General features: G+C 71.1%; 109 protein-coding genes and 1 tRNA gene (2 of these 110 running past the window's edge). 46 read left to right on the forward strand and 64 right to left on the reverse strand.

The features are described from left to right. Positions 1–700 carry the 3' portion of a hypothetical protein gene (locus tag B0I28_RS17030; protein WP_106365028.1) on the forward strand. Its footprint begins 866 nt before the window's first position, so the window shows 700 of its 1,566 coding nt (coding positions 867–1,566); its start codon lies beyond the left edge, outside the window; its stop codon occupies positions 698–700. A 152-nt stretch (positions 701–852) separates the two neighbouring features. Here the strand turns inward: B0I28_RS17030 and thpD are convergent, their stop codons facing one another. The 6 genes from thpD to B0I28_RS17060 form a co-directional block, all read right to left on the reverse strand. Then, a complete protein-coding gene (gene thpD, locus B0I28_RS17035; RefSeq protein ID WP_106365029.1) occupies positions 853–1,740 on the reverse strand; it encodes an ectoine hydroxylase in 888 nt (295 codons plus the stop codon). A gap of 45 nt (positions 1,741–1,785) precedes the next feature. After that, complete coding sequence (locus B0I28_RS17040; RefSeq protein ID WP_106365030.1) at positions 1,786–2,199, reverse strand: ectoine synthase; 414 nt, start codon at positions 2,197–2,199, stop codon at positions 1,786–1,788. Then, the gene (gene ectB, locus B0I28_RS17045; RefSeq protein ID WP_106365031.1) at positions 2,196–3,470 is read right to left on the reverse strand and encodes a diaminobutyrate--2-oxoglutarate transaminase; all 1,275 of its coding nucleotides are present in this window, start codon (positions 3,468–3,470) and stop codon (positions 2,196–2,198) included. Before ectB ends, B0I28_RS17040 begins: the two co-directional genes overlap by 4 nt. Before the next feature lie 109 nt (positions 3,471–3,579). Beyond that, positions 3,580–4,257: a diaminobutyrate acetyltransferase gene (gene ectA, locus B0I28_RS17050; RefSeq protein ID WP_106365032.1), complete on the reverse strand. Its 678-nt coding sequence runs from the start codon at positions 4,255–4,257 to the stop codon at positions 3,580–3,582. 86 nt (positions 4,258–4,343) lie between these two features. Further along, positions 4,344–5,360 carry a nucleoside triphosphate pyrophosphohydrolase gene (locus tag B0I28_RS17055; protein WP_106365033.1) on the reverse strand — a complete coding sequence of 339 codons (1,017 nt, stop codon included), beginning with the start codon at positions 5,358–5,360 and terminating at the stop codon, positions 4,344–4,346. Further along, positions 5,357–5,926 carry a hypothetical protein gene (locus B0I28_RS17060; RefSeq protein WP_106365034.1) on the reverse strand — a complete coding sequence of 190 codons (570 nt, stop codon included), beginning with the start codon at positions 5,924–5,926 and terminating at the stop codon, positions 5,357–5,359. Before B0I28_RS17060 ends, B0I28_RS17055 begins: the two co-directional genes overlap by 4 nt. A 264-nt stretch (positions 5,927–6,190) precedes the next feature. Between B0I28_RS17060 and B0I28_RS17065 the strand changes: the two genes are divergently transcribed. The 4 genes from B0I28_RS17065 to B0I28_RS17080 all read left to right on the forward strand — a co-directional run bounded on the left by B0I28_RS17065 (position 6,191) and on the right by B0I28_RS17080 (position 10,757). Then, positions 6,191–6,793, forward strand: a complete 603-nt coding sequence (locus B0I28_RS17065) for a Crp/Fnr family transcriptional regulator (RefSeq protein WP_106365035.1) — start codon at positions 6,191–6,193, stop codon at positions 6,791–6,793. 108 nt (positions 6,794–6,901) lie between these two features. Next, positions 6,902–7,906, forward strand: a complete 1,005-nt coding sequence (locus B0I28_RS17070) for a nucleotidyl cyclase domain-containing protein (RefSeq protein WP_106365036.1) — start codon at positions 6,902–6,904, stop codon at positions 7,904–7,906. Further along, positions 7,903–9,930: an ATP-binding protein gene (locus B0I28_RS17075; protein ID WP_146148138.1), complete on the forward strand. Its 2,028-nt coding sequence runs from the start codon at positions 7,903–7,905 to the stop codon at positions 9,928–9,930. Before B0I28_RS17070 ends, B0I28_RS17075 begins: the two co-directional genes overlap by 4 nt. Beyond that, on the forward strand, positions 9,927–10,757 hold the full coding sequence (locus tag B0I28_RS17080) for a hypothetical protein (protein ID WP_106365038.1): 831 nt from the start codon (positions 9,927–9,929) through the stop codon (positions 10,755–10,757). The genes B0I28_RS17075 and B0I28_RS17080 overlap by 4 nt, the downstream gene beginning before the upstream one ends. A gap of 369 nt (positions 10,758–11,126) precedes the next feature. Here the strand turns inward: B0I28_RS17080 and B0I28_RS17085 are convergent, their stop codons facing one another. The 4 genes from B0I28_RS17085 to B0I28_RS17100 all read right to left on the reverse strand — a co-directional run bounded on the left by B0I28_RS17085 (position 11,127) and on the right by B0I28_RS17100 (position 14,417). After that, a complete protein-coding gene (locus B0I28_RS17085; protein WP_106365039.1) occupies positions 11,127–12,062 on the reverse strand; it encodes a sigma-70 family RNA polymerase sigma factor in 936 nt (311 codons plus the stop codon). Between the two features lie 9 nt (positions 12,063–12,071). Beyond that, complete coding sequence (locus B0I28_RS17090) at positions 12,072–13,262, reverse strand: NAD(P)/FAD-dependent oxidoreductase (RefSeq protein ID WP_106365040.1); 1,191 nt, start codon at positions 13,260–13,262, stop codon at positions 12,072–12,074. 82 nt (positions 13,263–13,344) lie between these two features. Beyond that, positions 13,345–13,923, reverse strand: coding sequence for a hypothetical protein (locus tag B0I28_RS17095; RefSeq protein WP_106365041.1), 579 nt, complete (start codon positions 13,921–13,923; stop codon positions 13,345–13,347). Positions 13,924–13,988: 65 nt separating this feature from the next. Continuing rightward, positions 13,989–14,417 (reverse strand): hypothetical protein, encoded by a 429-nt coding sequence (locus tag B0I28_RS17100; RefSeq protein ID WP_106365042.1) that lies wholly within the window; start codon positions 14,415–14,417, stop codon positions 13,989–13,991. 117 nt (positions 14,418–14,534) lie between these two features. Here B0I28_RS17100 and B0I28_RS17105 point away from each other — a divergent pair, with 117 nt between their 5' ends. Further along, positions 14,535–15,257, forward strand: a complete 723-nt coding sequence (locus B0I28_RS17105; RefSeq protein ID WP_106365160.1) for an SDR family oxidoreductase — start codon at positions 14,535–14,537, stop codon at positions 15,255–15,257. Between the two features lie 11 nt (positions 15,258–15,268). Here B0I28_RS17105 and mfd read toward each other — a convergent pair whose 3' ends face one another. Both mfd and B0I28_RS17115 read right to left on the reverse strand, forming a co-directional pair. Continuing rightward, positions 15,269–18,889 (reverse strand): transcription-repair coupling factor, encoded by a 3,621-nt coding sequence (gene mfd / locus B0I28_RS17110; RefSeq protein ID WP_106365043.1) that lies wholly within the window; start codon positions 18,887–18,889, stop codon positions 15,269–15,271. A 146-nt stretch (positions 18,890–19,035) separates the two neighbouring features. Beyond that, positions 19,036–19,863, reverse strand: coding sequence for a metal-dependent hydrolase (locus tag B0I28_RS17115; RefSeq protein WP_219926817.1), 828 nt, complete (start codon positions 19,861–19,863; stop codon positions 19,036–19,038). Between the two features lie 201 nt (positions 19,864–20,064). Between B0I28_RS17115 and B0I28_RS17120 the strand changes: the two genes are divergently transcribed. Next, positions 20,065–20,943: an arylamine N-acetyltransferase family protein gene (locus B0I28_RS17120; protein WP_245889015.1), complete on the forward strand. Its 879-nt coding sequence runs from the start codon at positions 20,065–20,067 to the stop codon at positions 20,941–20,943. Here B0I28_RS17120 and B0I28_RS17125 read toward each other — a convergent pair. Then, positions 20,940–21,770, reverse strand: a complete 831-nt coding sequence (locus B0I28_RS17125) for a TrmH family RNA methyltransferase (RefSeq protein WP_106365045.1) — start codon at positions 21,768–21,770, stop codon at positions 20,940–20,942. The two genes, B0I28_RS17120 and B0I28_RS17125, sit on opposite strands and share 4 nt — an antisense overlap. 94 nt (positions 21,771–21,864) lie before the next feature. Further along, positions 21,865–24,624, reverse strand: coding sequence for a phosphoenolpyruvate carboxylase (ppc, locus tag B0I28_RS17130; RefSeq protein WP_106365046.1), 2,760 nt, complete (start codon positions 24,622–24,624; stop codon positions 21,865–21,867). Positions 24,625–24,891: 267 nt separating this feature from the next. Between ppc and cysC the strand changes: the two genes are divergently transcribed. Further along, on the forward strand, positions 24,892–26,436 hold the full coding sequence (gene cysC / locus B0I28_RS17135) for an adenylyl-sulfate kinase (protein ID WP_106365047.1): 1,545 nt from the start codon (positions 24,892–24,894) through the stop codon (positions 26,434–26,436). Between the two features lie 46 nt (positions 26,437–26,482). Here cysC and B0I28_RS17140 read toward each other — a convergent pair whose 3' ends face one another. Then, a complete protein-coding gene (locus B0I28_RS17140) occupies positions 26,483–27,148 on the reverse strand; it encodes a vitamin K epoxide reductase family protein (RefSeq protein WP_245889016.1) in 666 nt (221 codons plus the stop codon). A gap of 115 nt (positions 27,149–27,263) precedes the next feature. Then, a complete protein-coding gene (locus tag B0I28_RS17145; protein ID WP_106365049.1) occupies positions 27,264–28,121 on the reverse strand; it encodes an SDR family NAD(P)-dependent oxidoreductase in 858 nt (285 codons plus the stop codon). Positions 28,122–28,249: 128 nt separating this feature from the next. Here B0I28_RS17145 and amrA point away from each other — a divergent pair, with 128 nt between their 5' ends. After that, complete coding sequence (gene amrA, locus B0I28_RS17150; protein ID WP_106365050.1) at positions 28,250–28,840, forward strand: AmmeMemoRadiSam system protein A; 591 nt, start codon at positions 28,250–28,252, stop codon at positions 28,838–28,840. Positions 28,841–28,853: 13 nt separating this feature from the next. Here the strand turns inward: amrA and B0I28_RS17155 are convergent, their stop codons facing one another. Then, positions 28,854–29,693 carry a PhzF family phenazine biosynthesis protein gene (locus B0I28_RS17155; protein ID WP_106365051.1) on the reverse strand — a complete coding sequence of 280 codons (840 nt, stop codon included), beginning with the start codon at positions 29,691–29,693 and terminating at the stop codon, positions 28,854–28,856. Positions 29,694–29,781: 88 nt separating this feature from the next. Here B0I28_RS17155 and B0I28_RS17160 point away from each other — a divergent pair, with 88 nt between their 5' ends. Continuing rightward, positions 29,782–30,915 (forward strand): Mrp/NBP35 family ATP-binding protein, encoded by a 1,134-nt coding sequence (locus B0I28_RS17160; RefSeq protein WP_106365052.1) that lies wholly within the window; start codon positions 29,782–29,784, stop codon positions 30,913–30,915. 83 nt (positions 30,916–30,998) lie between these two features. Here B0I28_RS17160 and B0I28_RS17165 read toward each other — a convergent pair whose 3' ends face one another. After that, the gene (locus B0I28_RS17165; protein ID WP_106365053.1) at positions 30,999–31,376 is read right to left on the reverse strand and encodes a YbjQ family protein; all 378 of its coding nucleotides are present in this window, start codon (positions 31,374–31,376) and stop codon (positions 30,999–31,001) included. 114 nt (positions 31,377–31,490) lie between these two features. Next, on the reverse strand, positions 31,491–32,420 hold the full coding sequence (locus B0I28_RS17170; RefSeq protein WP_106365054.1) for a DapH/DapD/GlmU-related protein: 930 nt from the start codon (positions 32,418–32,420) through the stop codon (positions 31,491–31,493). A 39-nt stretch (positions 32,421–32,459) separates the two neighbouring features. Here B0I28_RS17170 and dapE point away from each other — a divergent pair, with 39 nt between their 5' ends. Together dapE and B0I28_RS17180 are read left to right on the forward strand one after the other, a co-directional pair. Next, positions 32,460–33,530 carry a succinyl-diaminopimelate desuccinylase gene (gene dapE / locus B0I28_RS17175; protein WP_106365055.1) on the forward strand — a complete coding sequence of 357 codons (1,071 nt, stop codon included), beginning with the start codon at positions 32,460–32,462 and terminating at the stop codon, positions 33,528–33,530. Further along, entirely contained in the window at positions 33,527–34,237 is a 711-nt protein-coding gene (locus B0I28_RS17180; RefSeq protein ID WP_106365056.1) for an LOG family protein, read from the forward strand. The genes dapE and B0I28_RS17180 overlap by 4 nt, the downstream gene beginning before the upstream one ends. Here B0I28_RS17180 and B0I28_RS27315 read toward each other — a convergent pair. Next, a complete protein-coding gene (locus B0I28_RS27315; RefSeq protein ID WP_181245825.1) occupies positions 34,216–34,968 on the reverse strand; it encodes a class I SAM-dependent methyltransferase in 753 nt (250 codons plus the stop codon). The two genes, B0I28_RS17180 and B0I28_RS27315, sit on opposite strands and share 22 nt — an antisense overlap. A 141-nt stretch (positions 34,969–35,109) precedes the next feature. Further along, positions 35,110–35,976: a dihydropteroate synthase gene (gene folP / locus B0I28_RS17190; protein WP_106365057.1), complete on the reverse strand. Its 867-nt coding sequence runs from the start codon at positions 35,974–35,976 to the stop codon at positions 35,110–35,112. Between the two features lie 81 nt (positions 35,977–36,057). Between folP and B0I28_RS17195 the strand changes: the two genes are divergently transcribed. The 9 genes from B0I28_RS17195 to B0I28_RS17235 all read left to right on the forward strand — a co-directional run bounded on the left by B0I28_RS17195 (position 36,058) and on the right by B0I28_RS17235 (position 44,640). Then, positions 36,058–37,320, forward strand: coding sequence for a M18 family aminopeptidase (locus B0I28_RS17195; RefSeq protein WP_106365058.1), 1,263 nt, complete (start codon positions 36,058–36,060; stop codon positions 37,318–37,320). An 82-nt stretch (positions 37,321–37,402) separates the two neighbouring features. Next, on the forward strand, positions 37,403–39,925 hold the full coding sequence (locus B0I28_RS17200) for an FtsK/SpoIIIE domain-containing protein (RefSeq protein WP_106365059.1): 2,523 nt from the start codon (positions 37,403–37,405) through the stop codon (positions 39,923–39,925). Beyond that, on the forward strand, positions 39,922–40,575 hold the full coding sequence (locus tag B0I28_RS17205; RefSeq protein WP_106365060.1) for a hypothetical protein: 654 nt from the start codon (positions 39,922–39,924) through the stop codon (positions 40,573–40,575). The genes B0I28_RS17200 and B0I28_RS17205 overlap by 4 nt, the downstream gene beginning before the upstream one ends. A gap of 18 nt (positions 40,576–40,593) precedes the next feature. Then, positions 40,594–41,118, forward strand: coding sequence for a DivIVA domain-containing protein (locus B0I28_RS17210; RefSeq protein WP_181245826.1), 525 nt, complete (start codon positions 40,594–40,596; stop codon positions 41,116–41,118). 12 nt (positions 41,119–41,130) lie between these two features. Further along, positions 41,131–41,628 carry a hypothetical protein gene (locus tag B0I28_RS27950; protein ID WP_146148139.1) on the forward strand — a complete coding sequence of 166 codons (498 nt, stop codon included), beginning with the start codon at positions 41,131–41,133 and terminating at the stop codon, positions 41,626–41,628. A gap of 226 nt (positions 41,629–41,854) precedes the next feature. Continuing rightward, positions 41,855–42,022, forward strand: coding sequence for a DUF3117 domain-containing protein (locus B0I28_RS17220; RefSeq protein ID WP_081913440.1), 168 nt, complete (start codon positions 41,855–41,857; stop codon positions 42,020–42,022). A gap of 240 nt (positions 42,023–42,262) precedes the next feature. Then, positions 42,263–43,684: a S1C family serine protease gene (locus tag B0I28_RS17225; RefSeq protein WP_106365063.1), complete on the forward strand. Its 1,422-nt coding sequence runs from the start codon at positions 42,263–42,265 to the stop codon at positions 43,682–43,684. A 79-nt stretch (positions 43,685–43,763) separates the two neighbouring features. After that, entirely contained in the window at positions 43,764–44,243 is a 480-nt protein-coding gene (locus B0I28_RS17230) for a twin-arginine translocase TatA/TatE family subunit (protein ID WP_106365064.1), read from the forward strand. Positions 44,244–44,283: 40 nt separating this feature from the next. Then, the gene (locus B0I28_RS17235; RefSeq protein ID WP_106365065.1) at positions 44,284–44,640 is read left to right on the forward strand and encodes a VOC family protein; all 357 of its coding nucleotides are present in this window, start codon (positions 44,284–44,286) and stop codon (positions 44,638–44,640) included. 70 nt (positions 44,641–44,710) lie between these two features. Here the strand turns inward: B0I28_RS17235 and B0I28_RS17240 are convergent, their stop codons facing one another. The 4 genes from B0I28_RS17240 to B0I28_RS17255 all read right to left on the reverse strand — a co-directional run bounded on the left by B0I28_RS17240 (position 44,711) and on the right by B0I28_RS17255 (position 49,473). Continuing rightward, positions 44,711–45,211, reverse strand: coding sequence for a DUF4190 domain-containing protein (locus tag B0I28_RS17240; protein ID WP_106365066.1), 501 nt, complete (start codon positions 45,209–45,211; stop codon positions 44,711–44,713). Positions 45,212–45,353: 142 nt separating this feature from the next. Continuing rightward, complete coding sequence (locus B0I28_RS17245) at positions 45,354–46,445, reverse strand: amidohydrolase family protein (protein WP_106365067.1); 1,092 nt, start codon at positions 46,443–46,445, stop codon at positions 45,354–45,356. A gap of 72 nt (positions 46,446–46,517) precedes the next feature. Next, positions 46,518–48,044 (reverse strand): signal recognition particle protein, encoded by a 1,527-nt coding sequence (gene ffh / locus B0I28_RS17250; protein WP_106365068.1) that lies wholly within the window; start codon positions 48,042–48,044, stop codon positions 46,518–46,520. Between the two features lie 124 nt (positions 48,045–48,168). Beyond that, positions 48,169–49,473 (reverse strand): ammonium transporter, encoded by a 1,305-nt coding sequence (locus tag B0I28_RS17255; RefSeq protein WP_106365069.1) that lies wholly within the window; start codon positions 49,471–49,473, stop codon positions 48,169–48,171. Between the two features lie 522 nt (positions 49,474–49,995). On the opposite strand from B0I28_RS17255, the gene B0I28_RS17260 reads away from it, so the two are divergent. From B0I28_RS17260 to B0I28_RS17295, 7 genes are all read left to right on the forward strand, one after another. Further along, positions 49,996–51,000: a LacI family DNA-binding transcriptional regulator gene (locus B0I28_RS17260; protein ID WP_219926819.1), complete on the forward strand. Its 1,005-nt coding sequence runs from the start codon at positions 49,996–49,998 to the stop codon at positions 50,998–51,000. A 43-nt stretch (positions 51,001–51,043) separates the two neighbouring features. Further along, positions 51,044–53,443 (forward strand): carbohydrate-binding protein, encoded by a 2,400-nt coding sequence (locus tag B0I28_RS17265; RefSeq protein WP_146148141.1) that lies wholly within the window; start codon positions 51,044–51,046, stop codon positions 53,441–53,443. Between the two features lie 185 nt (positions 53,444–53,628). Beyond that, positions 53,629–54,237: a Uma2 family endonuclease gene (locus B0I28_RS17270; RefSeq protein WP_181245827.1), complete on the forward strand. Its 609-nt coding sequence runs from the start codon at positions 53,629–53,631 to the stop codon at positions 54,235–54,237. Between the two features lie 312 nt (positions 54,238–54,549). Next, positions 54,550–54,936 (forward strand): large conductance mechanosensitive channel protein MscL, encoded by a 387-nt coding sequence (gene mscL / locus B0I28_RS17280; protein WP_106365073.1) that lies wholly within the window; start codon positions 54,550–54,552, stop codon positions 54,934–54,936. Positions 54,937–55,058: 122 nt separating this feature from the next. After that, positions 55,059–55,871 carry a VOC family protein gene (locus tag B0I28_RS17285; RefSeq protein ID WP_106365074.1) on the forward strand — a complete coding sequence of 271 codons (813 nt, stop codon included), beginning with the start codon at positions 55,059–55,061 and terminating at the stop codon, positions 55,869–55,871. A gap of 76 nt (positions 55,872–55,947) precedes the next feature. Continuing rightward, on the forward strand, positions 55,948–56,745 hold the full coding sequence (locus B0I28_RS17290; protein WP_106365075.1) for a VOC family protein: 798 nt from the start codon (positions 55,948–55,950) through the stop codon (positions 56,743–56,745). Positions 56,746–56,783: 38 nt separating this feature from the next. Continuing rightward, the gene (locus tag B0I28_RS17295; protein WP_106365076.1) at positions 56,784–57,167 is read left to right on the forward strand and encodes a hypothetical protein; all 384 of its coding nucleotides are present in this window, start codon (positions 56,784–56,786) and stop codon (positions 57,165–57,167) included. 91 nt (positions 57,168–57,258) lie between these two features. On the opposite strand, the gene B0I28_RS17300 is transcribed toward B0I28_RS17295, so the two are convergent. Further along, the gene (locus tag B0I28_RS17300) at positions 57,259–58,971 is read right to left on the reverse strand and encodes an ABC transporter permease subunit (RefSeq protein WP_106365077.1); all 1,713 of its coding nucleotides are present in this window, start codon (positions 58,969–58,971) and stop codon (positions 57,259–57,261) included. A gap of 2 nt (positions 58,972–58,973) precedes the next feature. Further along, positions 58,974–60,476, reverse strand: a complete 1,503-nt coding sequence (locus B0I28_RS17305; RefSeq protein ID WP_106365078.1) for an ABC transporter substrate-binding protein — start codon at positions 60,474–60,476, stop codon at positions 58,974–58,976. A gap of 161 nt (positions 60,477–60,637) precedes the next feature. Between B0I28_RS17305 and B0I28_RS17310 the strand changes: the two genes are divergently transcribed. Beyond that, on the forward strand, positions 60,638–61,126 hold the full coding sequence (locus tag B0I28_RS17310; protein WP_245889022.1) for a GNAT family N-acetyltransferase: 489 nt from the start codon (positions 60,638–60,640) through the stop codon (positions 61,124–61,126). On the opposite strand, the gene B0I28_RS17315 is transcribed toward B0I28_RS17310, so the two are convergent. The 15 genes from B0I28_RS17315 to B0I28_RS27320 form a co-directional block, all read right to left on the reverse strand. Further along, entirely contained in the window at positions 61,123–62,280 is a 1,158-nt protein-coding gene (locus B0I28_RS17315; RefSeq protein ID WP_106365080.1) for a 4-hydroxybenzoate 3-monooxygenase, read from the reverse strand. The two genes, B0I28_RS17310 and B0I28_RS17315, sit on opposite strands and share 4 nt — an antisense overlap. Next, complete coding sequence (locus B0I28_RS17320; RefSeq protein WP_106365081.1) at positions 62,277–63,050, reverse strand: ABC transporter ATP-binding protein; 774 nt, start codon at positions 63,048–63,050, stop codon at positions 62,277–62,279. The genes B0I28_RS17315 and B0I28_RS17320 overlap by 4 nt, the downstream gene beginning before the upstream one ends. Beyond that, complete coding sequence (locus B0I28_RS17325) at positions 63,051–63,821, reverse strand: ABC transporter permease (protein ID WP_219926821.1); 771 nt, start codon at positions 63,819–63,821, stop codon at positions 63,051–63,053. Then, positions 63,818–64,642 carry an ABC transporter permease gene (locus B0I28_RS17330; RefSeq protein ID WP_106365082.1) on the reverse strand — a complete coding sequence of 275 codons (825 nt, stop codon included), beginning with the start codon at positions 64,640–64,642 and terminating at the stop codon, positions 63,818–63,820. Before B0I28_RS17330 ends, B0I28_RS17325 begins: the two co-directional genes overlap by 4 nt. 29 nt (positions 64,643–64,671) lie before the next feature. After that, positions 64,672–65,631, reverse strand: coding sequence for an ABC transporter substrate-binding protein (locus tag B0I28_RS17335; protein ID WP_106365083.1), 960 nt, complete (start codon positions 65,629–65,631; stop codon positions 64,672–64,674). A 378-nt stretch (positions 65,632–66,009) separates the two neighbouring features. Further along, positions 66,010–67,065, reverse strand: a complete 1,056-nt coding sequence (locus B0I28_RS17340) for a glycerophosphodiester phosphodiesterase family protein (protein WP_106365084.1) — start codon at positions 67,063–67,065, stop codon at positions 66,010–66,012. Between the two features lie 663 nt (positions 67,066–67,728). Continuing rightward, positions 67,729–69,510: an ABC transporter ATP-binding protein gene (locus tag B0I28_RS17345; protein WP_106365085.1), complete on the reverse strand. Its 1,782-nt coding sequence runs from the start codon at positions 69,508–69,510 to the stop codon at positions 67,729–67,731. Between the two features lie 138 nt (positions 69,511–69,648). Then, complete coding sequence (locus B0I28_RS17350) at positions 69,649–71,523, reverse strand: CASTOR/POLLUX-related putative ion channel (RefSeq protein ID WP_106365086.1); 1,875 nt, start codon at positions 71,521–71,523, stop codon at positions 69,649–69,651. A 247-nt stretch (positions 71,524–71,770) separates the two neighbouring features. Continuing rightward, positions 71,771–73,000 carry a methyltransferase, FxLD system gene (gene fxlM / locus B0I28_RS17355; protein ID WP_181245828.1) on the reverse strand — a complete coding sequence of 410 codons (1,230 nt, stop codon included), beginning with the start codon at positions 72,998–73,000 and terminating at the stop codon, positions 71,771–71,773. Between the two features lie 86 nt (positions 73,001–73,086). Then, a complete protein-coding gene (locus tag B0I28_RS17360) occupies positions 73,087–74,028 on the reverse strand; it encodes a hypothetical protein (protein WP_106365088.1) in 942 nt (313 codons plus the stop codon). A 110-nt stretch (positions 74,029–74,138) separates the two neighbouring features. Further along, positions 74,139–74,948, reverse strand: coding sequence for a class I SAM-dependent methyltransferase (locus B0I28_RS17365; protein WP_106365089.1), 810 nt, complete (start codon positions 74,946–74,948; stop codon positions 74,139–74,141). A 207-nt stretch (positions 74,949–75,155) separates the two neighbouring features. Further along, entirely contained in the window at positions 75,156–75,773 is a 618-nt protein-coding gene (locus B0I28_RS17370; RefSeq protein WP_106365090.1) for a LysE family translocator, read from the reverse strand. 106 nt (positions 75,774–75,879) lie between these two features. Beyond that, positions 75,880–76,590, reverse strand: a complete 711-nt coding sequence (locus B0I28_RS17375; protein ID WP_106365091.1) for a YqeB family protein — start codon at positions 76,588–76,590, stop codon at positions 75,880–75,882. Positions 76,591–76,711: 121 nt separating this feature from the next. Continuing rightward, positions 76,712–77,851, reverse strand: a complete 1,140-nt coding sequence (locus B0I28_RS17380) for a PrsW family intramembrane metalloprotease (protein ID WP_181245829.1) — start codon at positions 77,849–77,851, stop codon at positions 76,712–76,714. Next, positions 77,848–78,459 carry a hypothetical protein gene (locus B0I28_RS27320; RefSeq protein WP_181245830.1) on the reverse strand — a complete coding sequence of 204 codons (612 nt, stop codon included), beginning with the start codon at positions 78,457–78,459 and terminating at the stop codon, positions 77,848–77,850. Before B0I28_RS27320 ends, B0I28_RS17380 begins: the two co-directional genes overlap by 4 nt. Positions 78,460–78,570: 111 nt before the next feature. Between B0I28_RS27320 and B0I28_RS17385 the strand changes: the two genes are divergently transcribed. The 3 genes from B0I28_RS17385 (at position 78,571) to B0I28_RS27955 (ending at position 81,100) form a co-directional block, all read left to right on the forward strand. Then, positions 78,571–79,326, forward strand: coding sequence for a VOC family protein (locus tag B0I28_RS17385; protein WP_106365163.1), 756 nt, complete (start codon positions 78,571–78,573; stop codon positions 79,324–79,326). A gap of 61 nt (positions 79,327–79,387) precedes the next feature. After that, a complete protein-coding gene (locus tag B0I28_RS17390; RefSeq protein WP_106365164.1) occupies positions 79,388–80,068 on the forward strand; it encodes a DUF2071 domain-containing protein in 681 nt (226 codons plus the stop codon). A gap of 114 nt (positions 80,069–80,182) precedes the next feature. Continuing rightward, complete coding sequence (locus B0I28_RS27955) at positions 80,183–81,100, forward strand: glycoside hydrolase family 19 protein (protein WP_106365093.1); 918 nt, start codon at positions 80,183–80,185, stop codon at positions 81,098–81,100. Between the two features lie 57 nt (positions 81,101–81,157). On the opposite strand, the gene B0I28_RS17400 is transcribed toward B0I28_RS27955, so the two are convergent. The 3 genes from B0I28_RS17400 to B0I28_RS17410 all read right to left on the reverse strand — a co-directional run bounded on the left by B0I28_RS17400 (position 81,158) and on the right by B0I28_RS17410 (position 82,538). Continuing rightward, complete coding sequence (locus B0I28_RS17400) at positions 81,158–81,694, reverse strand: hypothetical protein (protein ID WP_146148142.1); 537 nt, start codon at positions 81,692–81,694, stop codon at positions 81,158–81,160. Positions 81,695–81,928: 234 nt separating this feature from the next. Next, entirely contained in the window at positions 81,929–82,255 is a 327-nt protein-coding gene (locus B0I28_RS17405; protein ID WP_106365095.1) for a hypothetical protein, read from the reverse strand. After that, the gene (locus tag B0I28_RS17410; RefSeq protein ID WP_106365096.1) at positions 82,248–82,538 is read right to left on the reverse strand and encodes a hypothetical protein; all 291 of its coding nucleotides are present in this window, start codon (positions 82,536–82,538) and stop codon (positions 82,248–82,250) included. Before B0I28_RS17410 ends, B0I28_RS17405 begins: the two co-directional genes overlap by 8 nt. A gap of 269 nt (positions 82,539–82,807) precedes the next feature. On the opposite strand from B0I28_RS17410, the gene B0I28_RS17415 reads away from it, so the two are divergent. Together B0I28_RS17415 and B0I28_RS17420 are read left to right on the forward strand one after the other, a co-directional pair. After that, on the forward strand, positions 82,808–83,611 hold the full coding sequence (locus tag B0I28_RS17415) for a helix-turn-helix domain-containing protein (protein ID WP_106365097.1): 804 nt from the start codon (positions 82,808–82,810) through the stop codon (positions 83,609–83,611). Continuing rightward, positions 83,595–83,840, forward strand: a complete 246-nt coding sequence (locus tag B0I28_RS17420; protein ID WP_106365098.1) for a DUF397 domain-containing protein — start codon at positions 83,595–83,597, stop codon at positions 83,838–83,840. Before B0I28_RS17415 ends, B0I28_RS17420 begins: the two co-directional genes overlap by 17 nt. 63 nt (positions 83,841–83,903) lie before the next feature. Here the strand turns inward: B0I28_RS17420 and B0I28_RS17425 are convergent, their stop codons facing one another. Beyond that, positions 83,904–84,305, reverse strand: a complete 402-nt coding sequence (locus B0I28_RS17425; protein ID WP_106365099.1) for a DUF6069 family protein — start codon at positions 84,303–84,305, stop codon at positions 83,904–83,906. A gap of 153 nt (positions 84,306–84,458) precedes the next feature. On the opposite strand from B0I28_RS17425, the gene B0I28_RS17430 reads away from it, so the two are divergent. Beyond that, positions 84,459–85,424, forward strand: coding sequence for an AraC family transcriptional regulator (locus B0I28_RS17430; RefSeq protein ID WP_106365100.1), 966 nt, complete (start codon positions 84,459–84,461; stop codon positions 85,422–85,424). Positions 85,425–85,464: 40 nt separating this feature from the next. Beyond that, entirely contained in the window at positions 85,465–86,148 is a 684-nt protein-coding gene (locus tag B0I28_RS17435) for a Pr6Pr family membrane protein (protein ID WP_146148143.1), read from the forward strand. Here the strand turns inward: B0I28_RS17435 and B0I28_RS17440 are convergent. Next, positions 86,117–87,328 carry an MFS transporter gene (locus B0I28_RS17440; RefSeq protein ID WP_219926822.1) on the reverse strand — a complete coding sequence of 404 codons (1,212 nt, stop codon included), beginning with the start codon at positions 87,326–87,328 and terminating at the stop codon, positions 86,117–86,119. The genes B0I28_RS17435 and B0I28_RS17440 overlap by 32 nt on opposite strands. A gap of 385 nt (positions 87,329–87,713) precedes the next feature. Between B0I28_RS17440 and B0I28_RS17445 the strand changes: the two genes are divergently transcribed. Beyond that, positions 87,714–88,631 (forward strand): cation diffusion facilitator family transporter, encoded by a 918-nt coding sequence (locus B0I28_RS17445; protein WP_106365102.1) that lies wholly within the window; start codon positions 87,714–87,716, stop codon positions 88,629–88,631. A 9-nt stretch (positions 88,632–88,640) separates the two neighbouring features. Beyond that, positions 88,641–88,916: a Smr/MutS family protein gene (locus B0I28_RS17450; protein WP_106365103.1), complete on the forward strand. Its 276-nt coding sequence runs from the start codon at positions 88,641–88,643 to the stop codon at positions 88,914–88,916. A 99-nt stretch (positions 88,917–89,015) separates the two neighbouring features. On the opposite strand, the gene B0I28_RS17455 is transcribed toward B0I28_RS17450, so the two are convergent. Next, positions 89,016–89,234, reverse strand: a complete 219-nt coding sequence (locus tag B0I28_RS17455) for a helix-turn-helix domain-containing protein (RefSeq protein WP_106365104.1) — start codon at positions 89,232–89,234, stop codon at positions 89,016–89,018. Between the two features lie 315 nt (positions 89,235–89,549). Here B0I28_RS17455 and B0I28_RS17460 point away from each other — a divergent pair, with 315 nt between their 5' ends. From B0I28_RS17460 to B0I28_RS17475, 4 genes are all read left to right on the forward strand, one after another. Further along, entirely contained in the window at positions 89,550–90,377 is an 828-nt protein-coding gene (locus B0I28_RS17460) for an ABC transporter ATP-binding protein (RefSeq protein WP_106365105.1), read from the forward strand. 11 nt (positions 90,378–90,388) lie between these two features. Continuing rightward, on the forward strand, positions 90,389–91,372 hold the full coding sequence (locus B0I28_RS17465; RefSeq protein WP_106365106.1) for an ABC transporter substrate-binding protein: 984 nt from the start codon (positions 90,389–90,391) through the stop codon (positions 91,370–91,372). 5 nt (positions 91,373–91,377) lie between these two features. Further along, on the forward strand, positions 91,378–93,465 hold the full coding sequence (locus B0I28_RS17470) for an iron ABC transporter permease (RefSeq protein ID WP_425433447.1): 2,088 nt from the start codon (positions 91,378–91,380) through the stop codon (positions 93,463–93,465). Between the two features lie 81 nt (positions 93,466–93,546). After that, positions 93,547–94,794 (forward strand): phytase, encoded by a 1,248-nt coding sequence (locus B0I28_RS17475; protein WP_106365108.1) that lies wholly within the window; start codon positions 93,547–93,549, stop codon positions 94,792–94,794. Positions 94,795–94,847: 53 nt separating this feature from the next. On the opposite strand, the gene B0I28_RS17480 is transcribed toward B0I28_RS17475, so the two are convergent. The 16 genes from B0I28_RS17480 to hemW form a co-directional block, all read right to left on the reverse strand. Next, a complete protein-coding gene (locus B0I28_RS17480; protein WP_106365109.1) occupies positions 94,848–95,198 on the reverse strand; it encodes an Rv3235 family protein in 351 nt (116 codons plus the stop codon). A 235-nt stretch (positions 95,199–95,433) separates the two neighbouring features. Next, a complete protein-coding gene (locus B0I28_RS17485; RefSeq protein ID WP_219926823.1) occupies positions 95,434–96,456 on the reverse strand; it encodes a TRM11 family SAM-dependent methyltransferase in 1,023 nt (340 codons plus the stop codon). A 125-nt stretch (positions 96,457–96,581) separates the two neighbouring features. After that, positions 96,582–96,658 (reverse strand) — tRNA-Met (locus B0I28_RS17490). A gap of 121 nt (positions 96,659–96,779) precedes the next feature. Next, a complete protein-coding gene (era, locus tag B0I28_RS17495) occupies positions 96,780–97,679 on the reverse strand; it encodes a GTPase Era (protein ID WP_106365111.1) in 900 nt (299 codons plus the stop codon). Beyond that, a complete protein-coding gene (locus tag B0I28_RS17500; RefSeq protein ID WP_106365112.1) occupies positions 97,672–98,010 on the reverse strand; it encodes a cytidine deaminase in 339 nt (112 codons plus the stop codon). Before B0I28_RS17500 ends, era begins: the two co-directional genes overlap by 8 nt. After that, positions 98,003–99,304 (reverse strand): hemolysin family protein, encoded by a 1,302-nt coding sequence (locus B0I28_RS17505; RefSeq protein WP_106365113.1) that lies wholly within the window; start codon positions 99,302–99,304, stop codon positions 98,003–98,005. The genes B0I28_RS17500 and B0I28_RS17505 overlap by 8 nt, the downstream gene beginning before the upstream one ends. A gap of 6 nt (positions 99,305–99,310) precedes the next feature. Continuing rightward, the gene (ybeY, locus tag B0I28_RS17510; RefSeq protein ID WP_106365114.1) at positions 99,311–99,784 is read right to left on the reverse strand and encodes an rRNA maturation RNase YbeY; all 474 of its coding nucleotides are present in this window, start codon (positions 99,782–99,784) and stop codon (positions 99,311–99,313) included. Continuing rightward, positions 99,762–101,894 carry a PhoH family protein gene (locus B0I28_RS17515; protein WP_106365115.1) on the reverse strand — a complete coding sequence of 711 codons (2,133 nt, stop codon included), beginning with the start codon at positions 101,892–101,894 and terminating at the stop codon, positions 99,762–99,764. Before B0I28_RS17515 ends, ybeY begins: the two co-directional genes overlap by 23 nt. A 142-nt stretch (positions 101,895–102,036) precedes the next feature. Further along, positions 102,037–102,390 (reverse strand): histidine triad nucleotide-binding protein, encoded by a 354-nt coding sequence (locus B0I28_RS17520; RefSeq protein ID WP_106365116.1) that lies wholly within the window; start codon positions 102,388–102,390, stop codon positions 102,037–102,039. Positions 102,391–102,409: 19 nt separating this feature from the next. Continuing rightward, a complete protein-coding gene (locus B0I28_RS17525; RefSeq protein WP_106365117.1) occupies positions 102,410–103,204 on the reverse strand; it encodes a hypothetical protein in 795 nt (264 codons plus the stop codon). 68 nt (positions 103,205–103,272) lie between these two features. Continuing rightward, complete coding sequence (locus tag B0I28_RS17530) at positions 103,273–103,998, reverse strand: 16S rRNA (uracil(1498)-N(3))-methyltransferase (protein ID WP_106365118.1); 726 nt, start codon at positions 103,996–103,998, stop codon at positions 103,273–103,275. 20 nt (positions 103,999–104,018) lie between these two features. Next, complete coding sequence (locus tag B0I28_RS17535; protein ID WP_106365119.1) at positions 104,019–104,495, reverse strand: hypothetical protein; 477 nt, start codon at positions 104,493–104,495, stop codon at positions 104,019–104,021. 71 nt (positions 104,496–104,566) lie between these two features. After that, positions 104,567–105,703 (reverse strand): molecular chaperone DnaJ, encoded by a 1,137-nt coding sequence (gene dnaJ, locus B0I28_RS17540; protein ID WP_106365166.1) that lies wholly within the window; start codon positions 105,701–105,703, stop codon positions 104,567–104,569. Between the two features lie 19 nt (positions 105,704–105,722). Beyond that, positions 105,723–106,739 (reverse strand): heat-inducible transcriptional repressor HrcA, encoded by a 1,017-nt coding sequence (hrcA, locus tag B0I28_RS17545; protein WP_106365167.1) that lies wholly within the window; start codon positions 106,737–106,739, stop codon positions 105,723–105,725. A 118-nt stretch (positions 106,740–106,857) separates the two neighbouring features. Next, the gene (locus tag B0I28_RS17550) at positions 106,858–107,979 is read right to left on the reverse strand and encodes a CapA family protein (RefSeq protein WP_106365120.1); all 1,122 of its coding nucleotides are present in this window, start codon (positions 107,977–107,979) and stop codon (positions 106,858–106,860) included. Positions 107,980–108,182: 203 nt separating this feature from the next. Further along, a complete protein-coding gene (gene hemW, locus B0I28_RS17555; RefSeq protein ID WP_106365121.1) occupies positions 108,183–109,367 on the reverse strand; it encodes a radical SAM family heme chaperone HemW in 1,185 nt (394 codons plus the stop codon). A gap of 18 nt (positions 109,368–109,385) precedes the next feature. Between hemW and B0I28_RS17560 the strand changes: the two genes are divergently transcribed. The 4 genes from B0I28_RS17560 to B0I28_RS27325 form a co-directional block, all read left to right on the forward strand. Further along, a complete protein-coding gene (locus tag B0I28_RS17560; protein WP_219926825.1) occupies positions 109,386–110,207 on the forward strand; it encodes an enoyl-CoA hydratase-related protein in 822 nt (273 codons plus the stop codon). Beyond that, entirely contained in the window at positions 110,186–111,040 is an 855-nt protein-coding gene (locus B0I28_RS17565; protein WP_106365122.1) for a hypothetical protein, read from the forward strand. Before B0I28_RS17560 ends, B0I28_RS17565 begins: the two co-directional genes overlap by 22 nt. 129 nt (positions 111,041–111,169) lie before the next feature. Next, positions 111,170–112,831, forward strand: coding sequence for an alkaline phosphatase D family protein (locus B0I28_RS17570; protein ID WP_106365123.1), 1,662 nt, complete (start codon positions 111,170–111,172; stop codon positions 112,829–112,831). Positions 112,832–113,008: 177 nt separating this feature from the next. Then, positions 113,009–113,650, forward strand: partial view of a hypothetical protein gene (locus tag B0I28_RS27325; protein WP_181245831.1) — the 5' portion only. Its footprint extends 72 nt past the window's final position; only the first 642 of its 714 coding nucleotides appear in the window; the start codon lies at positions 113,009–113,011; its stop codon lies beyond the right edge, outside the window.

Raw genomic sequence — 113,650 nt, forward strand, 5'->3', positions numbered from 1 at the left:
TGCGGGCCGGTTCGCCGACGCGGTCCTCGCCATGCCGGAGACGGACTTCGACACGGCGGACCTGCACGGCGTCGGGGAGGTCGTGGACGTGCCTCCGGGATGGCTCGCGTCGGACGACTCGTGGCGGCCGTGGGCCGAGGACGGCGCGCTGGCGACCGCCGTGGACGCCGGGACGGTGCTCGCCGACCGAGTGCCGGGGGCGGTGGTGTTCGAGCCGTGGGTGATGCCCGAGCTCGACCCGGCCGACCCCGTGCGCGACGGCGAGGTGGCGCTGCGCGAGTACGTGATGAACGGCGAGATGCCGGTCGAGGGCGAGTCCTCGCCCGTGCCGTTCGACCTGGTGTACACGCTGCCCGGCGGCTGGGTGGCCGGTTTCGGCGACGCCGACGCCGACGGGCCGTACCTCTCCGACTGCCGCCGGGGCGACTGCACCGAGGCCGGGGTCGGGGGCGGCGGCACCGCGTACGTCGCTGAGACGCGCGTCGAGCACGACGCGGATCCCGAGATGGGGATCGACGAGCCGTGGTTCGAGGGCGAGTACGAGGTCACGGTGGTCGACCCGGACGGCTGGGCGGTCATGATGCGGATCTCGTTCCAGGACCCGGACTTCGGGCTCACCGCGGAGGAGCTGACGGCGATCGTCGCGGCGCTCCCGGCGCCGGTGTACGACGCGGACGCGGAGCCGGTCCTCGCGGAGTGAGGCGCCGAGCGCGGGCGTGAGGCCGCACCTCGGCGAGCGGGGCGGCCGTCGCGGACGCGATGCGGCCCCGGCTCCACCGGAGCCGAGGCCGCGCCACGCCCTGCCAGGGGACGCGGGGTCCCCCGGTCCTCACCGAGGCGTCCAGGGGACGGCTAGTTGAGGACCTGCCAGTCGCGCGAGCCGAGGTACTCGGGGCGCGGCCGGTCGGCCGCGAACGGCTCGACCAGCGAGTTGTCGACGGCGTTGAACACGATGAACAGGTTCGAGCGCGGGAACGGCGTGATGTTCCCGTTCGAGCCGTGCATGCAGTTCGAGTCGAACCAGACCGCCGACCCGGCGGGGCCGGTGAACTGGTGGATGCCGTACTTGTCGGCGAGGAGCCGCAGCGACGCCTGGTCGGGCGTGCCGATCTCCTGCTTCACCAGCGAGGCCTTGTGGTTGTCGGCGGGCGTCTCGCCGATGCACGACACGAACGTCTGGTGCGAGCCCGGCATGATCATCAGCGAGCCGTTGAAGTGGTAGTTCTCGGTCATCGCGAGCGACAGGCTCACCGCGCGCATGCGCGGCATGCCGTCCTCGGCGTGCCAGGTCTCGAAGTCCGAGTGCCACTCGAAGGGCGCGCCGCCGAAGCCGGGCTTGTAGTTGATCCGGCTCTGGTGGACGTACACGTCGGAGCCGAGGATCTGGCGCGCGACCCCGGCGATCCGCTCGTCGCGGATGAGCGCGGCGAAGAACGGCGAGATCTTGTGGACGTCGAAGACCGAGCGCACCTCGTCGGTGGTCCGCTCCCGCACGACCCGCTCGTCCCCTGCCAGGGACGGGTCGTGGAGGAGCTGCTCGATCTCGTTCTGCGCCGCGGCGAGCTCGGACGGGGTGAGCAGCTGCTCCACGGGCGTGAAGCCGTGCTGCGTGTGCCCGTCGAGGTGCCGCTGCGTGAGCGGCCCGTCGGCGGCCCCGCCCCAGACGGCGGGGTCCTCGGTGCGGTAGATCAGGCGCGGTTCGTCGAACCGGCGCGTCGGATAGAGGTCGGTGGGCGACATGGTCGTTCGTTCCTCTCTGCGCCGCAGCGGATGCGGCGCGTTCCGTCAGGGTTCTTCGGTGATGAGGGGGTACACGCCGTCGGCGTCGTGGACCTCCCGGCCGGTGACCGGCGGGTTGAACACGCACACGCAGCGCAGGTCCTCTTCGACGTCGAGGGTGTGCCGCTCGTGTCCGTTGAGGACGTACATCGTCCCCGGCGCGAGCGCGTGGACCTCGCCGCTCTCCAGGTCGCGGAGCTTCGCGGACCCTTCGATGACGTAGACGGCCTCGACGTGGTTGGCGTAGTGCATGGTCGTGGAGGTCCCCGCGTAGAGGACGGTGTCGTGCAGGGAGAACCCGGTCCCGTCCCCGGCGAGCAGCAGGCGGCGCGAGCGCCACGTCCCGGCGGCCCGGTCGCGGTCGCCGCCTTCGACGTCCGCTTCGGTGCCGATGAGGTCCTGGAGCCTTCTGACGATCATGCGGCGTTCCTCGCTTCGTGTTCCTTCGCAACGGTCGCGACGGCTTCGCGGGCGATGCCGATGCCCTCCTCGAAGTCGTCCCTGGTGGTCGTGAGCGGCGGGAGGAGCTTGACGACCTCGTCCTCGGCGCCGGAGGTCTCCATGAGCAGGCCGTTCGCGAACGCCTCCTGGCAGACCTGCCCGGCGTGCGCGGGCTCGGTGAAGACCAGGCCGCGGGCGAGGCCCCGGCCGCGCGTGGTGATGCCGAGCTCGGGATGGGACTCGGCGATGCCGTTCAGCTCGCCGTCGAGCCACGCGGCGCGGTCGTCGACCGCGGCGGTGAGGTCGTCGTCGCGCCAGAACGTCTCCAGCGCGGCCTGGGCCGTGACGAACGCGGGCGCGAACCCGCGGAACGTGCCGTTGTGCTCGCCGGGCTCCCACACGTCCAGGTGCGGCTTCATGAGCGTGAGCGCGAACGGCAGTCCCATGCCGGACAAGGACTTCGAGAGCGTGACGATGTCGGGCCTGATCCCGGCGCGCTCGAAGGAGAAGAACGGCCCGGTGCGCCCGCAGCCCATCTGGATGTCGTCGACGATGAACAGCAGCTCGTGCTCGCGGCACACCGCTTCGAGGCCGCGCAGCCACGCGTCGGAGGCGACGTTGACGCCGCCTTCGCCCTGGACGGTCTCCACGATGACCGCGGCGGGCCGGTCGAGCCCCGAGCCCGGGTCCTCCAGGAGGCTTCGCAGCCAGAGGAAGTCGGGCGTGCGGCCGTCCATGTAGTTGTCGTACGGCATGGTCGCGGCGTTGTTGAGCGGCACGCCCGCGCCGCCGCGCTTCATGGAGTTCCCGGTGACCGCGAGGGCCCCGAGGGTCATCCCGTGGAAGCCGTTCGTGAACGACACGACCGTTTCGCGGCCGGTGTACTTGCGGGCCAGCTTGAGCGCGGCCTCGACGGCGTTGTTGCCCGCGGGGCCGGGGAACTGGACCTTGTAGTCGAGGCCCCGCGGCGCGAGCACGAGGTCGCGGAACGATTCGAGGAACCGGCGCTTGGCGGTCGAGTACGTGTCGAGCGTGTGCACGACGTTGTCCTCGGTCAGGTAGGCGAGGAGCGCCTCCTTGAGCGCCGGGTGGTTGTGGCCGTAGTTGAGGGTGCCCGCACCGGCGAAGAAGTCCACATAGGATCTTCCCTGCTCGTCGGTGATGCGGCTGCCCCTCGCGGTGGAGAACACCGTGGGCCAGTTGCGGCAGTAGGAGCGGACTTCTGATTCGACCTGTTCGAAAACCTGCATGAGTCTCTCTGGGTCGGCCTGTTCAGCGGTCCTCCGCTCCCCGTCCGCAGGTGCGGACGGGCGCTTACCCGGGCCGGCGCTTGTCGGTGCCCGGGTAGGGCGGGCGAACTCAGTCCCGGGCGCGGCCCGTCGTGCCGCCCGGGGGCGTCAGCGGCCCACCGAGCGCTCGGTCCGGGCGCAGCGGCCCACCGATCACTCCGATCGGGCGCGCAAGCGGCCCGATGCGGTGCAGCACTTCGGGTTCGTGTCCGGAGCCGAGCTCGTGCTCGGAGAACAGCACGTCGCGCGTCAAGTCCGCGTCGTTCGCCTGCGCGAACGACTCGAACAAGTGCATCGACGCTTTGTTGTCGGGGGTCACGGTCGCCTCGACGAAGCGGACCCCGGTTTGGGCGCGCACGGTCTCGGCCAGGTGGCCGAGCATGCGCGATGCCAGTCCGCGCCTGCGGAAGTCCGGGCCCACGGCCACCTGCCACACGAAGAGCGTGTCGGGCGCGGCCGGGCGCCGGTATCCGGTGATGAAGCCCGCCAGGCGGTCTCCCGCGCGAGCGACGACGCTGGTGTCCGCGAAGTCGCGGCACCACAGCAGGTAGGCGTACCTGCTGTTCACGTCGAGGCCCCCCGATTCACGGGCGAGCCGTTCCATCGGGCCCCCGTCCGCCGGGCTCGGCGAGCCCAGGTGAAAACGGGTCGGGGAGCCCGGATCGGGCGGCCCCGCGGGGCCGCCCGGTTCTTTGACCTGGGTGTCGGCCCCTGCCGGGCTCGGAACACTTGCGTCACCGGATGGCATGGGGACGACCGTAACAAAGATCGGACTGATTGTTAAGCCCAACAGAACGATATTGTGAAGTTTTCCGCACAGAATCGCGGTTGCGTCTATACTCGGCGCCCGCCTTCGGAGGTCTCGGCCTCGTCATCGTATTCGTCGTCCTCGTACTCGGTCTCGTACTCGGCCTCGTCGTCGGCGCCGTGCCCTTGCGGGTCAAGGCGTTCGAGCCCGGCGCGCTCGGTGATCGCATGGCGCAGTGCGAGTTCGGGATCGACTCCGGCCTGGCGTGCGGCGCTGACGGCGGCGAGCAGGAAGTCCCCGACGTCCTCCGGCGCGAGCTTCATCCCGTCGGGCAGCTCCGGCAGCTCCAGCGGCTCGCCCTGGTCGCTGAAGCGCTCGATGACCTTGGCGGCCAGGGCGAGCGAGGGCAGCTGGCGGGAGACGCCGTCGGCCGGGTGGTCCCGGTGCGGCTTCTCGGCGGCCTTGGCCTCGTTCCAGTGCTCGTACAGGTCGTCGGGGTCGGCGTCGCCCCACACGTGCGGGTGGCGGCGGATGATCTTCTCCACCAGGTCCCCCGCGACGTCGTCGATGTCGAAGTCCTCCGCGAGCGACGCGTGCAGGAGCGGCTGGAACAGCAGGTCGCCGAGCTCCTCGCGCAGTTCGTCGGGGTCGCCCCCGGCGATCGCGTCGAGGACCTCGTAAGACTCCTCCAGCAGGTACGGGCCCAGGCTCCGGTGGGTCTGGGCCCGGTGCCACGGGCAGCCGTCCTCGGCGTGGAGGCGCGCGACGGCCTCGACGAGGTCGAGCAGGCGCGCGCCGGGCGGATCCCAAGAGCCGTAGACGACTTCGAGCTCGACCTCGCCGCCCGCGACGTACTCCGCGAGCGCTTCGCGCAGCTCCTCGTCGCCGTCCTCGCCGACGATCCAGACGCCGCCCTCCTCAAGGAACTCGGCGGCGTCCTCGACGATGTCGACGTCGATCCCGGCGTCGCGGATCGCCGCCACGGCGGGCGTCTCGTCGAACGCGGCCACCGCCTCGGCCTCTTGCAGGGCGTCCCACGCCTCGACGGTGAGGAGTCCGGCGGGGATGCGAGGGGAGGTCAGGAGCCAGGTGACGGTGCTCAACGCTGCGGGACCTCGACGGGGAACACCGAGGGGAGCGGGCTGAGGTCGAAGTCGCCGTAGCGGGGGTTCACGGAGATGTCGTACTCCTCGACGTACGCGGCGAGGTCGTCGGTGAACCCGGCGAGGAGCTCCAGGTCCTCCTGGCTGTACCCGGCGACGTTCGCATCGGTCTGCGCGGCCTCGGCGATGCGCGCGACCTCGTCTTCGGTGAGCGGCCGCGGCTCGGACTCGGCCACGAGCGCCTGGAAGTACTGCTCCGCTTCGAGCGCGATGGTCTCCAGCTCGTCGGCGCCCGCGCCGTCCACCGGGTCGAGCCCGATGGCGTGGCCCAGTTCGGAGTACAGCACGTACACGACGACCTGCTCCCGGTCGCCCGAGTAGTCGAAGACGCTCAGGTCCTCGCCCTGCTCCTCGCGGAAGTCCGCGATCGTCGTCACGTAACCGTCGATCGTGGACTCGGGCACCCGCTCGTCCCCGACGAACAGCGCCGCCCCCTGCTGACTCCCGCAGGCCCCCAGCACGAGCAGCCCGACCGCGGCGACACCCGCCAGTCTCAGTGTGCGCACAGCACTCCCCTTCATTGCCAAGGCCGCCCGATCGACAGCCCCTGTGACCTTAACCTCACAAGCAAACGCTCCACAATCCGCCCACCCGAGGCCGGCACACCGCGTACCGGCACAACGACATATCTTCGCTTTCACATGAGAGGTGTCAGGTTTCCGACAGCAAGTTGGATTGCCGACGGATAGGAACGTTGAGTGACAACACCTTCACAAGCTCTCCATAACCGCGGTTTCCTGGCCCTCACCGGCGTCCAATCCTGGAACGCGATGCTCACGAACGGCAGCCGAAGCTCATGTAAGGCCGGAAGTCGACTTCTTGACCAGGGCGCAATCAGCGAACGCGTCTACGCCCTTGTAAACGGCAGAGTGCGGATCTCGTACACCGAACCCGGCGGACACGAAGTCCTTATGGCGATCCGCGGGCCCGGAGACCTTCTCGGGGAGTATGCACAGCAGGACCATGGTGCACATATGGCGACGGTGTGGACGCTCGAACATTGCGAAACCGTGGTCTTCACACCCGGCTCCTTCGATGCCGCGATTCGTCGCCTCGGCCTTGAGGAAGCCTTGCAGCAGTACATCCTCCACAAGTACAGGCAGATTCCCAAGCGGCTTTGGCAGGCGAGCAACCTCCAGACCGAACAGCGGATGGCGCTGCTCCTGATGGAGATCCTCAACGCCGATCCGGTTCGCAATGATGCAGCGGTTCCCATGACACAGCAGCAAATATCGGATGCACTCGGCGTGGCCCGGAGTTCGGTCACCCGGCTGCTCGCGAACTGGCGGGACGCCGGCTTCATCCGCATCGGTCGAGGACTGCTCGAAGTGCTCGACCGAGCCGCGCTCGCGCGCCGCGCCAGCCGAACCTAACTGTGATACTTGACACTCTCTCATGTGTCCAACGTTGGACATTCGCCATCGGCGATCTGACTCAGTATCAAAGCTGTCCACTCACAGGCAGAAGAAGAGGTCAATCGCATGCCCTCCACCCCGTATCCGGCTGCGCAGGAGTTCCTGACCGTCGTCGCCCTCGATATCGAGGGCTTTAGCCGATTCACCGACGCTGAAGGCACGAGAATCGCAACGCATTTCCGCGATGCAGTGCACCGTGCCTTCGATCGGGCCGACCTGTCGCAGCTCTATGAGAACCCTCGTTTCATGCAAAACGGCGGAGACGGGCTCGTTCTCGGCTTCCCTCAGCCGGATCTCGGGAAAATCACGGACCGCGTGCCGTCGGCGCTCCAAGGCGAGTTGCGCGAGCTGCACCGAAGTGAGGGCTTCTGCATTCGGATGCGTATGGGCGTCTCGGTCGGACCGGTCGAAAAGACCGACGATCCCCGCATTGACGTCGCACCGGGTCGGACCATCATCGACGCCTGCCGTATCGCCGATGCCGCACCGACGAGGAGGCTGCTCAAGCAGTCGGACCCCCACGCCACCTACCTGGTCGTAGCGGTGACGCAGACCGTTATGGACTCCACTGTCGATCGCAATCCGCTGTGGCTCAGAGCGAGTGAATTCGTGAAGATGGAAATCGACATCAAGGAGAAGCACTATCACGCCACCGCGTTCATGCATGTCCCGTCACCGTCAGGAAAACTGCTTTCAGCGGGTCTCCTTAATCTCGATGATACGGACTCCATCGAGGCCGAGATGCGCAACCAACCTCCGCTGGAGGAGCGGTACCGCGCTCGGCACCGGGCCGACAAGCCGTCCGACGGGCCCCGATACGAGGCCGACCGCCCTTCAGCCCCGCTCAGCACAGGTGACGTCTCGGGCAAGGGCGCGTTCGGCGTGGTCTCTGGGGGTCGCGTCCAGGTCGACAACTCCGAGGACCACCGCGGGCAGGACCGATCGCACACCACGAACTACATCAATGGAGACAACTTCACCGCCGAGCGAGACGCGTACATCGACAAGTCGACGCGTTCGGACGACGAGGAGCGCCACCGGCCGTTCTGGGAGCGGGACGACCGTCCGTGAACGACGCCAAGGGACGACCGCCGGAGTTCTATCGACTCCCCTCCGCATGGCCGAAGCCGAGGACACGGAGCTCACAACCCGGCTCGGCCGGTGGCGAGTGGATCGGCGCCAACATCCAAGGCGACTATCTGCACGCAAACCGCGACATGCACGTCCGCATCGACGCTGTCTTGGCCGAAGACGCCCTCAAATCCAGTATCGAAGAGGACGCCGGTAGCGGGTTCTCAGAAGAGGATCTGAACGACGTCTTGTCGCCTCCCGACCGCGACCTGCATTTGCAGGCACTCACTGACACGCGGCTTCTGGTGCTGTCGGGCGCCCGCCGTACAGGTCTGACGACTGCAGTGTGGCTTCGGGCCCGAGTGCTCGCTCAGCGGTTGAACGTCAGAGTTCAGGCCCTCACCTCGACGAATAGTGAAGAACTCCACCGAGACATGGACCGCAAGGGCGGACCAGTGGTCTTCGTCCTGGACATGTCACGGAATACGGAGTTTGAGACCGAGGTCTCGAAGCTCGTCCCGCGAATCAAGCAGCTTCTCGATCGACATGAGCGCTACCTCGTGATCGCCGTCGAGGAGCGCTTCGGCGTTGAGCTGGAGGGGGATTGTGAGGGGTCGATCTTCACGCTTAGATGTCTGACGCCCGACCGAGTGTTCGAGCACTATTACAAGGCCGGCGAAGCGGCGTTCGTCGCGGTTCGGGCTTCAGAGGAGTACTTCCGCAAACCGCTCCGGACAGCTTGGCCTCCTCGGGCCCGTCAGATCGCAGAGATCCTCAACGAAGCGCAGCGCGACCTGACGCCGGAACAGTTCGGTGAACTGATCGACCACGCGCTCGGAAAACGGCCCCGGATCCTCCAGGAGATGACGGGCAATCGCCTCGACGCCGACGGCCGCGCAATACTGGTTGCGGCCGCAGCCCTGGAGACCTCGCCCGCGGAGACTCTGATCGGTGCGGCGGACGGTCTTGCAGCAGAGGTCCGCGGCACCGGTTGGGCTATCGATCCGATGGACGACCAGGGGCTCACGCAGCGGATCAGGGCCATCGGCGAGGTGTTCCGGCTGACTGACTCGCGCTTCATCGACGTGCACTTGGGAGATTCGGTGCTTCCGTACGTCTGGGAGGAGTATCCGCAGTGGCGTGGTCCTCTGGCGTCCTGGCTCGACCGTCTCCTGGCAAGACCGGGCGAATGGCGGGCTGCGAGGTTCGGAATGCTGCCCAACCGGGTTTATCAACTCGCCAAGAATGACCGGAATCCGGCGTTCCTGCTGGACCGGGCCCATGCGATGGCGGAGAGTATCATGTCCGAGATCCGGGGGCTCGCCGTCGAACTCCTCGTCGCAGGTGTCCTCAATTCAGACATCGGGCCGGGCGTTAAGCGGAGGCTCTACATCTGGAGCCGAAGCGCTTCCGCACCTGTGCAACTGGCCGTCGTAGCCGCGTGCGGAGATGAGCGATATCTGGCGTCGGACACCGACTCGGCGTTGACGCGGATACGGCACCTGGCCGATTCTCCTCACAGCGAAGTTCGCATGGCCGCGCGGAAGGTGATCGTCCAGCAGGCTCCAAACCACTTGTCTCCCGTCGACTTCCTCGGGTATCTCGCAATCTGCATGCAGCCCTCTAGTTTCCTCTGCGAAGCAGTCCCGGGCATTTTCTACGAGGCGTTCGCGGACCACGACATGCTGCGGCGCTTGCAAAGCGGACCTGAAGAACTTGTTGGGGACCGGTCCGGCCATATCGCTGCGTTCTGGGCTCAGATCTTGGATCAGGACTCCCCTCCGCTCATCGCCCGGGTCCTGAAGACGTGGCTCGCGGCCGCCGCCAGGATCGGGCCGTTCAACGGCGAGGCGATGGCGCTGATGCCTGCGAACGCGGTACCGGGGCAGTACCGGCGTCTCGGAAGGCTCTCCCGAGCGGCGTCCCTGCTCTCCGCCCCCGCCATCGGTGCCCTCCCCCTCGAATCGCGGTTGTCCGCGCTGCTCATGAAACGACTCTTTGAAATCGAGGTGCACCTTCGATGACCTTTTCAGGTTTCCTGCTGATCCTGCTCCTACTGGCCGGTGCCGCGGCGTTCGGCGGATGGCAGCTCCTCCGTCGGCGCGGCGGACCTGTCGAGATCGAGGATCCCGGCCAGCAGGTCCAATCCCAAGCACCGATGACGCAGATTGCGACGTTGCATCTTCCCAGTTCTCATCTACATTTTCAGTTCTCCTGCGATATCGAGTACCGATATGCCGAGACCTCGCGGACTCCGAGAGGGGTCAGGCCCCGTCCTGGAAGTGTCGAGGCTGCCCTCTATGAGACGCTGAAGGAGCTTTCCTCACAGTTCCCGCTGACCCGCAAGGACCAGCTCAAGTACGAGCTGACCCGAGCGCTTCGCTCTCCCCTGAACGTCAACGGCCGGTTCGCCGTCTGGGGCGAGTGCCTCGGAGTCCAGGTCGACGAGGCCGAGATGGACATCATCCATGAGGGCTACCGCGAAGAGCTTGAGAATGAGCGGTTGCGCCGACGGATCGAGTTCCTCGGCAAGGTGTTCGAGGATCACCGTGGAGCAACGATGTGGTGGCTCGCTCGCCATCAGGATGAGATAGAGCAGCTTCCGGAGAAAGCCGATCTCATTTACAGGGTGGAACGACAGCTCAACCCCGAGCACGATCCCGAAAATCTCAAAATCGGCCAAGACCTCGTATGGTTCCTTGCTTCGTCGGCAGAGGATGCTCGATCCACTGTGGGCACAATGCTCTCAGGGATCTATGCGGAGTACGGCCAGGCCGAGCTCGCCAGGAAAGCGGCAGATCTCATTCCATATCGGGAGCAGCCGACGTCGGCGGCCGATGCCAACTGGTGACGGCTCACCGAATGGATGGTTCCAGACCGCCGCTTCGACCTCGCGGCGGAGGATGCTGCGCAGGGGCGACCGTGGGGCGAGGTCAGAGTGACGGGCTGACCGTCGATAGCGAGGACGAAGCCACCAGCTAACCGGGCCCTCGATCGCTGCTAGGAACAGCAGCAGCGTCGCGCAGCGGGCAGCCTCGTTGGTCTGGATCGCATGGTCCAGGATCACCGTCCGAACACGGTCCCATTCGTCGATCATCAAGCCGGTCGGTAGGAGCGGTCCTGTTCTCATGGAACAACGCGTCATCGTATGCAGCACGGCATGCGACGGCCGATCGCTTTGGCCTGATTGGCCGGCCCACGGAGCTGTTCGGGTTCGGCGTTACCACTTCGCGATGAGCGGGGGTGCTTCTTGCGGGGTGGTCCGCCAGGTTCTGGTGAGGCGGTGGAGGCGGGTGGGGGCGGCTATTGAGGTGGCTGTGGTGATGAGGCCGTGGGTGGTGGTGAGGATGACGGCGCCGATGACGCGGTCGTCGACGGTGGCGATGACGGCGGGGTTGGTGTTGACGATGGCGGCATGGAAGGCGGGGGCGCCTCCGGCGAGGCGGCGTTTGGCGGGGGTGGGTTTGAAGCCGCCGCGGATGACGCGGGCGAGGTTCTCGGCGCCGGTGAGGGACATGAGGGTCGCGGAGAGGCCGGCGCCGTCGGAGAGGCCGGTGGCGTCGGCGGTGAGGAGGGCGACGAGGCGGTCGGTGCGGCCGGAGGCCGCGGCGGAGACGAAGGCCTCGACGATCTCGCGGGCGGCGGCGCGGTCGACTTCGGCGCGGGGTGCGGCGCGCACACGGCGGCGGGCGCGCAGGGCGTGCTGCTGGCTCGCGGACTCGGTGATGTCGAGGATCTGCGCTATCTCCTTGTGGGAGTGGGAGAAGGCTTCCCGCAGGACGTAGACGGCCCGTTCGACCGGTGGGACCCTCTCCAGCAGGAGGAGGACCGCGATGGTCACTGATTCTCGTTGCTCCACTGTGTCCAGTGGCCCTAGCATCGGATCGCCTTCCAGGAGGGGTTCGGGCAGCCAGGAGCCGACGGTGCGTTCGCGGCGGGCGTAGGCGGAGCGGAGCCGGTCGAGCGCGAGGTTGGCGACGACCTTGGTCAGCCACGCCTCCGGGACCTCGACGTAGTCGCGGTCGGCGGCCTGCCAGCGCAGGAACGCGTCCTGGACGACGTCCTCGGCGTCGGCGGCCGAGCCGAGCAGGCGGTACGCCAACGAGGCCATCCTGGAGCGGAGGGCCTCGAAGCGCGCCGTGGCGGCGGAGTCCATCGGACGACCCTATGCGGGGACCGACGGGGCGGTCCGCGCGGCCGCGGCGGCGGTCCGGTGCCTGCGGACCGGCAGGGTGAAGGTCGGGTGCAGGGTTCCCCACATACTGCCTTTGACGACGAATTTCTTGTACGCGTTCGCGGGGCCGCGGGTCAGCGCCCAGGTGGTGCGGGCGCCGTTGACGATCTGGAGGATCGCGTCGTTGCGGCCGAGGCTGATGTGGTTGCCGTAGTAGGCGAGCGAGGTCTGGCTGATCTCGGTGCCGGTGAGGTCGCCGATGATCGCCTGGAGGGCCTGCTTTCCGGTGAATCCGGCGGAGGCGCAGGACATCTGGAGCGGGAGGCCGTTGTCGCCGATGGTGAAGACGGCGTCGCCGACGGCGTAGACGTCGGGGTGGGAGACCGAGCGCATCTGGCGGTCCACGGTGATCCGGCCGTCCGGCCGCACCGCCAGGCCGCTGGCGGCGGCGATGGGGTGGACCGCGAACCCGGCGGCCCAGACGGTGGCGTCGGCGGCGAGGAGGCGGCCGTGGCCGGTGAGGGCGCCCGCGGCGGTGACCTCGGCGATGCGGGTGTGCTCGTGGATCTCGATGCCGAAGCGGTCGAAGGCCTTCAGCAGGTGGCGGCGGGCCTTGGGGCCGAGCCAGCCGCCGAGTTCGCCCCTGGTCGCCACGGCGACGCGGAGGCCGGGCCGGGCCTCGGCGATCTCGGTGGCGGCCTCGATCGCGGTGAGGTTGCCGCCGACGACGAGGACGCGGCCCTCGCCGTCGAGTTCGTCGAGGCGGGCCCTGAGTTTCAGCGCGGCGGGCCGGGAGGCGACGTGGTGGCCGTGCTCCTCGGCGCCGGGCGTGCCGTCGACGGCGGCGGTGCTGCCGAGGGCGTAGACGAGCGTGTCGTATTCGAGCCGCTCGGTGCCGCGCTCGTCTTCGAGGGTGACCGTCCGGGCGTCGGCGTCGACGGCGGTGACGCGGGCGATCCGCAGCCGGATGCCGGTGCCCGCGAAGACCTCGGCGAGTTCGTGCTCGGGCATCGGGTGCCCGGCGGCGAGTTCGTGGAGGCGCAGGCGCTCGACGAAGAGGGTCGCGGCGTTGACGACGGTGATCTCGACGTCGTCGTGGTGCAGGCGGCGGGCGAGGTTGCCCGCGGTCCACGCTCCGGCGTATCCGGCGCCGAGGACGGTGATGCGGTGCTTCGGGTTCATGGTCTCACTCCTGTCTGGCTGGCTCGGACTCTGAACGGGGCGGCGCCGGAATCCATGACAGGAAGTAGTTGTGCGATGCGTCTCAGTCGGCGCTGTCCTCGTCGCCCGCGGGCACGCTGCGGCGCCCCGAGCGGCGGTGTTCGAGCTGGTCCATCTCGTACCGGGCGTACCAGGGCGCCCAGCCGTCCTGGCGGAACCACTGGCGGCCGGTGCGGGAGGCGAGGCCGCCGAGGATGCTCAGCCCCATGGCGATCCAGATCGGGGCGATGACGAGCGCGGTGATGTCGCCGTAGGTCCGCGAGACCCCGATGATGCCGATCGCGGTGTTCGTGATTGCGAAGACGACCGCGAACGTGCGGGCCCAGCGGCGGCCGCGGCCGAGCTGGAACACGATGGCCGCGTAAGGGATCGTCAGGAGCGCGATGAGCGGCAGGACGATCGCGATGGGGAAGGACGTGCCGACGGGCAGGGCCTGTTCGAGTTCGGAGACGCCGGGGACGTCGGCGGTGCGGGACTCGACCCAGCGCAGCAGGCGCGGCCCGAGCCCGAGGCTGACGCTGACCAGCATGAAGTACTGGAACACCATCATGACCTGGGCGAGGTCGACCGAATGCGGCTTGTCGTACAGCGGTGCGGGGCCGGAAGCGACGGGGCTGTTCACGGGAGCTCCAAACACTGGGCTGACTCCAGGGTACGTCCGCGGAGCCGCTGGTGGGGAACCGGTTTTCAGTCGCCGCGGGCCCGCGGCCCGGCCCAGCGCCACACGGGGGGCGAGACGAGCGCACCGAGGCAGGCGAGGTCGAGGACGCCCGCGAGCTTTTCGAGCGGCGGGGCCGCGAGCCACGAGTCGGGGTCGGCGAGGAGGACCATCGCGGGCACTCCGGTGGTGACGACCGCGAGGAACCAGGCCCAGGCGCGGCGGTGCCAGATCCCGAAGGCGTACACCAGGAGTCCCGAGGCGGCGACGACGGCCGCCGTGAGGAACGCCGGGCTCGTGTACCCCATGCGCCCGCACTGCGCGTCGTGCGGGCCGCACGCGAAGTACTCGGGGACGAGCACGGCCATGAAGTCGATCCAGCCGAGCACGAGCAGGCCCATGAGCAGCCGCACCGTGAGCGGCCTCGCGGCCGGCGTGCTCGTGGAGTCCGCGCCCATGGGCTCATTGTGCGGCACGGGGCGCGGGCGCGTACAGGGGTCCCGGGACCGGGTCCGAGGACTTGACGCGTCCGCGGGGGTGAGGACACTGAGGTGGAGACGGATGCGGAGGTCGCGATGGGGTTCTCAGGGCTGCGGGTGGTCGTCACCGGCGGCGGGCGCGGGTTCGGGCGGGCGCTGGCGGTGTCGCTGGGGCGCGAGGGTGCGGAGGTGTTCGTGTCGGCGCGGCGGTTCGACGCGGCCGAGGAGACGGCGCAGCAGGTGCGGCACGTCGGCGGGCGGGCGCATGCGTTCGAATGCGACCTCGCGGACTCGGTGTCGGTGCGGGAGTTCGCCGAAGCGCTCGCAGAGACGAGCGACGCGGTGGACGTGCTCGTGAACAACGGTGCGCCGTACCTGGACGCGGGCGGGTTCACCGAGGCGACGGACGAGCAGGTCGCGGAGGTGATCGCCGCGGGGGCGGCCGGGACGGTGCTGGTGACGAAGGCGGTGCTGCCGCTGCTGCTGCGCAGTCCGCGGCCCGACATCGTGACGATGGTGTCGGGGTGCGGCGAGTACGGGAACCACCGGTCGGCCGCGCACGAGGCGTTCTACGCGGCGAAGGCCGCGCAGGCCGGGTTCACGGAGGTGCTGTCGAAGCGCCTGCGGCCCAGCGGGGTCCGCGTGATCTCGCTGTACCCGCCGGACTTCGACGACGCCGACCCGCTCGGCCCGGCGTGGGACGAGGAGCGCGGGACGGGCGACGCGCTGGGCGCCCGGTCGCTCGTGGACTGCGTCCGGTTCGCGATCGGGCAGCCCCGCGACTGCTTCATCAAGAGCTTCTACTTCGAGCAGGCCTAGCCCGCAAGGGGTCAGGCCGGGACGGGTGCGTCCTCCGGGACGATGTCGGTGATGAGGTCGGCGCACCACTGGAGGAGCGCGAGGCCCTCCAGGGGCTTGCCGCCGACGCGGGAGGTCGTGGGCCGCGGGACGCTGATGAGGCCCGCGGGGGCCTTGTAGTGCGCGTCCGGGTAGTGGCGGCCCAGGCGCAGCTGCTTCGAATCCGGAAGATCCACTGTGGAGAACCGGAGGTTCTTGCCCTGCAAGGCGATGTCGGTGAGCCCGTGGCGGCGGGCGAGGAGCCGGAAGCGCGCCAGGTGGAACAGGGTGAGCACCTGCTCGGGGGAGGGCCCGTACCGGTCCTCCATCTCCTCGCGCACCTCGTCGAGCTCGGCCTCGTCGCGGACCTCGGAGACCTTGCGGTACATCTCCAGGCGCAGCCGCTCCACTTCGATGTAGTCGAACGGGATGTTCGCGTCCAGCGGCAGCTCGACCTTGACGGGCGGCGGGGGCTCTTCGGCGCCGCCCTTGAAGGAGGTCACCGCCTCGCCGACCATCCGCAGGTACAGGTCGAAGCCGACGTCGGCGATGTGCCCGGACTGCTCGGCCCCCAGCAGGTTCCCGGCGCCGCGGATCTCCAGGTCCTTCATGGCGACGTACATGCCCGCTCCGAGTTCGGAGTGCTGCGCGATCGTGGCGAGCCGCTCGTGCGCGGTCTCCGACAGCGGCTGCTCCGGCGGGTACAGGAAGTACGCGTACGCGCGCTCGCGGCTTCTCCCGACGCGGCCGCGGATCTGGTGCAGCTGCGAGAGGCCGAGGAGGTCGGCGCGCTCGACGATGAGGGTGTTCGCGTTCGGGATGTCGATGCCCGACTCGATGATCGTGGTCGAGACGAGCACGTCGTACTCGCCCTCCCAGAAGCCCTGCATGATCTGCTCCAGCTGCGTCTCGCTCATCTTCCCGTGGGCGACCGCGATGCGGGCCTCGGGGATGAGCTCGCGCAACCGCGTCGCGGCCCGGTCGATCGACTCGACCCGGTTGTGCAGGTAGAACGCCTGCCCGTCGCGCAGCAGCTCGCGGCGGATCGCGGCGGCGACCTGCCGGCCCTCCCACGCGCCCACATACGTGAGCACCGGGTGGCGTTCCTCCGGGGGCGTGGAGATCTGCGACATCTCGCGGATGCCGGTGACGGCCATCTCCAGGGTCCGGGGGATCGGCGTCGCCGACATGGTGAGCACGTCGACGGCGGTGCGCAGGGCCTTGAGCTTCTCCTTGTGCTCCACGCCGAACCGCTGCTCCTCGTCGACGATGATGAGCCCGAGGTCCTTGAAGCGGGTCTCGGCCTGGAGGAGCCGGTGCGTGCCCACGAGGATGTCGATCTCCCCCGCGGCGATGCCCCGCTGGATCTCGGCGGCTTCGCGCGCGGACTGGAACCGCGACAGCTGCTTGATCTTCACCGGGAACTGGCCCATGCGCTCCACGAACGTGCCGTAGTGCTGCGAGGCGAGGAGTGTGGTCGGGACGAGGACCGCGACCTGCTTGCCGTCCTGCACGGCCTTGAACGCCGCGCGCACTGCGACCTCGGTCTTGCCGTAGCCGACATCGCCCATGACGAGCCGGTCCATGGGGACGCGGGCCTCCATGTCGGCCTTCGTGTCGATGATCGCCGAGAGCTGGTCGGGGGTCTCGATGTACGGGAACGCGTCTTCGAGCTCGCGCTGCCACGGCGTGTCCGGGCTGAACGCGTGCCCTTCGGCCGCTTGGCGGGCCGCGTAGAGCTGGATCAGCTCGGCCGCGATCTCGCGCACGGCCTTGCGGGCGCGGCGCTTCGTCTTCTGCCAGTCGGCGCCGCCGAGCTTGTGGACGGTGGGCTGCTCGCCACCGACGTACCGGGTGAGCTGGTCGAGCGAGTCGGTCGGCACGAACAGGCGGTCGCCGGGCTGGCCGCGCTTGGACGCGGCGTACTCGATGACGAGGTACTCGCGCTCGGCGCCGCCGATCGCGCGGCGCACCATCTCCACGTACTTGCCGACGCCGTGCGCGTCGTGGACCACGAAGTCGCCGGGCGAGAGTTCGAGCGGGTTGACCGCGCCCCTGCGCTTGGCGGCCTTGCCTTTGCGGGGCCGCTGCGCCGCGAGGGCCTTGCCGCCCGCGATGTCCGCGGCCGTGACGGCGACGAGCCGGTCGCTGATGAAGCCGAGCGCGAGCGTGCCGACGCACGCGACGACCTCGCCGCGCGCGAAGTCCGCGGGCGCGGACTCCAGGTGCGCGCCGATGCCTTCGCCGCGCAGCTGCTCGGCGGCGCGCTCGGCGCCGCCGAGGGCCGGGTAGACGACCGCGACGGCGCGGCCCTCGCGGGTCCAGGCGCGCAGATCCTCCACGAGCTGGGCCGTGTTCCCGTGGTAGCGCGGGGATTCGGCGAAGCCGAGGTCGACGGTGACGCCGTCGTCCTCGACGCCGGTGCCGTAGGAGAGCGGCTCGCCGGTGATCGCGGCGAGCTCCGCGGCCGAGGCGTCGTCGATCGCGTCCTCGGGGGCGACGGCGAACGGCGAGATCGTCCACCAGCGCTGGCCCTTCGCGAGCGCGGCCGTGCGGGCCTCGGCGAGGTCGTGGAACGTGCCCGCCCCGAGATCCACGGGCGCTTCGGCGCCGGCCGCGGCGGCGGCCCAGGACGCTTCGAGGAACTCGTTCGAGGTGGCGACGAGGTCGAGCGCGCGGGTGCGGATGCGCTCGGGCTCGATGGCGACGACGAGCGCGTCCCGCGGCAGGACCTCTTGGAACAGCTCCAGGTTCCCGGTCCCGGCGAGCGCGGGCAGGAGCGACTCCATGCCTTCGACGGGGATGCCCTGGGCGAGCTTCGCGCACATCTCGGCGAGCCCGGGGTAGGTCTCGCCGAGCGCGGCGGCCTTCTCGCGGACCTCGTCGGTGAGGAGCAGTTCGCGGCAGGCGACGGCGCGCAGCTCGGCGGGCTCGTCCCCGGCGGCGGCGTCGAGGGAGCGCTGGTCGGCGACGGAGAACTCGCGGATGGTGTCGACCTCGTCGCCGAAGAACTCCAGGCGCAGCGGGTGCTGGGCGGTCGGCGGGAACACGTCGAGGATGCCGCCGCGGACGGCGAACTCGCCCCTCTTCTCAACGAGGTCGACGCGCTCGTACGCGAGGTCGACCAGGTGCGCGGCGAGGTCGGTGAGGTCGGTCTCGTCGCCGCGGCGCAGGTGCACCGGCTCGCGCGAGCCGAGGCCCTTGAGCTGGGGCTGGAGGGCGCCGCGGACGGGCGTGACGATGACGCGCGGGACGTCCCCGGCGTGGATGCGGTGCAGCAGGTCGAGGCGGGCGCCGACGGTGTCGGAGCGCGGGGAGAGCCGCTCGTGCGGGAGGGTCTCCCAGGCCGGGTAGTAGGCGATGTCGTCCTCGGCGAGGTACGACGCGAGGGACTCGGCCAGCTCCTCGGCCTCGCGGGAGGTCGCGGTGATCGCGAGCACCGGCCCGGCGGCGTGCCGCGCGGCCTGGGCGAGGGCCAGGGGCCGCGCGCCGGGGACGGCGACGACGTCGACCGGGCGGTCGGACCCGGAGGCCAGTTCGGCGAGGCGCGCGAGCTTCGGGGCGTGCGCGGCCGCGTCGAGCAGGCTCGCGAGCTTCGGCTGGCCTTCGGACATTCGCGGGCTCCCTGTGCGAGAAGAGTGCCGCCCGGCGGATCGCGGGCACGACGGATGGCCGGAGACAGCCCTGACGGGGGGCTGTTCCGGCGACCGGTCGAGTCTACCTCGCGGCGTCCCGCAGGGCGCCGGTGATTATTCGAGCGCTAGTTGGCGGCGCCGCGGCCGCCCTGGTCGAAGATGAGCGCCTGGATCTCCGGCAGGTTGTAGAGCATGCCGATGACGACGAGGACGGTGAGGATCGGCAGGAGGATGCGGTTCTCCTCCTTGCCGCCCGCGCGCAGCGCGATGGCCTTGGGCAGGCCGACGTCCTTCCAGCGGCGCCCCTGGATGGGGATGGGGAAGAACAGGGGGGAGCCCATCTTGGTGATCATGTCGCCGAGGATGTGGATGAAGCAGCCGATCCCCATGGCGAGGCCGAGGATCCAGTAGTCGCGGCCCTCGGGGAGGAGCCGGAACATGCCGTAGGCGGCGACGAGGGAGACGCCGGTGACGACGATCCACCCCTTCTTCTCGACGGTCTCGGCGAGCAGGCCGCGCACGGCGAGACCGGTGAGGACGAACAGGATCGCGACCACCGCGGGCTTGCCGAACCAGTACGCGAGGTAGCCGGTGCCGGTGCCGACGAGGGCGGCGTGGACGAACGTGTGCGTGAACGTGCGGTGGCCGTTCTTGCGGGGCTTGTCCTTCTTGGACTTGGTGAGCAGGTAGAACCAGTAGCAGAGCCGTTCGACGACCTCGGCGACCATCAGGGAGGCGACGCCGAACGAGCGGGCCACAGTGGACCCGCCTTTGTTCTCGGTGACCTTGCCGGCGCAGTCGATGTCGGGGTAGAGCGCGGCGCCGGCGGCGACGATCGTGCCGACGACCAGTTCCGCGGAGGACTGGTCGATGCCGAACGCGATGTCGGCGACGGCCGATCCCGCGAGCCACAAGGCGGCGCCGGACATGGCGTGGGTCGGACCCATGACCATAGGGGGACTCCTTCAGGGCAATGCATTGCTGTGCAGGGCGGTGTTCTCAGGGCGGCGGTGAGCAGTCGAGAAGCTGGCGACACTATCCCACACCGGCACCAATCCCGGTGTCCCAGGAGTATCCGGACGCCGCAACAGGATTCGCATACCGGTCCTATCACGATCGGCCCGGCCGGTGGCCGTTCGCGCTATGGTCGAGGAGTGTTCGACTCAGCGATGCTGGCCGCGTACCTCGAACGCGTGGGCGTCACGGCCCCGCGTCGCCCGACCCTGCACGCGCTCAGGCGGGTCCACCGCGCCCACGTCGGCGCGATGCCGTACGAGAACCTCGACATCCAGCTGGGCCGCCCGATCAGCCTCGACCCAGACGCGCTGTTCCGCAAGCTCGTGGAGCGCGGGCGCGGCGGCTACTGCTACGAGCACAACGGGGTCCTGGCGCTCGCCTTGGAGGCCATGGGCTTCGACGTGCGCCGCGTCCTCGGCGGGGTCGCCCGCGAGACCGAGGGCGACAAGAACTGGTGGAACCACATGCCGCTGGTGGTGCGCTTCGACGGGAAGCACGGCGGCACGGAGTACCTGGCGGACGCGGGGATCGGGACGGGCTTCCGCGACCCGCTGCCGATCCGCAACGGCAGCTACCGGGTCGGGGCGTTCAACTTCGGCATGTGGAGCCTCGGCGGCGACACGTGGCGCTGCTCGATCGACCCGCGCGTCTCGAACCTGACGTTCGACTTCCGGCTCCCCGCACGGCGACCCGAGGAGTTCGCGGACCGGTGCCGGGAGCTGTCGACCTCGCCGGAGTCGCCGTTCGTGAAGACCCTGACGGTGCAGAACCCGCGCGAGGACGACATGTGGGTGCTGCGGGCCCGCACCCTCACCGTGTACGACCCGCGCCAGCCCGACTTCAAGACCGTCCGGGTCGTGGAGGACGCCGACGCGTTCGCGACGCTCCTCAGAGGACGGTTCAACCTGACGCTCGCCGACGACGAGGTCGCGGCGCTGTGGGCGAAGGCCGCGGCCCAGCACGAGCAGAAGCTCGCTGAGGACGCGACGGCCGAGGCGCTCGAAGGCGCGGTCTAGCGCGCCTCGGCTTCGGCGCGCTGCCTGGCGGTCTCGTAGAGCGCGACCGTGCCCGCGTTGGCGGCGTTCAGCGACGACGCGGCCTTGGGGGACATGGGGATGCGCGCGACGGCGTCGGCGAGGTCGTGCCAGGCCTTCGACATGCCCTCGGTCTCGTTGCCGACGACCAGGAGCACCGCGCCGGTGAGGTCGTGGTCCGAGAGGGCCTTCTCGCCGTGCTCGTCGGTGCCGACGACCGCGGGCTTGTGGTCCTGCTTGGCGGCCCATTCGACGACCTCGTGCGCGGAGGCGGCGTTGACGACGGGGACGGCGAACAGGGACCCGGTGGAGGCGCGCACGGCCTTGGGGTCGTAGGGGTCGGCGGCGTTGCGTCCGGTCACGATGACCGCGTCGGCGCCGAACGCGTCGGCGGAGCGGATGAGCGAGCCGACGTTCCCGGGCCCGGCGGGCCGGTCGATGACGAGCCCGAGCCAGCCGGGGCGCACGGCGAGCTGCGAGAGGCGGCGCTTGGGGATCGCGACCTGCGCGAGGAGTTCGGGCGCCTCGCCGTCCTTGTCCCCCAGTTCGGCCATGAGGTCGGCGGCGACGGCGGCGCGCTCGGTGTGCGGGGCGTCGAGGAGCCCTTCGGCCCACGCCGAGAGGCGCGGCCGGTCGGCGTCGTACAGCAGCTCCTGCACGGTCCAGCCGTGCTCGACGGCCAGCGTGATCGGCCGGACCCCCTGGACCAGGAACGACCCGGCCCGGTGCCGCTTGGTCCGGTTGCGCAGCAGGGTCTCCCACTGCTGGAACTTCGCGTTCCGGACGCTCACTCGCAAGCTTCTCGCCATGGTCTCCGCGCTTCGAATCGGGTGGAAGCGCGAAACTAGCACGGGACCGGGGCCGGGCCCCGGTCCCATGGTCGATTTGCGACGCTGGAGGCGATCAGCCCGTGTTGCGCAGGCCCGCCGCGATGCCGTTGACGGTGATCAGGAGCGCGCGCTTGAGCTGCGGGTCCACGTCGCCGTCGGCGCCGCCCTCGGAGCGGTAGCGCTTGAGCAGCGACACCTGGAGGTGGTGCAGCGGCGCCAGGTAGCGGTCGCGCACCTCCAGGGTGCGGGCGAGCTGCGGGCTGGAGGCGAGGAGGCGCTCCCCGCCGGTGAGCGCGAGGACCTCGCGCACCGTGGCGGCGTGCTCGTCCTTGATGGCGTCGAAGATCGGGCGCAGCCGCTCGGGCACGAGCGTCGAGACGTACTGGCCCGCGATCGACAGGTCGGTCTTCGCGAGCGTCATCTCCACGTTCGACACGAAGTTGCGGAAGAAGTGCCACTTCTCGTACATCTCGGCGATGTCGCCGCCGAGGCCCGCCTCCCGGGCCGCGGCGAGGCCGGAGCCGACGCCGTACCAGCCGGGGACGATCTGCCGCGACTGCGTCCAGCCGAACACCCACGGGATCGCGCGCAGGCCCGAGAGCCCCGCGTCGGTGTTCGGGCGCTTCGACGGGCGCGAGCCGATGTTCAGCGCGCCCAGCAGCTCCGTGGGGCTCACGGCCCAGAAGTACTCGGCGAGGCCGTCGCGGCCCGTCAGGCCCCGGTAGGCGGCCTTGGACGCCTCGGAGGTCTGGTCCATGACGTCGAACCAGCGGGCCAGCACCTCGGGCTGGTGGCGCGGCTCGGTGTGCAGCAGCGTCGCCTTCAGCGACGCGGCCACGGTCAGTTCGAGGTTCTCGCGGGCCAGCGCCGGGAGCGTGTACTTGTCGGAGAGGACCTCGCCCTGCTCGGTGATCTTGATGGCGCCGTCGAGGGTGCCCGAGGGCTGCGCGAGGATCGCCTCGTGGGTGGGGCCGCCGCCGCGGCCGATGGTGCCGCCGCGGCCGTGGAACAGGCGCAGGCGCACGCCGTGCTTGTGGGCGACGTCGCGCAGCTGGCGCTGGGCGGCCTGGATGTTCCACTGGGAGGCGGTGATCCCGGCGTCCTTGTTGGAGTCGGAGTAGCCGAGCATGACCTCCTGGACGTTGCCGCGGGCGGCGACGATCGCGCGGTAGGCGGGCAGGCTGAGGAGCCGGTCGAGGAGGACGTCGGCGCCCGCGAGCTCCTCGACCTCTTCGAGGAGGGGCACGAAGCCGACGTCGGCGCGGCCGCGGGCGACGTCGATGAGCCCGGCGTCGCGGGCGAGGATCGCGGGGGCGAGGACGTCGCCGGCGTCGTGGGTCATCGAGATGATGTAGGACTCGACGATGGCCTTGCCGAACTGCTCCTGGGCGTCGCGCACGGCGTGGAAGACGTCGAAGGTCTTGCGGTTGGCGTCGGTGAGCTCGACGTTCACGGGCGCGAGGGGCCGCTGGCCGGAGAGTTCGCGGGCGAGGAGGTCGCTGCGCTCCTCGGGCGTGAGGTCGGCGTAGGGCTTGTCGAGTTCGCCGGTGGCGTCGTACAGCTCGGCGAGGACGGCGTGGTGGGCCTCGGAGTGCTCGCGCACGTCCATGGTGGCGAGCTGGAGGCCGAACGCGGCGACGGTGCGGATGACGCGGTCGAGGACGCCCTTGGCGGGGAGCTGGCCGCGCTGGCGGGCGAGGGAGTCGCGCATGACCTGGAGGTCGGCGAGGAGTTCGCGGCCGTCGGCGTAGTCGAAGCCGGGGCGGTGGGGCAGGCCCTCGGCGTGGCGGGCGCGGGTGTTGGCGAGCTTCGCCTCGATGGCGCGGGCTTTGAGCCGGTAGGGCTCTTCGGCGTGGATGCGCTTGTAGCGGCCGGGGATCGCGGTGCCGAGCCGGTCGAGGTCGGCGTTGACGGAGTCGAGGAGCTCCTGCGAGGCGGGCCGGACCGCTTGGGATACCGAGAGTTCGTTGATGAGCCCGGCGACGGCGCCTTCGGCGGCGGCGATGCCGTGCTCGTGCTGCATGAGCAGGACCTGCTTGGTGACCTCGGGGGTGACGAAGGGGTTGCCGTCGCGGTCGCCGCCGATCCAGGTGCCGAAGCGCAGGGGCGCGGTGCCGGGGCGGGGGGAGCCGCCGAGGTCGGTGAGGGTGGCGTTGAGGTCGGTGAGGACGCGGGCGGCGGCGTCGCGGTAGAGGTCGGTGAGGTAGTAGATCGCGTTGCGGGCCTCGTCGGTGGGCTCGGGCTTCTCGACGCGCAGTTCGTCGGTCTGCCAGAGGAGGTCGATGATCTCGGCGAGGCGGGAGTTGACGGCGTCGACGTCGGCGGAGCCGAGGACGGCGCGCTCGGCGGCCTCGGCGTCGAGGAGGTCGGCGATGTTCCGCAGCTTGATGAGGATGGAGCGGCGGGCGGCCTCGGTGGGGTGGGCGGTGAAGACGGGGCGCACTTCGAGGCGCTCGGCGGCGGCCGCGATCTGGTCGGCGGGGACGTCTTCGAGGGTGATCTCGGCGCGGGCCTGGGAGAGCCAGCCGCCGTTCTCGGCGCGGGAGCGGCGCATGTCGCGGGCGCGGTGGACCTGCTCGGTGATGTTCGCGAGGTGGAAGTAGGTGGCGAACGCGCGGGCGAGGTCGACCTCCTCGGTGACGTCGAGCTTGGCGAGGCGGGAGGCCACGTTCTCGGGCTGGTGGCGGACGAGGCCGCGCACCTCCTCGACGAGTTCGAGCAGCTGGGGGCCCTCCTGGCGGACGAGCGCCTGGCCGAGGAGGTTGCCGAGGCGCCGGATGTCGCGGCGCAGCTGCTTGTCGTCGGTGCCGCTGGAGGAGTCGTAGTAGTCCATGGGAGGTCTCCACTGCTGGTCTGGGCAAACCCAAGAGGGGCCGCTCGCGCCGACGTCCTTGTCCGCGGTGAACTGCTGTGCTCTGAGAGCGATGTCAGCGTAACTTACCGGTAATGGCCGCGCCACTTTCTCAGTCCGCCATGCGGGACGATGCGGTGCGTTCCCGGCCGCAGCGGGTGAGGCGGGTGACGGACCCGTGGCATACCCTGGTTCGACCGATACCGAAGCCGCCCCGATCGTTCCGCTGCGAAGGGACCCCGACCGCCGATGTCTGACTGGGTACTGCCCGACGAGATCCTCGCCGAGGCGCCGAGCCACACCCCGCTCCCGCATGAGCTGGCCGACCTGGAGCTGCTGCTGTACGGCGCGTACGCGCCGCTGCGCGGGTTCATGGGCGAGGCCGAGGCGCGGTCGGTGACCACGACGGGGATGCTGCCCGACGGGACGGCGTGGCCGGTGCCGGTGACCCTGGACGTGCCGGTCGCCATCGCGCGGCTGCTCGACAACCCGGACCCGAAGCGGCGTGTGCTTCGCATCACCGACCCGGAGGGGGCGCCGGTCGCCGCGGTCGAGTGCCACAGCCTGGACGCGCTCGGGCCGGACATGGTGCGGGTCGGCGGCCCGGTGCGGCGGATCGCGGACGCGGCGCACGGGGTGTTCACGGGCCTGCGGGCGACGCCCGAGCAGGCGCGCACGACGTACACGAAGCCGCGGGTGCTGGCGCTGGTGGCGGACCGGCCGCTGCACCGGCCGCAGCTCGCGCAGCTGGCGCGCGCGGCCCACAACCTCGCGGCGCACGTGCTGGTGATGATCCCGACCGGGGACGAGACGAACGGCGGCCGGGAGCTGCGGCTGCCGACGGCGGCGCTGGTGCGGTCGGTGCTCGCCGCGAAGGACCGGCTGCCGACGGCGACGGTGCTGACGGTGCCGCTGTCGAAGCGCGGCGACCGGCTCCGCGACGGCCTGCTGACGGCGAAGGTGGCGGCCGCGTACGGGGCGACGCACCTGATGACCGGGCCCGACGGGCTCGGCGGGGGCGACGGCGTGCGGTCGATGGTGCCGCGCGAGCTGGCGTACGACACGCGGGACGGCCAGTGGCGCCCGATCGAGGACATCGAGCCGCCGTTCCGGCGCACCGCGCTGAGCGAGGCCGAGATCGCGGACATGCTCGACCGGGGCTTCGGGCTCCCGGAGTGGCACACGCCGCCGAGCGTGGCCGCGGAGCTGCGCAAGGCCCGCCCACCGCGGCGCCAGCGCGGCCTGGTGCTGTTCTTCACGGGCCTGTCGGGCTCGGGGAAGTCGACGATCTCGCGGGGCGTCCACGAGGCGCTGCTGGAGGACGGGACGCGCACGGTGTCGCTGTTCGACGGCGACGTGGTGCGCCGGCTCCTGTCGTCGGGGCTCGGGTTCACGCGCGCGGACCGGTCGGTGAACGTGCGCCGCATCGGGTTCGTCGCGGCCGAGGTGGCGCGGCACGGCGGCATCGGCATGGCCGCGCCGATCGCGCCGTACGAGGCGGACCGGGCCGAGGCCCGGCGCATGGCCGAGGCGGCGGGCGCGGACTTCGTGCTCGTGCACGTCTCGACGCCGATCGAGGTGTGCGAGGCGCGGGACCGCAAGGGCCTGTACGCGAAGGCGCGCGCGGGCCAGATCCCGGAGTTCACGGGCGTGTCGGACCCGTACGAGCCGCCGCCGCACGCGGAGCTGGAGATCGACACGAGCGAGATCACCGTCGGCGAGGGCGTGGAGCAGGTCCTGGAGTACCTGTCCGAGGGCGGCTGGCTGGAGCCGATCGGGCTGCGGATCGCTTAGGGGGCATGGGAAGGGCCCGGGTGGGAGCCCGGGCCTTTCCGCTCGTCTACAGCAGCGTGGACCAGTAGTCCCAGAAGCCGGTGCCGACGATGCCGATGACGGCGACGTACAGCAGGGCCAGGCCGATCCAGTGGAAGCGCAGGACGTCGTCGACGGCGTCGCGCCAGTCCGCGGACACCGGGATCGCGCCGGTGCGGAGGTTGCGGACCGTGGTGAACCAGAAGATCGGCAGGACCACCGCCCACACGGCCATGCACCACGGGCACAGGACCCCGATCCGGTACACCGACTGGAAGATCAGCCAGGACACGAAGCCGATCCCGGCGAGCGCGCCGAGGTTGAACGCGAGCGCGATCCACCGCGGCAGCTCGGTCTTGGAGAGCCACAGGACCCCCATGAAGACCACGAGCGGGAACGCCGCGAGCCCGATGAGCGGGTTCGGGAACCCGAACACCGACGCCTGCCACGTGTTCATGACGGTGCCGCACGACAGCACCGGGTTGAAGTTGCACGAGATCTGGTGGTTCGGGTCGATGAGCGAGGCGATCCGCTCATAGGTGAGGTCGAACGCGGCCGCGAGGCCGACGAGCCCGCCGACGAGCAGGACGAGCCCGGTGACCGTGCGCCCGCGGGCCTCTCTTCCGGTCTCGCCGAACGCCTCGTCCATGAGCGCCCCCTGGGTGTCTGTCGTGGTTGCCGTCGATGTGATCACGCAAGGGTAACGAGCGCGGCGCGACCGGAGTTGCGCGCAAAGCGCCGAATGTGGCGATCCGGACGATGTGGAACCGGGCGGGGCGCTCCGGCGTCGAAACGGCAGGCGGCCTGCGTCAGACCCGCAGGGACCGGCCCCCGTCGACCACGAGCGTCTGCCCGGTGACGTACGAGGCCGAAGGCGCGCAGAAGAACACGGCCGCGGCCGCGACCTCCTCGGGGGTTCCCGGGCGGCCCATCGGGCCGTCGAGGCCCTGCTGGAGCTCGGGCACGGTGGACGAGCCGGTGCGGACCAGGCCCGGCGCGATGGCGTTGACGGTGACGCCGTCGGCGACCACCTCGGTGGCGAGGGCCTTCGTCAGGCCCGTGACCCCGGCCTTCGCGGCCGCGTAGGCGGCCTCGGCGGGGACGGCGTTGACGACGCCGGCGGTGGCGGCGACGTTCACGATGCGGCCCCAGCCGCGCTCGGCCATGGGCTGCACGAACGCCCGCGACACCAGGAACGCCGTGTCGAGGTTCCGCGACAGCTCCGAGCGCCAGTCCTCATAGGACAGCTGGGCGACGGGCTTCACGACCGCCGGGTCCGACTTCGACGTCAGCCCCGCGTTGTTGATCACGATGTCCACCTCGCCGACCGCGTCCACGACGGCGTCGGCCAGACCCCCGACCTCCGCCTCGTCGGTCAGGTCCGCGACGAAGCCGACCGCGTCGATCTCCCCCGCCCGCTCGTGGATCCGCTTCGTCGTCGACACGATCGCGACCGTCGCGCCCGCCAGCCGCAGCCGCGTCGCGATCGCCATCCCGATCCCGTCGGGCGCACCGGCGCCGGTGACCAGCGCGATCTTCCCTGCGAGCGAATCGAGCTGCTGGAGCCGCCCGAGCTCCGTCAACGGGCCCTGACCCGCGGAAGGCAGGTCGATCACCTCGGCGAGGCCGTCTTCGAAAGCGTCGCGGCTCGATCGCGGTTCAGTCATGCGGGCAGTGTCTCACGGGGCCCCGACCAAACGCACCACCGCCGGGCCGAACAGCGCGAAACCGCCACCATCAGGGCGTACCACCGGGGTCGGCACGGGCGCCTCCCGCGGCGTGGGACCATCGGGGCATGGAGCCGAACCTTGGCCCGGTCCTGACGGCGCTGGCGCGCAGCGCGGTCGCGACCTCCTTCGGCCCGCGCCCGCCCGGCGCGGCCGAACTGCTCGCCGACGCACCGACCGCGCTCGGCGAGCGGGCCGCGACGTTCGTCACCTTGGAGCGGGAAGGCGTGCTCCGCGGCTGCATCGGCACCCTCATCGCCGTGCGGCCCTTGGGATTCGACGTGGTCCGCAACGCGCGCCTCGCCGCGAAGGACCCGCGCCTGCCCGCCGTCGCCGCAGAGGAGGTCCCCGGGCTCACCGTCAAGGTCTCGGTCCTGTCCCCGTCCGAACCGCTTGCGGCCCAGGACTTCCCGACGCTCCTCGACGACCTGCGGCCCGGCGTCGACGGCCTCGTGCTCAAGGACCTCGACGGACACCGCGCCACGTTCCTGCCGTCGGTGTGGGCGAACCAGCCCGACCCCGAGCGCTTCGTCGCCGCGCTGCTGCGCAAAGGCGGCTGGCCCCGCCGCATCTGGGACGGCGGCCTCCGCTCGGCCCCCTGGCCCAAGGGCCTGACGGCCGAGCGGTACGGGACCACGGACTACGTCGGCGCGCCCTAGCGGCGCAGACGGGCTACTCGGGCAGCACGACCAGGTTTCCCTCGGCGGTCTTGACCGCCGAACCGGACACCGAGACCGACACCGCGACGCCGCCCTCCACGACCACCTCGCCGTACAGCGACGACGGCCGCCCGACCTCCGCGCCCTGCGCGATCTCGTACGCGTGCACGCCGTCCCCCTCGATCAGGCCGACGTCAACCAGGTGCACGCCCAGCGCCACCGCGGCCGACCCCGTCGCCGGGTCCTCCCCCACGCCCACGTGGAACAGCCGCGCGTGGACGGCGGCGTGGTCGGCGTCGAAGCTGAACACGTACACCTTGTCGAGGTGCCCCGGCACGTCGACCGCCGCGGCCACGTCGCTCTCGGCGACCCGCACGAAATTGTGGTCGAGCCCGGCGCTGGCGTTCTTCGGGGTGCCGATGATCCGGTCGGGGTGCAGGCCGAGCGCCGCCGCGGCGGTCTCACGGTCGATCTCGGGGCCGACGGCGATCGCGGTGGACGTGAGCTTCGCCGCGTCCCCGTCGACGGCGACGGTCATGAGGCCCGCGCCGCACTCCTGGACGACCCGGCCGTCCTTCGGCGCGACCCGCCCGGCGGCCGTGACGGCGACCGCGGCCCCGATCGTGGGGTGCCCGGCGAACGGCAGCTCCTCCGCAGGGGTGAAGATGCGGGCGAGGTAGTCGGCGCCGGGATCGGTTGCGGGGAGCACGAACACGGTCTCGGAGAAGCCGAATTCCTTGGCCACGGCCTGCATCTGGTTCGTGGAGAGGTCCTGGCCGTCGTAGACGACGGCGAGCTGGTTGCCCGCGTACGGGCGGTCGGAGAAGACGTCGTAGATCGCGAACGGAAGCATGAAGCACTTATAGCTCGCACCGGGTGACGAGCGGGCGGTAAGGCTACGCTCACATTGGCGCCTGCGGGCACGTGGTTACGATTGGGTCATGTCTGACAACGCCGCCGTCGTCGAGGCCGTACACGAAGCGCTCTCGCACGTCAACGACCCCGAGATCCGCCGTCCGATCACCGAGCTGGGGATGGTCGACACCGTCGCGGTCGAAGGCGGGCGCCTGTCGCTGACCATCCTCCTCACCGTCGCGGGCTGCCCCATGCGCGACACGCTCCAGCGCGACATCGCCGCCGCCGTCGACGGCGTGGACGGCGTCACCGAGCTCGAACTCGAATTCGGCGTCATGAGCGAGCAGCAGCGCGCCGACCTCCAGGTGAAGCTGCGCGGGAAGGCCGGCGCCGAGCCGGTCATCCCGTTCAACCTGCCCGAGTCCCGCACCCGCGTGTTCGCGATCGCCTCCGGCAAGGGCGGCGTCGGCAAGTCGTCGATGACCGTGAACCTCGCCGCCGCGCTCGCGGCCAAGGGCCTGTCGGTGGGCGTCGCCGACGCGGACATCTACGGGCACTCGATCCCGCGGATGCTCGGCGTCGAGGGCGCCCCGACGCAGGTCGAGGACATGATCATGCCCCCGCAGGCGCACGGCATGAAGGTCATCTCGATCGGCATGTTCACGCCCGGGAACACCGCGGTCGTGTGGCGCGGCCCGATGCTGCACCGCGCGCTCCAGCAGTTCCTCGCCGACGTCTACTGGGGCGACCTCGACGTGCTCCTGCTCGACCTGCCGCCCGGGACCGGCGACATCGCCATCTCGGTGGCGCAGCTCCTGCCGACCGCCGAGCTCGTGGTCGTGACCACCCCGCAGCAGGCCGCCGCGGAGGTCGCCGAGCGCGCGGGCGCGATCGTGACGCAGACCCACCAGAAGCTCGCGGGCGTCGTCGAGAACATGTCGTGGATGGAGCTGCCCGACGGCTCCCACATCGAGCCGTTCGGCTCCGGCGGCGGCAAGACCGTCGCCGAGGCGCTCACCCGCGACGTGGGCACCGACGTGCCGCTGCTCGGCCAGATCCCGCTGGACCCGAAGCTCCGCGAAGGCGGCGACGCGGGTGTCCCGCTCGTGCTCTCCGACCCCGACTGCGAGGCCTCCCGCGCGATCCGCGCCATCGCCGACCAGCTCGCGGTCCGCAAGGTGTCCTTGGCGGGCAAGCCCCTCGGGCTGAGCGTGGTCTAGGACTCGGAACGAACGGGGCGGCGGCACCGGATCCTCGCGGATCGGCGCCGCCGCTTCCTATCTCCCGGTTTCCTTAGTAAAGCTCAGTTCTGGGTCCGCTTGCGGACCGTGACGGCCGTGCCGTACGCGCAGACCTCGGTGCCCATGTCGCGGGCGTCGCTCACGTCGAAGCGCATCATGACGACGCCGTTGGCGCCCAAGGACTTCGCCTGGTCCACCATGCGGGTGAGGGCCTCCTCGCGCGACGCGGCGAGGGCCTTCGAGAGGCCCTTCAGCTCGCCGCCGAGGATCGACTTGAAGCCCGAGCCGATGTCGGAGAACATGTTCCGCGAGCGCACCGTGAGCCCGAAGACCTCGCCGTGGGTCTCCAGGACCTCGTAGCCCGGGACGTTCTCCGTCGTCGTGACGACGAAGCCTGAGGCGGTGGGATTCGCGCCGCCGAATTCTCCGACATAGTCCATGCGGGCAACGCTATGCGAATCCGCAGGCCCGCGCGTCGGTCCGAAGAACGAAAAAGCCCCTCATGCTCAGGCATGAGGGGCGGTACCCAGGTACTACGTGCGGTGCACCCGGGCCTACTGCGCGCTGTGCAGGGCGGCGTTCAGCTCGCCCCAGGTGCCCGTGCGCGGGCGCACTTCGAGGACGCCGGTCTGGGTGTTCGTCCAGAACTGGAGGTTGTCCTTGCCCGAGAGGGTCGCGGCCTTGACCACGGTCCCGTCGGGCAGGGTGACCTTCGACCCGGCGGTGACGTAGCAGCCCGCGGCCACGACGCAGTTGTCGCCCAAGGAGATCCCGATGCCGGCGTTCGCGCCGAGGAGGCAGCGCTCGCCGATCGAGATGACCTCCTTGCCGCCGCCCGAGAGCGTCCCCATGATCGAGGAGCCGCCGCCGATGTCGGAGCCGTCGCCGACCACGACGCCCGCGGAGATGCGGCCCTCGACCATCGAGTTGCCGAGCGTCCCGGCGTTGAAGTTCACGAAGCCCTCGTGCATGACCGTGGTCCCCTCGGCGAGGTGCGCGCCCAGGCGCACCCGGGAGGCGTCGGCGATGCGCACGCCCACCGGGGTCACGTAGTCGGCCATCGGCGGGAACTTGTCGAGCGACTTCACTTCGAGAGTCTGACCCTCGCCGCGCAGCTTCAGGCGCGCGGCGTTCACCGAGTCGGCGGGGACGGGGCCGTGGTTCGTCCAGGCGTTGTTCGGGAGGAGCCCGAAGATCCCCGAGAGGTCGATCGTGTGCGGGGTGACGAAGCGGTGCGAGAGGAGGTGGAGGCGCAGGTACACGTCGGCGGTGTCCACCGGCTCCTCGGCGAGGGACTTGACGAGGACCGACACGCCCTTCGAGCGGGTCCCGGTCGGGTTCTCCCGGTCGATCTCCGGCGCGGCCACGCCGGTCGGGGCCTCGCCGAGCCCGAGGCGGGTGAACCACACGTCGAGGACCGTGCCGTCGGGGGCGACCGTGGCCACGCCGACTCCCCAGGCTGCGTCAGTCAGGAATGCACTCATCCTCAGAGCCTATCCACGCGCCGGGTATCGTCTGCGGATGTGACAGTTTTGAGTGAGGCAGTCCTCGCCGACCCGGTCGCGCTGACGCGGGCCCTGTGCGACATCCCGTCCGTCTCGCGCGACGAGGCCGCGATCTGCGACGCGGTGGAGGCGGCCCTCAAGCGGTTGGGCCACTTGACGGTGGAGCGGGTCGGGAACACCCTCGTGGCCCGCACCGAGCTGGGGCGCGGGCGCCGCGTCATGCTCGCCGGGCACCTCGACACCGTCCCGGTCAACGACAACTTCCCCACGCGCACCGAAGGGGACGTGATGTGGGGGCTCGGCACCTCGGACATGAAGTCGGGCACCGCGCTCGCGCTGTGGATCGCGGCGACGGTGGCGGAGCCGAAGTTCGACCTGAGCTTCGCGTTCTACGACTGCGAGGAGATCGAGGCGGTGCACAACGGCCTCAACAAGCTCTCGAAGTCGCGGCCGGAGCTGCTGGCCGCGGACTTCGCGATCCTCCTGGAGCCCACGTACGGCCTGGTCGAGGCCGGGTGCCAGGGGACGATGCGGGCGCGCGTCAAGACCCGCGGGAAGCGGGCGCACTCGGCGCGGTCCTGGAAGGGCGAGAACGCGATCCACCGGCTCGCGCCGGTCCTGGAGCGGCTGAGCGCCTACGAGGCGCGCGAGGTCGACGTGGACGGCTGCACGTACCGGGAGGGCCTGAACGCGGTGTTCATCGGCGGCGGCGTCGCCGGGAACGTCATCCCCGACGAGGGCTGGGTGGAGGTCAACTACCGCTTCGCGCCCGACCGCGACGAGGCCGCCGCCGAAGCGCATGTGCGCGAGGTGTTCGCGGGGCTGGAGGTCGAGCTCGTGGACTCGGCCCCGTCGTGCCGCCCGGGCCTGGACCGGCCCGAGGCCGCCGAGTTCGTGGCCGCGGCGGGCGGGGAGTTCCGCGCCAAGCTCGGCTGGACCGACGTGGCGCGGTTCGCGACCCTCGGCGTCCCCGCGGTGAACTTCGGGCCGGGCGACCCCAACCTCGCCCACAAGCAGGACGAACGCGTCGAGATCCCCCGCATCCGCGCCTGCGCGGACGCGCTGCGGGCGTATGTGGAGGCACCATGACTTCGGACAGGCGAATCACCGACGACCAGCGGCTGCTGGACCTCGAACACAGCGAGGAGTGGAAGCAGCGCGCCGCCTGGCGGGTCATGAAGTTCCAGGCCGAGTTCGTGGAGGGCTTCGACGTGCTCGAAGCCGCCGACCTCGGCGACGCCGTCTGCGTCTACGGCTCCGCGCGCACCGTGGTCGACTCCGAGGAGTACAAGCTCGGCGTGGACCTGGGCCGCAAGCTCGGCGAGGCCGGGTTCTCGGTCATCACCGGCGGCGGCCCCGGCGCGATGGAGGCCGCGAACCGCGGCGCCTACGACGCGGGCGTCAAGTCCGTGGGCCTGGGCATCGAGCTGCCGTTCGAGCAGGGCATCAACGAGTTCGTGGACATCGAGCTGGACTTCAAGTACTTCTTCGTCCGCAAGGTCATGTTCCTGAAGTACTCGTGCGGGTTCTGCGCCCTCCCGGGCGGCTTCGGGACCATGGACGAGCTGTTCGAGGCGCTCACCTTGGAGCAGACCGGCAAAGTGGGCAAGTTCCCGATCGCCCTGATCGGCACCGACTACTGGGGCGGGCTGGTCGAGTGGCTGCGCGCCTCCATGCTCGGCGACGGCAAGATCAGCACGAAGGACCTGGACCTGCTGTTGGTCACCGACGACCTCGACGAGGCCGTGGCGCACATGCAGCAGTCCCGGTCGGCTCAGTCCTCGGCGCGCTCGTAGATGAAGAAGTCGGCGATGGAGCCCTCCGCGCCGAACTCGCGCCACGGGCGCGGGTTGGGGATGCGCTCGCGCAGCCGCCATTCGGGGTAGCGCTCCTCGACGTCCTTGAGGACGGGCCGGATGCGCACGTGCGGCGCGAACTCGCCCGCGAGCGAGGGGTCGCTCGCGTCGCCGGTGAACAGGACGACGTGCCGGCGGGCGGCTCCGAAGACGTGCTTGAGGTGCAGGTCGTAGACGTGGTCCTCGATGAGGTGGTAGATCACGTCGAGCGACATCGCCATGTCGGCGGTGACGAACCCGGCCGGGTCGGAGTAGCTGTCGCCGTCGTAGAGCGCGAAGCTCTTCGTGGGGTCCTCGGCGTACCGCTCCATGGTGCGCCGCAGCTGCGTCGGCGACACGTCGAACCCGAGGTAGCGGGGGTATTCGGCGAGCGAGAGCTGCTCGCCGTCGCCGCAGCCGAACTCGATGACGGACTCGATGCCCTGCTCGGCGACGAACTTGTTGAGGACCTCCGCCTTGAACTCGGCGTTCGTGCCGCGCGAGCCGTCGCCGGAGTTCCCGCCGCTCGCGTAGCGCCCCTCCCAGTAGGCGGCCGAGCCGGGGAACACGTACTCGGCGGCGGGCTCGGGCTCGGGTTCAGGGGCGGGTTCGGGGGCGGTCTCGGGCGCCGCGGGGGCCTCTTCGACGGGGGCGGCCTGCGCGGGTACGCGCCGTCTGCGGGTGAACTTCATCGGTGGGCCTCCGAATCTTGGATAGGGTCGCCGCCGCAAGCTACGGTGCTGCTCGGGATGGGGTGCGCCGGATTGAATGTAGACCCTCGAAAGGTGTTCGCGGTCACCGGCATACCGGTGACCGCGCGTCGCGGGCCCGGGTCAGAGGCTCCGCAGCGGGGCCTTCGGCGGCCGGTCGCCCTTGATGGAGGCGACCATGTCGAGGACCTCGCGGGTCGCGGCCACGTCATGCGCGCGGAAGACCCGCGCCCCGTTCCATGCGGAGATCGCGGTCGCCGCGAGCGTGCCGTTCAGGCGCCGGTCCACCGGCAGGTCGAGGGTCTCCCCCACGAAGTCCTTGCGGGACAGGGCGACCAGCACCGGCCAGCCGGTTTCGGCCAGCTCGTCGAGGCGGCGGGTCAGGTCGAGCGAGTGGTACGTGGTCTTGCCGAAGTCGTGGGTCGGGTCGATGAGGATGCCGTCGGCGCGCACGCCCGCGGCCACGGCGGCCTCCGCGCGCTCCACGAGCTCGCCGCGGACCTCCTTGACGACGTCGCCGTAGACGGCCTTCTCGGCGATCGTGCGCGGCGCGAGCCCGCCGGTGTGGGAGACGACGAGCCCCGCGCCGGTGTCCGAGGCGGCCTCGATCACCGTCGGGTCCCAGCCCGCCCACGTGTCGTTGATGAGCTCCGCCCCCGCGGCGACCGCCTCGCGGGCGACCTCGCCGCGCCACGTGTCGACCGAGATGACCAGCTCGGGGTGGCGGTCGTGGACGGCGGCGATGAGCGGCACGACCCGCTCGATCTCCTCGGCGGGCGTGACCTCCGGCCCGATGTCCCCGGCCTTGACGCCGCCGATGTCGACGATGTCGGCGCCGTTCGCGACCGCGTTGTCCACGGCCGCGACGGCCGCGTCGAACGCGAAGGTCCGCCCGGCGTCGTAGAACGAGTCGGGAGTGCGGTTGACGATCGCCATCACCGCGTAATCGCCGTCATCGAACACCCGTCTGCCAAGTCTCAGAGCACGCATGGCTCTATGCTGACAGCCGCACCAGCCACCCGCCACCGCATCGGCCCCCGCGGCGGCGCGAATGAGCCCAGGAGGAGCACCATGGCCCGCTTCGACCGGTCGCACACCGACGACCTCGCCGCGTTCATCAAGGCGAGCCCCACGCCGTACCACGCGTGCGCCGAGGCGGGCCGGCGGCTGGAGGCGGCCGGGTTCCGGCGGCTCGCCGAGACCGGGGAGTGGCCGCTGGAGGAGCCCGGCGGGTACTACACCGTGCGCGACGGCTCGATCATCGCGTGGCGCGTCACGGGCGCCGACTTCGACGGGTTCCGCATCTTCGGCGCCCACACCGACACCCCCGCGTTCAAGGTCAAGCCGAAGCCCGACACGGGCGCGGCGGGCTGGAAGCAGGTCGCCGTGGAGGTCTACGGCGGCGTGCCGCACCAGACGTGGCTCGACCGGGACCTGGGCGTCGCGGGCCGCCTGATCCTGCGCGATGGAAGCGAGGTGCTCGTGGACGTCGACCGGGCGCTGCTGCGCATCCCGCGCCTGGCGATCCACCTCGACCGCGGCGTCAACGAGGGCCGCGCCCTCGACCCGCAGGGCCAGCTCACCCCGATCTGGGGCCTCGGCCAGCCGCGCGAAGGCGAGTTCCTGGAGTTCATCGCGGGCGAGGCCGGGGTGGACCCCGACGACGTGATCGGCCACGACCTGTTCACCGTCGCCCTCGACGCGCCCGGCTACCTGGGCAAGGACGACGAGCTGTTCGCGGCCTGGCGCCTCGACAACCTCACCAGCGTCCACGCCGGGGTCGCCGCGCTCATCGCCGCCGAGGACACCGGGTCGCACCTGCCGGTGCTCGCCGCGTTCAACTACGAGGAGATCGGGTCGATGACCTACTCCGGCGCGCAGAGCCCGTTCCTGGAGTCGGTGCTCCGGCGCGTCCTCGCCGGGGACTACGAGCGGTACGCGCAGGCGATCGCGTCCTCCGCGATGATGTCCTCCGACACCGGCAACTCGATCCACCCGAACTACCCCGAGAAGCACGAGCCCGGCCACCGGCCCGTCGCGGGCGGCGGCCCGATGATCAAGGTCAGCGCCAACCAGCGGTACGCGAGCGGCGCCGAAGAGGAGGCGCTGTTCCGCCGCGCCGCCGAGCGCGCCGGCATCCCGTGGCAGTACTACGTCAACCGCAACTCGATCCCCGGCGGGACCACGATCGGCCCGATCTCCGGCACCCGGCTCGGCATCCTCACTGTGGACGTGGGCCTGCCGATCCTGTCGATGCACTCGGCGCGCGAGCTGTGCGGCGCCGACGACCCGGCCCGGCTCGCCGAACTCGCGCTGGGGCTCTTCGAGCACTAGGCGACTCCCCGCTCCGGAGTCCTCACGCCCTGCGCTGCACCGGTAAGGTGGTGTCGTTCACGGCACCCCCTTGGAGGCGGCATTGACTTGGCGGACCGAACTGGAGCGGGCCGCGGCGCGGCTGCGCGAAGCCGCCGGGGCCGCCGACCGGGCCGAGCGGCTCCTCGTCGAGGCCGCCACGCAGCTCGCCGCCGACGACACCGAGCGCCGCAGAAGTGAACTGGCCCAGCGGCTCAGCGCGGCAGCGGCCGGCGCCGCCACCGGATGGCTCGGCGACGACCTCGCGAAGACCGACCCCGACACGCCCCTGTGGACCGACCCTAGGGGGGTCGAGGCCGTGCGGATCGGGACGGCCCTCTTGGACGACGAGCCCGCGTTCCCCGCACTGACGGGCCTGCTCGGCAAGGGCCACCTCGTGTGCGACGGCGACGCCGCCGACCCGCGCGTGGCCGGGATGCTCCAGTCGCTGCTCGTGCGGGTCACCGCCGCGCACCCCGACCTCGAACTGTCCCTCGTGGACGGCGTCACGCTCGGGCAGGTGTTCGCGCCCGCGACCGCGCTCGTCGACGCCGGGATCGCCGCCCCCGTCGCCACCGACCACCTCGCGCTCGGACGGGCCCTCACCGCCGCCGAGAAGCGGCTCACCGAGCTGCGCGACATCGCCGCCCGCGGCCAGTCGATCGCCGACCGGCCCTACCACCTCATCGTCATCGCCGGACTCCCGCCGGAAGTCGGCAAGACCATGCGCGAGCGCCTCGCGGCCCTCGCCCACGCCGGGCCCGCCGCCCGCTGCCACCTCGTGCTGTGCGGCTGGAGGAACCACCCGCACCGCGAACCGCTCCCCGCCATCGAGCACGCGACCTACCTCGAATGCGGCGACGAGGTCCGGCTCGGGAGCCTCCCGCTGCCCGTGGTCCTCGACGCCGCGCCACCGCCCCGCCTGGCGCGCACCGTGTTCGGCTCGCGGGCGCGCCAGCGCCGCGAGGCGGGCGAGCTGTCGGTGGCCGACCTGGTGCCCGCCGAGCTGTGGACCGAGTCGAGCCGGAGCGGGCTGACGACGGTGATCGGTCGCGACCAGGCCGGGAGCATGGCCGGGGGCGACGTGGAGGTGTCGTTCGACGACGCGACGCCGCACTGGCTCATCGGCGGGCGCACCGGCGGCGGCAAGACCGTGTTCCTCCTCGACGTGCTGTACGGGCTCGCGACCCGGTACTCCCCCGAGGAGCTGGAGCTGTACCTCCTGGACTTCAAGGAGGGCGTGTCGTTCACGGAGTTCACGCCCTCGCCGCTGGACCCGTCGTGGATCCCGCACGTGAAGGCCGTCGGCGTCGAGTCCGACCGCGAGTACGGGGTGGCGGTCCTGGCGGCGCTGCGCGCGGAGCTGACGCGGCGGGCCGGGCTGATGAAGCGGGCGGGGGCGACGCGGCTGGCGCGGCTGCGGGAGCTGCGGCCGGAGCTGCGGCTGCCGCGGATCGTGGCCGTGGTGGACGAGTTCCACGTGCTGTTCGCGGGGAACGACCGGCTCGCGGGCGAGGCGGTGGCGCACCTGGAGGAGCTGGCGCGCAAGGGCCGCTCGTACGGGGTGCACCTGGTGCTGGCGTCGCAGACGATCTCGGGGATCGAGGCGCTGTACTCCAAGAAGGACTCGATCTTCGGGCAGTTCCCGCTGCGGGTGGCGCTGCCGGGGGCGCGGCACCTGCTGGACGAGGGGAACGACGCGGCGGTCGAGTCGGTGGGGCAGGCGATCCTGAACGACGCCGGAGGTCTGAAGGGCCGCAACCGGACGTGCCGGTTCCCGGACGCGTCGAGCGCGGACGACCTGCTGGCGCGGCTGCGGCGGGAGCTGTGGGAGCGGCGGGACTCGGACGCGGAGCCGGTGGTGTTCCGCGGGTTCGACGAGCAGCACCTCGCGGCCGACCCGGGGTTCGCGTCGCTCGTGCCGACGCACGCGCCGCGGGCGCTGGTGGGCCGGGCGGTGGACGTGCACATGTCGACGGTGGGCTACCAGTTCGACCGGAGCCCGGGGCGGCACCTGGCGGTGCTGGGGACGTCGATCGTGGCGGCCGACGTGCTGACGTCGGCGGCGCTGTCGGTGGCGCGGCAGCACGAGCCGGGGAGCGTGGAGTTCCAGGTCGCGGCGACGGCCGCGGGCGCGGAGGACCTCGCGCGGGACCTGGTGGAGGAGTTGAAGGGCGCCGGGCACGAGTGCCGGGAGCTGGAGCCGGGGTCGATCCTGACGGCGCCGCGCGGGAAGCCGGTGTACCTGGTGTGGTTCGGGGCCGACGGCGCGGACGGGAAGCCGGGGACGCTGCGGGACCTGCTGCTGCACGGCCCGGCGACGGGCGCGCACGTCATCGGCTGGTGGCGGGGCGCGCGGCGGTTCCTCGACGACATCGGCGGCACGGCCGGGCGCGAGCACGTGGCCGGGGTGGTGGCGCTGAACATCGCCGCGAACGACCTGGCGGCGATCACCGGCGGGTACGAGCGGGCCTGGGAGGCGCGCGCGAACCGGTGCCTGGTGATCGACCGGCACGCGGGGACCGAGGTGCTGGCGGTGCCGTACGTGCGGCCCGGCCGCCTGGACGAAGTGGTGGAGACCCGATGAGCTTGAGCGCGTACGAAGACCTGGTCCACGAGCTGGCGCGGCTCGACGCCGACTCGGCGGCGAGCAGCGCGCAGGCGACGCGGCGGCTGGAGCGGCGGCGGCTGGCGCTCGCGGGCGTGCGGACCGAGCTGGACGCGCGGACCGCGGAGGTGGTGGACCTGAGCGTGCGGCTGCGCCAGTCCACGCCGGACCTGATGCCCTCGAACGCGCTCCAGGAGGCCGAGACGGCGGTGGACGACCCGGACGCGGCGCTCGCGCAGGCCGAGACCGCGCTGCGGGAGGCGGAGCTGTCGCTGCGGGCGACGGTGCGCGCGGCCCAGCGGCCGACGCTCCTGCCGGACGTGCACCACGTGGTGCGCGAGCTCCTCGTCTACGGCGCGTGCATGATCGCGTGCCTGATCGGGCAGCTGGTCTATCTGGCGGCGAGCGGCGGGGGCGGCGAGGCCGCGTGGTGGGTCATGTTCCTGCCGCCCGTCATGGCCGCGCTGGTGGGGTATCTGCTGGTGGGGGCCGCGAACCGGCCCCGGCTGCCGCGCACGGACCGCGACGGGCGGCCGGTGAAGGCGGTCGTCCCCCACAACCCGCGTCTGGGAGTGACCCTCGCGGTCTGCACAATGGCGCTGTTCGCCTATTTCGCGTTCTTCGCTTAGAACTGCTTGGAGGGTCCCGTGGGTCTCGTGCTCCCGGTCATCGTCGCCGTCGTCGGCGTGTGGATCGCGTTCTCGATCGTCGTGTGGGCCACCGGCCGCGACACGCTGCTGGACCTCGCGCCCGCGGGCGCGCCGCCCGGGCTCGGGGACGAGGAGCCGGTGAGCGAGGCGTCCGTGGGGGCGCTGCGGTTCGACACCGGGGCGCGCGGCTACCGGACCGACCAGGTCGACGCGGCGCTGAACCGCCTCGCGTGGGAGATCGGCCGCCGCGACGAGCAGCTGGCGGCGCTGCGGGCCGAACTGGACGGCGGGGAAGCCGTTGCGGCCGAAGCGGATCGCGAGGAGGCGGCCGACGCCGAGTACGGCGACGGTCCGGTCGAGCCGGAGACGCAGGCGGAGGCGTTCGACGCCGAGCCGTTCGACGAACCCCTCGAAGAGGACACGTTCCGGCTCGCGAAGGAGTCCGGCGCGGACGGTGAGGGGACCGGACGTGAGGCAGGGCGCGAGGATGAAGGGGAGGCGCCGCCGCGCGGCGGGTCGTGATGGGATAAGCCCATGCGTTATTGGCTGCTGGTGTTGCACGAGGACGAGTACGCGGAGCAACAGGCGTACGAGGTCGAGTCGGTCGAGCCGGAGGGGGCCCGTCCCGAGGGCGCCGCGGACGGCGACGAGGTGGCCCTGGCCGGCCCGGAGGGCGTCTTCGCGCTGGGCGAGCTGGTCGGCCCCGCGGTCGTGTACCGGCGCCGCCTGGAGGAGCCGGAGAAGACCGACGAGAGCGCCGGTGTCGAGGCGGGCTGGACGCAGCTCATGCCGGACGCGTGGGAGGACCTGGTCCGCAGCCTGCCGACGCCGGAGCGGCGCAGCGACTGGCTCGTGACGCTGTCGATGCCGATCGAGGCGGTCGACAAGGCCGAGGCGGTGCGCCTGTTCTGGTCGTACATCCGGTCGCTGGGGCCCAAGGAGCTGCCGACGTTCGTGTCGCCGTACGGGCGCGAGATCGAGGGGACCGCGTTCCTCCTGGGCGCCGAGCACGAGCAGGACCCGGAAGAGTAGTCCGGTACCCGGACGGACCGTCACGATCCGGCATTGTTTCAGGGCTCTGCGCACGGGAAACGGAAAACCGCAAATCGGGTGTCCGATTTAAACGGTTTTAGGCACTTTCTCCGCAACTTTGTCACATACTCGGAGGGGCGAGTTGGCTCTCGGCCTGCGGATCGGGGAAACTTGATCTAGCAACGTCGAGTCGCAACCTGCGGCCTTGGATCGAGGGGAGACGAATATGGCGGCCATGAAGCCGCGGACCGGCGATGGTCCGTTGGAGGTTACCCAGGAGGGCCGCGGCATCATCATGCGGGTGCCGCTGGAAGGCGGCGGTCGTCTTGTGGTCGAGATGACGCCGGAAGAGGCCGAGACCTTGAACAAGGAGCTCCAGGGCGCCCTCGAATAACGGCCCGAAGCCACCCCACTCGGCGGTCACCCCGCCGCCGGTCCGGACTGAGGACCCGCTGCACGGTTCCGTGAAGCGGGTCCTTCTTCGCGCCCTCGGACCGGTCGTGCGCGGGCGCCGAGCGGGGTGGACGCGCGCGGCGTGTCGTGTGGGCGCAGCGGAATCCGGACGCACCGTCACGGGCCGGGCCGGAATCGCAGCGCGGGTGAAGGGGCGGCAAATGCGGCATAGACTCTACCCATGACTTCCGGCACCCAGCCGCCCCAGGCAGATCCGGGCGACCAGTGGCGACCCCAGCAGCCCTGGCAGCAGTCGGCTCCAGAGCAGCAGGCGCCGCAGGCCCCGCAGACGGCGGCGCAGCCGGCCCCGCAGGAACCCGCGTCTCCGGCGCACCCCGCCGGACCCGCCGCGGACGGGCGCCACGACGTCGCGATGGCCGCACCGCAGCCGCAGGCCGCCGCGCAGCAGCCGCCCGCCGGCCAGGCCGCGTGGTGGCATCCCGCGGCCGCGAGCGACCCGTGGCGGGACCCGGGCAGCCGGGCCGTGATCGAGACCCGCCCGGCGCCGGTCGCGACCCCGCTCGAACCGCTTCCCGAGCGGCCCCGCCGGACCGCGCGGGCCGGGCTCGGGCTCGTCGTCGCCGTCTCGGCGGTCACCGCGCTCATCGCAGGGGTCCTCGGCGCGGCCATCGGCATCTGGGCCACCCGCGGCGACATCGGCGGCACGATCACGGGCGCCGACCCCGAGACGCAGCGTGACCTCACCTCCGTGGCGGGCGTCGTCGAGCAGATCATGCCGTCGGTCGTCACGGTCCTCACCGCGGACGGCGGCAACGGCTCCGGCTTCATCGTCTCCGACGACGGGTACCTGCTCACCAACCACCACGTGGTCGTCGGCGGCGGCACCGAGCCCGCCGAGCAGCTCCAGGTCCTGTTCAGCGACGGGTCCGTGACCACCGCGAACGTCATCGGCTCCGACCCCGACTCCGACGTCGCGGTCCTCCAGATCGAGGGCGGCGACCACCCGGCGATGGTCCTCGCCGACTCCGACAAGGTCGCCGTCGGCGACCCGGTGCTCGCCGTCGGGGCGCCGCTCGGGCTGTCGTCGACGGTCACCGAGGGCATCGTCTCCGCGATCGACCGGCCCGTGCTCACCGAGAACAACAACGGCGAGGTCGAGTCGGTGATGGCCGCGATCCAGACCGACGCGGCGATCAACCCCGGCAACTCCGGCGGGCCGCTCACCGACATCGCCGGGCAGGTCATCGGCATCAACACCGCCATCGCGTCCACCGCGGCCGAGGGCGAGGCCGGGAACATCGGCATCGGCTTCGCGATCCCGATCAACCAGGCCAAGCGCATCGCCGACGAGATCATCGCGACCGGCAGCGCCGCCCACACCGTCCTCGGCGCCGAGCTCGGAGAATCCGAATTGGGCGTCGGCGTGACCCTCGCGACGATCGTCGACGGCTCCCCCGCCGACGACGCGGGCCTGGAGGACGGCGACCTCCTCACCGCCTTCGACGGCACCAGGGTCACCGAGAACACCCAGCTGATCGCCCTCATCCGCAAGCTCGCGCCCGGGACCGTGGTCACGGTGGTGTACGAGCGCGATGGCGAGGAGCACAGCGCCCAGGTCACTCTAGAAGCGGCCGCGGACTGACGTGGGGGTACGCTAGGCGGAGGTTTTTCAGGTACCAGCAGTCACAGTCGGTCATCGGAGGGTCAGCGTGTTCGGAGGCTTGGGCGGAACCGAGTTCCTCGTCATCATCCTCATCGCGATCTTCCTGTGGGGCCCCGACAAGCTGCCCAAGGCCCTCGCGAACCTCCGCCGGTTCATCTCGAAGGCCCGGAACATGGCGTCGAACGCCGCGGCCGACCTCAGCCGCGAGATCGGCACCGACATCAAGCCCGAGGACCTCAACCCCAAGACGTTCGTGCGCAAGCACATCCTGACCGAAGAGGACCAGGAGATGCTCACGAACCCCCTCAAGTCCACGATGCGCGACCTCCAGGACGGCACGAAGCCGCTCCAGGAGGGCCTCGCGGACGCGACCCGCGACATCGAGACGACCCGCCGCAACGTCAACCGCGGCGCGATCACGCGCGGCACGAACGGATCCTCGAACGGCAGCGCGAACGGCGCCGCCACCGGCTCGGACGACGCCCCGGCCGCCGAGCGGACCCGCGGGCGCTCGGCCAGTTTCGACGACGTCACCTGATCGGGGTTTCCCCGTCGTACCCGGATGGAACACTGGCCGGATGATCGGAACTTGGCACGGCCTCATCATCGACTGCCCCGACCCGGGTGCGCTCGCGTCCTTCTACCAGGAGCTGCTCGGCATGGTCCGGGTCCAGGACGACGGCGACTGGGTCGTCATCGGCGACGCGCCCGACCGGCCCGGCGTGGCCTTCCAGCAGATCCCCGACTTCACCACGCCCACCTGGCCGGGCGGCGCGCACCCGCAGCAGATGCACTTCGACGTGCGCGTGCCCGACCTCGACGCGGGCGAGGCGGCGGCGCTGGAGCTCGGGGCGAGCCGCCTCGACGGCGGCGGGGAGACCTACCGGGTCTTCGCCGACCCGGTCGGGCACCCGTTCTGCCTGGTCACCATGTGATCGGGAGGATCGACGTGCGAACGCGCGGAACGGCCCGGGCGACGCCCGGGCCGTTCCGCGCGTCGATGCGTCAGACGGTGGTGCCGACCATCCCGAGGGAGGCGACGCCGCTGATGTACATGATGATGGCGATCGCGGCCCACGCGCATTCGATGATGCCGAGGATCAGGCCGGTCATCGCCATGCCCTTGCCGCCGGCCTGGCCGAGCTTGATCTTCTTGAGCGCCACGGCGCCCATCGCGACGGCGATGATGCCGCAGATGAGGTTCACGAAGGGCACGCAGAAGAGCGCGACGGCGACGATGCCGAGCACCATCGAGGCCACGGCCTGGCCCTTGGGGAGCTGCGGGCCGTACGGGCCGGGCGCGCCGTACTGCGGCGGGTAGCCGGGGGCGGCGGGCGGGAGCTGCGGGGCGGCACCGTAACCGGGCTGCTGGGGCTGGCTGTAGCCCGGCTGCTGCGGCTGCGGGCTGTAGCCGGGCTGCTGGGGCTGGGAACCGGGCTGGCTGCCGTACGGGTCGTACTGGAAGCCGCCCTGACCGGACTGGTCCGGAGTTGGAGGATAGGTCATCGCTGCACTCTCTGCTCGGGCGGAAACGGCGCGGGGACGTTCACGATAACCGATTCGCGCCACAGCGTGGTGACGAGGCCGCTTCGCGAACGAGTGGTGGGACGGCGGGTCAGGGCGCGAATGGGCGTATTTCCCAACAAGTTCAGCGCTCGACGATCCGACCGCGGAGGACGATCAGGGACGGCTCGCGGGCCGCGGTCAGGTCGGTGCGCGGGTCGCGGTCGTAGACGACGACGTCGCCGAGGTCGGGGGCGAGGCCGAGCCATTCGCGGGCCTTCCAGGAGGCCGCGGCGACGACCTCGGCGAGGGGGATGCCCGCGGACTCGTGGAGCAGGCGCATCTCCTCGGCGGCGAGGCCGTGGTCGATGCCGCCGCCCGCGTCGGTGCCGAGCCGGACCTGCACGCCCGCCTCCCAGGCGGCGCGCACGACCTCCGGGAAGCCCCGTTTGAGGCGGCGCATGTGGTCGGCGTAGCGGGGGAACTTGACGTCGGCCCCGGCCGCGATGTCGTCGAACGTCTCGATGTTGATCATGGTGGGCACCAGGGAGATCCCCTTGGCGGCCATGGTGTCGAGGAGGTCCGCGGACAGGCCGGTGCCGTGCTCGACGGAGTCGGCCCCGGCGGCGACGACGCACTCGACGGCCTCTTCGGAGAACGTGTGGACGGCGACGCGGGCGCCCTCGGCCTGCGCCGCGTGGATCGCGGCGGTGAGGACCTCGGGCTCGAAGGACGGGGCGAGGTCGCCGCGGCCGCGGTCGATCCAGTCCCCCACGAGCTTCACCCAGCCGTCGCCGAGCTTCGCCTGCCGGGCGAGCGCGGCGGCGGCCTCGTGCGGCTCGCATTCGAGGCCGATGCCGCGCAGGTAGCGCTTGGAGGCGGCGATGTGGTGCCCGGCGCGGATGAGCCGCGGGAGGCCGTCCTCGCCGACGAGCTCGGGGTACGGGTAGGGCGATCCGGCGTCGCGGATGGCGAGGACGCCGGCGTCGCGGTCGGTGCGGGCGAGCGCGCGGGCCTCGTCGAGGCTCTCGATGGGGGCCGCGCCGCGGCGGATGCCGATGTGGCAGTGGGCGTCCACGAGCCCGGGCAGGGCGTACCCGGAGGTGGCGACGGTGCGCGCGCCGGGGACGGGGTCGAACGTGATGCGGTCGCCGTCGACGTAGAGGTCGCAGACCGTGTCGTACGGGAGCCAGACGACGCGGAGGTGGAGCGGCGCGAGCGGTTCGAGTGCAGTCATCGCCTCGCAGTATCACCCGGACGGGTCGCGATGTCCAGCGCCGGGCCCCGTGTCGGGCCCGGCGCGGGGGCGCTACTTGTCCTTGCCCTGGTCCTTGAAGAACTGCTCCAGGTCGATGTCGGGCAGGTCGGCCGGGTTGAAGCCGGAGAGGTCCGGCATCTGGCCGCCGAGGCCCTGCGGGGCGCGCTGCTGCTGCGAGGCGGGGCCGCCGCGGCGCACGGTCTTCTTCTTGGCGCCCTTCTTGCCCTTGCGCTTGGTGTACGGCGACTTCGTGGCCTTGCCGGTGGGGATGCCCATGGCGCCGCCCATCTGGCGCATCATCTTCTGCGCCTCCTTGAACCGGGCGAGGAGCTGGTTCACCTCGGAGACGGTGACGCCGGAGCCGTTGGCGATGCGCAGGCGGCGGGAGCCGTTGATGAGCGACGAGTCGCGGCGCTCGGCGGGGGTCATCGAGCGGATGATCGCCGTGGTGCGGTCGATCTGCTTGTCGTCGATGGAGTCGATCTGCTGCTTCATCTGGCCCATGCCGGGCATCATCTTGAGCAGGTTGCCGATGGGGCCCATCTTGCGGATGGCCTGCATCTGGTCGAGGAAGTCCTCCAGCGTGAAGTCCTCGCCCTTGAGGAGCTTCTCGGTGTACTCCTCCTTCTGCTTCTCCTCGAAGACGGCCTCGGCCTGCTCGATGAGGGTGAGCATGTCGCCCATGCCGAGGATGCGCGAGGACATCCGGTCGGGGTGGAAGACGTCGAAGTCCTCCAGCTTCTCGCCGGTGGACGCGAAGAGGATGGGGCGGCCGGTGACGTGGCGGACGGACAGGGCCGCGCCGCCGCGGGCGTCGCCGTCGAGCTTGGAGAGGACGACGCCGGTGACGCCGACGCCGTCGCGGAAGGCCTCGGCGGTGTTGACGGCGTCCTGGCCGACCATGGCGTCGATGACGAAGAGGACCTCGTCGGGGTTCACGGCGTCGCGGATGTCGCGGGCCTGCTGCATCATCTCCTCGTCGATGCCGAGGCGACCGGCCGTGTCGACGATGACGATGTCGTGGCCGCGCTGCTTCGCTTCGGCGATGGAGTCGGTGGCGACCTTGACGGGGTCGCCGACGCCGGAGCCGGGCTCGGGCGCGTAGGCGGCGACGCCCGCGCGCTCGGCGAGGACCTGGAGCTGGTTCACGGCGTTGGGGCGCTGGAGGTCGGCGGCGACCAGGAGCGGGGAGTGCCCGTCGCCCTTGAGCCACTTGGCGAGCTTCCCGGCGAGGGTGGTCTTGCCCGCGCCCTGGAGGCCCGCGAGCATGATGACCGTGGGCGGCTGCTTCGCGTAGTTGAGGCGCCGGGTCTCGCCGCCGAGGATCGCGATGAGCTCCTCGTTGACGACCTTGACGATCTGCTGGGCGGGGTTGAGGGCCTTGGAGACCTCGGCGCCCTTGCAGCGCTCCTCGATGCGGGAGATGAAGGTCCTGACCACCGGGAGCGCGACGTCGGCTTCAAGGAGCGCGCGGCGGATCTCGCGGGCCGTGGAGGCGATGTCGGCATCGGTCAGGCGGCCCTTGCCGCGGATCGACTCGAAGATTCCCGACAGTCGATCTGACAATGCGTCGAACACGGGCTGACCTCTCGGTGGGTTGATTGGACTGCTACGAGCTTAACGGGGCGCGCGGCGGGACGCGAAAACAGGACGGCCGCCCCGTGGCGGGGGCGGCCGTCCTCAGCGGTGTGAAGAAGCCTTGCTAGGCGTTGACCTTCTCGGGCTCGCCCGCGGCGACGGGCGCGTCGACGCTGGTGTTGCCGTTGACGGGCAGGTCGTAGCCCGCCTCGCCGTGCTGCGCGGCGTCGATGCCCGCGAGCTCCTCCTCCTCGGAGATCCGGATGCCCATGGTGAACTTCAGGATCAGGCCGATGAGGAAGGCGACCACGGCCGAGTAGACCAGGACCACGCCGGTGGCCGCGGCCTGCTTGCCGAGCAGTTCGAAGCCGCCGCCGTAGAAGAGGCCGTCGACGCCGAGGGCGTTGGACTCGGCGAAGGTGAACAGGCCGAGGGAGACCGAGCCCCAGAAGCCGGCGACCATGTGCAGGCCGACCACGTCGAGCGCGTCGTCGAAGCCGAACTTGTGCTTCAGGCCGATGGCGAAGGGGCAGATGATCCCGGCCACGGCGCCGATGGCGATCGCGCCGAGCGGGGTCACGTAGCCCGCGGCCGGGGTGATGGCGACCAGCCCTGCGACGACGCCGGAGCAGCCGCCGATGATCGAGGGCTTGATGCCGCGGAGGCGGTCGATCAGGAGCCAGGCGAGGACCGCGGCGGCGGTGGCGACCTGGGTGTTCAGGAAGGCGAGGCCCGCGAAGCCGTCGGCGGCGAAGGCCGAGCCCGCGTTGAAGCCGAACCAGCCGAACCACAGCAGGCCCGCGCCGAGGAGGACGAGCGGCAGGTTGTGCGGCGCGAAGTTGCCGTCCTTCCAGCCGATGCGGCGGCCGACCACGATCGCCAGGCCGAGCGCGGCGGCGCCGGCGTTGACGTGGACCGCGGTCCCGCCGGCGAAGTCGAGCACGCCCCAGTCCTCGATCCAGCCGCCGCCCCAGACCCAGTACGCGACCGGGCAGTAGACGACGATGACCCAGACGGTGGCGAAGACGACCCACGCGGAGAACTTCATGCGGTCGGCGACGGCGCCCGCGATGAGGGCGACGGTGATGATCGCGAACATCATGCCGAAGGCGGTCCACACGGCGTTCGGGACGCCGCTCAGACCGGCCTCGCCGAGGACCTCGATCGCGTGGCGGGAGCCGAACAGCGAGGTGAAGTCGCCGATGAGGGGGTTGTCGCCGGAGCCGTCCCCGATGGCGAGCGACTCGCCGACGAGGACCCAGACGACGCTGACGAGGCCGATGGCCACGAGGCACTTCATCATCATGTTGATGACGCTCTTGGCGCGGGTGAGCCCGCCGTAGAACAGGGCGAGCGCCGGAGTCATGAGCAGGACAAGGGCGGCTGAGGTAAGAATCCAGGCTGTGTTGCCGGTGTCGAGACCCTCCATGGGCGTGCCGCCTCCTCTCTCCGAAGATAGGTAGTAACTGCTTGCAAAGGGCTTTAGAGTCGTCCGGCGTCGAGGGGAGCGACGGTGCTCGGGAGCGGTTGTCACGCGCCGGCCTTGCGACCGGCGCGTGACGCTCCTACCTACCGGAGTGAAGCCAGCTTCACTGCGACGTGTTACGCGACCCGGGCCTGCGTGTTAAGAAGCTGTCGCCAAAGATTTCGAGTGTGTGAACTCACCCTCACAGAGGGCCGTTTCGGCGTTGCCAGCGTCGCGGGTGGGGTCGATGCGGCATTTGAACGCATTGACGGGCCCGAATGAACCGTGACTTCGGCATGACCGCTCCGTTACGGAACTGTGCTCTAATGGCTGTGGATCGACAGATAGGTGAACGTTCACAGCGGGCGGCGTATCGTCGTAGGGGACCGGGGTGCCGCGGGCGCCCCGGAAGGCGTGCGCGCGAACGAAACATGGAAAGCGACGGCAGCGATGGCGCAACCGAAGAAGGCAGCCAGTATCTGGGACGTGGCGCGGCTGGCCGGCGTCTCGCACCAGACCGTCTCCCGGGTCGTCAACGGCTCCCCCAGGGTCGCGGCCGCGACCCGCGACAAGGTCCTGGAGGCCATCGCGGAGCTGGGCTACCGGCCCAACCGGCTGGCGCGGAGCCTCGCGGGCGGGGCGGCCGAGTCGGTCACCGTCCTCACCGCCGACACCTCCCTCTACGGGCCCGAGGCGGCGCTGCGCGGGATCGAGAAGGCCGCGCGGGCCCTCGACTGGAGCGTGCAGATCTCGGTCCTCGACCCCGCCGACACGCACTCGGACGCGGACATCATCGCGCGCCTGCCGCGCGCGGGCGAGCCCACGATCATCATGGCGCACGACGAACCCGGCATGCGCGCCAAGCAGGTCCTGCTCGACCAGCAGCCGCACGCGATGGTCGCGATCGGACCGTACACCGCCGAGGAGCTCGCGGCCTCGCCGTGGCTGGTCGGCATGGACGACGGCAAGGCCGCCGCCGAGGCCACCAGGTACCTCCTGGACCTGGGCCACGCCACCGTCCACCACCTGGCGATCCCCACCTCGACCGCGACGTTCGGCGGCGGGAAGGCGCACCGGGCCGAGGGCTGGGCGCGGGTCCTGCGCGAGGCCGGGCGGGAGGTGCCCGAGCCGGTGCCGTCGGGGTGGACGATCGCCGAGGCGTTCAAGGCGGTGCAGCCGCTCGTGGCCGACCCGTCGGTCACCGCGATCCTGTGCGGCAACGACCACCTGGCGCTGGCGACGATGCGCGCCGCGCACCTGGCGGGCCGCTCGGTCCCCGGGGACCTGTCGGTGGTGGGCTTCGACAACACCCCGTTCTCGGCGTACACGACCCCCGCGCTGACCACCGTCAACCAGGACTTCGAGAGCGTCGGCCGCGGCGCGTTCGAGCTGCTGCGCCACCGCGTGGACGGCTCGATCCCGCGGCCCGTGCCGGGCTGGCCCGAGCCCGAGCTGATCGTCCGCGAGACCTCGGGGCCGCCCTCCTCCTGACCTCGTGGAGGCGCGACCCGCCGAACCCCGAAAGGCCCAGCTGATGAACCCCGTCCCCTCCGATCCGCCGGCGGGGCCGCCCGGCCCTGTGGCGCCGGCGGCCGTGCTCGCCGCGGACTTCGCCTCCCCCACCGGCCCGGTCCTGCACGGCGCCACCGGGTCCCTGTACGGCGTGGCCGAGGACGGCGTGCCCGGCGACGAGCTGCTGGACGCGCTGGACCTGACGACGCTCGCGGCGGGGCCCGACGGGGGCGCGCGGCACCCGGGCGGGGACGCGTCGGGCGCGGTGGCGGTGCTGCGGCGCAACGGGAGGCCGCGCGGGACGGCGGGGGTCGTGTTCGTGTACCTCCAGGACCTGTTCGCGTCCTGGCCCTACGAGGACGTCGGGATCGACGTGTACCACGAGCGGCTGTGCGCGGTCGTGCCGCCGATGCTCACGGAGGCCAACGCGGGGCGGCTGGTGCTCGTGCCGTTCAACGAGCCGGACTGGATCTGGTACGCGCTCAAGGAGAACGACCCGGCCCGGTTCGACCGGTTCATGGCGGACTGGACCACGACGGTGCGGCTGCTGCGGCGGGTCGCGCCGGGCGTGCCGCTGGCGGGCCCGAACGAGGGCTACTTCCACCGGGAGTTCCTGCGGCACTTCCTGCGCCGCGCCCGCGACACCGGGACGCTCCCGGAGTGGACGGCCTGGCACGAGCTGTCGCCGAAGTCCCTGGCGGACTTCAGGAGCCATCACGCCGAGTACCGGGACCTGGAGCACGAGCTCGGGATCGACCCGCGGCCGGTGAACATCGACGAGTACGCGAACAACCGGGACCTGTCGGTGCCGGGGCAGCTGGTGCAGTGGGCGGCGCTGTTCGAGGACGCGAAGGTCCACGCGGACATGGCGTTCTGGACCGCCGCGGGCGGCTACTCGGGCGCGGCCCCGCAGACGAACGTTCCGAGCGGCGCGTGGTGGCTGCTCAAGGCGTACTCGGGGATGACCGGCACCACGGTGCGCGTGACGCCGCCGCGGCCGGACACGCCGGACACGTTGCAGGGCATCGCGAGCCTGGACGCGGAGCGGTGCACGGCGCAGGTCCTGGCGGGCGGGTGCGCCGGGGACTTCACGGTCGCGGTGCGGGGCCTGGACGCCGACGCGTGGGGGCCGGCGGTGACGGCGACGGTGCACCGGATCGACTGGACCGGGTACGAGGGCGCGGCGGGCCCGCCGGTGGCGCTGAGCCGGGTCACGGGACCACCGGGCGGCTTCGATATCGATGTGCCGCAGGCGGACCGGATGGCCGCGTACTGGATCACGCTGGTGCCGGGGGAGGCCGGACCGGTGCCGCGAGCGCCGTGGCGCGGCACGTGGGAGGCCGAGCAGGCGCGGATCACCTCCGGCGAGGTGGCGCGGCAGGGGCATCCCGGGGAGGGCGACGGGTTCGCCGCATCGGGCGAGTACGACGTGAGCGGCCTGAACATGAACGACTCGGCCGTGACGTTCTCGGTCGAGGTCCCCGCGGAGGGCCTGTACGACCTCGCGGTGTTCTACTCCCACATGTACGGGCGCGGCGCCGAGGCGACCGAGCCGCAGCCCGCGCAGCAGGTCCTGGCCGTCAACGGCGCGGAGCGGTTCGTGGAGTACCCCTCGACGATGAACTGGCAGCACCGGTCGGTCGTGCACGTGCCGGTGGCGCTGCACGAGGGCGGGAACACGATCGAGCTGTCGAAGTCGGGGGCGATCGGCACGGCCCGCGGCGAGGTCGCGCTCGACAAGATCGACCTGACGGAGCGGCTCCCGGCGCGCTGCTCCTACGACGGGGCGTTCGCGCGGTACGAAGCGGGGAGCGACGAGCCGGTGTTCGACGTGTACGCCGCCGAGGACCGGTACCACCGGTTCGCGGGGGCCGCGCGCGGCGTGCTCCTGGGGCCGCAGAACCAGTGCGTGCCAGTGGATCTGACGCGGCCGGTGTTCCTGCATGCGGGGATCAACCGGCTCCGGGCCGCGGCCGCGCGCCTCGACGTCGAGCCCGCGGAGGGGCCCGCGCCGATCGACGTGGACGCGGCCGACGCGGTCCGCTCGGGCGGGTCGTGCCTGATCGTCAACGACTTCGCGCACCGCGGGCACGTGATCGGCTGGAACGGGCGCGGCGCGGGCGCGGCGATCGCGTTCGAGGCCGCCGCGGGGCCGCACGCGCTGCTCGTGTCGTACGCGAACGGCGAGCGCGCCGAGGGCCGCCAGTCCGGGGCCGACATCGTGACGCGCCACTGCGACCTCGTCGTCAACGGCAAGCCCGCCGGGCGGTACCCGATGCGCGGCACGTGGACGTGGAACGACTTCTGGACGTACCCGGTGATCGTCGACCTCGCGGAGGGGCGCAACACGATCGCGTTCGGCAACGAGCACGGCCCGACCGCCGAGTTCGAGCGCTTCCGCATCGCGCCGCTCAATCCCTGACATGGCTGTCCCGTATCCGACAGTTCGAGGAGTTCTCGTCACCTTCCGGTTTCCCGATCGTTGGACCCTCGCGGGACGGTGGCGAACGCCGCCGGGTTGTCAGATACTGGTGACGACCCGGCCGTCCCGATTCGAACCAGCAATCGAGACGCTAGGAATGGAGGTCACACATGGGAGGTCTCGCAATGGCCGCAACCGAACCACTCGCGGACGCAGAACCCGCCGGATCGGACGAGCTCTGGAAGGCGTGGGAAACCCTCGACGTGCCGCCCGGGTTCCGCGCGGAGATCATTCGAGGAGACATCGTCTTGTCGCCGTCCCCGACCAACAGGCACAGCCTGATCTGTACCGAGATCATGCGACAGTTGTGGCCCCTCGCCGACGAGCGCGACTGGCGCTTGGCGAATGAGCTCGGTGTACGGATCGAGTCCACGGGAGAGGTACTGATACCCGATCTGATGGCACTGCCGGTCGCGGTGCTCACCGATGGCGAGGAAACAAGCGCCATCGATTCACCGGAGCTGCTCCTCGCTGTGGAGGTCACCTCGGATTCATCGGTCAGCAGAGACCGGGAGACCAAGCTTTGGAGCTATGCCGCAGGACTCGTCCCCGTCTACATGATGGTCGACAGGCACGACCGTAATGGGACTGTGCGAGTGTTCAGCGAACCGAGCGGAGAGGGCCGGTACCAGCACTACGACTTGTTCGACTTCGGCAAACCGGTGCGGTTGCCCGAGCCGTTCAACGTCGAGATCGACACCAGTCTGTTCGCACCGAGGACTCGAAGGGCCTGAGCCGGGTCTTCAATGAAGCCGCGCTATCCGGTACGGTCCTTCGGCGGGGTGAAGATCCCCGGGTCGCCGGACAGGCGCATGGCGCCGTAGCCGAGCCGGTCGACGTTCAGGTCGCCGCCGATGGTGATGTCGCCCATGGCTGTTCTGCCTCTCTCGGTGCGCCGCGGGCCTGGTGCGCCGCGGCACGGTCGCATGCCGGGTCCAACCGCCGCGGGCGCCCGCGTGTTCCCGCACGGGTGATATCGCATCGGTCACAGCGACACCGCGGGCCACGGTCGCGGCCGGGGCCGGGACGGATGCGAGGATCGGGGCATGATCAAAGGTTTCAAAGAGTTCCTGATGCGCGGCAATGTGATCGAACTGGCCGTCGCGGTGGTCATGGGCGCGGCGATGACGGCGCTCGTCGGCTCGTTCGGCGAGGCGTTCCTCAACCCGCTCATCAAGCTCGTCACCGGCGGCGGCGAGGTCGGCGGCAGCTTCACCGTCAACGGCGTCGAGTTCCCGTACGGGGTGTTCGTCAACGGCATCCTCGTGTTCTTCCTGACCGCGGTGGCCGTGTACTTCGTGGTCGTGTACCCGATGAACAGGCTCATGGAGCGGTTCGGCCCCAAGAACGAGCTGTCCGAGGAGCTGGAGGCCGCCGAGGTCGTGCTGCTCCAGGAGATCCGCGACCTGCTGGCCGAGCAGCGCCAGCGCTGAGCGTCCGTCCCGCCCGTTTCAGGGGCGGCGGCGCCGGGCAACCCCCCGGTGGCGCCGCCCCTTGCCAGTGCCGCACCGGCCTGGGACGCTGGACCCCACCGACCGCGACGGGAGGGCACGCGATGCCGACCTCGATTCCACTGGGCGCCCCGATCTGGGCCGACGCCGTGACCCCGGACCTGGCGGGGGACGTGGACTTCTACATGCGGCTGTTCAACTGGGCCGCGTTCGACTCGGGCGAGCAGTTCGGGCACTACACGGAGCTGTGCCTGGGATCGACCGTGGCGGAGGCGCGGGCCGTGGGCGGGATCGCCGAGGCCGCGTCGGGCGCCAAGGGCTCGGCGTGGGGCGTGGCGTTCCACGTCGGGGACTGCGTGCGGGCGGCGGCGGAGGCCGAGAAGCTGGGCGCGCAGATCACGAGCAACCCGATCCGGGTGGGCGACGATCTGGTGTACGCGGCGCTGAAGGACCCGGACGGGGGCGCGTTCGGGCTGTTCGAGCCGTTGAGCGAGAAGGTCGGGTTCACGGCCCGGAACGAGCCGGGCGCGATCGTGTGGTTCGAGTACGTGTACGACGGCGCGCCCGTGGAGGCCATGCAGTTCTACGCGGAGCTGCTGAACTGGTCGCTGCACGCGCCGGACGGGTCGGAGCCGGGGCACGACGCGCCGTACGTGGGCCTGCGGACCCGCGAGGGGCACGCGCTGACACGGTCCGAGGAGTTCGGCGGGGCGCGGATGGCGCTGGGCCCGGAGCTGGACATGACGCCGCACTGGACGGTGTGCTTCGGGACGGCGTCGGTGGACCTGACGGCGGCGAAGGCCGTGGACCTGGGCGGGGCGGTCGCGGTGGCGCCGGTGGACGATCCGGGCGGGCGGATGGCGGTGCTGGCGTCGCCCACGGGGGCGTACTTCACCGTGATGTCGCCGCGGGAGTAGCCGAATCGCGCTCGCGTGTCGGTCCTCCGTGCGACGGTGGGACGGTCACGACGTCTCTGCGAAGGAGCAGCGCACGATGCCATCGATCCCGCTCGGAGCCCCGATCTGGTCGGACTCCCTGACCGCCGACCTGGCGGGCGACACCGCGTTCTACGAGGGCCTGTTCGGGTGGTCGTCGGAGAACGCCGGCCCGGAGTACGGCGACTACACCACGTTCTCCCTGCCGGGCGCCGAGCCGCGCCCGGTCATGGGGATCATGCCGTGCCCGCCGGGCATGTCGCCGTCGCGCACCTGGAACCTCCAGTTCCGGGTCGCGGACTGCGACGAGGCGGTCGACAAGGCGCGGAGCCTGGGCGCGGCGGTCGACGCCGGGCCCGAGAGCGTCGGCTCGATGCTGCGCTTCGCGATGCTGCGGGACCCGAACGACGCGTCGTTCGGGGTCGTGGAGGCCCTGGACCCGACCACCGGGTTCGGCGTGTGGGGCGAGGTGAACTCGATCGCGTGGGCCGAGTACCACTACGACGGGGCGCCCGCGGACGCGATGCGGTTCTACGTGGACCTGCTCGCCTGGGACGCGGTGACGCCGCCGTGGGAGGACCCGGCGAACCCGACGCCGTACACGGCGCTGTCCGCGCGCGGGGACGCGAAGGAGTTCGGCGGCTGCCACGCGGCCGACGGGTTCGAGAAGTCGATGCCGCCGCAGTGGAGCGTCATGGTCGCGGTCGTGGACGCGGACGCCTTGTGCGCCAAGGCGGCCGAGCTCGGCGGCTCGGTCGCGGCCGAGCCGATGGACGTGCCGGGCCTGCGCGTCGCGGGCATCGCGACGCCGAGCGGCACGGTCGTGGGGGTCCATTCCCCGCGGTCCTGGGTGTAGGCGGATCCGCCCTGGCGGCGGCGGGTTAGGTTCGGCGGATGACCCCTTGGAAGATCTTCGCCGTCTGGTTCGCCGCCGTAGCGGTCGGCACGATGCTGGTGGCGCTGCCCGATTCGGATGGACCGGTGGTGCGGATCAGCGACATGCACGGACCCGGGCCCCTGGACCTGGCCGGGATCGGACTGATCGCGGTCGGCTCGGTCGTCCTGTGGGCGTGGCTGATCCGGCGCGCGCGGCCGATCACCGCGCGGCTCGGCGGGGCCGGGACGGCGTGGCTGGCCGCGGTGTTCGCGGCGTCGCTGGCGGTCGTGGCGTGGTCGGTCCTGACGGATTCGGGCTGGTGGTGGGCGGTCGGCGCGGGCGCGGCGACCGCGGTACAGCTCATCGCGCTTGGCGCCAGCGGGGACCGCGTCGGCGTCTGACCCGCGGCGGGCCGTCCCGGTCGTGCAGAGGCGCCGCTACGACGACGGAGCAACCTGCGACGATCCGCGTGAATCCGTTGGCGTGTCGCGTTCAGCCGCGGCGCGTGCGGCGCGGGAGGGCGAGGGCGGCCGTGACGGCGAGGGTCGTCGCGATCATGGCCGCTGCGGGGGCGAGGGCGGCGAGGGGCGCGCGTTCGAGGTAGGGCAGGGAGCGGGCGAGGCTGGCGCCCCATTCGGGCGAGTCGGGGCCCGCGCCGAGGCCGAGGAAGCCGAGCGAGGCGATGCCGAGTGCCATGCCGGGCAGGCGGAGTCCGGCGTGGGAGGCGAGGGGCCCGGCGACGAGCGGGAGGGTGTGGCGGCGCAGCATCCACCCGGGCCCGGCGCCGAGGGCGAGGCGGGCTTCGCGGTGCCCGGCGGCGCGGGCCTGCGCGGTGAGGGAGGCGGCGTGGGCGGCGAGCGGGGGCCAGGAGACGGCGACGACCGCGAGGACCGCGCCGGTCTGGCCGCGGCCGAGGATGACGACGATGATGATCCCGGCGATGGCGATGGGGAACGAGTTGCAGGCTTCGGCGAGCGGGTGCGCCAGGCGCGGCGCGAAGCCGAGGACCAGCGCGATCCCGTAGGAGAGCACGCATGCGGCGACTGCCGCACCTACCGTCCACAGTGTCCCTTGGCCGAGGCGGGCGAGGACGTCGCGGCCGAGTTCGTCGGTGCCGAGCCAGTGCGCGGCCGACGGCGCGGCCAGGCGCCCGTCGGTGGCGATGTCCCCGGTCCGCGCGAGCCCGTAGGCGACGGCCGCCAGCAGCGGGGTTGCGGTGCAGGCGATCCAGGCGAGGGCGGTGCGACGCGGGCCGGTGGCGGGCGGGGCCGCGGGGGCGGCGGTGCCGTCGGGTCCGGCGAGGCGGTTCGCGGCGAGGCGCGCGAGGAGCCCGGCGGTGAAGCCGAGGCCCACGAGCAGGAGCAGGCAGGCCTGGAGGACGGGGAGGTCCTGGGCGTCGGCGGCGGCGAGGGCGGTGCGGCCGAGGCCGGGGACGGCGAAGACGGTCTCGACGGCGACGGCCGCGCCGGTGATGGAGACGGCGATGATCGCGAGCTGCGGGAGCAGCGGCGGGAGGGCGCGGCGCACGAGGCCGCGGACGATGCGGGCGCGGGCGTATCCGGCGGCGCGCCACTGGCGGACCCAGTCCTCGGCGGCCACGGCGCCGAGGGCGTCGCGGCTCAGGCGGGCGAGGACGCCGCCGCCGGACAGGCCCATGGCGAGCGCGGGGAGCACGAGGTGCTCGGGTCCGGTGAAGCCGTACGCGGGGAGGAGGCCGAGCCAGGCGGCGAAGACGGCGACGCCGAGGGCGGCGACGAGGAATTCGGGGAGGGCGGCGAGCCCGGCGACGGCGATGCCGCCGCCGCGGACCGGGCGGCCTGCGGCGGCGCGGGCGAGGGCGGGAAGGGTTGCGGCGCAGGCGATGGCGAGGACGACGGCGAACGCGGCGGCCATGACGGTGAGGGAGGTGCCGAGGGCGGGGAGCACCGAGGCCGCCACGGGTTCGCCCGAGACCCAGGAGGTGCCGAGGTCGCCGCGGGCGAGGCCGGCGAAGCGGTCGCGGAGGATCGCGAGCGGCCCGGTGTCGAGGCCGAGGTCGGCGCGCACGGACGCGAGCGCGGTCTCGGTCGCTTCGCGCCCGGGGTAGCGGGCGCGCAGGACGGTGAGGGCGGGGTCGCGGGCGGCGAGCCACGGCAGGAGGCCGATGGCGGCGAGGACGGCCGCGAGGACCGCGAGCCTGGTGAGCAGGCCGCGCAGGAGCGCCACGGTCAGCCGATCGCGGTGGCCGCGGTGATGATGCGGCGCTCGCGCGGGTCGGCGGCGACGTCGGTGACGCCTTGGGCGACACCGGTGACGAGCCGTTCGTGGGCGACGGGCACGACGGCCGCGGTCGCGAGGACGACGGCTTCGGCGTCGAGGACGGCGGCCTGGCGCAGCGCGGCGGCCTCGGCGGGGTCGTCGGTCCCGTCGGCGGCCGTGGCGACGGCGGCCACGGCGGCGTCCACGTCGGGGTCGGCGAGTTGGGAGGTGTTGAAGCCGCCGGCGCTGGTGAAGTCGGAGTCGAGGTAGGTGTAGGCGTCGCCGGAGTCCTGGACGACGGAGCGGGACATGAGGAACGCGTCGAAGACCCCGGCGAGCATGTCGGGTTCGATGTCGTTGTACTCGCGGACCTCGGTGGTGACGGCGAATCCGGCGGCTTCGAGCTGGGCGGCGATGACGGTGAGGGCCTCGGGGAGTTCGGCGCGGTTGGAGTAGGTGGCGAGCGCGAGGGTCGCGCCGTCCGGGGCGGCGGCCTCGGGGAGGGTGTAGGGGCGGTGGTCGGCGGCCCAGGCGAGGGCGGGGCCGAAGAGGCCCTCGGGGGCGTCGGCGCGGCCTTCGTAGATGTCGTCGACGACCGGGCCCGGGTCGACGGCCGCGGCGACGGCGGCGCGCAGGGCCGGGTCGGCGAGCGGGCCGGTGCCGGTGTTCAGGTAGAGGCTGACGGTGCGGCCGGTGGGGGCGTCCTGGAGGTTCGCCTCATCGAGGGTCGCGATCTGCGCGTAGGGGACCGCTTCGATGACGTGCGCTTCGCCGGAGCGGAGCGCGGCGGCGCGGGTGGCGGCGTCGGGCACGTAGTCGGCGCGGTAGCCGTCCATGGCGGCGGGTTCGCCCCAGTAGTCGTCGTGGCGCGTCAGTTCGACGCCGGTGGTCGTGGACTCGGTGATGGCGTAGGGGCCGGTCGCGAAGCCGACGGGGTCGACGGTGTCGCCGGAGTAGGCGCCGGGGGCGAGGATCGCGAGCTGGGGGCTCGAAAGCCGCTGCGGGAGCACCGGATCGGGTTCGGTCGTGGTGAGGCGCAGGGTGAGGTCGCCGGTGGCTTCGGCGGCGAGGCCGAGGCCGTCCACGACGCGGGGCGGGGCCGCGGCGGTGGCGGCGGCGTTCAGCGCGGCGGCGGCCGCGGCGGCGTCGAGGGCGGTGCCGTCGTGGAAGCGCACGCCGTCGCGGAGCGCGAGGTCCCATGAGCCGTCGGGGTTCCGGGTCCATTCGGTGGCGAGGAGCGCCACGGGCAGGCCGTCGTCGTCGAGGCCCAGGAGGGTCTCGGCGACGGCCCAGCGGGCGAGGAGGAACGCGTCCTCGGAGTGCGGGGAGAGCCCGGCGGCGGGGGTGAGGGCGTTGGCCAGGACGAGCCGCGCGCTCCCCTCGTCGTCGGCGGCGAAGCATCCGGCGGCCGCGAGCGCCAGGGGCGCGGAGGCGGCGAGGAGGGTGCGCCGGGAGAGGGCGGTCCTGGGCATCGAGTGGGCCTCGTCTCTTCTCGCGAACTTCTTCTTATTGCAAATCGGGTGCAATAATGGCACACATGTCGAGTACCGCCACCGCAGACCAGCTCAGGGGACTATCGGGATACGTTGTGCGCCAAGCGGAACCGGGCGACATCGCAGGTGCCCGCTCCGTGATGCTCGACACGGTCTACCGGGACTTCGGGCACGGCTACCTGCCGCGCTGGCACTCCGACATCATCGACCTCGACTCGTTCTACCTGGCGCCCGAGGACAACACCCTGTTCGTCGCCGAACGCGACGGCGCCGTCGTCGCCACCGCGGGCGTGCGCGGGCAGACCCCGGTCTCGCCGCCGCATCCGGCGCTGGTCGCCGCGGCCTTCGAGGAGGGCCGCACCGCGAGCCTCTACCGCGTGTACGTGCGGCCCGAGCACCGCAGGAGGGGCCTCGCGGGCGCACTCGTCGACGCGTGCCTCGGCTTCATCGCCTCCCGCGACCGGTACACGGGCGTGTACCTCCACACCGACGCGCGCACGCCCGGCGCCGTCGAGTTCTGGTCCGGGCGCGGCGACGTCCTCTTCGACGAGCGCAGCGCCGTCAACGAGCACCGCCGCACTGACGAGCCCTTCGAGACCGTGCACTTCCGGCTCCGCATCCCCCGCTAGTCCGCGTACGGCAGCCCCGTGTAGTTCTCCGCCAGCGCCGTCGCCTGCGCCCGCGAGCCCGCCACGTACGCCAGGTGCGCCTGCTGGAGCCGCCGGTCGTACGGGTCGCCCTCGAAGCGGTGCAGCAGGGTCGTCATCCACCACGAGAAGTGCTGCGCCCGCCAGACCCGGCTGAGGCAGGCCGCCGAGTACGCGTCGAGCAGCGCCTCGCTCCCGGTCCGGTAGTACTCCCCCAGCGCGCGGGCGAGCACCCGCACGTCCGCGACGGCGAGGTTCAGTCCCTTTGCGCCCGTGGGCGGCACGATGTGCGCGGCGTCCCCGGCGAGGAACAGCCGCCCGAACCGCATCGGCTCGGCCACGAACGACCGCATCGCGGCCACGTCGACCTGCGTGATCGGCCCGGTCGCGAGCGTGAAGCCCGGGACGGTCTCGTGGCGGGCCTTCAGCTCGGCCCAGATCGCCTCATGGGTCCAGTCCTCGGGGCGGGTGTCGGGCGGCACCTGGAGGTAGAAGCGGCTCACCGAGTCGGACCGCATGGAGTGCAGGGAGAACCCGCGCTCCGACGCCGAGTAGATCAGCTCCGGCGCGGACGGCGCGACGTCGGCGAGGATGCCCAGCCACGCGAACGGGTACGTCTTCTCGTACACCGCGAGGTCCGCGGCGGGCACGGATTCCCTTGAGACGCCGTGGAACCCGTCGCACCCGGCGATGAAGTCGCAGTCCAGACGTTCGGTCCCGAACGTCAGGTACGGATCGGCGAGGCTCCCGACCGCGACGTCCTCCACCTCGAACCGGAGGTCCACGCCGTTCGCGAGGTTCGCCGCGATGAGGTCCTTCACGACCTCCTGCTGCCCGTACACGGTGATCGCACGGCCGGGCACGAGCTCCTCGAAGGCGATCCGGTGGCCCTCGCCGCCGAACCGCAGCTCGATCCCGTGGTGCACCTGCCCCTCGGCGCGCATCCGCTCCCCCACGCCCGCTTCGGCGAGCGTGTCGGCCGTCCCCTGTTCGAGCACGCCCGCGCGCACCCGCGACTCGCAATGGGCGCGAGAGCGCCGCTCCAGCACCACCACGTCGATCCCCTTGGACGACAAGAGGTGCGCGAGGAGCAGCCCGGCGGGTCCGGCCCCGATGATCCCCACACGCGTCTTCACGTCTCGCCCCGCTTCGCCGCCTGGATCTCGGCCCACACCTGCCCGCGGAGCTTCGCGAACGCCGGGCTCGACCGGGTCTCCAGCTGGTCCCGCTCGGGGCCGAGGCCGATGTGGACCTCGGCGCGCAGGGTCGTCGGCGGCGAGGAGAGGACGAGCACGCGCTGGCCGAGGTACACGGATTCGTCGATGTCGTGGGTGATGAACACGACGGTGATGCCGAGCCGGGCCCACAGGTCGCGGATGAGGTCTTCGAGGTCGGCGCGGGTCTGGGCGTCGACGGCGGCGAACGGCTCGTCCATGAGCAGGAGGCGGGGCCGGAACGCGATGGCGCGGGCGATGGCGACGCGCTGCTGCATGCCGCCCGACAACTGCCAGGGCCAGACCCGTTCCTTCCCTTCGAGGTCGACGAGGCGCAGGGCTTCGGCGACGCGCTCGCGCCGCTGCGCGCGGGTGAGGCCGAGGCGCTTGAGCGGCAGCTCCACGTTGGCGCCCACGCGCATCCACGGGAAGAGGCTGCGGCCGTACTCCTGGAACACGACCGCGGTGTCCTCGGGCGGGCCGTCGACTTCGCGGCCGTCCACGAGGGCGGCGCCGCGGGTGGGGGCGAGGAGCCCGGCGCACATGCGCAGCAGCGTGGTCTTGCCGCAGCCGGAGGGCCCGACCACGCAGACCAGTTCTCCTTCGGCCACTTGGAAGGTGAGGGCGTCGATGGCAGTGTGGACCTCGCCGTCGACGCGGTAGTCCCTGCCGATCCCGGCGACTTCGAGCACTCAGGCCTCCTCGGTGCGTTGGCGGTGGTACCAGTGCAGGACCGCGCGGTCGACACATGCGAAGACGGCGGCGAGGGCCGCGCCGAGGCAGCCGAGGAGCAGGATGCCGCTCCACATCGCGGGGATCGCGTAGCTGCGCTGGAACTGGACGATCGCGAAGCCGAGCCCCGACTGGGCGGCGAACATCTCGGAGATGACCATGAGGATCACGCCGATCGCGAGCGCCTGCCGCATCCCCGTGACGATCCGCGGGCTCGCCCCGGGCAGGACGATCGCCGTCAGGGTCCTGAAGCGCCCCAGGCGGTATGCGGCGGCCGTGTCGAGCTGCACCGGATCCACCGAGCGGACCCCGGCGACGGTGTTGAGCAGGATCGGCCACAGGCACCCGGAGATGATCACGGCCACTTTCATGCCGTCGCCGATGCCCGCGAACAGCATGATGACGGGCACGAGCACCGGCGGCGGCACGGCCCGCGCGAACTCCAGGACCGGTTCGGTCGCATGGAACAGCCACCTGACGCGCCCGATGAGCAGCCCGAGCGCGACCCCGGCGGCGCACGACGCGGCGTACCCGGCGCCGAGGCGGGCGACGCTGGGCAGCACGTCCTCGCGCCAGCGCTCGGCGGTCCACGTCTCGCCGAACTCGGCGACGATCTCGCTGAGCGGGGGGAAGTAGAAGCTCGTGGACCCCGCGGAAGCGAACCACCAGAGCGCGAACAGCACTGAAGGCAGCCCGAGGACCAAGAGCGCCTTGCGAACGAGGACGATCACCGGGCCTCACCCCGCACGGACGGATGCCAGGCGAGCACCTCGCGTTCGAGGGCGCGGACGCCGAGGTTGACGGCGACGCCGAGGGCCCCGGCGACGAGGATGAGCGCGTACATGCGCTCGGCGGCGCCGGAGGTCTGGGCGACGGCGATCTCGTGGCCGAGGCCGGGCGAGCCGATGACGAGCTCGGCGGTGACGGCGAGGACGAGCGCGACCGTGGCGGCCAGGCGCACCCCGGTCATGAGGTACGGCAGGGCGGTCGGCCAGGCGAGGTGCGCGAGGCGCTGCCACTTGGTGAGCCGCAGGCTCTTCGCGGTGTCGGCGGCGACGGGGTCGACGTCCCGGACCCCGGCTAGCACTTGGACGAGGACCTGCCAGAACGCGGCGTAGACGACGAGCAGCAGCGTCGAGGGCAGGCGGGTCCCGAACAGCAGGACCGCCAAGGGCACCAGGGCGACCGAGGGGATCGGGCGCAGGAACTCGATGGTGGAGGCGGTCGCGGCCCGCACCGGCGGGAGCGACCCGATGAGGATGCCGAGCGCGGCCCCGGCGGCGACGGCGATGGCGAGCCCTGCGGCCCAGGCGGTCATGGTGTCGGCGAGCGCCCGCCAGAACTCGGCGCGCGCGAGGTCGTCGGCGAGCGCGGCGAGCACCGCGCTCGTGGTCGGGAAGTACCTGGGGTTCACCAGCGGCGTCAGCGGGAGCACCTGCCCCGCGAGCAGCGCCGCGGCGACCCCGGCCGCACCGAGGAGCAGCGGTGGGACTGGACGCGGCCGGGGTCTGTTCGAGCGTGGCTGGTGGGAGTGGGTTCGCTTGCCGCTCATGGCGTTGAGGCGGTCTGAACGCTTGGGGCTCATGGCAGGAGCGCGTCCACGTCCGGGGGATTCTCGAAGATGCCGTCCGCCTCGCCGAGTTCGGCGAGGCGTTCCACGGAGTCCCGGTTGACCTCTGCGGGGAACGCCGGCAGGGTCAGGGCTGCGCGGATGTCGGGATTGATGTCGGTGTAAGTGCCCAGGATATCGCGTACGGCGTCGGGATTGTCGGTCGCGTACTGCAACGATTCGGCGATGGCCTCGGAGAACCGTTCCACGAGGTCCGGATCCTCTTGGGACAGTTGGCTTGTGGTGAAGTACGCCGCGACGGTGAGGTCGGGCGCGGCGTCGACGTAGTTCCACGCGACGGGCCGGCCGCCCTCGGCCTCGATCATGGACTTGAACGGCTCGACGGCCCACGCGGCGTCGACGTTCCCGGCGCTGAGCTGCGCGGGCATGTCGGGGAACGCGACCTCGGTGAACCCGATGTCCGAGGGGTCGCCGCCGTCGAGGCGCACTGACTCGCGGATGGTCGTGTCGCCGATGTTGTTGAGCGTGTTGACGGCGACGGTGGCCGTGGCGAGGTCGGCGGCGGTCTGGATCGGGCTGTCGGCGGGCACCATGACGGCCCCGAAGTCCTCCCCTTCGACGCCGGTGGAGGCCACGCCGTTCGCGACGATCTCCACGGGCAGGCCCGAGGACTGGGCGAGCAGCAGCGAGGTGATGTTCGAGAACCCGAAGTCGAACTCCTGCGCCGCCACCCCGGGCACGATCGCGGCCCCGCCCTGCGCCTCGGTCAGCTCCACCTCGATGTCGCGGGCCTCGAAGAACCCCTGCTCGATCCCGAGGTAGACGGGCGCGACGTCGACGATCGGGATCACGCCCACCGACACGGTGTCGACCCCGCCGTCGTCACTCTCGTCACCGCCGCAGGCGGCGGTGGCCGCGACCATCGCGATCGCCAAGGCGGACATGGAGGCATGGGCAAGCTGGCGTCTCATGAGGGTGCCTCCCGGGAGGAGTGAGATGACGGCACCGAGTGTTCGCCATGCGAATACTCGTTCATATATCGAAACTAGTAGATCGCCCTCCCCCGGTCAACCCCGAGCCGCGCGCCGCTCGCCCCGGCCCTGTCGCACCCCTCGGGCATCGTTGAAGCCGGGGGCGGTCGACATCGGACACACCCGACCGCGGGGGTGCGGCACCCCCGTCCTGTCGCACCCCTCCGGCATCGTTGATGCCGGGGGCGACCGCGCCCCGACACGCCCGACCGCGTGGGCCGCAACGACTCCCGCCGCGACAGCGCCTCCAGAACGCGAGGAAGGGCCGCCCCGGCGGCAGGGCGGCCCCTCTTTTCTCGGTGTTGCGATTCCTGGGTCCTAGGCCCGGCACTCCTCGCGCGCCTCGACGGCGAGGTCCGGGTAGTCGGAGAACACGGCGTCCACGCCGAGGTCGTAGAACAGCTCGAACTCGGCGAGGTAGTCGCCGCGCGCGGCCGGGTCGCTGCTGGAGCGGAAGTCCGCGGGCAGGAACGTGTTCTCGGCGCGGAACGTCCACACGTGCACGTCGAGCCCGCGCCGGTGCGCCCGCTCCACGATGTCGGTCGGCTCCTGGAGGTAGCCGTCGGCGTCGCGCGGGAAGATGCGGTTCTTGTTGAGGCTGATGGTGTCGAGGGTGCGCGCGTACTCGTTGAGCGTCGCGTTCGGGATCTCGCCCTGCCCGTCGATGTTCAGCCCGATCCGGTTGTCCACCAGCTCGTCGACGGCGAGCAGGCTCTCGTACTCGAACGACTGGATCCACACCGGCGAGCGCCGCTTGTCGAGCCCGCGCTCGTCGAGCAGGTCGGCGAGCGACTCCTCGATGCTCATCCCCTTGTCCTCGTAGTAGGACGGGTGCTTCATCTCCGGGTAGGTGATGACGGGCTCGTCGAGGGTCGCGACCCAGTCGAGGATCTCGTCGTACGTGACGAGCTGGAACTCCCCGTCGTGCGCGGCGCTCTGCGGCCGGATGTCGGGGATGCGCTCCTCGGCCCGGAGGGTCTTGATCTCCGCGAGGGTGAAGTCGTCGGCGAAGAAGCCGGTCACCGGCTTGCCGTCGATGGTCTTGGTGGTCTTGCGGTCCGCGAACTCGGGGTGGTCCTCGACGTCGGTGGTCTCGTCCAGCACCGGCTCGTGGCGTGCGATCAGCTCGCCGTCCTTGGTGAGCACCAGGTCCGGCTCGACCACGTCGGCGCCGAGCTCGACGGCGAGCTGGTAGGCCTCCAGCGTGTGCTCGGGCAGGTAGCCGCTCGCGCCGCGGTGGGCGATGACGACCGGGCCCGGGTCGTGGTGGGGGCGGTGCGGCTTCGCGGCGGCCGGCGAGGCGGCGATGCCGATCAGCGCGGCCGCGGCGGCGAGCGCCGCCGCTCCGCGCAGGAGGGCGCCCTTGCGGGACATGTGGATCCGCCTTTCTCTGACGGGCGGTGCGCCCGTCGGGGGGTCTGGGTCACCCTCAGCCAACCGCGCGCGGCCGTATTCGCGCGGGACCGTGGTTGAACACGGCCTGAATCCTGGTTGAAATCGGGCGATTCACCCTAGCCCGCGGAACCGTCCATTTCGGCGCATCGCGCCGCGGGGGCGGCGCCCTGGCGCCGCCGCGGACGGGCGCACCCGAGCAGCCGCGATGCGGGCCCGCCGCTCCGGCGGTGGCGGCCACCCCGGCATACGCCACCTCGACCATCGGTCCGGTCACCGGAGCGGCGGGCCCCGGGCCGAGCACCGCGGTCCACCGCTCCGGTGATCCGGGAACCGGTTTCTGCAATCGAGCACCGATCGGCGCTCGACAACAGCATGGACCGCTCTGTTCAGCCTGCCAAAGCGATAGAAATCGCTTTCTACAACATCTTGATACACCCGCGCCCGAACGTCAAGCATCGAAGCCCGCCAATATAGGATTCGCCACCCGCCCGGCACCGGAATGTCGGACCCCGCAGGCACTATCGAACCGGGGGGACCTCGCGGCGCCCGATTTGCGCAGACACTCCGGGACGCTCCCAAACGCTCCGCCGGGAACCGGCCGGGGCCAGGCCGCGCGGCGGCCCGGCCCCTCGTCCCGATTCGCTAAGCGGCCGTGAGCAACTGCGAGGCCGCCAGGTCGCGGTAGAGGTCGTCCTTCGCCACCAGCTCCGCGTGCGTGCCGACCGCGCGCACCAGCCCGGCGTCGAACACGACGATCTGGTCGGCGCTCGTCACCGTCGAGAGCCGGTGGGCCACGACGATCACGTTGGTGCGCTCGGCCGCGTCGAGCATGACCTGCTTGAGCGACGCCTCGTTCGCGGCGTCGAGCTGCGAGGTCGCCTCGTCGAGGAGCAGCAGCCGCGGCTTGCGCAGCAGCGCCCGCGCGATGGCGACGCGCTGCCGCTCGCCGCCCGAGAGCGTGGTGCCGCGGTAGCCGATCCGCGAGTCGAGGCCCTCGGGGAGCTTCTCGACCAGCTCGGTGAGGCGCGCGGTCTTCACGACGTCCTCGATCTCGGCCTCCGTGGCGTCCTGCGCGGCCATCACGAGGTTCTCGCGCAGCGACCCGTCGAGGACCGGCGCGTCCTGCTCGACGTAGCCGATGAGGCCCCGCAGGTCCTCCAGCGGCCAGTCGCGCACGTCGACGCCGTCGACGGTGACCCGCCCGGTCGTCGCCGGGTAGAACCGCTCGATGAGCGAGAACACCGTGGTCTTGCCCGCGCCCGAGGGCCCCACGAGCGCCGTCAGGCCGCGCCCGCTGGAGGCGAACGTCACGCCGTGGTGCACGAACGGCAGGTCCTCGGCGTACCGGAACGTCACGTCCTCGAACGCGACCTGCGCCGGGCCCGAAGCCGCCATGTGCGGTTCGCCTTGTGCCGCTTCAGAACCCGCCGCTTCGGAGTCGAGGTTCGCGACCTCCTCCACGCGGTGGATCGCCGCGAGGCCGGTCTGGAGCTGCGAGAGCGACGCGACCAGGCCGTTGATCGGCCCCATCAGGTAGAACAGCAGCAGGAGGAAGCCGATGAGCGTGCCGACTTCCATGGCCCCGGAGGCGACGCGCGCGCCGCCGACGCCGAGGACCATCAGGAACGCGATGTTCACCGGCAGGAACGCGGCGACGCCCGCGAGCGCCTCCCACAGCGAGGCCTTGACGCCCTTGTCGCGGGCGGTCGTGGCGGCCGCTTCGAGCCGGCCGATCTCGTAGTCTTCGGCGCCGGAGGCCTTGACGGTGCGGAACGCGCTGAAGACGCGCTCCAGCAGGGACCCCATGTCGCCCAGGGCCTTCTGCGAGTCGCCGGTGGCGCGCTGGATGCGCGGCAGGATGAACACCATCATCACGGTGACGAACACCACCATGGCCATGGTGGTGCCGAACAGGACCGGGTCGAGCCAGGCCATGAGGGCGATCCCGCCGAGGATCATGAACGAGTCGGTGACGCCGCCGATGACGGTGGTGCTCGCGACCGTCCGCAGGAGGTTCGTGTCGGAGGAGAGCCGGGAGACGAGGTCGCCGGGCTTGAGCCGGTCGACCTCGGCGACCTGGAGGCGCACGAGCCGCCCGATGAGCTGCTTGCGCACCGTCAGGACCACGTCCTGCCCGGCGATCTGCATGAGGTAGGGGCCGAGGGCGCTCAAAGCGCCGCCGACGATCACGACCGCCCCGAGGTAGAGGAGCGGCCGGGTGAGGGACTCGCTGTTGGAGAGGGTGTCGATCACGTCCATCGCGATGAGCGGCTGGACGAGGCCGACGATCCCGCCCGCGAACGAGAGCGCGCCGCCGATGATCAGCAGGCGCAGGTGCTGGCGCGCGTACGCCCACAATCGGGAGATCGGGGCCCTGGCGGGGGCCTCGTGCGCGGCTTCGGTGGCCGGGGTGGTGTCGGTCATCCTGGTTTCCTTTTGGTCAAGGCAGCGTCGTCGCTGCTCCCGCCGGGTGCTGCGGGACCTTGTCGAAGCTACCCGGGCCGACCGACACCGGCCTCCGCTCACCGGAGTACTTCCGGCTCCGCCGGAAGTCGTAAGACCTCAGTCCTCGGCGAGGACGATGATCTTGTCGCTGGGCTGGACCATGAACTGGAGCGACTTGTCCGGGTTGAGGTGCACGCCGTAGCTCGGCGCCTGCTGCGCCTCGGCCACGACCCGGTACCCGATCGCGGTCTCGCCGCGGCGCCGCGCCGACTCGGCGACCGTGTAGAAGTTGACCGGCACCCCCGGGCGCACGTAGTGGTCGGCGGGCTTGAGGTAGATCTCCGAGCCCTCGGGGCTGAACAGGTTCCCGAACACGTGCGACAGGTGCGGGTTCTCGGCGGTCTGCGTCAGCAGGAGGCTGATGAGCTTGTCGCTGACGATGAAGTCGTCGGCCTGCGTGACCTGCGCGAGCGTGCGGTTGCGGTCGTCGGCCATCTCGGAGACGACCTTGAAGCGGGTGTTCGAGCGCTGCGACATGTCCCGCAGGTGGAGCAGCGTCACGAGCGTCTTGGAGTCCGCGAGCTGCGGCGCGACGTCGTCGGAGCACAGGGCGATGATGTGGTCGTACGAGCCGGGGTTGAGCGATTCGAGCAGCACCCGGTCGGTGGTGTCGTCCTGCTTGAAGTTCAGGCCCTGCACGCGCATCGTCGGGCCGATCTTGCGGATCGCCTCGGCCGCGTCGGGGTGGTCGGTGACCACGTCGGTGACCGAGCCGGGCGCGACGTACTGGTCGAGCTGTTCGAGGACCATGCGGGTCTTGGCGTTCCAGCCGAGGATGAGGGTCCGCTCGGGCCGGTGCTTCTCCTCGGCGCGGGCGACGATCGCCGACTCGTCGATGAAGGGCCGCGAGCCGTCGAGGCGGACCGCGGAGTCGTCGGCGGCGATGAGGATGAGCTTGTCGCCGGGCTGGAGCTGCGCGTTCGAGGGCGGGTTGACGATGCAGCGGCCGTCCTTGGTGAGGACGCCGATGAACGAGGACGTGCGGTAGGAGTGCAGGGCCTGGCTCAGGGGGCGGCCGAACAGGTTCGGCTCCTCGACCATGTAGATCTCGTCGCCGCCGAAGTCGAGGAGGTCGGTGTAGACGACCGAGAGGCCGGACTGGCGGCAGGTCTGGACCATGAGGCGGGCCATGAGGTCGTTCGCGTCGACCACGTGCGCGCCGCGCCCGCCCGCGAGGCGGGCCGCGGGGAGGTTCCGGCTCTCGGAGACCGCGCCCACGACATGGCACTTCAGGGCGCCCTGGCCGCCCTGCGTGACGGCGAGGAGGCTGCGCACGAGCTGCGCGTCCGGGTCGTCCTCGCCGGAGGTGAGGAGGATGACGCTCTTGGCCTGGGAGGGGTTGACGATGCCGATGTCGTCGGGGTCGGCGGGGTCGCCGGTGCGGCACACCACGTGGGTGGTCTTCAGGTCGCCGATCTTGGAGCGGATCTCGTCCTCCATCTCGACCTTGTCGCGATCGGCGAGGATCGCGATCACTGCGCGCTTCTCGCTCTCGTTGGCCTCCACCAGTTCCGAGATGATGATGAAGACCTGATCGGACCATCCGAGGATCACGGTGTGGTCCTTCTCGACGACGAACGAGCGGCCTTTGCGGAGGTCTTCGAGCTTCGCGTCCAGACCCGTGGTGAGGACACCGACGAGCGAGGAGAGGATCACCAGTCCGCCGATGGTCGTGACGAACATGACGACCATGAACGGATATCCGACCTCTGAGTCGCCGGTAATGGTACCGGCGTCGAGGATGTGCGTGAACGAAGTCCACAATGTACCGGCGAAGCCGTCGCCGCCGCCGACGATCGCCAGGAACAGCGCACCGATCGCAGTGAGCACCAGAGTGATGACGGTGAGCCATCCGATGAGCGCTTTCGTACCCTTCGACATGGTGTTGTCGAACCAATAGCGTGCCCGCTGCTTGAATGTCGGATCGGACATCGGGGGCGTCCTTTCTCATTTCGCGTGTTGTCGTCCGACCGACTCGGGGCGGAGGCGAGTGGGGTCGGGAGGGTTTCTCGGGGCGTCGACCATTCATAGCGCATTGCGTCCACTGCGACCGGTCGAAGCGGATCGGCTACTCGGGGTCACCCGAGTCCTTCGGGGGCCGCGAGGGGGCGTGCGGCGGCCGTCGGGTGCTGAACCACTCCACCCTAGAACGGGCGTCGGAAGGGGTTCGGGCGGGCCGCTATCCGAGGGCGTCGGCCACGGGCGCGACGCGGATCGCCAAGCGCGTGTGGCGCTTCGGCACGGTGAACCGCGCCTCCGCGGCGTCGGCGGGCGCCTCGCCCTCGCGGTAGGCGGTGATCTGGAGGCTCACGCCGTCGCGGCACTCGCGGTCCCACAGGTTCGCCTGGTCGGCGACCCGGGCGGCCAGCGCCGCGCCGTTCGGGCCGTGGCCGCGGACGCCGATCTCATTGCCGCCGGGCACTTTCCGGCACACGACGTACGCGAAGTCGCCGCCCTCGACGACCGCGGGGTTGGCCCAGCGCATGAGGAGCCGCTGGAGGCCGTGGTCGCCGAAGGGCGCGCTCATGCGGCCGTAGCCGGGGAACGCGCAGGCGAGCCACAGCGACAGCTGGGTGGCGTCCTCGTTCACCTTGAGCCGCACGGAGGTCCAGACGGTGGAGCCGCGGCCGTCGAGGGCGCCTTCGGCTCCGGCGGCTTCGACCTCCTCGTCGACGTGGAAGGTGAGGATGCGGCCGGAGGAGAGTTCGACGGTGTGCCCTTCGTGGCTGCCGAGGCCGCGCATGGGCATGAAGCCGCAGGAGACGATGGAGCGGCTGCGCATGACGCCGCCGCGGTAGTCGAAGGCCACGGAGTGCTCGCAGCCGCGGATGCTGAGCGGGGCGACGAGGCGGCCGCCGTCGGCGAGCTGGTCCCACCAGGCCGGGGGGAGGTCCCAGGTGCCGACGGTGGCGATGACGCGGTCGTAGGGGGCGCCTGCGGGCCAGCCGAGTTCGCCGTCTCCTCGGACGGCTTGCACGCGTTCGCATCCGACGTCGTCGAGGGCCCGGCGGGCGCGGTCGACGGCGTCGGCGTCGATGTCGACGGTGGTGACGGCGCCTTCGGGCCCGACGAGCGCGTCGAGGAGCGCGGCGTTGTAGCCGGTGCCGGCGCCGATTTCGAGTACGCGGTGGCCGGGGCGCACGTCGAGCTGTTCGAGCATCTCGGCGACGATGGCGGGCTGGGAGGCGGAGCTGACGGCCTCGCCGTCGCTGTTGCGCTTGGTCACGTAGACGTCGTCGGCGTAGGCCGCGCGCAGGGGCGCTTCGGGGATGAAGCGGTGGCGCGGCACGGCGAGCATGGCGGTCTCCACCGACTCGCTCCGGAGCACTCCACTGGTCCGCAGGCCGCCGACGAGGCGGGTTCGCAGCTTATGCGCTTCGTTACCGGAGGTATCGGTGTGATCACCCACGATGCAAGCGTACGTCCGATGTGCCACGTCCGCCTCCCCCACATCCGCCTCCGAGACCCCCGCCACCCTGGCCGTGGGCGCGGCGGTCAGTCGGTGCGGCCGCAGCGGTCGTCGAGCATCGTCCAGAGGTCCTCGCGCTGGGCGTCGGGGACGGTGATCGGCGTGGCGATCGGGTCGGCGCCGTCGAGGAGGATCCAGACGGTGAAGCCGAAGGGCTGCTTGGCGTCGCCCACGGCGTGGCCTTCGCAGCGGAAGGCGTCGAAGACGAGCGGGACCGTGACGGTCTCGCCCGGGGCGCCCTGGAGCGGGGCGTCGGCGAGCGGCGCGGACTCGACCGTGAAGAGGACGCTCCCGCGGACTTCGGTCGCGCCCACGGCGGCGCCGTTCAGCGGCCGCAGTGTCAACCCTCCTTCCAGCGTGCCGTCGGCCGCTTCGGTCAGCTCCCCGAGTTCGATCGCCGTGGCGGCGGCGACGGCCTGGGCGGCGCAGGCTTCGCGGAGCAGTCGGTCAAGCGTGCCGTTGGGGTACGACAATTCGGCGGCGACCTCGTGTGCGGCGCCGTCCTCGGTCTCGACGTGGAGGACCGCCGTGGAGGGCTGCGCGGTGGAGTCGGGTCCGTCGGGGCAGACGCCCGCGCCGTACTCGGTGAGCAGGTCGCGGGTGCGGTCGCCGCCGGGGACCTCACTGTCGAACTCCTGAATGCCCAAGGGCGCGAAGGAGTCCGAGACGAGTTCGACGCCGGTGACGTGCACTGGCGCGTCGCCGTGGTTGGTCACCGCGATGGCGACGATTCCCGGAGCCATGAAGGAGCGCCGGATCTCGGCCGTCGCGGTCAGCTCCGGCGGGGTCGAAGGGCCCTGGACCTCATCGGTCTCCGCGTCGCCGCCCGGGCCGCTCGCGTTCCCGCCCGTGTCGCCGTCGGCGCCGATCCCGGGCCCGGCGTCGCGGCCCGCGATGCTCCCGGTGAGCCCGGCTCCGCCCGCGGCCAGCAGGAACAGGCCGATGATGCCGATCCGCACCCATCGCATGGCGCCTCCCCGCTGCACTCGCGTCCCGACCGATCCGTTCAGTCTGGCACCGCCGCGCCCGCGTGGGAAGCCCCCGCGGGCACCGCAGCGGTTGGGCGCCAACCGGACCGCTACTCGGGGACGACCGCCGCCGTCAGCAGGTGGTTGCTCGCGCCGATCAGGGACGGTTCGCGCTCGATGACGCGCAGGCCGTCCATGAGGTGCGCGCGGGCCGCCTCGTCGTCGATGAGCTGCTCCAGGTCAGGCAGGTACCCCGGGAACCCTTGCACCGCATACTGCTCCGGCGCGAGCCCCGCGTCGGCGAACTCCGAGGCGGTCTCCGACGGGTGCGAGAGGTGCGCGGTCGTGAACATCTCCTGGTCGTGGAACCGCAGCTGCCCGTCGCGCAGGACCTGGAGGCTGTCCTCGGCGGTGATGTGCCGGTCGATGCCGTGCGCCATGAACAGGAGCCAGTCGTTCCACGCCGCCGCGCGGTTGATCGTCACCGCCGCGACGAGACCGCCGGGACGCGCGCACCGCCGCGCCTCCGCGACCGCGCGCACCCGCTGCTCGCGCTCGGTCAGATGGTACAGCGGCCCCATGAGCAGCACGGCGTCGAAAGCCGCGTCCCCGCAAGGGAGTTCGCGCGCGTCCCCCACGAGCGCGTCGACCCCCGGGATCTGCGCCGCGACGGCGACCTGGCTGGGAACGGGATCGACGAGCGTCACCTTGTGTCCGTCAGAGGCGAGCCAAGACGCGTGGACGCCGGTCGCGCCGCCGACGTCGAGCACGTCCAGCCCTTCGCCGGGCAGGAGCCGCCGCAGCAGGTCCTGCATGCGCGCGAACTCCAGGCGGCCGCGCGCGTTGCGGCTCAGCCGCTCCCGCTCGCCGCCGCGCTCGTAATAGGCCGCGATCTCGGATTCGAGTTCCCATTCATTCATGGGCACGATTGTCTGACAGCGGTATCCACCGCGCCACCGGGTTTCGCGCGCAGGAACGGCGGCCGGACTGCCGGGTCCGCGCGCTCCCGCAAGTGCACAGGCCCGGTCGGCTGGCCGCCGCTGTGCTATCTCACCTCATCGCCCCGGCGCGCCCGCGCGCGGCTCCCCCGTGAGTCGGTCCCGCCATGGCGTGCGGCGCAACCGGTGTCAGTTCGCGGCGACGCGGATTCCGAGGGTGACCATGACGGCGCCGGTGACCCCGTTGAGCCAGGCCCGCACCCGCGGCCGCTCCAGCACCGAGCGCATGAGCCCGATGAGGTTGGCGAGCAGCAGGTAGAACCCGGCACAGACCGCCATCCCCACGGCCGCGAGCTCCACGATCACGAGCCAGTCCCCGCCGGTCCCGAGGAACTGCGGCATGAGCGCGGTGAACAGCACGACCGCCTTCGGGTTGAGCAGGTTGCACAGCAGGCCCGACCGGAACGCGGCCCAGCGGCTCATCCCCCGGTCGAGCGTGATCTCCGCGGCGGGCCGGCGCCGCTCCCGGATCGCGGTGACGATCCCGCGAATCCCCAGGTAGACGAGGTAGACCGCGCCCGCGAGCTTGACGGCGGTGAACGCGATCGCCGAGGCCGCGAGCAGCGCGGCGAGCCCGACCGAGGTCGACACGACCCACACCCCGATGCCGAGGCCGACCCCGACCGCGGTCCACATGCCGCTCCCGCGGCCGGACATGACGGTGTTGCGCACGACCATCGCGAAGTCGGGTCCGGGGACGATGGCGGCGAGGAGGATCGCCAGGCCGAAGATCAGCAGCACGGTCATGCACCGATGGTGCCACCGGCGCGGCCGGGCCGCATCGGACGATCGACAGGGTCGGTCGACTGGGTCTCGGGCCTCACCGCCGCGAGACGCCGCCCCACCGCGAACGTCAGGCCGGGTCCGAAAGCCGCCAGTACTGCTTCTTGTCGCGGTCGCGCACGACCACGTCGAGCCCGGCGAGCTCCTCGCGCAGCTCCCGCAGATCGCCCTCGTTCGACTTCTCCAACGCGCGCTCGCGGGCCTTGAGCAGGGCGTCGGCACCGCGCGGGAGCCCGTCAGCACCCGGGACCCAGCGTTTGAACTCGCCGCCGTACGGGTCGCCGCCCTCCTGCCACGCGTAGCCGTGCCGCCGCAGCGCCGCGACGAGCTGCTCGCGGTCGAGGTCGAACTCGACCTGCGCGAGCTCCTGGCGGCGGTGGCCGAGGACCACGAGCCGCTTGCCGTCGAGGAACACCGACGCGACGTCGCCGCGCGCCACTTCCTGCTCGTCGTCGCCGCGCTTGAACCGCATGCTCTCGCGCCCCACGGTGACCGTGAGCAGCTCGCTCACCACCCACAGCCCGAGCACGAGCCCGGCCGCGAACCCCAGCGCGAGCCCGCCGATGAGCTGCACGGCCCGCGGCAGGTCGGTCAGCAGCTCGAACAGGCCCTGGAACGGGAACCAGGACAGCCCGGTGATCCACTCGGCGATGAGCACGAGGCCCCACCCGAGTGCCGCCCCCACGAGCGGGAGGCCGATGAGGACCGCCGGGGCGACCCAGGGCGCATCGGCGACGACGGTGCCGCCGCTGCCGTCGGTCCGGGTGTTCTCGCTGGGCATGGGGCCGCCGCCTTTCCGTTGAATACGAACGAGGCGAGCATATAACACCCCATCCCACCTGCGAAAACACAATCCAGAAGGACTAGTTCGCAAGGAGGAGAACAGGACCGCGCGGCGATACTTAAGTCGCGGCGGACCCGACTTCGGTCGTGCCCGGACGCGCCGCCGCCACGGCGTCCCGCCACGGTCGCGCCGCCTCGAACGGCGGCAGCTCCGGAACTCGCTCCTCCAAGAGCGCCAACTGGACCCGCTGCAACCGCCGCTGCGCCTCCCGCTCCGGCCCCGGCCGGAACGCGCGCAGGTACCGGCGCCGCGAGCGCCGCCGCGACAGGCCGCGCGCCTCGTCCTCCGAGAGCACCCCGGCCGCGACCTCCTCCGCGGAGACCTGCGCCCACCGGGCCCGGAACCCGCGCCGCACCGTGAAGAACACGACCAGCAGGATCACGAAGTTGAACAGCGGCTTCCCGATCGCGCCAGCGAACCCGCCGTCGAACCAGGGGCTGTCGAACAGGAAGTGCATCCACATCGCGAGCAGCAGGCACCCCAGCGCGACCCACACGCGCCGCGCCGCCGACCGCCCCGAATTGCTCACCAGGTACCCGATCCCGGCGCCCGCGACCGCGGTCATCGCCCAGTGCGACCCGAACCCGGTCAGCCCGACCCGCACCACCAGCGTCTGGAGCGTCGTCGCGAACGGCTCCACGCCGCCCGCCATGATCGCCCCGTTGAACCCGTACAGGAAGTTCTCCACCAGCTGGAACCCGAACCCGACGAGCGCCCCGTAGACCAGCCCGTCTGCGGCGCTGCGGATCAGCCGCGTCGACACCGCCGCGAGCAGCACCACCCCGGCGATCTTCGCGACCTCCTCGTTCAGCGGCGCCGTCAGCGCCGCCGACCAGTCGCCCGCGGTCCCCAGGTCGAAGGTGCGCGACCAGATCGAGAACGTCCGCGTGTTCATCAGCAGCGCCAGCCCGCACGCGGCGAACCCGCCCCACATGAGCGCCAGCCACGTCCCCGACCACGGCGGCGCCTGCACCGGGCGCATGGTCCGCCGCGCCAGCCACACGCCCACGACCAGGCACACCCCGAGCACTGCGACGTTCAGCACCGCCGACTCCGGGAACGCCAGCGCCATCGGCAGCATGCTCTTCCCGAGGTTCCACAGCCCGAACGCCGATCCGGCGATCATCGCCCACAGGGCGAGGGACTTGACGTCGACGGCGGGCCGGACCGCGGTCTCCGGCCTTGCGATGGCGGTCATGCCTGCTGCTCCTCGTCGTCGAAGGCCACGGAGTCGATGATCGCCATGGCGGAGTCCCAGACCTCGGCCCGCGCGTGGAGCGGGCCGAGGACCCTCGCCTCGACCGCTTCGGTGCCGTCGGCGGCGGGGAGGACGAACGCGGTGCCGATGCGGTTGTCGACCTGGAGGGTCCCGGTCAGGCCGCCTTCGATCCATTTGGTGTCGAACTCGGTGGGCTCGCCGAGGTCGACGGCGACGCCGGAGTAGCGCTCGACGTCGAAGACGCGGTCCATGCCCTGCCAGACCGCCTCGACGCCGTCGGGTTCGGCGGCGTTGAAGCCGATGTAGGAGAGCTGCACGGAGACGTCGCCCTGCACGAACGTGAGGCCGGAGTCGAGGCTGCTGGCGTCCTTGTCGAGGATCCAGCCCTCGCCGACCTGCGCGGAGACGTCGCGCTCGTTGCCGAATTCGATGACGGTCCCGGCGGGGAGCTCCTCGCCCGCGGGGAGCGCCTTGGGGATGAGGCCTTCGACGGCGGTCAGCGCGAGGAGCGCGCCGGCCACGGCGAGGGGCGCCCAGATGCGGCGCGCGCCGTGGACCGCGTTCCCGGCCCGGTTGAAATCGTCCACTTGCTCAACTTAACGGCTGAACTGTGAGCGAGCTGGGGAAACGGTGAGCAGTCGGATGCGGATCGGCGCGTGAACACGAACATCGGTCACTATCCGTACTACGCTCTGGGCATGGCGATTCGATGGACGACCGCGTTCTGGGACTTCCCCGCCGAGGGCTTCGAGGACGGCATCGCGTTCTGGCTCAAAGCGACCGGTTCGACGCTGTCGCCGCGGCGCGGCCCCGGCGGGTCGTTCGCGACGCTGGTGCCGCCGGGCGCGGACCCGTGCCTGCGGGTGCAGCGGGTCCTGGAAGGCAAGGGCGGCAACCACCTCGACCTGCATGTGGACGACGTGGAGGCGGAGGCCGAGCGGGCGCAGGTCCTCGGCGCGGCCCCGGTGCACGCGGAGCCGGGCCTGGTGGTGCTGCACTCCCCCGGCGGGTTCGCGTTCTGCCTGGTGAACCACCACGGCGAGGTGAAGGTCCCGGCGCCGGAGGCGTGGCCGGGCGGGCAGCGCAGCCGCGTGGACCAGCTGTGCCTCGACGTGGCGCCGCAGGCGTTCGACCACGAGCTGGTGTTCTGGCAGCGCCTCACGGGCTGGCCGCAGGTGCCCACGAGCTCCCCGGAGTTCCGGCGCCTCTACTCGCCGCCCGAGCTGCCGCTGCGGTTCCTGCTCCAGCGATTGGACGCGGCCGGGCGCGGGCCCGCGAGCACCGCGCACCTGGACCTGGCGTGCTCCGATGTCGACGCGGAGACGCTGCGCCACACGGAGCTCGGCGCGACGGCGGTGCGGCGCCACCACTGGTGGCAGGTGATGCGCGACCCGGCGGGCCTGGAGTACTGCATCACCTCGCGCGATCCCGACACGGGCGCGGTCCCGGTCTAGGACTCAGGTGGCCCCCGAACCGGTGACCCCCGATCCGCCGCGGCGGGTCGGCCGGGCGCTGATGACGCAGTCGTGGCTCGACCTCGCGTTCCTGCACTGGGAGGCGGACCCGCAGGAGGTGGCGCTGCTGCTGCCGCGCGGGACGGTCCCGGACCTGTTCGAGGGGCGGGCGTACGTCGGCCTGGTGCCGTTCCGGATGCACAAGGTCGGGTGGTTCGGACTACCCGGGGTGCCGTACTTCGGGACGTTCCCGGAGACCAACGTGCGGCTGTACTCGGCGGACGGCACGGGCCGCCGCGGCGTGGTGTTCCGATCGCTCGACGCGTCGCGGCTCGTCCCGGTCCTCGCGGCCCGCATCGGGTTCCGGCTCCCCTACGTGTGGGCGAAGATGACCATGCGCTCCGAGGGCGCCGTGCAGGTCTACGAGAGCCGACGCCGCTGGCCGGGGCCCGAGTATCCGGAAAGTCGCATCGCGGTCCGACGGGGTGCGCCGGTCGAGCATCCGACCGATCTGGAGCACTTCCTCACGGCACGGTGGGGCCTGCACACCACGGTCGCCGGGCGCCTGCGGTTCATCCCGAACGAGCATCCGCGGTGGCCCCTGCACCGGGCCGAGCTGCTTGACTGCGACGAGGACCTGGTGGAGGCCGCGGGCCTCACCGTGAGCGGCGATCCGGTGAGCGTCCTGTGCTCGCCCGGGGTGCCGGTCCGCTTCGGACGGCCCGTGACCGTCCGCTCCTGAATGAGCACGTCCTGAAAAATCCGGCAGGATACCGTTTCCAGGCTCTTGTGCGGTTCGGCGGAGAAAGTTACCTTTATCTATAAGGAAGGCTTCTTAATGATATGAGGTGATCCAATGCTCCGTCGCCCCCGCCGGAAGCTGGTCGCGCTGATCGGCGCGCTCACGTTCGCACTGGCCCTGGCCACCGGGATCTCGATGTCCGCCGCCAACGCGCAGACCGCCTGCGCCGCAGCATGGAACGCGGGCTCGGTCTACACGCAGGGCAACACCGTCTCCTACAACGGCAACAACTGGACCGCCCAGTGGTGGACACAGGGCGAGACGCCCGGCACCACCGGCGAGTGGGGCGTGTGGCGCAACCCGGTCGCCTGCGGCGGCGGGTCGACCGACCCCGGCGACCCCGGCACCCCCAGCGGCCTCGACGTCACCGAGGCCCAGTTCAACCAGATGTTCCCGAACCGAAACTCCTTCTACACCTACCAGGGCTTCGTCAACGCCACCGCGTCCTACCCGGCGTTCGGCAACACCGGGAGCGCCACCGTCCAGAAGCAGGAAGTGGCCGCGTTCCTCGCCAACGTCTCCCACGAGACCGGCGGCCTGGTCCACATCGTCGAGCAGAACACCGCGAACTACCCCCACTACTGCGACGCCGGCCAGTCCTACGGCTGCCCCGCCGGGCAGGCCGCCTACTACGGCCGCGGCCCGATCCAGCTGAGCTGGAACTTCAACTACAACGCCGCGGGCAACGCCCTCGGCCTGCCGCTCCTCACCAACCCGTGGCTCGTGGAGCAGAACGCCACGGTCGCATGGCAGACCGCCCTCTGGTACTGGAACACCCAGTCCGGCCCCGGCACCATGACCGGCCACACCGCCATGACCTCCGGCGCGGGCTTCGGCGAGTCCATCCGGTCCATCAACGGCTCAATCGAGTGCAACGGCGGCAACCCCGCCCAGGTCCAGAGCCGCGTCACCAAGTACCAGTCCTTCACCTCGATCCTCGGCGTCGCGCCGGGGTCCAACCTCTACTGCTGATGAGGGGATGAGGACGCGGGCCGGCCGGGGACCCATCGCCCGGCCGGCCCGCGCCGTCTACATCAGCTCGCCGGTGTACCGGTTGCGGCGCACCTCGATCACGCCGAAGCGGATGCTGTGCGTGAACGCCCACTTCTCCCCGGGGATCTCCGCGGCCTGCTCCTTCACGGCCCTGCTCAGCAGCCGCTCCGGAATCCGCACCCCCGGGCCGCGGTCGACCCGCCGCACCCCGTTCGACGCCGCGATCCCCGCCGCGCCCATCGCGGCGAACACGCAGATCATCGGCGGCCAGGCGAACCCGCCGGTCGCGAACAGCACCACCGCCGCCGCGACGAATGCCGCCGCCAGCCCGAAGACCCCCAGCACGATCCCGTTGCGCCGCCGCTGAAGCCGCACGTGCTCCTCGGGCGCGGACACGAGCACCGGCAGCCGCAGCGAGCACTCGGGGCAGGGCAGCACGATCGACTCTGAACCGGTGTCGGGCACGTCGACCGACGCCGCGAGATCGATTCGGCTGCTGCGGATCATGTTGTCGTCGGCGTGGTAGATGGAGCCGTGGAGGTGGCCGACGACCACCGGTGTCGGGGTTGCCATTGCGGGGTTCCTCCATGGGGTCCGTTGCGGCGCAGAGGGGAGCGCGGCGATTCGCCCCACTCTAGAACCGGACCGGCTCCCCGGTCCAGTACGGATGGAGCAGCGGGCCGGCCGGGGCTCCACCAAGCCCCGACCGGCCCGCGCAGGGCCGCGCGCATCCTGGGGAGATGCGGGCCCTTCAGGCTCCGCGGCCCGCCCGAGGTTCAGTCGCCGGGCCGCGGAGCGCCTTGGGGGTCAGTCGGTATCGGGATCCTTGATCAGGGCCTCGCACTGCTGCATGATCCACGGGCACCACGCGTCGCCCTTCCAGGCGCGGCTCCACACCGGGACGTCCTCGGCGTCGTCGGTGAACCGGCAGCACTCGCGCGGGCCGGCGCCGTCGTCCACGTCCAGGAGGTAGTCGGTCACCCGGCCCGCACGGCCCGGATAGTCGGGGCCGAGATCGTAGAGGGTGAACACCGCAGGGCCCCTGCGGAAGTCGCCGAGATACCCGTCCACGCCGGGCTTGCCGTCCGAGCGGAGGTTGTACGGGTCGTCGCCCGCGACGACCGCCTCACCCATCACAAAACCGGGAGTCGTCGGCCGCGGCGAGGCGCGGCCGGTAGAACGCTCGGAACGCCTGCTCCTCCACCCACACTTTCGCCTGCGGCTTGAGCGTCCGCCAGAACCGGCCCCAGGTCGCTTTCAGGTCACCGGAGTTCAACCCCGACACCACCAGGACCACGTCGTCGCCAGCCGCCCCGGTGACCACCTGGAACGAGTCGGGCGCATCCGCACTCGACGCGATGACCGTATAGGAGCGGTAGTCGTCGCGAAAGCCCCCGACCGCATTTCGGTCGCTCATAGCACGCCTCCAATTCAGACTGTCGGCTTCCCGACACTTTCTCGCCCGACAGCCGGGCGACCTTCGATGAATCGAATCTATGCGTTTCCAAAGGGAGAAGGAAGATTCGACACCCGAGCAGTTCATGCAGGTAAGAGGCTTACGAAAGGCTTACCGGAAAGTTCTGCGCCGCAACCTTTCCGGTCCCCAATCCCCTATTGCCGACCGCAGAAGCGCTTGTGTACTGTCTCGTTACGGTCCGTTCCCACCAACGAACTCAGGGAGGCGCCATGCCGCTCGCAAAAGTCGCGGATTGGTATTACAAAGCCGAACTCGAAGCACTCGTTGCGGAGACCGACCTCACCAACGTTCAGATCGCCGCGGAGCTCGGCGTGAGTACCAGGACCATAACCAACTGGATTACCGGCGAGACTCGGCCGAAGGCGGGCATGGCAGCGATGCTCGCTCAGATCTGCGGCGCCAGCGAGAAGCGGATCCAGTTCCTGACCCATGTCATCAACCAGCTCGACAAGGGAACGGTCGTCTCTGACCTGGAGAAGCGGAACATCTTCATCGTGGAGCGAGCCGAGGCGACCTACGGCGAGTTCTGGAAGTTCGAATCCTGCTACATCCCTGGGCCCCTTCAAGACGAGCGCTACCACATGGAAGGACTGCCCGGCCACGGCGATCAGCCTATGACCCACTGGCAGAGGAAGCTCCGCCGCAAACTCACGCTCCGTCGTCGCAGGCCCCGCCCCGCGATGCGCTACCTCATTGGCGCGCAGGCGATCCGACATCTCGCCCGATGGGAGTGGGGCCCGGATTTCTTCGAGACACTGGTCGAGGAGGCCAACCAACAGAACTGCGAGATCCGGATTCTCGATGGTATTTACCGAGGCGCAGAGCACTCATTTGAGGTCTACCTGCCTGCCGGGCGGCAACAAGCGGGGCCAAGGTTCGTGTATGTCGAAACGTTTGACCAGAGCCGACACATTGAAGATGACATCAAGTTCGGCTTGTACCATAATCAGGTCAAGGAGTTGTGGTCATACGGAAGCCCGATTGGAAGGTCGCTGAATGACTGGGTTCACTAGCTGGCGAAAGAGCACCCGCAGCTCAGCTGCATCGGACAGCAGCTGCGTCGAGTGCCGCGTCACCTGGCGAAAGAGCACCCGCAGTGGCGCGCAGACCGACAGCAGCTGCGTCGAGGCCCGCCAGCACTCCGGCGAATTCCAGGTCAGAGACTCCAAGCTCGGTCACGACTCCCCCATCTTCGACCTCAGCACCCCCGACTTCAAGGCCCTCCTCAGCACCGCTGCATAACCGCCCTAAAGCTTCCGAAGGCCGCCGTCGCAATCCGCGACGGCGGCCCTCTGCTGCTGCGCTTCAGCTCTCGCGAGCGGGTTTCGGCTTGGCGAAGACCGGGACGAGGATCGCGGCCACCACGACGTGCATGGCGATGAGCACCGCGGTCGTGGCCGCGGTGGCCTCCGTATAGAAGGGCGGGACCATCTCGATCGCGAAGATGAGCCCCGCGCCGATGAGCCACAGCAGCACGGCCTTGCGAGGGGCGAAGCGGTCAAGGAGAGCGCGGGCGATCCACCCGAGGCCGCCCGCGAGGAGGGTCATGACCGCGGCGTTGGGGAAGCCGACCTCAATGGGGTCCTGGCCGGGGTTGGCGGCCAGCATGTCGACTCCGGCCGCCTGGGCGATCACAGCGGTGAGCCCGGCCGCGAGGACCGCGGCGACGAGGGCGATGAGGCGGGCACGCCAGACCGGCGCAGTCACAGTGTTATCTATTTTGGACATATGACGATCTCCACTGCCTTGGATTTCATTTCCGGGGGAACATCATCGAAGGTAGGTCCGGGGACGCCGGTCGCCAATCCGCGAGCGTCCTCGCTTCATGTCCGATCGTCCCGCCCCGGATAGGCTTCACCGATGGACGTGCTCAGCGATGTCATGACGGTGCTGCGGACCGGCAGGCCCTTCGCGGCCCGGTTCGCGAAGTCGGGGCCGTGGTCCGACCACCGGATCGGCCGCCCCAACGGATTCGGCGTGCAGCTCATGGTGCGCGGCACCGCGGTCGCGGTCACCGAAGGCGGCGAGACGTACAAGCTCGGCCCCGGTGACGCCCTGCTCGTCCCCCACGGCGCCGCGCACCTGGTCGCCGACTCGCCCGACACGCCGCCGGGGCCGCGGTGCGAACCGGGCCATGCGTTCCCCGGCGCGGTGCTCCGCTCCGACGACCCCGAGGCCACGCACGTGATCCTCTGCCTCGCATACGAACTCGCGCCGAACCGGAACCACCCGCTCATCGCGACGCTCCCCGATTTCGTCCACATCCCGGCCGACCCGGGCGAGCGGCCCGGGCTCGCCGGCGCGATCGCCATGCTCGACGGCGAGCTTGCCTCCGAGCAGCGCGGCGGCGACACGCTCGTTCCTGCGCTGCTCGACGCGGTCCTGATGTACCTGCTGCGCGCGCTCCTCGGCCCCCGCACCGTCGAATGCCGCTTCGCGGGCTGGGCGACGGCCTTGGCCGACAAGGCGGTCGGGCCCGCGCTGGAGGCGATCCACGCCGCCCCGGCCCGCCAGTGGACCGTCGCGTCGCTCGGCGAGGTCGCCGGGCTGTCGCGCTCGGCGTTCGCGAAGCGGTTCACGGAGCTGGTCGGGCAGCCGCCGCTCGCGTACCTCACTTCGTGGCGGCTGACGATGGCCGCGCGGCTCCTCGCCGACACCGAGGCGCCCCTGGCGTCGATCGCGCGGCAGGTCGGCTACGGGTCGGAGTTCGCGTTCGCCGCCGCGTTCAAGCGCGACTTCGGCACCCCGCCAGGGCAGTTCCGCAAGCAGGCGCCCGCGTGCGACCCGGGCGCCGAGCCGTTCCGGCGCGAGGCGGTCGCGGTCTGAAACCACCCGGGCGCCGCCCCGCTCCGATACGCTCCCGCGCATGGGAGTGCGGATGAGCGGGCGGATGCGGGCGAGCCGGGCGTGGCACGGGGCGCTGTTCGCGATCGTGCTGGCGGCGTTGGTGACGCAGGTGGTGCTGGTCGTGCAGGGTGGAACCGACGTGAACGCCGCCGAGGGCGCCGGGGACGCGGACCTTCAGGAGCGGCTGATCCGGCTGTTCTCCTACTTCACGATCCAGAGCAACATTCTCGTGCTGGCCGCCTCCGGGCTCCTCGCCGCGGACCCGAAGCGCGACGGGCGGGCGTGGCGGGTGCTGCACCTCGACGCGCTCCTCGGGATCGTCATCACCGGGATCGTGTTCGCGCTGATCCTCGCGCCGCTGGTCCACCCCGTGGGCGTGGCGTGGTGGGTGAACGCGGCGTTCCACTACGTCAGCCCGGTCGCGTTCCTGCTCGGGTGGCTGGTCTTCGGGCCGCGCGGGCAGGCCGACGGGCGCACTGCGTGGCTGGCGTTCCTGTGGCCGGTCGCGTGGATCGCCTACACGTTCTGGCGCGGCCGCGAGACCGGCTGGTTCCCGTACCCGTTCCTCGACGCCGCCGAGCTCAGCTGGACGCGGGCCGTGCTCAACACGGCCGGAGTGCTCCTCGCCGCGCTGCTCCTCGCGGCGCTCGCGCAGCTGGTGGACCGGCTTCTCAAGCCCGCTTCCGCGCCCGCAAGGCGATGACGACGACCGGGATCAGCAGGGCCGCGCCGATCCACAGCACCGAAGTCGGGCCTGAGCCGTCGACCACGAAGCCGCCCGCGAACGAGCCGGCGGCGATCGACAGGTTGAACATGACGGTGTTCAGCGAGGTCGCGATCTCGACCTCGCCGGGCTCGGCGGCGTTCATGTACCAGGTCTGCACGGCCGGGGACACCAGGCCGTAGCCCGCGCCCCACAGGATGAGGACCGCGGCGGCCGAGAACAGGTCGCCGACGGCGAACGCCATGAGCGCCATGCCGAGCGCCATCATGACGCCGAGCGCGGCGAGCGTGCCCTTCAGGTGCTTGCCGATGAGCGAGCCGGAGGCGACGGTGGCGATGAGCGCGGCCGCGCCGAACACGAGCAGCAGGCCCGAGACCCGCGAGGCGGCGAGGCCGTTGGCCTGGAGGATCGGGCTGATGAACGTGTAGGCGATGAAGTGGCCGGTGACGATGAAGAACGTCAGGGCCAGGCCCGTGCGCACGGCCTTGTTGCGGCGCACCAGGTTCGGCAGCGACGCGAACGAGACCGTCGTCTGCGACGGGAGCTTCGGCACGAGCAGCGCGATGGCGGCCATCGCGGCCAGCGCGAGGACCATGAGCGCCAGGAGCGCTGCGCGCCAGCCGTAGTGGTCGCCGATGAGCGTCCCGGCGGGGACGCCGAGGACGGTGGCGGCGCCGATGCCGCCGTAGACGGCGGCGGTCGCGCGGGGCACGTCGCGGGCGGGGACGAGGCGCAGGGCGATGCCTCCGGCGACGGCCCAGAACGCGCCGATGGCGACGCCGACGAGGACGCGGGCGGTCAAAAGCGTGCCGAAGGTGGTGGCGGTGGCGGCGCCGACGTTCGCGCCCGCCACGAGCAGGGCGAGGCCCAGGAGCACGAGGCGGCGGTCGAGGCGGCGGGTGAGGACGATGCTCAGGGGCGCGGCGACGGCGGCGACGAGGCCGGGGACGGTGACCATGAGCCCGGCGGTGCCTTCGCTGACGCCCAGCTCGGCGCCGATCGGCGTGAGGAGGCCCACAGGGAGGACTTCGGAGGTCATGACGACGAAGACGCCGAGGGAGACGGCGGCCACGGCGAGCCACTGCTTCGGGGTCGCGCGCTCGGGCGCGGCGACGGAGGTGGCGGTCGCGGAGGAGAGGGGGCGGTCGAGGGTGGTCACGGCGGCGCTCCAAGCGGTTCAGAGTCGGTTCTCGGCAGGACCCTTGCGGGTCGTATTGCCGGAACCGGTCCACCACTCGGTCCGCGCGCAGGCGATGCGGGAGGCGTCCGTACAGGGGCCGCGGCCTGCGGGCCGAAGCCGGGGCGCTGAGGGCCCCTTGGCGGTGTACGGGCGTTTGCCCTGGCCGGAAGCGCGTTGTACTTCCGGGGCGTCGCCTGCTTCTACGGTACCAGCGTCCGGGGACACACCGCCCGTTCGAACGGCGGTAGCGTTCACCACCGGACGGGACGGCCGCCTCTCCCCGCGAGCGGGGTGGCGGGCCCATGACAGACTCGTCCTGCGCCGCACGCAGCGCGCGCACGTTCATGGAAGGAATCTCGGGCGCATGTCAGCAGAAGGCGGCACCAAGGCGATCGTCGCGGCCCTCGCGGCGAACACGGGCATCGCTATCAGCAAGTTCGTGGCGGCGGCGATCACCGGCTCGGCGTCGATGCTCGCCGAGGGCGTGCACTCCGTCGCCGACGCGGCCAACCAGGTCCTGCTCCTGATCGGCGGCAAGGCCTCCCGCAAGGCCGCCAGCCCCGCGCACCCGTTCGGATACGGGCGCGAGCGCTACATCTACGCGTTCATCGTCTCGATCGTCCTGTTCTCCATCGGCGGCGTGTACGCGCTCTACGAGGGCTGGCACAAGCTCCAGGACACCGAGCACGGCCTGGAGACGCCGCTCGTGGCCGTCATCGTCCTGCTCGTGGCGATCACCCTGGAGTCGTTCTCGCTGCGCACGGCGGTGAAGGAGTCGAACGCGGTGCGCGGCAAGCAGTCCTGGGTCAAGTTCATCCAGGGCTCCCGCTCCCCCGAGCTGCCCGTGATCCTCCTGGAGGACATCGGCGCGCTCGTCGGCCTCGTGCTCGCGCTCCTGGGCGTGGGCCTCACCTGGATCACCCACAACTCGGTCTTCGACGCCCTGGGCACCATGAGCATCGGCGTGCTGCTGGTGTGCATCGCGATCGTGCTCGCCATCGAGATCCGCTCGATGCTCATCGGCGAGTCCGCCACGCAGGAGGACATCTCGGCCATCGAGGGCGCGATCAAGCAGGACGGCACGAGCACCCTCATCCACCTCAAGACCCTGCACGTCGGCCCCGACGAGCTGCTGGTCGCCGCGAAGGTCGGCATCGACCGCACCGAGACCGGCGCGCAGGTCGCCGCCGAGATCGACGCGGCCGAGGCGCGCATCCGCGCCGCCGTGCCCAAGGCGAAGCTCATCTACATCGAGCCGGACATCCAGCGCACCGAGGCTTAGGCTGCGGTCATGGCGAAACTGGTGCTGGACCTGCACGACATCTACAACAAGGGCGACCAGATCGAGAAGGCGCTGCGGGACGTGATCGAAGAGGCGGTCGCGAAGAAGATCGACCTCGTCGAGATCATCCCCGGCAAGGGCTCGGGGCAGCTCAAGAAGAAGGTGCTGCGGTTCCTGGACCAGAAGGACGTCAAGGCCATGTACCACCGGGTCGACAAGGACTCGAAGAACTTCGGCAGGCTGTTCGTCCACTTCCAGCACAAGGACAAGCGCAAGAAGCGCTAGGGACGCCGACGGCGGCGCGGTCCTCCTCCCCAGGGGCCGCGCCGCCGCGCTGTATTCACCTGTCCGGCCTGTGGCGCCCCTGCCGGGCGCCGGCCGGGGTCAGTCGACCCGGTCGCCGTCGGCGCCGAGGACCTCCAGCAGCCGCAGTACCGGGACCCGGTAGCTGTGGCCGATTCGCAGGACCTGGACGGGGAAGTCCCCGTCCTTCGCCAGCCGGTACGCGACCGTCCGGCCGATCCCCAGGATCTGCGCCGCGGTCTCGACATTGGTCATCACGCCGAGCTGCTTGACTCGGTCGACCGTCCAGATGTCGTCCATGGTGGCGACACTCGAAGGCCCCACCTTCGCATTCGGTGTCATGTTCGTCCTCTCCGGCGTCCCGCGCCGACACGGGGTGCATCGGCGCGATGGTGCCAAGGACCAGTCGAACCCACGCGGCACGTCCGAGTCCAGAGCGGCGCGCCGGTTTTCACTCTTACGCGTGGTGTGCGCGTCCTCACCGGATGAGAGACCGTTTGGGCGCGAACGGGATTCATTCCCATCAACACCCCTCCCGACCTGGGCGGACCGAGTGTTCCCACTCTGTGACCTTGCGAGATGCAAACGAGACCGAGGTAGGTTAGCCTTACCTACATGCCAGATGACGCAGGCTTGAACGGCCGCGCCCTCCGACTCGCCTACTTCGGCGACACCGTCGTCCACGACGCCGACATCGAGCTGCGCGGCGGCGAGGTCACGGCGCTCCTGGGGCCCAACGGGTCCGGGAAGTCCACCCTCCTGCGCTCCCTCGCGCGCCTCCACCGGCCCGACGCCGGAACCGTCGACTTCCCCGACGGCACCCAGGCGGCCGCCTTGAGCCCCAAGGAGTTCGCCCGCCGCGTCGCCCTCCTCTCCCAGTCCCGCCCCGTCCCCGGCGGCATCCGCGTCCTCGACGTCGTCGGCTACGGCCGCCACCCCCACCGCGGCCGCTGGCGCCACGGCGACCCCGACGGGCCCGCGAAGATCCAGCGCGCCATGGAGATCTGCGGCGTCGAGCACATGGCCGAACGCGGCATGGAGGCCCTCTCCGGCGGCGAGCGCCAGCGCGTCTGGCTCGCCTCCTGCCTCGCCCAGGACACCGCCGTGCTCCTCCTCGACGAGCCCACCAACCACCTCGACCTGCGCTACCAGGTCGAGATCCTCGACCTCGTGCGCGACCTCGCCGACGACCACGGCACCGCCGTCGGCGTCGTCCTCCACGACCTCGACCAGGCCGCCGCGGTCGCCGACCGCGCCGTCCTCCTCCACGACGGCCGCGTCAAGGCCGCCGGGACCCCGGCCGAGGTCCTCACCGCCGAGAACCTCACCGCCGCATACGGCATCGACATCCGCGTCGACGCCGACCCCGCGACCGGCCTCCTCACGGCCCGGCCCATCGGCCGCCACCACTCCCGCAGGCTCGCGGGCACCACCACCGAATAGAAGGAAACCCGATGCGCAACGCCCTCAAGACGTTCGCCGTGCCCACGGCACTGGCAGCGGTCCTCGCCGCCTCCGCCTGCGGCACCACCGAAGACGACGGCGCCGACGGCGGCGCCGACACCGGCGGACCGGTCTCCGTCACCGACTTCCTCGGCCGCACCGTCGAACTCGACGCCCCCGCCGAGAAGGTGGTCGCCCTCGAATGGGCCGAGGTCGAGATCAGCGCGAGCCTCGGCGTCATGCCCGTCGGCGTCGCCGACCTGGAGGGCTACAACACCTGGGTCGGCGCGGCCGTGCCCCTCGACGACTCGGTCACCGACGTCGGCACCCGCCAAGAGCCGTCCATCGACGCCATCGCCGGGCTCGGCGCCGACCTCGTCATCATGGAGAGCGACGACGAGGACCTCATCGCCTCCATCGAGGAGTTCGTGCCCGTCCTCGTCACCGAGGGCTCCAGCGAGACCGACAACCTCGACCGCATGCACCGCGACGTCGACATGATCGCCGAGCTCACCGGCAAGACCGACGAGGCCGACGCCCTCTGGGCCGACTTCGAGGCCAAGATCGCCGACACCGAGGCCGCCATCGAGGCCGCCGGGACCGGCACTGTGCCGTACCTGTACGCCGACGGCTGGGCCGAAGGCGACGCCGTCACCGTGCGCCCCTTCGGCGCCACCTCCCTCGTCGGCTCCCTCGGCACCGCCGTGGGCCTGGAGAACGCCTGGACCGGCGAGACCGACGGCGTGTGGGGCCTGGGCGCCACCGACCTCGAAGGCATGGCCCAGTACACCGACACCGAGCTGAAGTTCATCTGGAACAACGCCGACGGCGGGAACATCTTCACCGACGGCGTCGCCGGGAACGCCATCTGGGAGAACCTGGCGTTCGTGAAAAACGGCACCATGTACGAACTGCCCCACGGCGTCTGGACCTTCGGCGGCCCCAAGTCCTCGGAAGCCTTCCTCGACTACTTCGCCGAGGTCTACGCCAGTTGAGCACCCTGAGCTCGCCGGCGCGACCGGAGGCTCCGGCCCCGAGGGCCCCGCGCCTCCTTCCTACCGCGGCGGCCTTCACCCTCACGGTCGGAGCCCTGGTCGCGCTGGCGGCCCTCCACCTCACGCAAGGCACCTCCGAGGTGGACGCCGGAGACCTGCTCGCGCTGGTCTCCGGCAGCGCCGATCCGGGCGTGTGGCACGTCCTCGAAGGCGCGCGCCTGCCCCGCCTCGCCGGGGCGGTCCTCGTCGGGATCGCCTTGGGCGCTTCGGGTGTGCTCCTCCAATCGGTGGCGCGCAACCCGCTCGCCAGTCCCGACACGCTCGCGGTGAACGCCGGAGCGTACCTCGCCGTGACCGCGGTGGCGGCCTTCGGGATCACGCTGCCGTTCGTCTCCGGGCTGGGCGTGGCGTTCGTCGGCGCGCTCTTGACGGCGGGCCTGGTGCTCGCGCTCTCGGCGGGCGGCGGCGAGTCCGCGACGACCCGCCTGATCCTCGCCGGATCGGCGACCGCGATGGCCGCGAACTCCCTGGTGTCCCTGCTGATCCTGCTGTTCCAGGAGGAGACCACCGGCCTGTTCGCTTGGGGCTCAGGCAGTCTCAGTCTCGCCGGGTTCCACTCGATGGCCCAGGCCGCGCCGCTCGTCGTGCTCGCGGTGGCCGCCGCGATGCTGTGGGCGCCGCGCCTGGACCTGCTGCGCCTCGGCGACGACACCGCTTCGAGCCTCGGCGTCCACGTGCGGCGCACCAGGACCGTCGCCGTCCTCTGCTCGCTCCTCCTCGCGGCGTGCGCGGTCACGATCGCCGGACCGATCGGCTTCGTGGGCCTCGCGGCTCCGGTGATCGCCCGCCAGATCGCGCGGCGCTTTCCCGCTCTTCTGGCCCATCGGGTCCTGATCCCCTTCAGCGCCTTGTGCGGCGCGCTGGTCATCGTCGGCGCGGACCTCGCCGTCCGCGCGATCCTGGGCGCCGACAAGAGCATCGAGATCCCCGTGGGCGTCACGACCACGCTCCTCGGCGCGGGCGTCATGGTCTGGCTGGCCCGAACGGTCACCAGCGCAGGCTCGGAAGACCGCCCGGCGATCCTCCACGGCGCCGCCAACCGCAGCCGCCTCGCCTTCCTCCTCATCCTCGGCGGCCTCGCCGCGGCGTCCCTCGGTGCGCTCTTCGCGGGCATGCTGTCGGGCGACACGATGCTCCTCGGCGGCGACCTGGTCAACTGGGTCGCGGGCAAGACCGGCGCGAGCTACACGTGGATCATCGAGCAGCGCTACCCCCGCGTCCTCGCCGCGATCCTCGCGGGCGCCGCGCTCGCTTGCGCTGGCGCGGTCACTCAGGGCATCCTTCGCAACCCCCTCGCCGAACCCGGCCTCCTCGGCGTCACCGCGGGCGCCGGCATCGGCGCGGTCACCCTGATCACTTGGGCCCCTTCGTCAGGCGCGTGGGCCATCACCGGTGTGGCCGCGGTGGGCGGGCTGGGCGCGTTCGCGCTCGTGTACGCCCTCGCCTGGCGCGGCGGCCTCGACACGTCCCGCCTGGTCCTCGTCGGCATCGGCGTCTGGTCGATCGGCATGGCCGCGATCACCCTCATCATCCTGGCCTCGGACCCGTGGAACACGCCCAAGGCCATGACCTGGCTCTCCGGCACCACCTACGGCCGCACGGCCGACCGCCTCATCCCCCTGCTGGCGGCCCTGGTGGTCGTCCTCCCCCTGATCATCGCCCACCGCAAGGAGATCGATCTCCTGGCGCTGGACGACGACACCCCGAGAACGCTCGGCGTCCGCCTAGAACGCACCAGAATGCTTCTGCTGGGAGCGGCTGCCGTGTTGACGGCCGCGGCAGTGGCCGTCGTCGGAGTCATCGGCTTCGTAGGCCTGGTGGCACCGCACCTGGCGCGCGGCCTGGTCGGCAGCCGCCACGCAAGAGTCCTCCCGGTCTCGATCCTCCTCGGGATACTCCTGGTGAGCCTCGCGGACACGTTGGGCCGCACCGTAATAGCTCCGGCTCAGATCCCGGCGGGCCTGGTCTGCTCGCTGATCGGGACGCCGTACTTCATCTGGCTGCTGTGGAGGACCCGCACCAGGAGCGCCTGAATTGGGGCGGGATTCACCAGGGGTTCACCGGCGGGGTCGAGGATCGATCCGACCGTTGAACCCCTGCTCTTTGGAGGTCCCGTGCCCTCACGCCTGCTCGCCCTCACCGCCGTCGGCGCGGTCGCCGCCCTGGTGGCGTCCCCCGTTCAAGCCGCCGAGCCGGTCACCGCGATCCTCGAAACCCCCGCTCTGTGGTCCGAGGACGACGCCGACGCCGACGACCCCGCGATCTGGGTGAACGAAGCCGACCCCGCCGACAGCCTGGTCATCACCACCGCGAAAGAGGCCGGCCTCTACGTCTACGACTTGCAGGGCAACGAACTCCAGCACATCGACCCCCGCCCGGCCCCCGGCGAGGACGACGCCCCCGGCCGCTACAACAACATCGACCTCATCGAGAACTTCAAACTCGACGGCGAACGCGTCGACCTCGCCGTGGCCTCCGACCGGGGCATGGACAACCTGGGCATCTTCAAGATCGAAGACGGTCAGCTGGTGGACGTCACCGATGAGAACGCGGGAACGATCTTCACGGACTCCCAGGAGGAGATCAACGGGGAGCACACCGCGTACGGCCTGACGACCTGGCAGTCCCGAAGCGGCGCATACGCCCTGGTGAGCAGAAACTCGGAAACGGAAGTCGCGCTGCTGAAACTCGTGGCAGAGAACGACAAAGTCTCGTGGCAGAAGATCCGAACCCTGGAACTCCCCGCTTCCTTCGAGCTCCCCAACGGGGATGACTGGACCACCTGCGACGACCCGGGCCAGTACGCCCAGGTGGAAGGCATGGCGGTAGACGAGGCGACCGGCACGGCCTACCTCGGCCAGGAACTGGTGGGCATCTGGAAGGTGAGCGCCGACCTCAAGGGCGAGCCCGAACTCGTCGACACCGCAGTCGAATTCGGCGTCCCGGGCGTCTACAACCCCGACACGGACGAGTGCGAATACGGGCCCGACCCCGGCTACGGCGGCGACGTCCTCCACACCGACATCGAGGGCCTCACCATCTACTCCACCGGCCACGGCACCGGCTACCTCCTCGCCTCCTCCCAGGGCGACAACACCTACGCCGTCTACAACCTCCGAGGCTCCAACAACTACCTCGGCTCATTCTCGATCTCCGACGGCGCAGTCGACTCAACGCAACACAGCGACGGCGCCGACGTCGTCAACGTCCCCCTCCCCGGTTACCCGGGCGGCCTCCTCGTCGTCCAAGACGGCGACAACACCCCCGAAGGCACCGACGAATCCTCCACCAATTTCAAATACCTCGCCTGGCAAGCCGTAGCCGAAAACCTCGACCTCCGAACCAACTGCACCCGTCGCTAGCACCGAGAAACGGCCGCCCAGTCCGATGGACCGGGCGGCCGCATCATGTCCGCTTACAGCAGGTGGCGGGGCTGGGTTCGGTCGAGGAGTTCGCAGTGGGCGAGGCGCCAGCCGTGCTGGGTGGCGGTGAACGAGAACGTCATGGCGAGGTGGGAGCGGCCGTTCTCGACCATTGCGACGACTTCGGCGGTGGTGGCGGTGGGCAGGGTGGCCTTGCGGACTCGGACCTGGCTGAAGTGGCCGGGGACCCGGCGCCGCACCCGCGCGAACGCGGCCCAGCCTTCGTCGGTGGCGAAGAGGCGGGCTTCAGATGCGGGCTTGCGGCCGGTGAGCACGTTGAGGAAGAAGCAGGAATAGGAGACGGCTTGGCGCGGGTTCGGAGCGATCTCTTTGCGGCAGTGCATGGTTCCTCCAGGTCGACCGATGGGAGTCGTTGCAGGAGAATGTAGAGGCGACGCTAGGTGAAGTCAACAACACCCAAAGTGACTGGAACGCCCCGCGATTCCGATTTTTGTCAGACTCGAACGACGAGCGTCGCTTGTAGACGCAGACGTAAGCGACAAGCGCCCAGCAGTAAACGATTCGGCTTGCGGAACCCTACAAAAACCGGAAACTTCGCTTCAGCGTGTCGCCCAAGCGCTATCGCGGCATTCGAGCGACGATCAGGTCCCGGTTGATCGCGTGGTCCACCCGGTGCTCGAAGTCCAGGTAAGGAGCCGCGTCCAGTACTTCCATCCCCGCGGCCTCCAGCATCTCGGCCATCTCCGAGCGCTCGGTCATGTACGTGTTCCAGGACAAGCCCATCGCGCCGCCCGGCCGCAGCAGCTCGGCCCAGACCGGGATCGCGGCCTCCAGCAGCTCCGTGGGCCGCCGCGACAGCTCCCGGGTCTCCCGCACCGCGGCGTGCTGCACGCCGTACGGCACGTCCGCCACGATGAGGTCGAAACTCCGCCGCCGGTAGACCTCGCCGCTGCGCAGCGTGTCCGCGTTGACGATCTCGATCACCTGCGTCTCGCCCGCCCGGTGCAGCTCCTTCGTCACCGCGAACTCCACCCGGGTCTGCTGGCCGACGCCGCGGCCGTCCCGCTTCACCCGGCTCGTCAGCGCCTTGTGCTTGAGCCGCTTGTCCTTCAGCCACCGCTGGATGAACGCCCCGTACGCCTCGAAGTCCCGCTTGTCGACTTCCACCCCATACGCGTCGAACCCGTACATCGCGGCCTGATTGAGCGTGGTCCCCCGCCCGCACATCGGATCGAACACCTTCAACCCGCCCGCGAGGATCCGCTCCGCCCCGAACGCACTCGCCGCCGTCACGTTCAGCAGCAGCTTCGTGAACTGCTCGTTCGTCTTCCCCGCGTACTTCAGGATCGACACCAGGTCGTCGTCGTACCGGTCCATCCGCTGCACCGGAATCGGCTCCAGCATCGTCCCGTGCACCTCGAACAGCGCGAACAGCCCCGACACGTTCGACAGCAGCCGCACATCCCGCCCGCTCAGCGACCCCGACCTGAACACCAGGTACGGGACCCCGCCGAGCACCCGCTCCTCGACCCCCTCGACCGCCCCATCCAAGGCCCCCAGCCCCAGCACGGCGATCTCATTGGCCACCATCCGCACCGCACTCCGGGCGAACACCCGGTTGGCAGAAGGGGCGATCAGCATGGCGTACTGCTGCATTCTCGACGTTCCTAGCGGTCCTCACGGCGGGCACGGGCGCAGACGAATATAGCAGCGCCCGGACAACGAAAAACCCGGCTTCCTCATCCGAGGAAACCGGGTCCTTCACGTGGTAGCGGGAGGCGGATTTGAACCACCGACCTCCAGGTTATGAGCCTGGCGAGCTACCGAGCTGCTCTATCCCGCGTCGGTATGTAAAGAGTACATCATCCCTGAAACCACCTGCCACAGCGGGTTCGGTGAGGGGGGTCACGCGGTGTTCACCTGGGGTCGGGGACCCGGCCCCGGGGAGGGGCCGGGCCGGGGCGCTAGAAGCCGAGGCGTTCGAGCATCTTGGGGTCCTTCTGCCAGTCCTTGGCGACGCGGACGTGGAGGTCGAGGTAGACGCGGCCGCCGATGAGCTGGGCGATGCCCTTGCGGGCCTTGGTGCCGACACGCTTGAGGCGCTCGCCGCCCTTGCCGATGACGATGCCCTTCTGGGAGGAGCGCTCGACGTAGATCTCGGCCCAGATCTTCTTGCGCGGGCCGCCGTCGGAGTCCTCGTCCTCGACGTCCTCGATGACGACGGCGAGGGAGTGGGGCAGCTCGTCGCGGACGCCTTCGAGGGCGGCCTCGCGGATGAGCTCGGCCATCATGACCCGCTCGGGCTCCTCGGAGATCATGCCGTCCGGGTAGAGCTGCGGCGACTCGGGCAGGTGGCCGGAGAGGACGCCGACGAGCTCGTCGAGGTTCTCGCCGGTCTTGGCCGAGACCGGGACGATGTCGGCGAACTCGCCGAGGGCCGCGACGTTGGTGAGGTGGCGGACCAGCGCGTCCTTCGAGACGAGGTCGATCTTGGTGACGACCGCGACGACCTTCGCGCCGAGCTTGGCGATCTCGCCGGTGATGAACTTGTCGCCGGGACCGGGCTTCTCGTTGGCGGGCAGGCACAGGCCGATGACGTCGACCTCGGACCAGGTCTGGCGGACCAGGTCGTTCAGCCGCTCGCCCAGGAGCGTGCGGGGCCGGTGGAGGCCCGGCGTGTCGACCAGGATGAGCTGGGAGTCCGGGCGGTGCAGGATCGCGCGGACGACGTGCCGGGTGGTCTGCGGCCGGTTCGAGGTGATCGCGATCTTCTGGCCCATGATCGCGTTCGTGAGCGTGGACTTCCCGGCGTTCGGGCGGCCCACGAAGCAGGCGAACCCTGCGCGGAACTCGTTGCTAGGCAAGACGGTTCACCTCTTTTCGGATGACCGAGTACGCGGCCACGTCGCTGCTGATGTCTCGTGCGGCCCGCAGGCCCTCGCCGTCCGCCTCGACGCCGAAGACCACGGCCGCCTCCAGCGCCTCCGCGCCCGCCGCGAACGCCTGCGCGACCGCCGCCTGGAGCGCGGTCAGCCGCAGGGACGGCAGGTCCACCGCCGCCGAGGCGTAGGTGCGGCCGATGCCGTCGCGCACGGCCGCGCCGGTGGTCTGCGAGACGCGCCCCGCGGCCCCGCGGGCCAGCGTGACGAGTTTCGCGTCCTCGGCGTCGAGGTCGTCGACGTGCAGGTCAGACATTGAGTTCGTGCCTTTCGTCAGTGGAGGTCGGAGACGCCGCGTCGTCGGCTTCGGGCAGCCGCGCGACGCGCACCGTCTCGATGCGGTTGCGCCGGCCCACGGTGCCCTCGGCGGTGAGCTCCAGGCCCGCGAGGCGGGCCCGGTCGCCCGCGAGCGGGACCTTCCCGAGCTCGGCGGCGAGAAGACCCGCGACGGTGTCCACGTCGACCTCGGGCAGGTCGACGTCGAAGAGCTCGGCGAGGTCCTCGGGCGAGAGCCGGGCCGTGACGCGCGCGGTGCGGTCGTCGAGCCAGGCGACGGGCGGGAGCTCCTGGTCGTACTCGTCGGCGATCTCGCCGACGATCTCCTCCAGGATGTCCTCGATGGTGACGAGCCCGGCGGTCCCGCCGTACTCGTCGACGACGCCCGCGATGTGGATGCGGGCGGTCTGCATCTCGCGCAGCAGGTCGTCGACGGGCTTGGAGTCCGGGACGATCGAGACGGCGCGCATGACCTCGCCCACGGGCGGGTTCGCGCCGTCGTCGAGGCGCACCAGGTCCTTGAGGTAGACGACGCCGCGCAGGTCGTCGAGGTCCTCCCCCACCACCGGGATGCGGGAGTAGCCGGAGCGGAGCGCGACCTGCTTGGCCTCGTCCGCGGGCGTGTCGGCGCCCACCCACACCATCGCGGTGCGCGGCACCATGACCTCGCGGACCACGGTGTCGCCCAAGGCGAACACCGAGGCGATCATGTCGCGCTCGTCGTGGTCGACGGTGCCCTGGGCCTCGGCGGCGTCGACGAGTTCGCGGATCTCGATCTCCGAGGTCGCGAACGGCCCTTCGCGGAAACCCTTGCCGGGCGTGAGCGCGTTGCCGAGGAGGATGAGGACCTTCGCGAGCGGCCCCAGCGCGGTGCCGAGCATCGACACCGGGCCCGCGACCGCGAGCGCCACCGGGTAGGCGTGCTGGCGGCCCAGCGTGCGCGGGTTCACGCCGATGACGACGAAGGACACGACGGTCATGACGGCGGCCGAGACGCCGACCGCCGTCCACGAGTCGTTCCAGGTGTCGAACGCGATGACCGCGACGATCGCGATCGCCGCCGCCTCGCACGCGAGGCGCAGCAGGATGAGCAGGTTGAGGTGCCCGGGCAGGTCCTCGGTGATCTTCACCAGCGATTCGGCGCCGCGGCGGCGCTGCTCGGCGAGCTCGGCCGCGCGGGCCGGCGAGACCGCGGTGAGGGCAGAGTCGACCATGGCGGCGGCCCCGGCGACGACGATGAGCGCGACGGCGGCTGCCAGCAGGGTGTACGGCATCGGGGCCTAACTCTCCGCCGAGGCCGTGCGTCTGGCCCGCCAGGAGTCGAGCAGCCGGTTCTGGAGGCCGAACATCTCCTTGGCCTGCTCCGGTTCGGCGTGGTCGTAGCCGAGGATGTGGAGCACGCCGTGGACGGAGAGCATGTGCATCTCGTCGGCGGTGGAGTGCCCGGCGTCCTTGGCCTGGGCCTCGGCGACTTCGGGCGAGAGCACGAGGTCGCCGAGGATGGGCGTGCCCGGCTCCGAGGAGTCGGGGCGGGCCGGCATCGCGTCGTCCATCGGGAACGACAGGACGTCGGTGGGCCCGCTGCCGCCCATCCAGCGCTTGTTCAGCTCGGTCATGTGCTCGATGTCGACGATGAGCACCGAGAGCTCGGCGAGCGGGTTGACGCCCATCTCCAGGAGCGCGAACTCGGCGACGGCCCGGATGCCCGCTTCGTCGACGTCGCGCCCGGACTCATTGATGATCTCGATGCCCACGGTTCCCTCGATGCCCTTTCCCGGCGGGTGCGCGATGGCCGTCCTTCGCGGCGTCCCACTTCTCGTAGGCGTTCACGATATCGCTGACGAGCTGGTGGCGGACGACGTCTTCCGCCCGGAGCGTGGCGAAGTGCACGTCCTCGACGCCTTCGAGGATGTCGCGGACCACGCGCAGCCCGGAGGTGGTGCCGCCGGGCAGGTCGACCTGGGTGACGTCGCCGGTGACGACGATCTTCGAGCCGAAGCCGAGGCGGGTGAGGAACATCTTCATCTGCTCGGGCGTGGTGTTCTGCGCCTCGTCGAGGATGATGAACGCGTCGTTGAGCGTGTTGTGGGTCACGAGGTAGTCCTCAGTGACGTAGAGCGAATCCTCGGCCGCGACCTGGATGCACACCGCCTCCTCTTCGCCCGCGTACTCGATCGAGTCGATGAAGCGCATCGGACGACCGCCGCCGGTGGCGCGATACTTCGCCGCCTTGCGTTCCAGCCGGAACGGTTCGATGCCCTCCGGCAGGCGTATGTCGATGATGTGCGCATCCTGGCGGTGCTCGACATCCCGGCCTCTCGCACTGCCCGGCTTCCGGCCATCAGCGGGCCTGCGGCGGCTGTACGCGATGCCGCCGAGCGACTGCACAAGCTCGGTCACGTGGTCACGGAGGACGATGGAGGTGGTCGTGTACTGGATCCGGCACGTACGACCGGACTGAACGACCGGCCCGCCGTCGGAATCGAGCAGACCCTGAAGCAGTGCCAGACGGGTCGCCGAGGAATTGAAGCGGTAGATTTCCGGAATGTCCTTGTTATGGGACATCGTCCCGAGGAGTTCGAGTTCACGAAGGGCCTTGGTCACCGGATTGACGATGGTGACGACATCGCCTGACGAGGCGACGCGGTTCAGGACGTAGTCGGGGCCCGACTTGTGCCGTACCTGCACACCTGGCAGCGCTGCTTCAAGCGCTTCGGCGAGTTCCGGGTCAGCTGTACTGAAACTGGGCGTAGTCGTACCGGTCAGGCAACCGTCGCCGAGGAGCAGGCCGAGAGCGTAGGGATCCATGGGGACCTCGCGTTCAGGGAACTCCACAGGCTTGCTGACCAACGGCAGCTCGTACTTGCGCTGGTGATGAACCCGGAGATCGTCGATCATCTCCTGGGTTTCGAGGATCCGGTGGGGCTTGCCGCGACGCTTGTCTGCGGCGGTTTTGACCGCCCACAGGTGCTCTGCGCAGGCGAGCACCGAGGCTCCGTCCTGGGCGGTGACCCGGTACATCTCCTTCTTGCCCTGGGGGTAGACCCCGAGTACCGGCGTCGGTTCCCCGTTGGAGCCGACCACGAGGTCACCGACTTCGAGGTCGCCGATCTCGCGCCAACCGTCGGGGGTCAGTACGTTGGTGAAGACCGCATGCGCCCTCCCGCGCATGAAGGCCAGCGGCGCGACCTCGATCGTGCCGGACTCCATGAGCTTCGGGATCGAGCCCGGGTCGATCATGTCGTGCAGCGCGTCGTACAGCGGGCGCAGGTACGGGTCGATCTTCTCGAAGAGCGTGCCGGGCAGGAACCCGAGCCGCTCGCCGGCCTCGACCGCGGGGCGGGTGAGGATGATCCGGCTGATCTCCTTGGCCTGGAGCGCCTGGACGGCCTTCGCCATGGCGAGGTAGGTCTTGCCGGTGCCGGCGGGGCCGATGCCGAACACGATCGTGTTGTCGTCGATCGCCTCCACGTAGCGCTTCTGCCCGATCGTCTTGGGGCGGATCGCCTTGCCGCGCTTGGAGACGATGTTCTGCGTGAGCACGTCCACGGGGCGCTCGCCGGGCGCGGACTTGAGCATGTTCTCCGTGCGCCGGATGATGTCGGGATCGACGTTCTCGCCGTTCTCGATCAAGGCGAGCAGCTCCTTCACGAGTCGTTCGGCGGCGCGCGGCGCCCCGTTGATGCCGGTGAGGGTGATGGTGTCCCCGCGCACGTGGAGGTCGACGCCGGGGAAGCGGCGTTCGATGTAGCGCAGGTTCTCGTCGGCGCGGCCCAGCAGTGCCATGAGCGCGCTCTGGTCGCCGACGGTGATCGTGGACGTGATCGTCGAAGAGTTGTTGACGTTGTCAGAGCGGTCGGTCATAGGCTTCGCCGCGAGGGCTGTTCGCCACCTGCTTCCTCAAAAGAGACTTCGAGCGGCCCCTCGGGAGCCGCGGTTTCCATGCCCCAATGGTAGTTCCTGCCTGCGACAAGGGACAGCGGGTAAACGGGGCGGCGGTGTGATTTCATCCCGCCAGCAGCGGTTCGAACGCTTTGCCGCCGAGCACGTGGAAGTGCACGTGGAAGATGGTCTGCCCGGCCTCGGCGCCGGTGTTCGCGAGGAGGTTCCACCCGGTCTCGGCGATGCCCTCCGACTCCGCGACCTCGGCCGCGACGGTCAGGACCTCCGCCGCCAGCGCGGGGTCGGCGGCGGTGAGCTCGGCCGTGTTCGCGTAGTGGTCCTTGGGCATGACCAGGACGTGCACGGGGGCCTTCGGGTACAGGTCGCGGAACGCGAGCACGCGCTCGGTCTCCTTCACCTTCTTGGAAGGGATCTCGCCCGCGGCGAGCTTGCAGAAGATGCAGTCGGTGTCGGTCATCCGTGGATCGTAGTACCGGTCACTCGAAACGCACGTCGGCCCAGCCGATGATCGCAGGTTCGTGGGGGTCGGGGTGGTCTGAGGACGCGACTTCGACTTGGAACCGCACCCGACCGGTCTCGCCGAGCGGAATGTCGAACGCCTCAGCGCCGTCGCCGTAGGCGAGCGTGGCGGTGAACAGTGGCTCCTCTGACTCCGGAACGGTGAGCACCGAGAACTTGACCACCATCGTGTCGTCGGTCGAGCGGTCGTCGATCCCGGCGAGCCCTGTGAGCCGGACGGCATCGTTCGGGACCACGAAATCGAGATAGGCCATCGGCGGGGTCGAGTTGCCGCCGCGTTCCATATCGCATTGAAATCCCTCGAAATACTCCTCGCCGTCGATCTGGAGCGTGGAAGGCACCCATGACTGGTAGTTCTCGCAGTACTCTTCCGAAACCGCTTCATCGAGAGCCACATACGCGCCTTCACCCTCGCTTCCGACGGCCGGCCCGCCGTCGGTGCCGGCGTCGGTCGTCGAGTCGGTGGTGGGCGTCGCGGCGAGGTCGTCCTGGAGACGGTCGCGTTCATCCGACAGCGACGCGATCTCGGAGTCGAGTGCAGCGATCTGGTCGGCGAGCGAGGCGGCCTCATCCCGGGCCTCATCGCGCGACGTACCTGCGAAGATCGCGAGTGTGAGGCTGAGGATGGCCGTCGCGAAGGCGATCACATCCGCGAAGAGCCGCCAGCGCAGGGGCTTTCGCCGGGGCTTGGGCGGGGCCGTCTGGAGGGGCGGCTGGGAGGTCTGGGGCGGAGGGGTATTCGGGTCGAACATGGAGACTCCTCGGGGGTCAGGAGAGTCTCACAATGCTACCCGGACAAGACAAATGGGTGTGTCCTGAATTACCAGCGGCCGAGGCGGGCCTGGAGGACCGCGAGGGCCGCGGGGCCCGCGGTGGAGGTGCGCAGGACGGTGTCGCCGAGGCGGACCGGCTCGCCGAACTCGGAGAGCGACGCGAGCTCGTCGGGGCTGATGGAGCCTTCGGGGCCGATGACGAGGGCGATCTCACCGGAGGTGGACAGCGGGACCTGCGAGAGCGGGAGGGTGGCCTCCTCGTGGAGGACGAGGACCTGCGCGGCCGTGCGGAGGCGCTGCACGAGCTGCTTCGTGGTGTGCAGCTCGGCGACGTGCGCGAGGTGGGCGCGGCGGGCCTGCTTGGAGGCTTCGCGGGCGGTCGCGTCCCATTTGGCGCGGGCCTTGTCGCCGCGCGGGCCCTTCCACTGGACGATGGATCGCGATGCGGCCCAGGGGATCACTTCGTCGACGCCGATCTCGGTGAGCATCTGCACGGCGCGCTCGCCCCTGTCGCCCTTGGGGAGGGCCTGGACGACGGTGAGCTTCGGGTCGGGGTCGGGGAGCGTGCGGTTGTCGAGGACGTCGAGGCGCAGGAGCCCGCGCTCGGCGTGTGCGACGCGCGCGGCGGCGACGCCGCCGGAGCCGTCGGCGAGGAGCAGGGTCTCGCCGGGCTGGAGGCGCTGCACGTCGGCGGCGTGGTGCCCTTCGGGGCCGTCGAGGACGTAGTCGCCGGGGGCCGGGAGGGCGTCGACGAGGAAGACCGGATCGCTCACCGGGCCAGTGTAGTGCGCATTCAGCGGGTGAAGTCGACGGCGCGGTCCCAGCGGAGGCGGCCGGTGATCTTGCGGTAGAGGGCCGGGTCGCCGATGCGGCCGAAGGCGTGGTCGAAGCGGCGGCGCGGGAGGTGGACGGGGGCGAGGTCGACCCAGCCGTCCTTGTCGGCGGGCGGGTCCCAGCGGTTCGCGGGGGCGGCGACGCGCCATTCGGCCTCGCGGGGCTCCTGGGTGGTGCATTTGAGGACCCAGTACCCGCGGCCGGAGTAGCCGATGACGAGGACGGGGCGCTCCTTGGAGCGGCGCGGCTCGTCCTCGAAGGGCACGTCGGCCAGCCAGCGCTCGCCGGTCTGCGGGCCGCCGGGCGGCGGGGTCGCGTCGAGGCGGGGGCCGCCCGCGGGGGCGGTGCGGCGGCGCAGGTACACGGCGAGGGCGACGAGGCCCGCGACGATGAGGAGGGCGAGGAGCACAAGGGTGGCGGGGTCGAGGCTGATCACGGGGCCGCAGTGTAGCGGAGCCCCGCCTCCCGACCGCTGGAGCGGGGGACGGGGCTCGTCAGGCTGGGGGCCTACGCGTGGCCGTTGAAAGCATCGCGCATGCGGCTAAAAAAACCCGAGCCGCCTTTGACTTCCTTGATCTCCTCGTCACGGAGGCTCGCGAGCTTGCGGAGGAGCTCCTCCTGCTCGGCGTCGAGCTTGCTCGGGGTGCGCACGTCGAGTTCGACGTAGAGGTCGCCGCGGGTGCCGCCGCCGCGGAGCTTGGGGACGCCGTGGCCGCGGACCTTCTTGATGGTGCCGGGCTGCGTGCCGGAGGAGACCTCGACCTCGACCTGGTCGTCGAGGGTGTGGATGGTGAGCTTGGTGCCGAGGGCGGCCTGCGTCATGGGGACGCGGACGCGGCAGCGCAGGTCGGAGCCTTCGCGGGTGAAGACCTCGTGGGGCTTCTCGTGGACCTCGACGTACAGGTCGCCGGCGGGGCCGCCGCCGGGGCCGACCTCGCCTTCGCCGGAGAGGCGGATGCGCATGCCGTCCTCGACGCCCGCGGGGACCTTGACGGTGATGCGCCGACGCGAGCGCACGCGGCCTTCGCCGCCGCACTTGCGGCACGGGTCGGTGATGATCGTGCCGTAGCCGGAGCAGGCCGAGCAGGGGCGCGCGGTGCGGACCTGGCCGAGGATGGTGCGCTGCACGACCTGGACCTCGCCGGAGCCGCCGCACGTGGAGCACGTCTGCGGTTCGCTGGAGCCCTCGGTGCAGGTGCCGTCGCAGGCGTCGCAGAGGATCGCGGTGTCGACCGTGAGCGTGGACTCGGTGCCGAACGCGACCTCTTCGAGGTCGAGGTCGAGGCGCAGGAGCGCGTCGTTGCCGGGCCGGGTGCGCGAGCGGGGGCCGCGGCGGCCGAAGCCGCCCATGGAGCCGCCGAAGAACGCGTCCATGATGTCCTCGAAGCCCATGAACGGCGCCCCGGCGCCGCCCCCCGCGGCGCCGCGCGCGTACGGGTCGCCGCCCGCGTCGACGATCGCCCGCTTCTGGGGGTCCATGAGGACCTCGAAGGCGGCGTTGATCTCCTGGAGGCGCTCCTGCGCGTCGGGTTCGTCGCTGACGTCGGGGTGGTACTTGCGCGCCAGCTTCCGGTACGCCTTCTTCAGCTCGTCCTCGGTCGCGTTGCGCTCGACACCGAGGATGCCGTAGTAGTCCTTAGCCACGTGGATGCTCATCGTCCTGTCAGCGGTTCTGTTCCAAAATCTCTGATACGTACCGGGCGACGGCGCGGACGGCCGCGATCGTGCCCGGGTAGTCCATGCGGGTCGGCCCGAGCACGCCCATGTGCCCGACGACGGAGCCGGGGCCGTACCCGGCGGTGACGACGGTGGCCTCCCGGAAGTCGGCGACCTCGTTCTCGTCGCCGATGCGGACCGTCAGCAGCGCGTTGGAGTCGGCGCGGCCCAGCAGCTGCATGAGCACGACCTCCTCTTCGAGCGCTTCGAGGATGGGCCGCAGGGACCCGGCGAAGAAGTTCCCGTTGCGGGTGAGGTTCGCGGCGCCGGCGACGGCCACGCGCTCCTCGGTGCGGGCGACGACGGAGTCGAGGAGGACGCGGGCCAGCTCGGAGGCGGTGGCGCGCAGTTCGGGGCGGGCGAGCCCGGCGAGTCCGGCGATGATGCGGGGGGCGTCGGCGAGGGGCTTGCCCTGGAGCTGCTCGTTGACGAGGCGGCGCAGGTCGAGGACGTCGTCCTCGGTGAGCTCGGCGGGGACCTCGACGTAGCGCTGCTCGACGCGTCCGGTGTCGGTGATCATGACGAGCATGAGCCGGGTGGGGGTGAGGGACACGAGTTCGAGGTGGCGCACGGAGGAGCGGTTGAGGCTCGGGTACTGGACGACGGCGACCTGGTGGGTGAGCTGGGCGAGGAGGCGCACGGTACGGGTGACGACGTCGTCGAGGTCGATCGCTTCGGCGAGGAAGCGGTGGACGGCGCGGCGCTCGGCGGCCGAGAGGGGCTTGATCTTGCCGAGGCGGTCGACGAAGAGGCGGTAGCCCTTGGCGGTGGGGATGCGGCCCGCGGAGGTGTGGGGCTGCTGGATGTACCCGGCCTCTTCGAGGTAGGCCATGTCGTTGCGGACGGTGGCGGCGGAGACGCCGAGGGAGTGGCGCTGGGCGACGGCCTTGGAGCCGACGGGCTCCTGGGTCGCCACGTAGTCCTCGACGATGGCGCGCAGCACTTCGAGCTTGCGATCGTCCATCGCCGCCACGTCCCCTCGGTCTCGGTGCCTTCTTCGGTCCGGCAGGCCGAGCGGAAGCTCAGTCTGCCGGACTCAAGTTTGGCACTCCCTGTCCAGGAGTGCCAGTGTACGTGGGGGGTCAGACGCCCGGGATGATGAGCGCGCCGTCGTCGGCGACGGTCACGCCGCTGTCGCCGAAGTCGGCGGCCAGCTCGTTGAGGTCGTCGAACGCGCCGTTGTCCTCGTCGATCGTCGGGTAGCCGTCGCCGTTCATGCGGCTGGCCTGGGCCTTGGCGGCGGCGATGGTGCCGTCCTCGCGGATGGTGACCGAGAGGATCGCGGAGCGGCCGAGGGCGCCGTCCATGCTGAAGAGGTTCTGGCCGCCGCCGAAGTTCCCGAGGGAGTAGGCGATGAGCTTGCCGTTGTAGACCTCCATGCCGCGCAGCACGTGCGGGCCGTGGCCGAAGACGATGTCGGCGCCGGAGTCGATGCAGGTGTGGGCGAAGGCGCGGGTGTCGCCGCGGTCCTCGCCGAGGTAGTTCTCGACGCCTTCGGGGACGTGGCGGTGGTCGGTGCCCTCGGCGCCGAGGTGGGCGGTGGCGACGACGATGTCGGCCTGCTCCTTGGCGGCGGAGACGAGGGCGGCGACGGCGTCGAGGTCGCGGTTGTCGGTGTAGAAGGTGTAGGGCGCGAAGCCGACGAGGCCGACGGTGAGGCCGGACTCGGTCTCGACGAGGGCGACCTCGTCCTTGATGCCGCAGACCTCCATGCCGGCGGCGCGGATGGCGTCCTGGGTCTCGGTGGCGCCGTCGGGTCCGGCGTCCCAGCCGTGGTTGTTGGCCTGGTTGAGGACGTGGAAGCCCGCGTCGGCGAAGACCTGGGCGTAGTCGGAAGGGAGGCGGAAGTAGGTGCAGGCGCCGCCGCCGCACTTGTCGAACTCCAGGGTGGAGAGGGCGCCTTCCATGTTGGCGATGACGACGTCCCCGGTGAGGTTGTCGCGGACGCCGTCGAAGAAGCTGGCGCCGTCGTCGGAGGCCATCTGGTTGGGGTAGGAGCCGGGCATGGTGTCGCCGACGTGGGTGATGGTGATCTCGCGGGGCGGTTCGGGCGAGGGGGATTCGGAGGGGCTCTCCTCGGCGGCGCCCGCGCCGCCGTCGTCCGCCGGGGGCGGCTCCTCCTCGGAGCACGCGGCCAGGGCGAGCCCGGCGAGGGAGGCGGCGAGGACGCCACGGCGGGTGGCGGCGGGGGATGGCGTGTGCATGGGTGCTCGGGCTCCGGTGTCGAGGATTCAGGGGTCGGGGCCTGGGGGTTCCGTCCGGTACAGGGGGACGGGACCTGGTGCCGGGGGTCGGCGCGGCCCGCGTCGGCGCCGTCGGCTGGGGGCCGGCGCGCGCCGCGACGGCCAACGCGAGGATGGCTCGTCCGTGACGGGCTCAAATCTACGGGGCGCCCGCTCGGGCGTCGTCAGCCGGTGAGGTCTCTCACCACGGCGTCGGCGAGGAGGCGACCGCGGAGCGTGAGGACGAGCCGGTCGTCGCGGATGTCGGCGAGTCCTTCGGCCGCAACGCGTCCGGCGGCGGCCCGGCCCTCGGGGCGCAGCTCGGCGAGGGGGAGGCCGCTGGCGAGGCGGGTGAGCAGGAGCACCCGCTCCAGATAGCGGTCGTCGTCGGTGAGGAGCTCGTGGCCCGCGACGGGCAGGCCCTCCGCGAGGGCGGTCCCGTAAGTCGAGGGGTGCTTGTGGTTCCACCAGCGCACGCCCGGCAGATGGGAGTGGGCGCCGGGCCCGGCGCCCCACCAGTGGCCGCCCTCCCAGTACAGGAGGTTGTGTCGGCACCTGGCGGTATCGTTCCTGGCCCAGTTCGAGACCTCGTACCAGGAGAACCCGGCCGCGGAGAGGGCGGCTTCCGCGGCGAGGTAGCGGTCGGCGGCGACGTCGTCGGAGGGCTGCGGCACCCGCCCGGAGCGGATGCGGCGGGCCAGCGCGGTGCCGTCCTCGACGATGAGGGCGTACGCGGAGACGTGGTCGACGCCGGTGTCGACGGCGGCGGCGAGGCTGTCGGCGAAGTCGGCGGCGCTCTCGCCGGGGGTGCCGTAGATCAGGTCGAGGCTGACGTGCTCGAAACCGGCCTTGTGCGCGTGGGCGACCGCGTCGAGGGCCTTCTGCGGGGAGTGCTCGCGGTCGAGGACCTTGAGCACGTGGGAGGCGGTGGACTGCATGCCGACCGACAGGCGGGTGAAGCCGCCGTCGTGGAGTTCGGCGAGGTAGTCGGCGTCGATCGACTCGGGGTTGGCCTCGGTGGTGGCCTCGTAGCCGTCGGCGAGCCCGAACTCGCGGTCGATCTCGGCGAGGATCGAGGCGAGGTCGGCGGCGCTCAGGAGCGTGGGCGTGCCGCCGCCGAAGAAGACCGTGTCGACCTTCGGGCGCGTGCCGAAGCGCGCCGCGGCGGAGCGGATCTCGCTGCGCACGATCGCGGCGTAGGTGTCGCGGGAGACGCCCGCGCCCAGCTCGGAGGCGGTGTAGGTGTTGAAGTCGCAGTACCCGCAGCGCGAGACGCAGAACGGGACGTGGACGTAGAACCCGAATCCGGCGCTCCCGGCGGAGGGGTCGGCGGCGGCCGCGGCGATGTCGGTTGCGGGACTGGTGGACACCCTGTCTACGGTACTTGCGTGAACGGCAACGACGCTCTCATCAAGTACCGCGCGGACCTGAACGTGGCCTCGATTACCCTCGACGCCCCGCAGCGGCGCAACGCGCTCTCGACTCGCATGATCGGCGAGCTGCGCGAGGCCATCGCCGAGGCGGTGGCGGACCCGGTCGTGCGGGTCATCGTGATCGACCACTCCGGGCCGGTGTTCTGCGCGGGCGCGGACCTGAAGGAGTCGGCGGCGGCGACGCGGCTCGAAGACCTTCCGGCGGCGCACCTGGCCGAGCTGCTCGCCGACATCTGCGAGGCCCCCAAACCGGTGGTGGCGGCCGCGGGCGGCGGCGCGAAGGGCGGCGGCATGGGCCTGCTCGCGGCGGCCGACCTCGTGGTCGCGGCCCACAATGCGCCGATGGCGTTCAGCGAGGTCCGGCTCGGCGTCGTCCCGGCGGTGATCGCGCCGGTCGTGGCGCGCAAGCTCGACGCGGGCCTGATGCGGCGGCTGTTCCTCACCGGGGAGTCGTTCGACGCGGTGCAGGCGTCCTCGTGGGGCCTGGTGACGCGGGCGGTCGTGCCCGACGCGCTCGCGAAGCACCAGGGGGAGCTGGTCGAGAGCCTGGTCGCGGGCGGCCCATCAGCGCAGGCGGGGATCAAAGTGCTCACGGCCACACCGGATCTGCGGGAGCGGCTGCGGGAGGCGGCTGCACTGACGGCCGAGTACTTCTTCGCCGAAGAGGGGCGCGAAGGGGTCCGTTCGTTCATTGAGAAGCGACCGGCTTCTTGGGTAGGCTTACCAGCCGCCGACCGACCTGATCGGAGTCTCCCTTGCGCGCACTCCTGGCCCTGACCTCGCTGCTCGCGGCGCTCGTGCTCGCGGGCTGCACCGATGAAGCACGCGACGCCTTGCGCCCCAGCCAGACCGGCTGCTACTTCACCACCGGCATCGGGGAGACCCACCTGACCTCGGAGCAGGCGGCGAACGCGGCGACGATCAGCGCGGTCGGGCTGCGCGACGGCATGGACGAGCGGGCCGTGGCCGTGGCGATCACCACGGCGATGCAGGAGTCGGAGCTGAAGAACGTCGAGTACGGCCACGACGACTCCCTGGGCCTGTTCCAGCAGCGCCCGAGCATGGGGTGGGGCTCCGAGGAGGAGCTCATGGACCCCGTCTACGCCTCGTTCAAGTTCTACGAGAAGCTGCGCCGCACCGACGGCTGGGAGGACATGACGCTCGCCGAGGCCGCGCAGGCGGTCCAGGTGAGCGCCTACCCGGACCTGTACGAGCAGTGGGAGGAGGACGCGACGGTGATCGCCGCGGTCTTCGCCGGGGGCAAGGAGGGCGGCATCGGCTGCGTCAAGGGGAACGCCCCCGAGGTGACGGCGGACCCTGAGCTGCTCGCGGAGGCGTTCGCGTACCATTGGGGCGCAGAAGTGTCCGAAGTGGACGGCACGACGGTCGTGGTCGACCCGAGCGACGCCGCCGAGGGCTGGAACCGGGCCGCTTGGGCGGTGGCCAGGTCCTACGACTACTCGATCACCAGCGTCGCGTACGGCGGCATGGTCTGGGCCGCAGGAGAGGACGGCTGGACCGAACCGAACGCGGAGGAGGACGGCGAGGACGCGGTGGCCGTCGCGAACGACAGCCACGCCGCCGTCATCATCACCTTCGCCGCCGCCTGAGCAGCCGGGCGGCAGAGTTCCGCCCCGGTTCACCGGCGCGTCGTCCGCGCGTTCCGGGCAATCCACGCTCGCTTGCTGGGCTGTACGGGTCACAAACCCGCTCAACTCCCCCCGAAGCGAGGCCATATCATGCGCATGTCGCGCCGCATCCTGCTCGCGTCCACCGGCGCCGCCGCCGCGACCGCGGTCCCCGCCGCGGCCTGGGCCGAGACGAGGATCCACCCGACGCTCACCGCCGACCCCTTCACCCTCGGCGTCGCCTCGGGCGACCCCGAGCCCGACGGCGTGGTCCTGTGGACCCGCCTCGCGCTGAACCCCCTCGCCGAAGACGGCTTCGGCGGCATGCCGAACGGCGTCTTCGACGTCAAGTGGGAGGTCGCCAAGGACGAGCGCTTCCGCCACCGCGTCGCCTCCGGGCACGTCGAGACGGCCGCCGAGGCCGGCTACAGCGTCCACATCGAAGTCGACGGGCTCGAACCGGCCCGGGAGTACTACTACCGCTTCAAGACCGGCCGCTGGGCGTCCCCGGTCGGGCGGACCCTCACCGCGCCCTCGCGCCGCTCCATGCCGAACGAGCTGCGCATGTCGTTCGCGTCCTGCTCCCAGTACGAGCACGGCTACTTCACCGCCTACCGCCACCTCGCCGAGTCGCACCCCGACCTCATCCTCCACCTCGGCGACTACCAGTACGAGTACAAGGCGGGCGTCTACAACTCCCCCGACGGGAACGTGCGCGACCACGAAGGGCCCGAGACCGTCACGCTCGCGACCTACCGCCAGCGCCACGCCCAGTACAAGGCCGACGCCGACCTCCAGGCCGCGCACCTCGTCGCGCCGTGGCTGGTGATCTGGGACGACCACGAGACCGAGAACAACTGGGCCGACGAGGTTCCGGAAGCCGGCTCGGACACCCCCGACCACGACGCGTTCCTGGCCCGCCGCGCGGCGGCGTTCCAGGCGTACTGGGAGAACATGCCGCTGCGCCGCAGCTCCGTGCCCGACGGCATCGACATGCAGCTGTACCGGCGGGTCCGGTGGGGGCGCCTGGCGAACTTCCACATGCTCGACACGCGCCAGTACCGCGACGACCAGGCGTGCGGCGACGGGACGCAGAGCAACTGCGCCGACGCGTGGGACGAGTCGCGCACCATCACCGGCGCGGAGCAGGAGGAGTGGCTCATCGACGGGTTCCACGAGTCGACGGCCCGCTGGGACGTCATCGGCCAGCAGGTGTTCTTCACGCAGCGCGACAGCAGCGCCGCCGCCGACGTGCTGCGCACCAGCATGGACGGCTGGGACGGGTACGCGGCGTCGCGGCAGCGGATCATCGACGGCTGGGTCGAGGCCGGGGTGCGCAACCCGGTGGTGCTCACCGGGGACGTGCACACGCACTGGGCCGGGGAGATCCTCCCGGACTTCCCCGACGCGCAGGGCGACTCGGTCGGCGTGGAGCTGGTCGCGACGTCGATCACCTCGGGCGGCAACGGGGTCGACTCGGTGCCGGAGGACAACTCGGCGCTGGTCATCAACCCGCACATCAAGTTCCGCAACGCGCAGCGCGGCTATGTGGAGACCGTGATCCGGCCCGACCGGATGGACGTGAACTTCCAGGTCGTGCCGCAGGTGACGGTGCCGGACGCGCCGGTGTACACGCGCCGGTCCTACACGATCGAGGACCGGGACCCCTCGCTGCACCAGACGTACGACCGGCCGGTCGACGTGTCGACCATGTCGACGAACACGAACCCGTTCGCGGACTCCGACGAACTCGCCGACGACTACCTGGACTAGGTTCCCCCGCAAAGGGAGGGCGGCCGCGAGGCCGCCCTCCGTTCCGTGCGCCGCGGTGCCTCCGCAAGACCCGTTCCGGACGGCCGTTCAGGGCGCGATGGAGGACACCGGCGGTTGCCCGGTGCGGCTACAGTGAGCAGTGATAGCACACCCTTCTCTATGCCCGGAGCAGCGACTATGACGTATCCGCCGCAATCGCCCGAACCGAATCCGTACGGCGCGGCCCCCGGCCCCGGGGCGCCCGGACCGCAGCCGGGAGGGCCCGACCTCCTGACCGAGTGGGGCGCCAAGGAGCACCCGGGGCGGCCCAAGAAGATCAACCAGCTGACGCAGCTGCTGTGGGGCTACGTGGCCCTGTCGGTGCTCATGGTGCCGCTGGCGATCGTCGCCATGATGACCGCGCCGTGGTGGGCCGCGACCGGATTCGTGGTGGCCTCGTCGATCGTGGGCCTGATCTTCCACGGCGGCGTGGCGGGCACGATCGCGTGGTTCATCACCAAGAGCCGGCTGGGCGTCTTCGGCGCGCAGGACCCGCGCGTGGGGCTGTGGGTCGGCTACGGCCTCCTCGGCCTGTTCTCCCTGGGCGGCCTGTGGGTCGGCTGGGGCTGGATCGCGGCGGTCGGCGCGCTGGTGTCGCTCGCGCGCCTCGGCGCGGTCGGCTTCAGCTTCTACCTGCTGAGCCAGCCCGATGTCCTGCACTACCTGCGGTCGCAGCCGGGGAACCAGCCCAAGCCCCCGCAGGTCCCGCCGCACGGCTACCCGCAGCAGCCCCCCGCTCAGGGATACCAGCAGGCCCCCGGCCAGCAGCCGCCCGCCCCG

Source organism: Glycomyces artemisiae (assembly GCF_003002955.1).
Classification (GTDB): domain Bacteria; phylum Actinomycetota; class Actinomycetes; order Mycobacteriales; family Micromonosporaceae; genus Glycomyces; species Glycomyces artemisiae.

Coding starts and splice junctions, on each gene's coding strand:
- B0I28_RS17145 (WP_106365049.1), bottom strand. CDS start 28,121: ATGACTGAACCGCGATCGAGCCGCGACGCTTTCGAAGACGGCCTCGCC.
- B0I28_RS17370 (WP_106365090.1), bottom strand. CDS start 75,773: ATGACCGTGCTGCTGATCTTCGGCCTGGCGATCCTCCTCGCCGCCATC.
- B0I28_RS17385 (WP_106365163.1), top strand. CDS start 78,571: ATGGCGATTCGATGGACGACCGCGTTCTGGGACTTCCCCGCCGAGGGC.
- B0I28_RS17235 (WP_106365065.1), top strand. CDS start 44,284: ATGATCGGAACTTGGCACGGCCTCATCATCGACTGCCCCGACCCGGGT.
- B0I28_RS17505 (WP_106365113.1), bottom strand. CDS start 99,304: ATGCCGTACACCCTGCTGGCAGCCGCCGTCGCGCTCATCGTCGTCGCC.
- B0I28_RS17520 (WP_106365116.1), bottom strand. CDS start 102,390: ATGACCGACACCGACTGCATCTTCTGCAAGCTCGCCGCGGGCGAGATC.
- B0I28_RS27950 (WP_146148139.1), top strand. CDS start 41,131: ATGCGTTATTGGCTGCTGGTGTTGCACGAGGACGAGTACGCGGAGCAA.
- B0I28_RS17405 (WP_106365095.1), bottom strand. CDS start 82,255: ATGGGTGAGGCGGTCGTCGCGGGCGACGACCCGTACAACCTCCGCTCG.
- B0I28_RS27315 (WP_181245825.1), bottom strand. CDS start 34,968: ATGAAGTTCACCCGCAGACGGCGCGTACCCGCGCAGGCCGCCCCCGTC.
- cysC (WP_106365047.1), top strand. CDS start 24,892: ATGTCTGACTGGGTACTGCCCGACGAGATCCTCGCCGAGGCGCCGAGC.
- B0I28_RS27955 (WP_106365093.1), top strand. CDS start 80,183: ATGCTCCGTCGCCCCCGCCGGAAGCTGGTCGCGCTGATCGGCGCGCTC.
- mfd (WP_106365043.1), bottom strand. CDS start 18,889: ATGTCCGAAGGCCAGCCGAAGCTCGCGAGCCTGCTCGACGCGGCCGCG.
- B0I28_RS17410 (WP_106365096.1), bottom strand. CDS start 82,538: ATGAGCGACCGAAATGCGGTCGGGGGCTTTCGCGACGACTACCGCTCC.
- amrA (WP_106365050.1), top strand. CDS start 28,250: ATGGAGCCGAACCTTGGCCCGGTCCTGACGGCGCTGGCGCGCAGCGCG.
- B0I28_RS17330 (WP_106365082.1), bottom strand. CDS start 64,642: ATGAGCGGCAAGCGAACCCACTCCCACCAGCCACGCTCGAACAGACCC.
- mscL (WP_106365073.1), top strand. CDS start 54,550: ATGATCAAAGGTTTCAAAGAGTTCCTGATGCGCGGCAATGTGATCGAA.
- B0I28_RS17285 (WP_106365074.1), top strand. CDS start 55,059: ATGCCGACCTCGATTCCACTGGGCGCCCCGATCTGGGCCGACGCCGTG.
- B0I28_RS17375 (WP_106365091.1), bottom strand. CDS start 76,590: ATGCCCAGCGAGAACACCCGGACCGACGGCAGCGGCGGCACCGTCGTC.
- B0I28_RS17460 (WP_106365105.1), top strand. CDS start 89,550: ATGCCAGATGACGCAGGCTTGAACGGCCGCGCCCTCCGACTCGCCTAC.
- B0I28_RS17295 (WP_106365076.1), top strand. CDS start 56,784: ATGACCCCTTGGAAGATCTTCGCCGTCTGGTTCGCCGCCGTAGCGGTC.
- B0I28_RS17455 (WP_106365104.1), bottom strand. CDS start 89,234: ATGGACGACATCTGGACGGTCGACCGAGTCAAGCAGCTCGGCGTGATG.
- B0I28_RS17205 (WP_106365060.1), top strand. CDS start 39,922: ATGAGCTTGAGCGCGTACGAAGACCTGGTCCACGAGCTGGCGCGGCTC.
- folP (WP_106365057.1), bottom strand. CDS start 35,976: ATGCGTGCTCTGAGACTTGGCAGACGGGTGTTCGATGACGGCGATTAC.
- B0I28_RS17240 (WP_106365066.1), bottom strand. CDS start 45,211: ATGACCTATCCTCCAACTCCGGACCAGTCCGGTCAGGGCGGCTTCCAG.
- B0I28_RS17220 (WP_081913440.1), top strand. CDS start 41,855: ATGGCGGCCATGAAGCCGCGGACCGGCGATGGTCCGTTGGAGGTTACC.
- B0I28_RS17290 (WP_106365075.1), top strand. CDS start 55,948: ATGCCATCGATCCCGCTCGGAGCCCCGATCTGGTCGGACTCCCTGACC.
- B0I28_RS17480 (WP_106365109.1), bottom strand. CDS start 95,198: ATGCACTGCCGCAAAGAGATCGCTCCGAACCCGCGCCAAGCCGTCTCC.
- B0I28_RS17445 (WP_106365102.1), top strand. CDS start 87,714: ATGTCAGCAGAAGGCGGCACCAAGGCGATCGTCGCGGCCCTCGCGGCG.
- B0I28_RS17155 (WP_106365051.1), bottom strand. CDS start 29,693: ATGCTTCCGTTCGCGATCTACGACGTCTTCTCCGACCGCCCGTACGCG.
- B0I28_RS17170 (WP_106365054.1), bottom strand. CDS start 32,420: ATGAGTGCATTCCTGACTGACGCAGCCTGGGGAGTCGGCGTGGCCACG.
- thpD (WP_106365029.1), bottom strand. CDS start 1,740: ATGTCGCCCACCGACCTCTATCCGACGCGCCGGTTCGACGAACCGCGC.
- B0I28_RS17380 (WP_181245829.1), bottom strand. CDS start 77,851: ATGACCGCCATCGCAAGGCCGGAGACCGCGGTCCGGCCCGCCGTCGAC.
- B0I28_RS17305 (WP_106365078.1), bottom strand. CDS start 60,476: ATGCCCAGGACCGCCCTCTCCCGGCGCACCCTCCTCGCCGCCTCCGCG.
- ectB (WP_106365031.1), bottom strand. CDS start 3,470: ATGCAGGTTTTCGAACAGGTCGAATCAGAAGTCCGCTCCTACTGCCGC.
- B0I28_RS17550 (WP_106365120.1), bottom strand. CDS start 107,979: ATGCACACGCCATCCCCCGCCGCCACCCGCCGTGGCGTCCTCGCCGCC.
- B0I28_RS17180 (WP_106365056.1), top strand. CDS start 33,527: ATGACTTCGGACAGGCGAATCACCGACGACCAGCGGCTGCTGGACCTC.
- hrcA (WP_106365167.1), bottom strand. CDS start 106,739: ATGGACGATCGCAAGCTCGAAGTGCTGCGCGCCATCGTCGAGGACTAC.
- B0I28_RS17390 (WP_106365164.1), top strand. CDS start 79,388: ATGACGCAGTCGTGGCTCGACCTCGCGTTCCTGCACTGGGAGGCGGAC.
- B0I28_RS17345 (WP_106365085.1), bottom strand. CDS start 69,510: ATGACCGACACCACCCCGGCCACCGAAGCCGCGCACGAGGCCCCCGCC.
- B0I28_RS17570 (WP_106365123.1), top strand. CDS start 111,170: ATGCGCATGTCGCGCCGCATCCTGCTCGCGTCCACCGGCGCCGCCGCC.
- B0I28_RS17420 (WP_106365098.1), top strand. CDS start 83,595: ATGACTGGGTTCACTAGCTGGCGAAAGAGCACCCGCAGCTCAGCTGCA.
- B0I28_RS17310 (WP_245889022.1), top strand. CDS start 60,638: ATGCTCGACACGGTCTACCGGGACTTCGGGCACGGCTACCTGCCGCGC.
- B0I28_RS17080 (WP_106365038.1), top strand. CDS start 9,927: ATGACCTTTTCAGGTTTCCTGCTGATCCTGCTCCTACTGGCCGGTGCC.
- B0I28_RS17360 (WP_106365088.1), bottom strand. CDS start 74,028: ATGCGATGGGTGCGGATCGGCATCATCGGCCTGTTCCTGCTGGCCGCG.
- B0I28_RS17465 (WP_106365106.1), top strand. CDS start 90,389: ATGCGCAACGCCCTCAAGACGTTCGCCGTGCCCACGGCACTGGCAGCG.
- B0I28_RS17500 (WP_106365112.1), bottom strand. CDS start 98,010: ATGTCTGACCTGCACGTCGACGACCTCGACGCCGAGGACGCGAAACTC.
- B0I28_RS17430 (WP_106365100.1), top strand. CDS start 84,459: ATGGACGTGCTCAGCGATGTCATGACGGTGCTGCGGACCGGCAGGCCC.
- B0I28_RS17265 (WP_146148141.1), top strand. CDS start 51,044: ATGAACCCCGTCCCCTCCGATCCGCCGGCGGGGCCGCCCGGCCCTGTG.
- B0I28_RS17415 (WP_106365097.1), top strand. CDS start 82,808: ATGCCGCTCGCAAAAGTCGCGGATTGGTATTACAAAGCCGAACTCGAA.
- B0I28_RS17270 (WP_181245827.1), top strand. CDS start 53,629: ATGGCCGCAACCGAACCACTCGCGGACGCAGAACCCGCCGGATCGGAC.
- B0I28_RS17525 (WP_106365117.1), bottom strand. CDS start 103,204: ATGTTCGACCCGAATACCCCTCCGCCCCAGACCTCCCAGCCGCCCCTC.
- B0I28_RS17090 (WP_106365040.1), bottom strand. CDS start 13,262: ATGAACCCGAAGCACCGCATCACCGTCCTCGGCGCCGGATACGCCGGA.
- B0I28_RS17160 (WP_106365052.1), top strand. CDS start 29,782: ATGTCTGACAACGCCGCCGTCGTCGAGGCCGTACACGAAGCGCTCTCG.
- B0I28_RS17115 (WP_219926817.1), bottom strand. CDS start 19,863: ATGGTCATGGGTCCGACCCACGCCATGTCCGGCGCCGCCTTGTGGCTC.
- B0I28_RS17485 (WP_219926823.1), bottom strand. CDS start 96,456: ATGCTGATCGCCCCTTCTGCCAACCGGGTGTTCGCCCGGAGTGCGGTG.
- B0I28_RS17435 (WP_146148143.1), top strand. CDS start 85,465: ATGGGAGTGCGGATGAGCGGGCGGATGCGGGCGAGCCGGGCGTGGCAC.
- B0I28_RS17450 (WP_106365103.1), top strand. CDS start 88,641: ATGGCGAAACTGGTGCTGGACCTGCACGACATCTACAACAAGGGCGAC.
- B0I28_RS17340 (WP_106365084.1), bottom strand. CDS start 67,065: ATGTCCCGCAAGGGCGCCCTCCTGCGCGGAGCGGCGGCGCTCGCCGCC.
- B0I28_RS17400 (WP_146148142.1), bottom strand. CDS start 81,694: ATGGCAACCCCGACACCGGTGGTCGTCGGCCACCTCCACGGCTCCATC.
- B0I28_RS17070 (WP_106365036.1), top strand. CDS start 6,902: ATGCCCTCCACCCCGTATCCGGCTGCGCAGGAGTTCCTGACCGTCGTC.
- B0I28_RS17365 (WP_106365089.1), bottom strand. CDS start 74,948: ATGAATGAATGGGAACTCGAATCCGAGATCGCGGCCTATTACGAGCGC.
- B0I28_RS17105 (WP_106365160.1), top strand. CDS start 14,535: ATGGGGTTCTCAGGGCTGCGGGTGGTCGTCACCGGCGGCGGGCGCGGG.
- ppc (WP_106365046.1), bottom strand. CDS start 24,624: ATGGACTACTACGACTCCTCCAGCGGCACCGACGACAAGCAGCTGCGC.
- B0I28_RS17125 (WP_106365045.1), bottom strand. CDS start 21,770: ATGGCGAGAAGCTTGCGAGTGAGCGTCCGGAACGCGAAGTTCCAGCAG.
- B0I28_RS17245 (WP_106365067.1), bottom strand. CDS start 46,445: ATGACTGCACTCGAACCGCTCGCGCCGCTCCACCTCCGCGTCGTCTGG.
- B0I28_RS17100 (WP_106365042.1), bottom strand. CDS start 14,417: ATGGGCGCGGACTCCACGAGCACGCCGGCCGCGAGGCCGCTCACGGTG.
- B0I28_RS17085 (WP_106365039.1), bottom strand. CDS start 12,062: ATGGACTCCGCCGCCACGGCGCGCTTCGAGGCCCTCCGCTCCAGGATG.
- B0I28_RS17165 (WP_106365053.1), bottom strand. CDS start 31,376: ATGGACTATGTCGGAGAATTCGGCGGCGCGAATCCCACCGCCTCAGGC.
- ectA (WP_106365032.1), bottom strand. CDS start 4,257: ATGCCATCCGGTGACGCAAGTGTTCCGAGCCCGGCAGGGGCCGACACC.
- B0I28_RS17040 (WP_106365030.1), bottom strand. CDS start 2,199: ATGATCGTCAGAAGGCTCCAGGACCTCATCGGCACCGAAGCGGACGTC.
- B0I28_RS17225 (WP_106365063.1), top strand. CDS start 42,263: ATGACTTCCGGCACCCAGCCGCCCCAGGCAGATCCGGGCGACCAGTGG.
- B0I28_RS17515 (WP_106365115.1), bottom strand. CDS start 101,894: ATGACCGACCGCTCTGACAACGTCAACAACTCTTCGACGATCACGTCC.
- B0I28_RS17335 (WP_106365083.1), bottom strand. CDS start 65,631: ATGAGACGCCAGCTTGCCCATGCCTCCATGTCCGCCTTGGCGATCGCG.
- B0I28_RS17350 (WP_106365086.1), bottom strand. CDS start 71,523: ATGTCCGATCCGACATTCAAGCAGCGGGCACGCTATTGGTTCGACAAC.
- B0I28_RS17195 (WP_106365058.1), top strand. CDS start 36,058: ATGGCCCGCTTCGACCGGTCGCACACCGACGACCTCGCCGCGTTCATC.
- B0I28_RS17255 (WP_106365069.1), bottom strand. CDS start 49,473: ATGGAGGGTCTCGACACCGGCAACACAGCCTGGATTCTTACCTCAGCC.
- B0I28_RS17065 (WP_106365035.1), top strand. CDS start 6,191: ATGCTCACGAACGGCAGCCGAAGCTCATGTAAGGCCGGAAGTCGACTT.